At 73.1% G+C, this 105,152-nt stretch carries 80 protein-coding genes and 1 pseudogene (1 of these 81 running past the window's edge); 49 read left to right on the top strand and 32 right to left on the bottom strand.

The annotated features are described in order from the left end of the window. Positions 1-90: 90 nt before the first annotated feature. Complete coding sequence (locus ACFYUZ_RS34560) at positions 91-765, bottom strand: response regulator (RefSeq protein WP_389316010.1); 675 nt, start codon at positions 763-765, stop codon at positions 91-93. Next, positions 762-1,868 carry a histidine kinase gene (locus ACFYUZ_RS34555; protein ID WP_389316008.1) on the bottom strand — a complete coding sequence of 369 codons (1,107 nt, stop codon included), beginning with the start codon at positions 1,866-1,868 and terminating at the stop codon, positions 762-764. Before ACFYUZ_RS34555 ends, ACFYUZ_RS34560 begins: the two co-directional genes overlap by 4 nt. A 209-nt stretch (positions 1,869-2,077) precedes the next feature. Here ACFYUZ_RS34555 and ACFYUZ_RS34550 point away from each other — a divergent pair, with 209 nt between their 5' ends. After that, positions 2,078-2,548, top strand: a complete 471-nt coding sequence (locus ACFYUZ_RS34550; RefSeq protein ID WP_389316006.1) for a cation:proton antiporter regulatory subunit — start codon at positions 2,078-2,080, stop codon at positions 2,546-2,548. Between the two features lie 6 nt (positions 2,549-2,554). Then, complete coding sequence (locus ACFYUZ_RS34545) at positions 2,555-3,769, top strand: cation:proton antiporter (protein ID WP_389316004.1); 1,215 nt, start codon at positions 2,555-2,557, stop codon at positions 3,767-3,769. Between the two features lie 224 nt (positions 3,770-3,993). Here the strand turns inward: ACFYUZ_RS34545 and ACFYUZ_RS34540 are convergent. Then, a pseudogene (locus ACFYUZ_RS34540) lies at positions 3,994-4,437 on the bottom strand (SLC13 family permease); the annotation flags it as partial. Positions 4,438-4,685: 248 nt separating this feature from the next. On the opposite strand from ACFYUZ_RS34540, the gene ACFYUZ_RS34535 reads away from it, so the two are divergent. The 3 genes from ACFYUZ_RS34535 to ACFYUZ_RS34525 all read left to right on the top strand — a co-directional run bounded on the left by ACFYUZ_RS34535 (position 4,686) and on the right by ACFYUZ_RS34525 (position 7,480). Next, complete coding sequence (locus ACFYUZ_RS34535; protein ID WP_389316020.1) at positions 4,686-5,549, top strand: dihydrodipicolinate synthase family protein; 864 nt, start codon at positions 4,686-4,688, stop codon at positions 5,547-5,549. Positions 5,550-5,636: 87 nt separating this feature from the next. Beyond that, the gene (locus tag ACFYUZ_RS34530) at positions 5,637-6,641 is read left to right on the top strand and encodes a proline racemase family protein (protein WP_389316002.1); all 1,005 of its coding nucleotides are present in this window, start codon (positions 5,637-5,639) and stop codon (positions 6,639-6,641) included. A gap of 137 nt (positions 6,642-6,778) precedes the next feature. Next, on the top strand, positions 6,779-7,480 hold the full coding sequence (locus tag ACFYUZ_RS34525) for a GntR family transcriptional regulator (RefSeq protein ID WP_389316000.1): 702 nt from the start codon (positions 6,779-6,781) through the stop codon (positions 7,478-7,480). Positions 7,481-7,495: 15 nt separating this feature from the next. Here ACFYUZ_RS34525 and ACFYUZ_RS34520 read toward each other — a convergent pair whose 3' ends face one another. The 9 genes from ACFYUZ_RS34520 to ACFYUZ_RS34480 form a co-directional block, all read right to left on the bottom strand. Continuing rightward, positions 7,496-8,998 carry a long-chain fatty acid--CoA ligase gene (locus ACFYUZ_RS34520; protein ID WP_389315998.1) on the bottom strand — a complete coding sequence of 501 codons (1,503 nt, stop codon included), beginning with the start codon at positions 8,996-8,998 and terminating at the stop codon, positions 7,496-7,498. After that, on the bottom strand, positions 8,998-9,858 hold the full coding sequence (locus ACFYUZ_RS34515; RefSeq protein WP_389315996.1) for a 4'-phosphopantetheinyl transferase: 861 nt from the start codon (positions 9,856-9,858) through the stop codon (positions 8,998-9,000). The genes ACFYUZ_RS34520 and ACFYUZ_RS34515 overlap by 1 nt, the downstream gene beginning before the upstream one ends. Then, positions 9,855-11,036: an alpha/beta fold hydrolase gene (locus ACFYUZ_RS34510; protein WP_389315994.1), complete on the bottom strand. Its 1,182-nt coding sequence runs from the start codon at positions 11,034-11,036 to the stop codon at positions 9,855-9,857. The genes ACFYUZ_RS34515 and ACFYUZ_RS34510 overlap by 4 nt, the downstream gene beginning before the upstream one ends. Beyond that, the gene (locus tag ACFYUZ_RS34505; RefSeq protein ID WP_389315992.1) at positions 11,033-12,007 is read right to left on the bottom strand and encodes a beta-ketoacyl-ACP synthase 3; all 975 of its coding nucleotides are present in this window, start codon (positions 12,005-12,007) and stop codon (positions 11,033-11,035) included. The genes ACFYUZ_RS34510 and ACFYUZ_RS34505 overlap by 4 nt, the downstream gene beginning before the upstream one ends. A gap of 46 nt (positions 12,008-12,053) precedes the next feature. Continuing rightward, positions 12,054-12,947: an enoyl-ACP reductase FabI gene (gene fabI / locus ACFYUZ_RS34500; protein WP_389315990.1), complete on the bottom strand. Its 894-nt coding sequence runs from the start codon at positions 12,945-12,947 to the stop codon at positions 12,054-12,056. Next, positions 12,947-14,191, bottom strand: a complete 1,245-nt coding sequence (locus ACFYUZ_RS34495; RefSeq protein WP_389315988.1) for a beta-ketoacyl-[acyl-carrier-protein] synthase family protein — start codon at positions 14,189-14,191, stop codon at positions 12,947-12,949. The genes fabI and ACFYUZ_RS34495 overlap by 1 nt, the downstream gene beginning before the upstream one ends. Further along, complete coding sequence (locus ACFYUZ_RS34490) at positions 14,184-14,456, bottom strand: acyl carrier protein (RefSeq protein ID WP_389315987.1); 273 nt, start codon at positions 14,454-14,456, stop codon at positions 14,184-14,186. The genes ACFYUZ_RS34495 and ACFYUZ_RS34490 overlap by 8 nt, the downstream gene beginning before the upstream one ends. Positions 14,457-14,491: 35 nt before the next feature. Continuing rightward, positions 14,492-15,607 (bottom strand): radical SAM protein, encoded by a 1,116-nt coding sequence (locus ACFYUZ_RS34485; RefSeq protein ID WP_389315985.1) that lies wholly within the window; start codon positions 15,605-15,607, stop codon positions 14,492-14,494. A gap of 106 nt (positions 15,608-15,713) precedes the next feature. After that, entirely contained in the window at positions 15,714-16,433 is a 720-nt protein-coding gene (locus ACFYUZ_RS34480; protein WP_389315983.1) for a Phenylacetic acid catabolic protein, read from the bottom strand. 453 nt (positions 16,434-16,886) lie between these two features. Here ACFYUZ_RS34480 and ACFYUZ_RS34475 point away from each other — a divergent pair, with 453 nt between their 5' ends. The 6 genes from ACFYUZ_RS34475 (at position 16,887) to ACFYUZ_RS34450 (ending at position 21,868) form a co-directional block, all read left to right on the top strand. Then, entirely contained in the window at positions 16,887-18,113 is a 1,227-nt protein-coding gene (locus ACFYUZ_RS34475) for a PLP-dependent aminotransferase family protein (protein WP_389315981.1), read from the top strand. Next, positions 18,113-18,595, top strand: a complete 483-nt coding sequence (locus ACFYUZ_RS34470; protein WP_389315979.1) for a PaaI family thioesterase — start codon at positions 18,113-18,115, stop codon at positions 18,593-18,595. Before ACFYUZ_RS34475 ends, ACFYUZ_RS34470 begins: the two co-directional genes overlap by 1 nt. Before the next feature lie 84 nt (positions 18,596-18,679). After that, positions 18,680-19,111, top strand: coding sequence for a cell division protein SepF (locus ACFYUZ_RS34465; RefSeq protein ID WP_123455883.1), 432 nt, complete (start codon positions 18,680-18,682; stop codon positions 19,109-19,111). Between the two features lie 511 nt (positions 19,112-19,622). Then, entirely contained in the window at positions 19,623-20,861 is a 1,239-nt protein-coding gene (locus tag ACFYUZ_RS34460) for an ATP-binding protein (RefSeq protein ID WP_389315977.1), read from the top strand. Further along, the gene (locus tag ACFYUZ_RS34455) at positions 20,858-21,253 is read left to right on the top strand and encodes a nucleotide pyrophosphohydrolase (protein WP_389315976.1); all 396 of its coding nucleotides are present in this window, start codon (positions 20,858-20,860) and stop codon (positions 21,251-21,253) included. Before ACFYUZ_RS34460 ends, ACFYUZ_RS34455 begins: the two co-directional genes overlap by 4 nt. A 126-nt stretch (positions 21,254-21,379) precedes the next feature. After that, positions 21,380-21,868 carry a DUF6099 family protein gene (locus ACFYUZ_RS34450; protein WP_389315974.1) on the top strand — a complete coding sequence of 163 codons (489 nt, stop codon included), beginning with the start codon at positions 21,380-21,382 and terminating at the stop codon, positions 21,866-21,868. Positions 21,869-21,912: 44 nt separating this feature from the next. On the opposite strand, the gene ACFYUZ_RS34445 is transcribed toward ACFYUZ_RS34450, so the two are convergent. After that, complete coding sequence (locus ACFYUZ_RS34445; protein WP_389315972.1) at positions 21,913-22,200, bottom strand: hypothetical protein; 288 nt, start codon at positions 22,198-22,200, stop codon at positions 21,913-21,915. Positions 22,201-22,445: 245 nt separating this feature from the next. On the opposite strand from ACFYUZ_RS34445, the gene ACFYUZ_RS34440 reads away from it, so the two are divergent. The 16 genes from ACFYUZ_RS34440 (at position 22,446) to argF (ending at position 51,727) form a co-directional block, all read left to right on the top strand. Then, positions 22,446-23,369: an LLM class F420-dependent oxidoreductase gene (locus ACFYUZ_RS34440; protein WP_389315970.1), complete on the top strand. Its 924-nt coding sequence runs from the start codon at positions 22,446-22,448 to the stop codon at positions 23,367-23,369. Between the two features lie 13 nt (positions 23,370-23,382). Beyond that, on the top strand, positions 23,383-24,354 hold the full coding sequence (gene mmuM, locus ACFYUZ_RS34435; protein ID WP_389315968.1) for a homocysteine S-methyltransferase: 972 nt from the start codon (positions 23,383-23,385) through the stop codon (positions 24,352-24,354). 251 nt (positions 24,355-24,605) lie between these two features. Continuing rightward, on the top strand, positions 24,606-26,132 hold the full coding sequence (locus ACFYUZ_RS34430; protein WP_389315967.1) for a 3' terminal RNA ribose 2'-O-methyltransferase Hen1: 1,527 nt from the start codon (positions 24,606-24,608) through the stop codon (positions 26,130-26,132). Then, complete coding sequence (locus ACFYUZ_RS34425) at positions 26,129-28,681, top strand: polynucleotide kinase-phosphatase (RefSeq protein ID WP_389315965.1); 2,553 nt, start codon at positions 26,129-26,131, stop codon at positions 28,679-28,681. The genes ACFYUZ_RS34430 and ACFYUZ_RS34425 overlap by 4 nt, the downstream gene beginning before the upstream one ends. A gap of 260 nt (positions 28,682-28,941) precedes the next feature. Then, positions 28,942-29,667, top strand: coding sequence for a Crp/Fnr family transcriptional regulator (locus tag ACFYUZ_RS34420; protein WP_389315963.1), 726 nt, complete (start codon positions 28,942-28,944; stop codon positions 29,665-29,667). A gap of 86 nt (positions 29,668-29,753) precedes the next feature. After that, complete coding sequence (locus ACFYUZ_RS34415) at positions 29,754-30,575, top strand: hypothetical protein (RefSeq protein ID WP_389315962.1); 822 nt, start codon at positions 29,754-29,756, stop codon at positions 30,573-30,575. After that, a complete protein-coding gene (locus ACFYUZ_RS34410; protein ID WP_389315961.1) occupies positions 30,572-32,995 on the top strand; it encodes a hypothetical protein in 2,424 nt (807 codons plus the stop codon). Before ACFYUZ_RS34415 ends, ACFYUZ_RS34410 begins: the two co-directional genes overlap by 4 nt. Then, positions 32,992-34,608 (top strand): hypothetical protein, encoded by a 1,617-nt coding sequence (locus ACFYUZ_RS34405; protein ID WP_389315959.1) that lies wholly within the window; start codon positions 32,992-32,994, stop codon positions 34,606-34,608. The genes ACFYUZ_RS34410 and ACFYUZ_RS34405 overlap by 4 nt, the downstream gene beginning before the upstream one ends. Then, positions 34,605-35,183, top strand: coding sequence for a Pycsar system effector family protein (locus ACFYUZ_RS34400; RefSeq protein ID WP_389315957.1), 579 nt, complete (start codon positions 34,605-34,607; stop codon positions 35,181-35,183). The genes ACFYUZ_RS34405 and ACFYUZ_RS34400 overlap by 4 nt, the downstream gene beginning before the upstream one ends. Then, positions 35,180-37,570 carry a VWA domain-containing protein gene (locus tag ACFYUZ_RS34395; RefSeq protein WP_389315956.1) on the top strand — a complete coding sequence of 797 codons (2,391 nt, stop codon included), beginning with the start codon at positions 35,180-35,182 and terminating at the stop codon, positions 37,568-37,570. The genes ACFYUZ_RS34400 and ACFYUZ_RS34395 overlap by 4 nt, the downstream gene beginning before the upstream one ends. Before the next feature lie 22 nt (positions 37,571-37,592). Beyond that, complete coding sequence (locus tag ACFYUZ_RS34390) at positions 37,593-41,498, top strand: tubulin-like doman-containing protein (RefSeq protein WP_389315955.1); 3,906 nt, start codon at positions 37,593-37,595, stop codon at positions 41,496-41,498. Then, positions 41,495-44,047, top strand: coding sequence for a hypothetical protein (locus ACFYUZ_RS34385; RefSeq protein WP_389315953.1), 2,553 nt, complete (start codon positions 41,495-41,497; stop codon positions 44,045-44,047). Before ACFYUZ_RS34390 ends, ACFYUZ_RS34385 begins: the two co-directional genes overlap by 4 nt. After that, positions 44,044-46,308 (top strand): hypothetical protein, encoded by a 2,265-nt coding sequence (locus ACFYUZ_RS34380; RefSeq protein ID WP_389315951.1) that lies wholly within the window; start codon positions 44,044-44,046, stop codon positions 46,306-46,308. Before ACFYUZ_RS34385 ends, ACFYUZ_RS34380 begins: the two co-directional genes overlap by 4 nt. Next, complete coding sequence (locus ACFYUZ_RS34375; RefSeq protein WP_389315949.1) at positions 46,305-49,274, top strand: hypothetical protein; 2,970 nt, start codon at positions 46,305-46,307, stop codon at positions 49,272-49,274. The genes ACFYUZ_RS34380 and ACFYUZ_RS34375 overlap by 4 nt, the downstream gene beginning before the upstream one ends. A 69-nt stretch (positions 49,275-49,343) precedes the next feature. Then, positions 49,344-50,576 (top strand): arginine deiminase, encoded by a 1,233-nt coding sequence (locus ACFYUZ_RS34370; RefSeq protein WP_389315947.1) that lies wholly within the window; start codon positions 49,344-49,346, stop codon positions 50,574-50,576. Between the two features lie 137 nt (positions 50,577-50,713). Then, positions 50,714-51,727 (top strand): ornithine carbamoyltransferase, encoded by a 1,014-nt coding sequence (gene argF / locus ACFYUZ_RS34365; RefSeq protein WP_389315945.1) that lies wholly within the window; start codon positions 50,714-50,716, stop codon positions 51,725-51,727. A 14-nt stretch (positions 51,728-51,741) separates the two neighbouring features. On the opposite strand, the gene ACFYUZ_RS34360 is transcribed toward argF, so the two are convergent. Further along, positions 51,742-52,209, bottom strand: coding sequence for an ATP-binding protein (locus ACFYUZ_RS34360; protein ID WP_389315943.1), 468 nt, complete (start codon positions 52,207-52,209; stop codon positions 51,742-51,744). A gap of 265 nt (positions 52,210-52,474) precedes the next feature. Between ACFYUZ_RS34360 and ACFYUZ_RS34355 the strand changes: the two genes are divergently transcribed. The 3 genes from ACFYUZ_RS34355 to ACFYUZ_RS34345 all read left to right on the top strand — a co-directional run bounded on the left by ACFYUZ_RS34355 (position 52,475) and on the right by ACFYUZ_RS34345 (position 56,119). Then, positions 52,475-53,302: an enoyl-CoA hydratase family protein gene (locus ACFYUZ_RS34355; RefSeq protein ID WP_389315941.1), complete on the top strand. Its 828-nt coding sequence runs from the start codon at positions 52,475-52,477 to the stop codon at positions 53,300-53,302. After that, positions 53,302-55,563 carry a bifunctional salicylyl-CoA 5-hydroxylase/oxidoreductase gene (locus tag ACFYUZ_RS34350; RefSeq protein ID WP_389315939.1) on the top strand — a complete coding sequence of 754 codons (2,262 nt, stop codon included), beginning with the start codon at positions 53,302-53,304 and terminating at the stop codon, positions 55,561-55,563. The genes ACFYUZ_RS34355 and ACFYUZ_RS34350 overlap by 1 nt, the downstream gene beginning before the upstream one ends. Positions 55,564-55,639: 76 nt before the next feature. Next, the gene (locus tag ACFYUZ_RS34345) at positions 55,640-56,119 is read left to right on the top strand and encodes a DUF1772 domain-containing protein (protein WP_389315937.1); all 480 of its coding nucleotides are present in this window, start codon (positions 55,640-55,642) and stop codon (positions 56,117-56,119) included. 59 nt (positions 56,120-56,178) lie between these two features. Here the strand turns inward: ACFYUZ_RS34345 and ACFYUZ_RS34340 are convergent, their stop codons facing one another. Together ACFYUZ_RS34340 and ACFYUZ_RS34335 are read right to left on the bottom strand one after the other, a co-directional pair. Further along, the gene (locus ACFYUZ_RS34340; protein ID WP_389315936.1) at positions 56,179-57,000 is read right to left on the bottom strand and encodes a PaaX family transcriptional regulator C-terminal domain-containing protein; all 822 of its coding nucleotides are present in this window, start codon (positions 56,998-57,000) and stop codon (positions 56,179-56,181) included. Between the two features lie 37 nt (positions 57,001-57,037). Beyond that, positions 57,038-58,660: an AMP-binding protein gene (locus ACFYUZ_RS34335; protein WP_389316018.1), complete on the bottom strand. Its 1,623-nt coding sequence runs from the start codon at positions 58,658-58,660 to the stop codon at positions 57,038-57,040. A 138-nt stretch (positions 58,661-58,798) separates the two neighbouring features. On the opposite strand from ACFYUZ_RS34335, the gene ACFYUZ_RS34330 reads away from it, so the two are divergent. The 3 genes from ACFYUZ_RS34330 to ACFYUZ_RS34320 all read left to right on the top strand — a co-directional run bounded on the left by ACFYUZ_RS34330 (position 58,799) and on the right by ACFYUZ_RS34320 (position 62,092). Further along, positions 58,799-60,037 (top strand): acyl-CoA dehydrogenase family protein, encoded by a 1,239-nt coding sequence (locus ACFYUZ_RS34330; RefSeq protein WP_389315934.1) that lies wholly within the window; start codon positions 58,799-58,801, stop codon positions 60,035-60,037. After that, positions 60,034-60,447, top strand: coding sequence for a RidA family protein (locus tag ACFYUZ_RS34325; RefSeq protein WP_389315932.1), 414 nt, complete (start codon positions 60,034-60,036; stop codon positions 60,445-60,447). Before ACFYUZ_RS34330 ends, ACFYUZ_RS34325 begins: the two co-directional genes overlap by 4 nt. Positions 60,448-60,538: 91 nt before the next feature. Next, positions 60,539-62,092 (top strand): MFS transporter, encoded by a 1,554-nt coding sequence (locus ACFYUZ_RS34320; protein WP_389315930.1) that lies wholly within the window; start codon positions 60,539-60,541, stop codon positions 62,090-62,092. 6 nt (positions 62,093-62,098) lie between these two features. Here the strand turns inward: ACFYUZ_RS34320 and ACFYUZ_RS34315 are convergent, their stop codons facing one another. From ACFYUZ_RS34315 to ACFYUZ_RS34305, 3 genes are all read right to left on the bottom strand, one after another. Further along, positions 62,099-62,767: a hypothetical protein gene (locus tag ACFYUZ_RS34315; RefSeq protein WP_389315928.1), complete on the bottom strand. Its 669-nt coding sequence runs from the start codon at positions 62,765-62,767 to the stop codon at positions 62,099-62,101. Between the two features lie 170 nt (positions 62,768-62,937). Beyond that, entirely contained in the window at positions 62,938-64,467 is a 1,530-nt protein-coding gene (locus ACFYUZ_RS34310; RefSeq protein WP_389315926.1) for a helix-turn-helix domain-containing protein, read from the bottom strand. A 50-nt stretch (positions 64,468-64,517) separates the two neighbouring features. Next, a complete protein-coding gene (locus tag ACFYUZ_RS34305; protein ID WP_389315924.1) occupies positions 64,518-64,874 on the bottom strand; it encodes a VOC family protein in 357 nt (118 codons plus the stop codon). Positions 64,875-65,067: 193 nt separating this feature from the next. On the opposite strand from ACFYUZ_RS34305, the gene ACFYUZ_RS34300 reads away from it, so the two are divergent. After that, a complete protein-coding gene (locus ACFYUZ_RS34300) occupies positions 65,068-68,766 on the top strand; it encodes a helix-turn-helix domain-containing protein (protein ID WP_389315922.1) in 3,699 nt (1,232 codons plus the stop codon). A gap of 504 nt (positions 68,767-69,270) precedes the next feature. Here the strand turns inward: ACFYUZ_RS34300 and ACFYUZ_RS34295 are convergent. Then, positions 69,271-70,464, bottom strand: coding sequence for an IS630 family transposase (locus ACFYUZ_RS34295; protein WP_389315920.1), 1,194 nt, complete (start codon positions 70,462-70,464; stop codon positions 69,271-69,273). 505 nt (positions 70,465-70,969) lie between these two features. Here ACFYUZ_RS34295 and acnA point away from each other — a divergent pair. After that, positions 70,970-73,684: an aconitate hydratase AcnA gene (acnA, locus tag ACFYUZ_RS34290; protein ID WP_389315918.1), complete on the top strand. Its 2,715-nt coding sequence runs from the start codon at positions 70,970-70,972 to the stop codon at positions 73,682-73,684. A gap of 94 nt (positions 73,685-73,778) precedes the next feature. On the opposite strand, the gene ACFYUZ_RS34285 is transcribed toward acnA, so the two are convergent. Further along, a complete protein-coding gene (locus ACFYUZ_RS34285) occupies positions 73,779-74,699 on the bottom strand; it encodes an FG-GAP repeat domain-containing protein (protein WP_389315916.1) in 921 nt (306 codons plus the stop codon). A gap of 528 nt (positions 74,700-75,227) precedes the next feature. Between ACFYUZ_RS34285 and ngcE the strand changes: the two genes are divergently transcribed. From ngcE to ACFYUZ_RS34235, 10 genes are all read left to right on the top strand, one after another. Next, a complete protein-coding gene (gene ngcE, locus ACFYUZ_RS34280; protein ID WP_389315914.1) occupies positions 75,228-76,673 on the top strand; it encodes an N-acetylglucosamine/diacetylchitobiose ABC transporter substrate-binding protein in 1,446 nt (481 codons plus the stop codon). Between the two features lie 102 nt (positions 76,674-76,775). Continuing rightward, positions 76,776-77,705 carry a carbohydrate ABC transporter permease gene (locus tag ACFYUZ_RS34275; protein ID WP_389315912.1) on the top strand — a complete coding sequence of 310 codons (930 nt, stop codon included), beginning with the start codon at positions 76,776-76,778 and terminating at the stop codon, positions 77,703-77,705. Continuing rightward, entirely contained in the window at positions 77,705-78,643 is a 939-nt protein-coding gene (locus ACFYUZ_RS34270; RefSeq protein ID WP_389315910.1) for a carbohydrate ABC transporter permease, read from the top strand. The genes ACFYUZ_RS34275 and ACFYUZ_RS34270 overlap by 1 nt, the downstream gene beginning before the upstream one ends. Before the next feature lie 160 nt (positions 78,644-78,803). Beyond that, positions 78,804-80,015: an ROK family protein gene (locus ACFYUZ_RS34265; protein WP_389315909.1), complete on the top strand. Its 1,212-nt coding sequence runs from the start codon at positions 78,804-78,806 to the stop codon at positions 80,013-80,015. 122 nt (positions 80,016-80,137) lie between these two features. Continuing rightward, complete coding sequence (locus ACFYUZ_RS34260) at positions 80,138-81,202, top strand: sugar ABC transporter substrate-binding protein (RefSeq protein WP_389315907.1); 1,065 nt, start codon at positions 80,138-80,140, stop codon at positions 81,200-81,202. A gap of 281 nt (positions 81,203-81,483) precedes the next feature. Then, entirely contained in the window at positions 81,484-82,272 is a 789-nt protein-coding gene (locus ACFYUZ_RS34255; RefSeq protein WP_015037000.1) for an ATP-binding cassette domain-containing protein, read from the top strand. Beyond that, positions 82,269-83,567 (top strand): sugar ABC transporter permease, encoded by a 1,299-nt coding sequence (locus ACFYUZ_RS34250; protein ID WP_389315905.1) that lies wholly within the window; start codon positions 82,269-82,271, stop codon positions 83,565-83,567. The genes ACFYUZ_RS34255 and ACFYUZ_RS34250 overlap by 4 nt, the downstream gene beginning before the upstream one ends. Positions 83,568-83,823: 256 nt before the next feature. Next, positions 83,824-85,743, top strand: a complete 1,920-nt coding sequence (gene dxs, locus ACFYUZ_RS34245) for a 1-deoxy-D-xylulose-5-phosphate synthase (RefSeq protein ID WP_389315903.1) — start codon at positions 83,824-83,826, stop codon at positions 85,741-85,743. A 155-nt stretch (positions 85,744-85,898) separates the two neighbouring features. Further along, positions 85,899-87,377 (top strand): amino acid permease, encoded by a 1,479-nt coding sequence (locus tag ACFYUZ_RS34240; RefSeq protein ID WP_389315901.1) that lies wholly within the window; start codon positions 85,899-85,901, stop codon positions 87,375-87,377. A 108-nt stretch (positions 87,378-87,485) separates the two neighbouring features. Continuing rightward, complete coding sequence (locus tag ACFYUZ_RS34235) at positions 87,486-88,565, top strand: hypothetical protein (protein WP_389315899.1); 1,080 nt, start codon at positions 87,486-87,488, stop codon at positions 88,563-88,565. Between the two features lie 75 nt (positions 88,566-88,640). Here ACFYUZ_RS34235 and ACFYUZ_RS34230 read toward each other — a convergent pair whose 3' ends face one another. Further along, a complete protein-coding gene (locus tag ACFYUZ_RS34230) occupies positions 88,641-90,779 on the bottom strand; it encodes a 3-hydroxyacyl-CoA dehydrogenase NAD-binding domain-containing protein (RefSeq protein WP_389315898.1) in 2,139 nt (712 codons plus the stop codon). Then, positions 90,776-91,990: a thiolase family protein gene (locus ACFYUZ_RS34225; protein ID WP_389315896.1), complete on the bottom strand. Its 1,215-nt coding sequence runs from the start codon at positions 91,988-91,990 to the stop codon at positions 90,776-90,778. The genes ACFYUZ_RS34230 and ACFYUZ_RS34225 overlap by 4 nt, the downstream gene beginning before the upstream one ends. Positions 91,991-92,287: 297 nt before the next feature. On the opposite strand from ACFYUZ_RS34225, the gene ACFYUZ_RS34220 reads away from it, so the two are divergent. Beyond that, positions 92,288-93,418, top strand: coding sequence for an alpha/beta hydrolase (locus ACFYUZ_RS34220; protein ID WP_389315894.1), 1,131 nt, complete (start codon positions 92,288-92,290; stop codon positions 93,416-93,418). A gap of 49 nt (positions 93,419-93,467) precedes the next feature. Here the strand turns inward: ACFYUZ_RS34220 and ACFYUZ_RS34215 are convergent, their stop codons facing one another. The 3 genes from ACFYUZ_RS34215 to ACFYUZ_RS34205 form a co-directional block, all read right to left on the bottom strand. Then, the gene (locus ACFYUZ_RS34215; RefSeq protein WP_389315892.1) at positions 93,468-94,751 is read right to left on the bottom strand and encodes an HRDC domain-containing protein; all 1,284 of its coding nucleotides are present in this window, start codon (positions 94,749-94,751) and stop codon (positions 93,468-93,470) included. Between the two features lie 80 nt (positions 94,752-94,831). Further along, positions 94,832-95,497 (bottom strand): response regulator transcription factor, encoded by a 666-nt coding sequence (locus ACFYUZ_RS34210; protein ID WP_017242457.1) that lies wholly within the window; start codon positions 95,495-95,497, stop codon positions 94,832-94,834. 259 nt (positions 95,498-95,756) lie between these two features. Next, positions 95,757-96,449 (bottom strand): DUF3000 domain-containing protein, encoded by a 693-nt coding sequence (locus tag ACFYUZ_RS34205; protein WP_389315890.1) that lies wholly within the window; start codon positions 96,447-96,449, stop codon positions 95,757-95,759. A gap of 89 nt (positions 96,450-96,538) precedes the next feature. Here ACFYUZ_RS34205 and hemE point away from each other — a divergent pair, with 89 nt between their 5' ends. Further along, positions 96,539-97,615, top strand: a complete 1,077-nt coding sequence (hemE, locus tag ACFYUZ_RS34200; protein WP_389315888.1) for a uroporphyrinogen decarboxylase — start codon at positions 96,539-96,541, stop codon at positions 97,613-97,615. A gap of 82 nt (positions 97,616-97,697) precedes the next feature. On the opposite strand, the gene ACFYUZ_RS34195 is transcribed toward hemE, so the two are convergent. The 3 genes from ACFYUZ_RS34195 to ACFYUZ_RS34185 form a co-directional block, all read right to left on the bottom strand. Beyond that, on the bottom strand, positions 97,698-98,126 hold the full coding sequence (locus ACFYUZ_RS34195; protein WP_389315886.1) for a hypothetical protein: 429 nt from the start codon (positions 98,124-98,126) through the stop codon (positions 97,698-97,700). A gap of 78 nt (positions 98,127-98,204) precedes the next feature. Further along, positions 98,205-99,578, bottom strand: coding sequence for an FAD-dependent oxidoreductase (locus tag ACFYUZ_RS34190; RefSeq protein ID WP_389316016.1), 1,374 nt, complete (start codon positions 99,576-99,578; stop codon positions 98,205-98,207). Between the two features lie 30 nt (positions 99,579-99,608). Beyond that, entirely contained in the window at positions 99,609-100,640 is a 1,032-nt protein-coding gene (locus ACFYUZ_RS34185) for a DUF4349 domain-containing protein (RefSeq protein ID WP_389315885.1), read from the bottom strand. A gap of 139 nt (positions 100,641-100,779) precedes the next feature. On the opposite strand from ACFYUZ_RS34185, the gene hemG reads away from it, so the two are divergent. Together hemG and hemQ are read left to right on the top strand one after the other, a co-directional pair. Beyond that, a complete protein-coding gene (gene hemG, locus ACFYUZ_RS34180) occupies positions 100,780-102,243 on the top strand; it encodes a protoporphyrinogen oxidase (RefSeq protein WP_389315883.1) in 1,464 nt (487 codons plus the stop codon). Positions 102,244-102,260: 17 nt separating this feature from the next. After that, complete coding sequence (hemQ, locus tag ACFYUZ_RS34175) at positions 102,261-102,974, top strand: hydrogen peroxide-dependent heme synthase (protein ID WP_389315882.1); 714 nt, start codon at positions 102,261-102,263, stop codon at positions 102,972-102,974. A gap of 232 nt (positions 102,975-103,206) precedes the next feature. Here the strand turns inward: hemQ and ACFYUZ_RS34170 are convergent, their stop codons facing one another. The 3 genes in view from ACFYUZ_RS34170 to ACFYUZ_RS34160 are tightly spaced (at most 48 nt apart) and all read right to left on the bottom strand, a layout consistent with a single transcriptional unit that may run on beyond the window. Continuing rightward, positions 103,207-103,932, bottom strand: a complete 726-nt coding sequence (locus ACFYUZ_RS34170) for a TIGR04222 domain-containing membrane protein (protein WP_389315880.1) — start codon at positions 103,930-103,932, stop codon at positions 103,207-103,209. Positions 103,933-103,980: 48 nt separating this feature from the next. Then, positions 103,981-105,018: a TIGR04222 domain-containing membrane protein gene (locus ACFYUZ_RS34165; protein ID WP_389315878.1), complete on the bottom strand. Its 1,038-nt coding sequence runs from the start codon at positions 105,016-105,018 to the stop codon at positions 103,981-103,983. A 2-nt stretch (positions 105,019-105,020) separates the two neighbouring features. Beyond that, positions 105,021-105,152, bottom strand: the 3' end of a protein-coding gene (locus ACFYUZ_RS34160; protein WP_389315876.1) for a DUF692 family multinuclear iron-containing protein. The gene runs 1,260 nt beyond the window's last position; the window shows 132 of its 1,392 coding nt (coding positions 1,261-1,392); the start codon falls outside the window, past its right edge; it ends in the stop codon at positions 105,021-105,023.

The raw sequence follows: 105,152 nt of genomic DNA, 5'->3' as shown, positions 1-105,152 counted from the left end.
GCTGCACTCCTACAATCACCACCGCGGACACACCGCACTCGCAGGCAAACCACCCGCCAGCCGCGTCCCCAACCTCACTGGGCAATACACCTAGGGCTCGATCAGGCCCACGCGGATCGCGTAGCGGGTGAGTTCGAGGCGGTCGCGCATGCCGAGCTTCCGGAGGAGGTTGGCGCGGTGGCGTTCGACCGTCTTCGGGCTGATGACCAGGAGGTCGCCGATCTCCTTGGAGCTGTGGCCCTCGGCGACGAGCTTGAGGATCTCCTCCTCGCGTTCCGTGACGGCCCGGTCCGGCAGCGGCTCGCCCCGTTCCGCGCGGTCGAGGTACGTGCGGATCAGGGCCGTCTCCGCGCCCGGGCAGATGAACGGCTCGTCCCGGACGGCCGCCCGGCACGCCTCGACCAGATCGCGGTCGGCGACGGACTTCAGGACGTAGCCGTTCGCACCCGCCTTGAGCGCCTCGAAGAAGTACTGCTCGTTGTCGTACATCGTGAGGATCAGGATCCTCAGCTCCGGCCGGAGCCGGCTGAGCTCGCGGGCCGCCTGGAGTCCGGTGCGCAGCGGCATGGAGATGTCGAGGACGGCCAGGTCGATGTCCGTGGAGCGGGCCAGGGCGACGGCCTCCGCCCCGTCCGCCGCCTCGGCGACGACGGTCAGGTCCGGTTCCGCGTCCAGGATGAGGCGCACCCCGCCGCGCACCAGGGCGTGGTCGTCCGCGAGCAGGATGCGGGTCGGGGAGGCGGGGGGCCGGGTCCGGTCCGTCATGACGTCGTGGTCCTTCCGGTGGTCTCGCCGGCCGCGCGTCCGGTGCCTGTGGTCTCGCCGGTGGCACGTCCGTGGCCGGAGGTCTCCTCGTCCGTCCACCCGGTGCCGGTGGTCTCTCCGGTGACGCGTGCCTCGCCGGTCGTCTCCGCGGTCGCGGCTCCGGTGCTGCCGCTCCTCGTGTCCAGGCGGACCTCCGTGCCGCCGTCCGCGCCTTCGCGGACCGTCAGTTCGGCGCCGATCAGCAGGGCGCGCTCCCGCATGCCCCGGAGTCCCGCCCCCTCGGGCGCGGCGCCGAGGCCGCGGCCGTCGTCCCGTACGAGAAGACTCACCCCGCCCCCGGGCAGCGGGCGCAGCCGCAGGTCGACGCGGGTCGCGCCCGCGTGGCGCGCCGTGTTCGTCAGGCCCTCCTGGGCGATCCGGTAGAGCACGAGTTCCGTCTCCGGGCCGAGCGTCGGCAGACCCGCGTCGACGTGGAGCCGTACGGTCAGCCGGCGCGTGGAGAACTCGGAGGCCAGGGACCTGAGCGCGCTGTGCAGGCCCAGCTCCTCCAGGACGCCCGGCCGCAGGCGGCGGGCGATGCGGCGGATCTCGTCCAGGCCGGCCCGCGTGGTCTCCTGCGCCTGCTGGAGCTCCGTCCGCAGCTCGGCGGGGGCGTGGTCGGCCGCGTGCCTCAGCTGGAGGAGCACGGCGGTGAGGGTCTGGCCGACCTCGTCGTGCAGCTCCCGTGCGATCCGTCGGCGCTCGGTCTCCTGCGCGGACAGCACGCGCGCGGTGCTCGTGGCCCGCTCCGCCTCCAGCCGGTCGAGCATCGTGTTGAACGTACGGGTGAGGTCGGCGATCTCGCCGTGCCCCGTCACGGCCGCGCGCCGGCCCGGCCGCAGCAGGTCCGCCGTGCGCATCGCGCGGGTGAGGCGCTGGAGCGGCGCGAGGCCGACGCGGAGGAGGAAGGCGTTGGCGACGAGCAGGACGAGCAGGCCGGCCAGGAGGACGAAGACCTCGCCGAGGAGCACGGGCGTGGAGACCGTGACGGGACCGAGGAGCAGCAGCACGGCGACGACGAGGACCGAGGCGTTGAGCAGGAAGAGGCGCCGGTACAGCGACACGCCGTCACCTCCTCTGCTCGTCCGTCACTCCGCACATGCCCTCTGACCTGCGGCGGGACCCATGTCCCCGCCCCATCCTGACCAGTGCGGCGGGGGCTTGTCCATCCGTGCCGGCACCCATGTCCCGAGGGGCCGGACGGATGGCACCATGCCGGGGCACCACCACCGGTCACGACACTTGGAGGGACGGGCCCGTGCCTGCTCCGCGGATGAGAACGACACCCCTGCCCGGCATCGGCGTCCAGTACGACTTCACCACGCGGGAGCACCGCCACCTCTCGGTCATCGCGCACCGCGACGGGACCCGGACCGTGAACGTCTACCGGGCCGACGACCCGGACGCCTGCGCCCAGTCGCTGCACCTCACGGAGACGGAGACGGCCTCGCTGATCGACGCGCTGATGCCCGCCCACCACAGCCCGAACGTCCTGCACACCACGGACCTGGGCCTGGTGGCCGAGCGGATCGAGCTCTCCGCGCACTCGTACTGGAACGGCCGTGTGCTCGGCGAGACGCGGATGCGCACCGAGGCCGGGGCCTCCGTCGTCGCCGTGCTGCGCCGTTCCGGGGCGATACCGTCCCCGACCCCGGCCTTCCGGCTGGCCGGCGGTGACACGCTCATCGTCATCGGCACCCGCGAGGGCGTCGACGCGGCCGCCGCGATCCTCGGTCGGGAGTGAGGGGGCGTGCACTCCGCGGTCTTCCTGATCGAATTCGGCGCCATCATCCTCGGTCTCGGCCTGCTCGGGAGGCTGGCCGGCCGCTTCCGGTTCTCCCCGATCCCGCTCTACCTCCTCGCCGGGCTCGCCTTCGGCAGGGGCGGTCTGCTGCCGCTCGGCGCGAGCGAGGAGTTCGTCGCCATCGGCGCCGAGATCGGGGTGATACTCCTGCTGCTCATGCTCGGCCTGGAGTACACCGCGAGCGACCTCGTCTCCAACCTCAAGACCCAGTACCCGGCGGGGCTCGTCGACTTCGCCCTCAACGCGCTGCCCGGCGCGGCCGCCGCGCTGCTGCTCGGCTGGGGGCCGGTCGCCGCCGTCGTCCTGGCCGGCGTCACCTGGATCTCCTCGTCCGGCGTCATCGCCAAGGTCCTCGGCGACCTCGGACGCCTGGGCAACCGCGAGACGCCCGTCATCCTCAGCATCCTGGTCCTCGAAGACCTCGCCATGGCGGTCTACCTGCCCATCGTCACGGCCCTCCTCGCCGGCGTCGGCCTCGCCGCCGGCGGCGCGACGCTCGCGATCGCCCTGGGCGTGGCCGGGGCCGTGCTCCTCGTCGCCCTCCGGTACGGACGTCTGATCTCCCGCTTCGTCTCCAGCGACGACCCGGAGAAGCTGCTCCTCGTGGTCCTCGGGCTCACCCTGCTCGTCGCGGGCGTCGCCCAGCAGCTCCAGGTCTCCGCGGCCGTCGGCGCGTTCCTCGTCGGCATCGCCCTCTCCGGCGAGGTCGCCGAGGGCGCCCACGCCCTGCTGAGTCCGCTGCGGGACCTGTTCGCGGCGGTCTTCTTCGTCTTCTTCGGCCTGCACACCGATCCCGCCAGCATTCCGCCGGTCATCCTCCCGGCGCTCGCCCTCGCCGTCGTCACCGCGCTGACCAAGATCGCCACCGGGTACTGGGCCGCGCGCCGCGCCGGGATCGGGGCGAGGGGCCGGTGGCGGGCGGGCGGCACGCTGGTGGCGCGCGGCGAGTTCTCCATCGTCATCGCCGGGCTCGCCGTCACCGCCGGAGTGCAGCCCCAGCTGGGGCCCTTCGCCACCGCGTACGTGCTCGTCCTCGTCGTCATCGGCCCCCTCACCGCCCGCTTCACCGAGCCGATCGCCACGGCGGTGACGCGCCGGCGCGGGAGGGACGGGGAGCGGGGCCCGGCCGACGCGCCGAAGTCGAGGTCCGCGGTGGGCTGAGCGACCCGGCGGCACCCGGTCGTGCGTGGCTTCCGGACGCGCCGCTCACCCGCCGAACAGCCGGAGCGAGAGCCACAGCGCCACCGTCGACGCGGCGAGGGCGGCCGGGACCGTGAGCAGTCCGAGGCGGGTGAACTCGCCGAGGGCGACGGGGTGGCCGTGCTCGTGGGCGATACGGCGCCAGAGGAGCGTGGCGAGCGATCCGGCGTACGTGAGGTTGGGCCCGATCCGGACAGGTGCGCGCTCGCGTAGGCGTGGGGTCCCGGCCGGGCGCCCATCCGGGCGGCGGTCGCGAAGACGACCGGGGTCAGCAGGACGACCGTCGCGTCCAGGCTCAGGACGGCGGTGATCGGCGAGGCCAGTCCGAAGACGGCGCCGAGCAGCCGCCGGGGGCGGCGGGCCCAGCGGGCCGTCCAGGCACCGCAGGCGTGGAAGAGCCCCTCGTCGTCGCAGAGCCTGGCGAGGACGAGGACCGCCGCGAGGAAGCCGATCACCGGTCCGAGCCGCCCGGCCTCCTCGCGTACGGCCTCGGGCGTGACCGCGCCCACGGCCGGGACGGCACCGGCGGCGGGGAGGGCGAAGGCGGCCTCGGGCAGGCGGAACGGGCGCGCGACGGCGCCGGCGAGGGTCACGGCCAGAGCGAGCACGGAGACGGAGAGGGCGAGCATGTGTTCGATGATCCGGTTCGGTCGGGGCGGGGCGCGCGCGGGGCCCCGAGGTCCCGGACCGGAGCTGATAGGGCGTCAGAACTGATCCCGTCCTGGGCTCTTGTGGACTCCGCGCCCGTCAATAAAATGTCACACACCACACAAGGGAGTCCTTCATGGCCCACGCGCACCCCCACCAGCCGGTGCGGCCCGCGCCGTCCGCGTCCCCCGTCCGGCCCGCGCACCGCGCCCGCCCCTGGCACGGGATCATGGTCGCCACCGCCCTCCCCTTCCGCCCGGACGGCACCGTCGACCACGACGCCTACGCACGGCACGTCGCCCGGCTGATCGCCAACGGCTGCGACGGCGTCGTCCCCAACGGCTCCCTCGGCGAGTACCAGACCCTCACCGACGCGGAGCGCGCCCAGGTCGTCCGTACCGCCGTCGAAGCGGCCGGGGACGGGGCCAGGGTCATGCCCGGCGTCTCCGCGTACGGCAGCGCCGAGGCCCGCCGCTGGGCCGAACAGGCCGCCGAGGCCGGCTGCGGCTCGGTCCTGCTCCTGCCGCCCAACGCCTACCGCGCCGACGAGCGGTCCGTGCGCGCCCACTACGCCGCCGTCGCCGAGGCCGGGCTGCCCGTCGTCGCCTACAACAACCCGTACGACACCAAGGTCGACCTCACCCCGGCGCTCCTCGCCCGCCTCCACGCCGACGGCACCGTCGTCGCCGTCAAGGAGTTCAGCGGCGACGTCCGCCGCGCCTACGAACTCGCCGAACTCGCCCCCGAGCTCGACCTGTTGATCGGGGCCGACGACGTCCTCCTCGAACTGGCCCTCGCCGGCGCCGTCGGCTGGATCGCCGGCTTCCCCAACGCCCTCCCGCGCGCCTGCGCCACCCTCTACCGCGCCGCCGTCGCCGGCGACCTCGCCGTCGCGCTGCCGCTCTACCGCTCGCTGCACCCGCTCCTCCGCTGGGACTCCAAGACCGAGTTCGTCCAGGCGATCAAACTCTCCATGGACCTCGCCGGCCACACCGGAGGAGCCGCCCGGCCGCCCCGCCTCCCGCTCACGCCCGAACAGGAGGCCGTCGTGCGCGCCGCCACGGAGAAGGCCCTGGCCGAGGGCCACGCGTAGGACCTCCGCTCCGCACGTCGTACGCCCCTCGGCCCCGTACGCCCCTCAACCATCCGTCCCGCCGCCCGCCCGTCCGAAGGGGACCCCATGCGCACCCGCCACGTCTACCACGCGGTGGACTCCCACACCGAAGGCATGCCCACCCGCGTCATCACCGGCGGCTTCGGCGTCGTGCCCGGCGCCACCATGGCCGAGAGGCGGCTCCACTTCGCCGAGCACCTCGACCACGTCCGCACCCTCCTCATGTACGAGCCGCGCGGCCACGCGGCGATGAGCGGCGCGATCCTCCAGCCGCCCACCCGCCCCGACGCCGACTACGGAGTCCTCTACATCGAGGTGTCCGGCCTGCTGCCGATGTGCGGCCACGGCACCATCGGCGTCGCCACCGTCCTCGTCGAGACGGGCATGGTGCCGGTCGTCGAACCGGTCACCACCGTCCGGCTCGACACCCCCGCCGGACTCGTCGTCGTCGACGTCCGCGTCGAGGACGGCCGCGCCCGCTCCGTGACCCTCACCAACGTGCCCGCCTTCTCCGTCGGCCTCGACCTCAAGGCGGACGTCCCCGGCCACGGCACGGTCACCTACGACCTCGCGTACGGAGGCAACTTCTACGCCTTCGTCGACCTCGACTCCCTGGGCCTGCCGTTCGACCGCGCCCACAAGGACGAGCTGCTCGCCGCCGGACTCGCGATCATGGACGCCGTCAACGCCGGCCCGGACCGGCCCGTCCACCCCGAGAACCCGGCCTTCGCCGGGGTGAAGCACGTCTACCTGACCGCGCCCGGCTCCGACGCGACCCGTTCGCGCCACGCCATGGCCATCCACCCCGGCTGGTTCGACCGCTCCCCGTGCGGCACGGGCACCAGCGCCCGCATGGCCCAGCTGCACGCGCGCGGACTCCTCGCCCCGCACACCGACTTCGTCAACGAGTCCTTCATCGGCACCGAGTTCACCGGACGGATCGTCGACGAGACGGCCGTGGGCGGGCTGCCCGCCGTCGTCCCCACCGTCACCGGCCGCGCCTGGATCACCGGCACGGCCCAGTACTTCCTCGACCCGGAGGACCCGTTCCCCGCCGGATTCCTGCTCTGAGCGGCTCTGAGCGGCTCAGAGTCGCTCTGGCCGCGCGGGGGCGCCCGGAGCGCTCGGGGTCGCGCGGGGGCGCTCCGGCCGGTCGGGGAAACGTGACATTGTACGATGCTCCTCCGTGACTTCTCGGAGGACGCACGATGGGTGACCTGAAGCAGTACGGCCTCGTCAGAGCCCAGGAACGGCTCCGCGACCAGGTCGGCCACGCCCTTCGCGCGGCCCTGATCGCCGGGGAACTCCGCCCCGGCCAGGTCTACTCGGCCCCCGGCCTCGCGAGCGACCTCGGCGTCTCCGCCACCCCGGTCCGCGAGGCCATGCTCGACCTGGCCCGCGAGGGCCTGGTCGAGCCCGTCCGCAACAAGGGCTTCCGCATCACCGAGGTCAGCGAGCGGGACCTCGACCAGTACACGGAGCTGCGGACCCTCATCGAGGTCCCCACCATCGGCCGGGTCACCCGCCGGGCCGGCCGGGAGCAGCTGGAGGCGCTGCGGCCGGTCGCCGAGGAGATCGTCTCGCGCGCCCGCGAGCACGACCTCATCGGCTATCTGGAGGCGGACCGCCGCTTCCACCTCGCGCTGCTCTCCCTCTCCGGGAACGAGCGGCTCGTCGAGACCGTCGGCGACCTGCGCAAGCGCTCCCGGCTCTACGGACTGACCGGCCTCGACGAGGCCGGCAAGCTCGTCTCCTCCGCGGAGGAGCACCTCGAACTCCTCGACCTGATGATCGCCGGGGACGCGCCCGGCGCCGAGGCGTGCGCTCGTCGCCACCTCGGCCATGTGCGTTCCTTGTGGGCCGACCCCGAGGCGGGCGACGAACCGGAGGTCGGAGACGGTCCGTCCTGACCGGCAGGACCCGCCTCACGCCCCTTCCGGCGGGACGATCGCCCGCTTGAGGACCTTCCCCGTCGGCCCCTTCGGCAGGGCGTCCGTGAGCCAGATCCGGCGCGGGTACTTGTACGGGGCGAGCCGCTCCCGCACATGGGCGCGCAGCTCGGCGGGGGAGACCCGGCCGCCGGGCCGCAGGACGACCGCGGCGGCGACCTCCTGCCCGTGCACCGGGTGCGGGACGCCGAGGACGGCGGCCTCCGCCACGCCCGGGTGGAGGTGGAGGACCTCCTCCACCTCCCTCGGGTACACGTTGAACCCGCCCCGGATCACGACGTCCTTGAGCCGGTCGACCACCCGGAAGTCGCCGGACGCGTCCCGGGTGCCGAGGTCGCCGGTGTGCAGCCAGCCGTCCCGTACCGTCTCGGCGGTGGCCTCCGGGCGGCGCCAGTAGCCCTTCATGACGTTGTGCCCCCGGATGACGAGCTCGCCGACCTCGCCGTCCGGGACCTCCTTGCCGTCCCGGTCCACCACCCGCATCTCCACCCCCTCGATCGGGATGCCGATCGTGCCGGGGGAGCGCGGCCGGTCGATCCGGTTCACACAGGCCAGCGGGGACGACTCGGACAGCCCGTACCCCTCCAGGACCGCGCAGCCGAAGCCGGACTCGAAACCGGTCAGCACCGCCACGGGGAGGGGCGAGCCGCCGCACAGACAGACCCGCAGCGAGGAGACGTCGTGGTCCGCGCGGTCCGGATGCCGCAGCAGCAGCCCGTACATGGTGGGGACGCCGAGGAAGACCGTGACCCGGTCCCGGGCGACGAGCGCGAGCGCGCCCGCCGGGTCGAAGCGGGCCATGAGCGTCAGACAGGCGCCCACCGCCACCGCGCAGTTGAGCCCCATCACCTGCCCGAAGGAGTGGAAGAGGGGCAGCCCGCCGAAGACCACGTCCGAGGGGCCGAGCCCCAGGACCCGCACGCCTTCGCCGACGTTGCGCCGGATGTTGCGGTGGGTGAGCTCGGCTCCCTTCGGCGCCCCGGTCGTGCCGGAGGTGTAGAGCACGACCGCCGTGTCCTCCGGGGCACGGGAAGCGGGCGCCACGCGCGCGTGGTCCGCCAACAGCGCCGTGAACGCGGCCGGTTCGATCGCGAGGTGCGGGGTGCCCGCCAGCCGGGCGCCCTCGGCCGCCTCCTCGCCGTCCCGGTGCCAGGACAGGAGCAGCGCGGCCCCGGCGTCCGCCAGACAGTGACGGACCTCGCCCGCCCGCAGCAGCGGATTGAGCGGGACGACGATCGCGCCCGCGCGCAGGACGCCGTAGTAGAGCACGGCGAACAGCGTGCTGTTCGGCAGCATGAGCGCCACCCGGTCGCCGGGACCGACCCCGCGCGCGTGCAGCAGCGCGGCGGCGCGGTCGGCGAGGTCGTCGAGCACGCCGTACGTCAGCGTCTCGGCGCCGAGACGCAGCGCGGCCCTGCCGGGATGCGCGGCCGCGCTCCGGGCGAGCAGCGCGGGAACGGTGCCGTCGTCGACGCTCATCAGCGGTACTCCTTCGAGGCCGTGCGGTGCGGAGGAAGCGGTACGGGACGGGGGACGGCGACGGCGGTCAGCAGCAGGCCCTCACGGACGAGCCAGCGACCGGGCAGCACGCGCGGAAAGGGACCGGGCCCCGCGGGCACCGGCACCAGAAGCCGCGCCCGGAACCGACCGGCGGCCCGGGGGAGCCCCGCACGCGCGCGTGCGGGCGGATGAAGGCGGTCGTCACGCGCGCGTGCCGGGGGGCGCGGGCCGTCGGGGACGTCGGGGGCGTCGGGAGCGTCGAGCCACCATGCCACCTCGGCGTCCTCGAAGCCGAGCCAGGCACCCCCGTACCCGCTCCAGGCCTTGTAGACGGACTCCTTGGCGCTGAACAGCAGCCGGTCCCAGGCGATGTCCGGCCGCCGGACGGCCAGTTCGCGCAGCCGCGCCTCCTCCGGGCCGAAGACCACCTCCTCGCGGACCCCGGACGGCAGCGGCGCGTGCGGCTCGGCGTCGATGCCGAGGCCGAGGAAACGGACGGCCGACGCCACCGCCGCGCCCCGGTACCCCGCGCAGTGCGTGATGCTGCCGACGGTTCCCGCGGGCCACGCCGGCGCTCCGCGCCGTCCCCGCAGGAGCGGGGCCGCCGCGACCCCGAGGGCCGCGAGCGCCCGGTGGGCACAGAGCCGGCCCGTCGCGAACTCGCGCCGCCTGCCGGGCGTGGCGCGCGCCATCAGCGCCTCCTCCTCGGCGAAGAGCCACGGGGGACGGGGCTCCTCGCCCGTCCCGGCCCCGTCCACCGCCCCGGCCTCCTCGGCCCAGCGCACCCGCTCGGGCAGCAGCGCGCCCAGCAGGGGGCGCCCCCCGCTCCGTGCGCTCACGCCCGGGCACCCGACGGCGTGCCGCCACGGTCCGCGGCCGGGACCGGAGGCACGGCGCCGGGCCCGGCCGCGCCCACCGGGGCGGTGCCGGGGCCGGCCGCGCCCGTCGAGGCGGCGTCCCGCGGTCCGGCCGTGCTCGTCGAGGTGACGTCCCGCCGCCCGGCCGTGCTCGTCGAGGCGGCGTCCTGCCGTCCGGCCGTGCTCGTCGAGGTGACGTCCCGCCGCCCGGCCGTGCTCGTCGAGGTGACGTCCTGCCGTCCGGTCGCACCCGCCCGGGCGGTGCCGGGTCCGGACGTGGGCGTCGCAGGGAACCCCGCCCACGCCGCGATCCGCTCGACGAGTTCCGCGTTGTGCCGGATCCAGCGGAAGTGGTCGAGCCGTCGGCCGCCCGCGTCCGAGGCCCGGTAGCTCCAGCGCCGGACCCGGGCCGAGGTGAGCTTCGCGCACAGGTGGTCCACGGCCCGTGGCGGCGCCATCGCGTCGCCCTCGACGTCGACGGCCAGGACGGGCAGGTCGACGCGCCCCAGCGCCGCCTCGTAGTCGGCGGCGGCGCCCGCGGCCCCGTACCGCCCGGTCCGCATCTGCCGCGCCCAGTCCCGCATCATGCCCACGGACTCGCGCCCGCCGAAGCCGAAGCGGTCCCCCGGCCAGTAGCCGAGCAGCTCCGCGCCGGCCACGCACAGCAGGCTCCGCACGAGCCACCGCGCCCCCGGCCGGAGGTCCGCCCCCGTGCCGAGCGCGCGCCACCACGCCGAACCGCTGGCCACCAGGACGACCCCCGCGAGGCGCGGCCGGAGCAGCCCGCAGTGCACCAGACCGAGCTGGCCGCCGAGGCTGTGGCCGAGGAGCCACCGCGGCGCCCGGGGGAAGGCGCGCTCGACGGCGTCGAGGACCGCGCCGATGTCGTGCTCGACGAGCTCGCGGTAGCCGAAGCGGATCCCGCGCGCCGGGACCGGGGTGCTCTCGCCGTGGCCGCGCAGGTCCGTCGTCACCACGGTCGCGCCCCGCCGGTGCAGCGCCCGTACCAGCGGGGTGTAGTGGCGGGCGGCGGTGCCCATCGCCGGGAGGACGACCACGACCGGGGCGGTGGGCTCGGCGCGCGCGTGGACCCGGACCACGAGCACCGCGCCGTCCGGGGCGGTGAGCTCGGCCAGTACGGGGAAGGGGGAGGTCCTCATCCCGCCTCCACGGCCTCGGCCTCCGGCTCCGTCAGGCGCCAGCCGATCACCCCCGCGCCCCAGGTGACGCCCGCCCCGAACGCCGCCACCCCGAGCAGGCCCGTCGGGCCGAGGCGGCCCTCCCGCCAGGCCTGGTGGAGGGCGAGGGGGATGGAGGCGGAGGAGGTGTTGGCGACCCGGTCGACGTTGAGGTAGAGCCGCTCCGGCGCGACGCCGAGCTCCTTGCCCACCGCGCGGACGATGCGCGCGTTGGCCTGGTGGGCGACGAACAGGTCGACGTCGTCGGCGGTCAGCTCCCGCCGCGCGAGGACGTCCCGGGCCGCCTCGCTCATCCTCTCCACGGCCTGGACGAAGATCTCGGGGCCGTCCATCCGGAGCTTCCGGTCGTACCGGTCGGCGTACAGGAGCGGAATCAGCTCCCCGTCCGAGCCGAGCCGGAACGCGGGCCCCACGGAGGGACCGGGGTCCACGTCCGCCACGACCACCGCCCCGGCGCCGTCGCCGAGCAGCACCGCCGTCGAGCGGTCCTCGTGGTCGGTGATCCGGGTGAGCGCCTCGGCGCCGCAGACCAGCACGGTGCCCGCCCGGCCCGACTCGATCAGGGCGACGGCGTGGTCCAGGGCGTACACGAACCCGGCGCAGGCCGCGTGCAGATCGAACGCGGCGGCCCGGTCCGCGCCGAGCCGGGCGGCCACCTCCACGGCGAGCCCCGGGGTCGTCCGGTCGGGGGTCGTGGTCGCCACGACGACGTGCCCCACCTCGCGCGCGGTGCGGCCCGAGTGGGCGAGGGCCGTCCGGGAGGCGGCCAGGGCGAGGTCGGCGAGGTGCCCGTCCTCCGGCAGGAAGTGACGCTGCCGGATCCCGGTCCGCTTGACGATCCACTCGTCGGAGGAACCGATGGCGGCGAAGTGGCTGTTGGACACGGCCCGTTCGGGCAGCGCCGAGCCGACGCCGACGACGGCCGCGGTCATGAGGGGTCCTCCTTCGGCGCGGACCGGATCCCGACGGTCGCCGCGGTCATGAGCGGTCCTCCTTGCCGGCGCGGGGCGGGGCGCCGATGCCCGGGGGTTCGCCGACGGCGCCGACCCCCATGCGCACGGCGTGCATCCCGCCGTCCGCGTGCACGATCTCCCCGGTGACGGTGGCCGCCAGGTCCGAGAGCAGGAACAGGACCGGGCCGACGAGCCGGGCCGGATCGGCGCGGCTCCAGCCGAGCGGCGCCTCCTGCTCCCAGCGGTCGGCGATCCGGTCGAAGGTGCTGACGGCCCGCCCGGCCACCGTCTCGACCGGGCCGGCGGCGACGAGGTTGACGCGGACGCCGGAGTGCCCCAGGTAGAGCGCGAGGTAGCGGCAGACCGCGCCGAGCGTGGCCTTGCCGACCCCCATCCAGTCGTATCCCGGCCAGGCCCCGGACGAGTCGAAGTCGAGCCCGACGACGCTGCCCCTGGCCGCGCCGGCGCCCCCGCCCTCCCGCAGCAGCGGGGCGAGCGCCGTGGTCAGCGAGTGCAGCGAGAAGGCCGCCGTGCGCAGCGCGAGCGTCGCGCCCTCGACGGACGTGGTGAGGAAGTTGCCGCTCAGCGCGGACTGCGGGGCCGCGGCGATCGCGTGCAGGACGCCGTCGACCGCGCCCCAGCGGCGCTCCAGCTCCTTCGTGAGCGCGTCCAGGTCCTCGGGACGCGTCACGTCGAGCTCCAGTACGTCGGCCGGGTACGGCAGGCCCGAGGCCGCCGCCTCCGTGATCCGCCGGGTCCGCCCGAATCCCGTCAGCAGGACCTCCGCGCCCGCCTCCTGGAGCGCCCGCGCGGTGTGCCAGGCGATCGAGTCGTCGTTGAGGACCCCGGTCACCAGATAGCGGCGCCCCGAGAAGCCGAGCAGGTCGGGGATGCCGTGGGGGTCGCGGGACGCGCGCATCAGGACCGCCCTTCCACGGCCAGGACGAGGGCCGCGTTGTGTCCGCCGAAGCCGAAGGAGGTGGAGAGGCCGAACAGCCGGTCCGCGCCCGCCCGTACGGTGAGCTTCCTCGGAGCCCGGACGAGGTCGAGCGGGCCGAGGGCCGGGTCGGGGTGGCGCAGCCCCGCCGTCGGGGGCGCCACGCCGTGCCGCAGCGCCTGGAGGGTGGCGACGGCCTCGACCGCGCCCGCCGCCCCGAAGAGGTGCCCGAGGGCGCCCTTGCCGGAGGAGAGCGGCAGCTCCGCGAGGACGTCGGCGCCGAGGGCGCCCCGCAGGGCCTCGCACTCCAGGCGGTCGTTGAGGGCGGTGCCGGTCCCGTGGGCGTTGACGTACGCCAGCTCTCCGGGCGCCACCGAGGCCTCCCGCAGCGCCAGTGCGACCGCCCGGGCGGCGGGCCCGCCGGTGGGGTCGGGGGCGGTCACGTGATGGGCGTCGGAGGTCGCCCCGTACCCCCGTACGGCTCCGAGGACCTCGGCCCCGCGCCGGGCGGCGCCCGCCGCCGTCTCCAGGACGAGGATCCCGGCGCCCTCGCCGATCACGAAGCCGTCGCGGTCCCGGTCGAAGGGGCGGGCGGAACCGCTCGGCGAGAGCGCGCCGGCGTTCGCGAAGGCGGCCGCCACCAGGTCCGAGGAGGAGGCCTCCGCTCCGCCCACCACGACGGCGTCGGCCGCCCCCGAGGCCAGGAGCCGCATCCCCGTGCCGACCGCCTGCGCGCCGCTGCTGCACGCGGACGCGACGCACAGGCTCTCGCCGCGGAAACCGTGCCGCATGGAGAGGTGGGCGGCGGCCGCGTTGGCCATCGTCTGCGGGATCATCAGCGGCGAGACGAACCCGGCGCCCTCCTTCTCGTACACCTCCCGCTGCGCCTCGAAGGAGGACGTGCCGCCGAGCCCGCAGCCGATGACGCAGGCGACGCGCTCGGGGAGCCAGGGTGACGGAGCGCCCGTCCGGTGCCCGGCCCGGCTCAGGGCCTCCTCGGCCGCCACCAGGGCCAGCTGGGTGAACCGGTCGGTGCGGCGCACCAGGTTCCGCGGCAGGTGGTCGCCGGGGGTGAAGTCCGCGTGCCGGACGGCCGGGCGGGAGCCCGCCGGCGCCGCGTCCCCGGCGACGGCGCGCTCGTGGAGCACGCCGGCGCCGACGCCGAGCGGGGTGACCGCGCCGAAACCGGTGACGACGACCTCCCGGTCCCGCCGCGGATCACTCAACTCCGGCCTTCTCGCAGCACAGTTCGAGGATCTGGCCGACGGTCTCGATGCCGTCGAAGTCCTTCGTGCGGACCGGTACGCCCAGGTCCCGCTTGACGGACTGCGCGAGCTCGACCATGTCGAGCGAGTCGATCTCCAGGTCGTCGAGCGCGGCCCCCGGCAGGACGTCGCCCTCGTCGACGCCCAGTTCGACGAGGGCGTCGGTGATGAACTGCTCGATGGTGGCGCGGTCCGGCGTCGTGGACGTCGCGGATGTCTCGGACATGACTCTCCCGTGCGGTGTGGGGATCAGGGCTGCGATCAGGGGGTGGCGAGCTTCGATGCGTGGTACGGCGACCAGTGCCACTGGCGCCAGTAGCTCTCCGCGATGTCCACCCACTCCTCCAGGCGCGCGGCGCTGTCCAGGAAGCGGGAGGCGCTGACCACCAGCCAGCTGTAGACGGCCTGGCTGTCGCGGCAGCCGCCGCAGTCCCCGGACGTGCAGCAGAACTGCAGCGACTCGTAGTCGGCGCCCCAGGCGGCGAAGCCCGGGATCACCGGGTTGCCGTTGGCGACCCGCTCCTCGTGGTCGGGGTGGTCGACGCTGAGGCTCGGGCAGACGTCGTACCCGAAGCGCGCCCCCCAGTGCGAGGTGCCGGTGATGAGGCTGCGGATGAAGTACGGGTGGCTGACCACGGCCTCGGGGTACGCCTCCTTGACCCGCAGGGCCTCCTCGAGGACGCGGCGCTCGTTCTCGATCTGGATCGGGTTGTCCGAGCCGTGCTCGCTGTAGAAGTTGAAGGTGACGATGTTGCCGTTCTCGGCGATCCTGCGCACGGTCGGTTCGAGGTACGGCAGCCCGGCCTCGGAGAGCGCGAAGATGAACAGGACGCGCGGGTCGTCCTTGTAGTGCGAGAGTGCCGTGTCGAACAGGCCGGTGAACTTCGAGCCGTTGACCCGGATGGCCCGCAGGTCGTCGTCGAGCGGCCCGCCGCCGAAGATGCTGACGGCCACGGCGATGTGCTCGAATCCCCGCACGGGCATCGGACGCAGCCCGTTGGTCGAGATCGTGATGTACGGCAGCTCCTCGACGAAGGCCTCCACCCGGCGCAGCACCAGGGTCGGCTCGCCGCCGATCAGCGTGGCCTGGTTGACCCCCTCGTCCCGCAGCCGGCGGGCGAAGGAACGGATCCTGTCGACGTCCGAGAGCTCGCGCACGGCCGTGTCGAAGCCGCCCTCGAAGTACCAGCAGCCCTTGCAGCGGATGTTGCAGGTGTTGGTGAGGTGGACCTCGCACGAGCGCACCTCCCGGCCGAGCCGGCGCAGCCTGTGCAGGCGCTCGGCGAGATCGGGACGCTCGGCCAGGAGGGCGGCGGTGCGCTCCTTCGCCTCCCGGCGGCCGAGCGGACGCGGGGTGATGGTCAGGGGGGTGGCCATGGGCTGCGGACTCCTCGGTCGGACTGCTGCTCGGTCTCTCTCGCGCCCGCGCTCTCCGGCCGTACGGGGGCCGGGTGGCGTACGGGGGACTGCTCGCTTTCCCCGGCTACTCGGGGACCTTCAGGCCGAGGTTCTCGATCCGCGGGGTGACCTTCGCCCGCCAGATGTCGCGCGCCTCTCCGTTGGTGGTCTGCCGGAGACCGAAGCGGACCGCGAGCTTCGACCTCTCCGAACGCGCGCTGCCGAAGATCCGGTTGAATCCCGGCCACAATCGGTCGAGGCCCTGCTGGAGTTCCTCGCGGCCCTCCTCGGTGCGGGCGAGATTCCGGCAGACCCGCGCGCCGTGCGCGATGTGGACCTTCTCGTCGAGAATGATCGTGCGCACCGCCTCGGCCCACGGCTTGTAACTGCTCTGCGCGAATTCGGAGATCATCACCATCGCGGTCTCCTCGCCGATGTACGAGAAGATTCCGCGCTCCGCCCACGTGGTGCAGGTGTGGAACTCGTGGCCGGCGAAGAGATCGCGGTCGACGAGCCGCTGCTGCTCCATGTATCCGGTGTCCACTCCGATGTCGGCCAGGATCCTCTTGCCGATCTTGTAGTGGTCGTACTCCTCGACGGCGCGCTCGGCGCACACCTGCCGCTCCTCGGCGTTCGGCGCGAGCGGCAGGAACACCTGGATGTAGTCGTCGGCGCCGGACAGTTCGCCCTCGGTGTTGACGATCATTCCCCGTACGGCGATCTCGCGGTAGTCCTCGGGCATGGCGAGGAATTCCTCGGGGGTGCGGACGACGACTGCCTCGTCGACGGGAACGGAAGATGCCATGGTGATCCACTCGCCTCGCTCGTTCGACCTGACCCGAAAGACCGCTGACATCGCGGTGGTGGAGCGGTCGAACGCTATCCACGGCGCAGCCGTCCATCAATGAGACCAGGGACCGGAATGGCCGATTTCCCCGAGTCGTGCACGGCGTGCGGAGAAACCGATCAAGAACCCTCCGTGGCGCGTCGGACAAGACGGAGGAAGATCGCTCCGCCCACCCTTTCCGGTGTCGACCAGCGAGAAGGGAAGGGGGAGGGAGATCCTCCGAATTCCTCGTCCGCGGCCGGATTTCCACGGCCCGCAGAGTGGCCGAATCGGATCCGGCACCCGTCCGGAGCAAGCCCCTGACGGAGCGGGAATTCGCCCCGTGCGGGGCCCTGAAGAGTGTCAACTCGGCCACGCCCGGCAGCAATCGAACGACCTGGACACCGTCTTGAATCTCTATATGCTGGCGCCATGCTTTCTGCCGCCTCCGCGCCCGCGAACGCCACCTCCTCCACCCCCTCCGTGCCCGCGCCGGCCACCGCCTCCCGGCTGGCCGACATCGGCTCGTCGCCCGTACGGGAGATCCTGGCGCTCACGGCACGGCCCGAGGTGATCTCGTTCGCCGGAGGCCTGCCCGCCCCCGAGCTGTTCGACATCGCCGGGATCCGCGCGGCGTACGACCGGGTCCTCGCGGAGAACCCGCAGCACGTCCTCCAGTACTCCACGACCGAGGGTGACCCGGACCTCCGCACCGCCGTCGCCGACCGGCTCACCGCGCGCGGACTGCCCACGGACGCCGACGACCTGCTCGTCACCACCGGCTCGCAGCAGGCCCTCACGCTCCTCACCACCGCGCTCGTCGAACCGGGCAGCGTCGTCCTCGTCGAGGACCCCTGCTACCTGGCCGCCCTGCAGACCTTCGGCTTCGCGGGCGCCCGCGTCGTCCCCGTCCCCACCGACGACCAGGGGATCGTCCCCGAGGCCCTGGAGGAGATCGCGGTCCGCGAGAAGGCCACCCTCCTCTACATCGTCCCCACCTTCCAGAACCCCACCGGCCGCACGCTCCCCGCCGAGCGTCGCCACGCCGTCGCGGAGGCCGCCGCGCGGCACGGGTTCTGGATCGTCGAGGACGACCCGTACGGCGAACTGCGCTACGACGGCGAGCGCGTGCCCTGCATCGCCGCCGACCCCGCCGCGGCCGACCGCACGGTCCTGCTCGGCTCCTTCTCCAAGGTGATGGCCCCCGGCCTCCGGCTCGGCTACCTGCGGGCCCCCGCTGGGCTGCGCCGCGCCTGCGTGATCGCCAAGCAGGCCGCCGACCTGCACACCTCGACCATCGACCAGGCCGCGGCCGCGCGCTATCTGCGCGACAGCGACCTCGACGCCCACGTCGCCGTGATGCGCGCCGCCTACCAGGAGCGCAGGGACGCGATGCTCGAAGGACTGCCGGGCGCCCTGCCCGAGGGCAGCCGGTGGAACAGGCCGGAGGGCGGCATGTTCATCTGGGTGACCCTCCCCGCGGGCCACGACGCGACGGCCCTCCTGAAGACCGCCGTCGGCCACGAGGTGGCGTACGTGCCGGGGGCGCCGTTCTTCTGCGGCGATCCGGACCCGGGCGCGATGCGGCTGTCGTTCACGACGCACTCGGCCGACGAGATCAGGGAAGGGCTCCGCCGGCTGGCGAAGAGCTTCGCCTGATGACGGACGCCGGGAGCCCCACGGCCCGCGCGCAGGCGGCCTCTCCGGGCGCCGGCACGCTGTCGCCGGACGAGCTGAACGCGCTCGTCCAGCGGCAGTTCCCGGACTACGCGGCCTGTCACGTCACCGACGCGAGCGGGACGCACCTGCTCATGGAGGCGGACGGAGCCCGCCTCCGCACCCGGCCCGGCGGCACGATCTCCGGTCCCGAACAGGCCGGACTCGTCGACCTCGCCGCCTTCCTCCTCGTCAACGCCCGGCTCGGCCGCCCCACGCCGATGGCGCTCACCACCTCGCTCCAGATCAGCTACCTCAACCGCCCCCGCCCCGGCCTGCTCCGGACGCACGCGCGCATGGCCAAATTCGGCCGGCGCCTCTGCGTGGTCCTCGCCGAACTCAGGGACGAGGCGGGTGATCTGGCGGCCTCCGCCACCGTCACGTACTCCGTCCCGCCGACGGCCGCGGGGCAGGGGACCGGCTGACCCGGAGCCGGGCTCCGACCGGCCCCGGGTCATCACCTCGTGTCGTTGTTGGGCCGAACGGGTGAGGAGCGGGAGGATGGGCCCATGAGTAGGTACGAGAGGTACGACGTCACCGACGAGCAGTGGGAGGGCCTCGCCCAGGTCGTGCCCCTGCGCGGCCGTGACGAATGGCCGTCCAGGGTCGACCACCGCACGATCCCCGAGCAGTACGAATCCGCCGAGCAGCGCCGCATGGTCGTGCTCCGCGTGCAGGTCTTCGCCGACGCCCGTGAGGTCGCCGAGTACCTCATCGCCCAGATCCCGGTGCTCCTCGACCTGACGAGCGCCGACACCGAGGTCGCCAAGCGGATCCTCGACTTCAGCAGCGGTGTCGTCTTCGGCCTCGGCAGCGGGATGCACCGCGTCGACCGGAACGTCTTCCTGCTGGCCCCGGCCGGTACGGAGGTCGAGGGCGCGGAGGGCGAGGACGAGGAGGACGTCGTGGGCGGCCGGACCGCCGGCGTCCCCCGATCGTAGGAAGGGCATCTCGCCGTAACGGTTCGTCAGGGAATGATCTGCGTACGGTCCGGGCATGGACCTCACCGGCGGCTCCACGCTCGCCCGCACGTCAGACGCCCACTCCTCCGACGGCGCTCCCTCCCCGGTTCGCCCGTCCGCGGTCGACTCCGCCCCGGCCGGCTCGTCCGTGGCCGGCCCCGCCCCGGACAGTGCGTCCGTGAACGGCCCCGCCCCGGCAGGCCTTCCGCCGGTCGGTACGCCTGTGGCCGGCGCCTTCGCGGCAGGCACCCCCGTGGTCGGTTCTTCGGCAGGCACCTCCGTGGTCGGCTCTCCGGGAGGCACCTCCGTGGTCGGTTCTCCGGGAGGCACCTCCGTGGTCGGCTCTCCGGGAGGCACCCCCGTGGTCGGCCCTCCGGGAGGCTCGCCCTCCGCCGCGCCCGCTTCCGCTGCCCGCGCTTCGGTACCCGGCGCCCCGGGGCCCGGCGCCTCGGGAGTCCGGGTCTCGGGGCCCGGCGCCCCGGAACCCCGCGTGGCGGGTCCCCGTGCTCCGGGACGCCGCGCCTCGGGGCCCCGTGTCTCCGTCCCCGAGGCGCGGGGCCCGGTCGCGGGGGAGGTCCGGGTCGCGGCGGAGGTCCGGGGCGGGCCGCTCGTGGTCCGGCCCGCCGTCACCGAGCTGCGGCTGTCCGCGTTCGCCGGTCACCGTTCCGCCGTGCACGCGCTCGGACCGGTCACCCTCTTCACCGGCCCCAGCGGCAGCGGCAAGTCCACCGCCCTGCGGGCGTACGAGGCCCTGGCCAGGCTCGGCGCGGGCGACCCGCTCGACGAGGTGTTCCCCGACGCCGCCGACTGCGTCCCCGAGCGCGCCCGGCCCGACGCCCAGGGCCGGCGCGGCTTCCGGATCGGCTGCACGGTGGACGGCCCCGAGGGCCCCGTCCACCTGGACCTCGCGGTGCAGGCCGAACCCCGGCTCCGGATCGTCGGCGAACGGCTCACCGGCCGGGGCCGCACCCTGCTCGCCACCGCGCTCCGCGACCCCGGCCGCAGCACCGTGCAGGCCGAGTGGCACACGGCCGGAGCCACCCCCGTCACCCGCGCCCCGTTCCCCGACGACCTGCTCGGCACGGCCCTGCTGCCGCTGCGGGTCGCGGGCAAGACCCGGGGACAGCTGGAGGTCCTGGCCGCCGCGGAGCAGGTGGTCATCGGCCTGCGGTCCGCCTTCGCCTGCGACCCCCGGCCCGAGCGGATGCGGGCCCCCGTGCCGCCGGGCGAGGGGCGGCTGCGGCGTGACTGCGGCAATCTCGCCGAGGTCCTGCACCGCACCCACACGGACTGCCCGCGCCGGCACCACCGCCTGGCCGCCGTCGCCGGAGCGGGCTGCGCGGGACCGGTCACCGGAGTCGGCGTGCAGGAGCTCCCCCAGGGCACCGTCCGCGCCGTCCTGGAACGCGGCGACCTGTCCGCGACCCCGCTCGGCCGCCTCGGCGACGGCGAACTGCGCTACCTGGCCCTCGCCCTCACGCTGCTCACCGGCCCCGGGGTCCTGGAGATGGACCGGATCGCCGAGGTGCCGGACGCCATGCAGAGCCTGACGCTGCTCGCCGACGGCCTGGACCGGGGGCTCGACGGGCGCCAGGCGGGCGAACTGCTCCGGCTCGCGACGGGCATCGCCGCCGACGGACACATCCGGGTGGCGGGCGCGGTCGGGGAGCGGACGGCGGGGGAGGCGCGGCGGACGCCCGGGGTGACGGTGGTAGACCTGAGTGGGTGACGGACAACGACGACGTGGCGGGGCTCCAGCGCAGGCTGGCCGATTTCGCGGCGGCCCGCGACTGGCAGCCCTACCACACGCCCAAGAACCTGGCCGCGGCCCTCAGCGTGGAGGCGGCCGAACTCCTGGAGATCTTCCAGTGGTTGACGCCGGAGCAGGCGGAGCGGGTGATGGACGACCCGGACGCGGCGCACCGGGTCGCCGACGAGGTGGCGGACGTGCTCGCCTATCTCCTGCAGTTCTGTCAGGTGCTCGGAGTCGATCCGCTGGCGGCGCTCGCGGCCAAGATCGACCGGAACGAGGTCCGATTTCCCGTCCGCGGACGGGCCGGAGGGGGTGAGGGCGGAGCCACGGACGTCGACCCGGAGAAAGATCGTCACTCTTCGGAGTGATCGACTTGTCCCCGTCCGGCCTCCTGTCCCCAGATTTCCGATTTCCTCTGGCGTCGAGGCTCAGGCGGCCTCACTCTGGGTAGTGGAGTGAGTGGGCAGTAAGTCGTACGAACGGGGGCGGCGTTGATGGAAGCGGAGCGGCTCGTCGCGCTCGGCCGGCACGCGCTGGCGGAGAGCGGCACGGCACAGGACATCGTGGCGGAGGCCTGGCAGGCCCAGGCGCTCGCCCAGGCGATAGGGAGTCACCTCGCGCTCTGCGGACCGCTGGAGCTGCGTGGCGAGGCGCGGGGACTGAGCGAGGTCGGGGAGTACCCCACCTGGGGCTCCGGCGGGCCGCGCGCGGGTCGGTTGACCGAAGTCGCTGATCCCTGGCGGGCGTTGACCGCGCTGGGGGAGCTTCTCGGGGAGGTGGGGATCGCGCTCGTGGGGGTGGCCTGCGCCACCGACGAGGAGGGGCTCTACTGGCAGTGCATCGAGGCGATCGACGCCGCCGACGAGGCGAGCGACCGGGTGCGCGGGATGCTGCGGCGCCTCGCCGTGCGCGACGGGGAGCGCGCCCGCCCGCCCGACCCCGCCCGAGGCCGAGCGGGCCCGGGACGGGGCTCGTCGTGGTAGGGGTGCGCGGGGAGCTGCTGTTCCTCGCGGTGTTGCTGCTGGGATCAGTGCCGGTCGGTGCCGGGACGCTCGTGCCGGGTCCGGTCCTGGGGCTGCGGATCCGGCCGGCCCTGCTCCCGGAGCCGGGGCTGCGGCTCGGGGGCGGGGGTGAGGCGGTCGGACGTGGACTGGAGGTCGGCGTCCAGCTGGGAGAGGTCGGCGGAGAGCGCGGCCATCAGCTCCTCCATCTGCTGGAGCAGGCCCTTGGGGGCGTCGGCACCCTTCTGCTCGGGCACGGACTGCGACACCGGCTGTTCGGGCACGGCCCGCTCCGGCGCGGCTTCCTGGGACATGGCGGCCTCCTCGGCCCGGGCCCCGCCGCCGAGGACGGGACCATGAGAGAGACGCACCGGCAGCGGCCGCCGGCACGCGGGCCGGGCGGTCCGGCTCCGCCCGAGCCAACGACGTGTGCCGCGCCCCGGTCACTGGCCAGGGCGGACGCGGCCCGTCAGGGAGTCCGATATTCACCCGACCGAGCCGGTGCGGCCGGGGAGCTGACGGCGAGGTTGACACGCACCCGGCGGTGCAGGATGGAGGCATGGACCTTCGCGTTTTCACCGAACCCCAGCAGGGGGCCGACTACGACACCCTCCTCACGGTGGCACGGGCCACCGAGGAGCTCGGATTCGACGCCTTCTTCCGCTCCGACCATTACGTCAGCATGGGATCCGGCGACGGTCTGCCCGGCCCGACGGACGCCTGGATCACCCTGGCGGGCCTTGCCAGGGAGACGAAGCGGATCCGGCTCGGCACGCTGATGACGGCCGGGACCTTCCGGCTTCCCGGGGTGCTCGCCATCCAGGTCGCCCAGGTGGACCGGATGTCCGGCGGCCGGGTCGAGCTGGGCCTGGGTGCCGGCTGGTTCGAGGAGGAGCACCGGGCCTACGGCATCCCCTTCCCGAAGGAGAGGTTCGGCCGCCTGGAAGAACAGCTGGCGATCATCACGGGCCTGTGGGAGACCGAGGTCGGGAAGACCTTCAGCCATTCCGGCGAGTACTACCAGCTCACCGACTCGCCCGCGCTCCCCAAGCCGGCCCAGGCCAGGGTGCCGGTGCTGATCGGCGGGCACGGCGCGAGCCGGACGCCGAGGCTGGCCGCGCGGTACGCGGACGAGTTCAACATCCCGTTCGCGTCCGTGGAGGACAGCGAGCGGCAGTTCGGCCGGGTCCGGGCCGCCGCCGAGGCGGCCGGAAGGCCGGCCGACGACCTGGTGTACTCGAACGCCCTGGTCGTCTGCGTCGGCAAGGACGACGCCGAGGTGGCCCGCCGGGCCGCCGCCATCGGCCGGGACGTGGACGAGCTCAAGGAGAACGGGCTGGCGGGCTCGCCCGCCGAGGTCGTCGACAAGCTCGGGCGTTACGCGGAGATCGGCTCCTCCCGGGTCTACCTCCAGGTCCTGGACCTGGACGACCTGGACCACCTGGAGCTGATCTCCGCCCGGGTCCAGTCGCAGCTGGGATGAGAGGGGCGATCCGATGAGACCGGGCCGTACGCTCGCCGAAGCCCTCGGGGCGGGGGTGCTCGTCCTCGACGGCGGGCTGTCCAACCAGCTGGAGGCGCAGGGCTGCGACCTCTCGGACGCGCTCTGGTCCGCGCGGCTCCTCGCCGACGGACCCGAGCAGATCGAGGCGGCCCACACGGCGTACGTGCGGGCCGGCGCGCGGGTGCTGATCACCTCCAGCTATCAGGCCACGTTCGAGGGCTTCGCCCGCCGGGGCACGGGCCGGGAGGAGGCGGCGCGGCTGCTCGGCCGGAGCGTGGAACTCGCCCGGACGGCGGCGGAGGCGGGGGACGAGGAGGTGTGGGTCGCCGCGTCCGTCGGGCCGTACGGGGCGATGCTGGCGGACGGCAGCGAGTACCGGGGACGGTACGGCTTGTCCGTGGGGGCGTTGGAGAGGTTCCACCGGCCGCGGATCGACGTGCTCGCCGGGGCGGCGCCGGACGTCCTGGCCCTGGAGACGGTGCCGGACGCGGAGGAGGCCGAGGCGCTGCTGCGGGCGGCCGAGGGGTGCGGGGTGCCGGTCTGGCTGTCGTACACGGTCGCGGGCGGGCGGACCCGGGCCGGGCAGGACCTGGCGGAGGCCTTCGCGGTCGCCGCGGGGGACGACCAGGTCGTGGCGGTCGGGGTGAACTGCTGCGACCCGGCCGAGGCGGGGGCCGCCGTGGAGCTCGCCGTGGCCGTGACCGGGAAGCCGGCCGTCGTCTACCCGAACAGCGGGGAGCGGTGGGACGCCCGGGCGCGGGGCTGGCGCGGGGACACGGCCTTCGACCCGGCCCGGGCCGCGGCCTGGACCGGAGCGGGGGCCCGCCTCGTCGGCGGCTGCTGCCGCGTCGGCCCGAAGACGATCGCCGCACTCGCCGACGCCCTGTCGGAGGGGGACGGTACCGAGACCGGCACCGGCACCGGCACCGGTACCGAGGCCGAGGCCGAGACCGGCACCGGCTGAGCCGCGGCCCGGGGCCGGCCTCGTGCGCCGGTGCCCGGCTGCCCGGTCCGGCCGCGCGGCCCCGGCTGCCCGGTCCGGGCGTATGGCCCCGGCCGCCCGGACCGGGCGGCCCGGAGCGGGCGGCCGGATCGGGGTCCCGGCCGGTGCCGGTTGCCCGGGCCAGGGTGTCCGGCCGGGCTCCGGCGAGCGGTGGCGGTGGCGGTGGGAAAATGCCTGGTCGGTGGGGCAGGAGGGCGCTCATACTCGAGCGTGTGTTCCTGACGATCAGCACCTACGGCAACCCGGAGCGCCCCGCGACCGATCTCGGTTTTCTGCTGCACAAGCATCCCGAGCGGGCGCAGGCGTTCTCGACCTCGCACGGCACGGCGCACGTCCTCTACCCCGAGGCGAGTGCCGAGCGGTGCACGGCGGCACTCCTCCTGGAGGTGGACCCCGTGGCGCTGGTGCGCCGCGGCAAGGGCAAGGGCCGGGGCGGCGCCCCGGACTCGGCGCTCGCGCAGTACGTCAACGACCGGCCCTACGCGGCGTCCTCGCTGCTGGCCGTCGCGCTCGCCAAGGTCTTCAAGACCGCGCTGCACGGCGAGTGCAAGGCGATGCCCGAGCGGGCGGCCGCGCCGCTGCCGCTGCGCGTCGAGGTCCCCGCGCTCCCCGCCCGGGGCGGCGCGGAGCTGGTGCGGGCGCTGTTCGGGCCGTTGGGCTGGGACACGGTGGACGCCGAACCGGTGGCGCTGGACGGGGAGTTCCCCGAGTGGGGCGACTCGCGGTACGTGCGGCTGGTCCTGGAGGGCGAGCTGCGGCTCGCGGACGCCCTCAACCAGCTGTACGTCCTGCTGCCGGTGCTCGACGACGCCAAGCACTACTGGGTCGCGCCCGACGAGGTCGACAAGCTGCTGCGTGCGGGTGACGGCTGGCTGGCCGGTCACCCCGAGCGGAAGCTGATCACCTCCCGCTACCTCTCGCGCCGCTGGAGCCTGGCCCGCGCGGCGACGGAGCGGCTCGAACTGGTGCGGCTCGCCGAGGCCGAGGGCCTGGACGTCGAGGACGTCGACAACGCCGTCGACGAGACCACCGACACGGAGGACCGTCCGGTGCCGCTCGCCGAGCAGCGGCGGGAGGCGATCCTCGCCGCGCTGAAGGACGCCGGCGCGACGCGCGTGCTCGACCTCGGCTGCGGGCAGGGGCAGTTGGTGCAGGCCCTGCTCAAGGACCCGCGCTTCACCGAGATCGTCGGTGTGGACGTGTCCGCGCGGGCCCTGGGCGTCGCCGAGCGCCGCCTCCGGCTCGACCGGATGGGGGAGCGGCAGGCCGCCCGGGTGAAGCTGACGCAGGGCTCCCTCGCGTACACCGACAAGCGGCTCGCGGGCTACGACGCGGCCGTGCTCAGCGAGGTGATCGAGCACCTGGACCTGCCGAGGCTGCCGGCCCTGGAGTACGCGGTGTTCGGCTCGGCCCGGCCCCGTACGGTCGTCGTGACCACGCCGAACGTCGAGTACAACGTGCGCTGGGAGTCGCTTCCGGCCGGGCACGTCCGGCACGGCGACCACCGCTTCGAGTGGACCCGCGAGGAGTTCCGCGCCTGGGCGGCCGGCGTCGCGGGGCGGTACGGCTACGGGGTCGGGTTCGCCCCCGTGGGACCGGACGACCCGGAGGTCGGGCCGCCGACCCAGATGGCCGTCTTCAGCCGCACCGAGAGCCGTACCGGAAGCCGTGCCGAGAGCGTCGGCGAGAGCCGCACCGAGAGCCGTACCGACGAGACCTCGAAGGAGGTCACAGCATGACCCGCACCCTGCCCGTCACCGATCTGTCCCTCGTGGTGCTCGTCGGTGCCACCGGCTCCGGCAAGTCCACCTTCGCCCGGCGCCACTTCAAGCCGACCGAGATCGTCTCCTCCGACTTCTGCCGGGGGCTCGTCGCCGACGACGAGAACGACCAGTCCGCGAGCAGGGACGCCTTCGACGTCCTCCACTACATCGCGGGCAAGCGCCTCGCGGCGGGCCGGCTGACCGTCGTCGACGCCACCAACGTGCAGCAGGAGGCCCGGCGTCAGCTCGTCCGGCTGGCCAGGGAGCACGACGTGCTGCCGATCGCGATCGTCCTCGACCTCCCCGAGGAGGTGTGCCGCACCCGGAACGCCGCCCGGCCCGACCGGGCGGACATGCCGGCGCACGTCATCCAGCGCCACCGGCGGGAGCTGCGCCGTTCGCTGCGCGGGCTGGAGCGCGAGGGCTTCCGCAAGGTGCACGTGCTGCGTTCCGTGGAGGAGGTCGAGGCCGCCGAGGTCGTCCTGGAGCGGCGCTTCAACGACCTCCGGCACCTCACCGGCCCCTTCGACGTCATCGGCGACATCCACGGCTGCCGTTCCGAGCTGGAGACCCTGCTCGCGAAGCTCGGTTACGTCGACGGGCACCACCCCGAGGGGCGGACGGCCGTTTTCGTCGGCGACCTCGTCGACCGGGGTCCGGACTCGCCGGGCGTCCTGCGCCGCGTCATGGCGATGGTCGCCGCGGGCGACGCCCTGTGCGTCCCCGGCAACCACGAGAACAAGCTCGGCCGGTGGCTCAAGGGCCGGAAGGTGCAGGAGACGCACGGCCTCGCCGAGACCGTCGAGCAGCTGGGGCGCGAGAGCGAGGAGTTCCGGGCGGAGGTCGGACGGTTCATCGAGGGGCTCGTCAGCCACTACGTGCTCGACGGCGGGAACCTCGTCGTCTGTCACGCCGGTCTGCCGGAGAAGTACCACGGTCGGACCTCCGGGCGGGTGCGCTCGCACGCGCTGTACGGGGACACCACGGGCGAGACCGACGAGTTCGGGCTGCCGGTGCGCTACCCGTGGGCGGAGGAGTACCGGGGGCGGGCCACCGTCGTGTACGGACACACGCCCGTGCCGAACACCTCCTGGATCAACAACACCATCTGCCTCGACACCGGGGCCGTCTTCGGCGGGAAGATGACCGCGCTGCGCTGGCCCGAGCGCGAGCTCGTCGACGTACCGGCCGAGAAGGTCTGGTACGAGCCGGCGCGGCCGCTCGTCACCGAGGCGCCCGGCGGTCACCAGGGGCGGCCCCTGGACCTGGCCGACGTGCACGGGCGGCGGACCGTGGAGACCCGCCACGGCGGGAACGTCGCCGTGCGCGAGGAGAACGCGGCGGCGGCCCTGGAGGTCATGAGCCGGTTCGCGGTCGACCCGCGGCTGCTCGCCTACCTGCCGCCGACGATGGCGCCCACCGCGACCTCGAAGGAGGAGGGCTACCTGGAGCACCCGGCCGAGGCCTTCGCCCAGTACCGGGCAGACGGCGTCGAGCTGGTCGTGTGCGAGGAGAAGCACATGGGCTCCCGGGCCGTGGCCCTCGTCTGCCGGGACGAGGAGGCGGCCCGCGAGCACTTCGGCGTCACCGGGGTGACCGGCGCCCTGTACACCCGCACCGGACGGCCCTTCTTCGACGACCGGGACGTCACGGAGGAGGTCCTCGGCCGGCTGCGGACGGCGATCGGCGCCGCCGGGCTCTGGGACGAGCTCGCCGCGTCGGACGGTGCCTCCGGCACGGGCGACTTCCTGCTGCTGGACGGCGAGCTGATGCCGTGGTCGCTCAAGTCCGCCGGGCTGCTGCGCGCGCAGTACGCCGCGGTCGGCGCCGCTTCCGGCGCCGTCCTCCCCGGGGCGATCGACGCCCTGGAGCGGGCGGTGGGGCGCGGGGTCGAGGGGATCGACGGGCTGCTCGCCCGGCAGCGGGAGCGGGCCGTGGACGCGGCGGCCTTCACCGAGGCGTACCGCAGGTACTGCTGGCCGACCGAGGGCCTGGAGGGCGTGCGCTTCGCGCCCTTCCAGCTGCTCGCGACGCGTGGGCGCTCGCTCGCGGCGGTGCCGCACGACGAGCAGCTGGCCTGGCTCGACCGGCTCGTCGAGCACGACCCGACCGGGCTGCTCCGGGTCACCCGCCGGCTCGTCGTCGACACCGGCGACGAGGCCTCGGTCCGCGCGGGCGTCGACTGGTGGCTGGAGCTGACCGGGGCGGGCGGCGAGGGCATGGTCGTCAAGCCGCTGGCGGCGCTCGTCCGCGACGCGAAGGGGCGGCTCGGGCAGCCGGGCGTGAAGGTGCGCGGCCGGGAGTACCTGCGGATCATCTACGGTCCCGAGTACACCCGGCCGGAGAACCTGGAGAGGCTGCGGCAGCGTTTCCTCGGCCACAAGCGGTCGCTCGCGCTGCGCGAGTACGCGCTCGGCCTGGAGGCCCTCGACCGCCTCGCCGCGGGCGAACCGCTCTGGCGGGTCCACGAGGCCGTCTTCGCGGTCCTGGCCCTGGAGTCGGAACCGGTCGACCCGAGGCTCTGACCGGTCGGCCCGGGACTCTGACCGGGCCGCTCCCACGGGGGGCGCAGGGGTGCCGACGGCGGCGCTCCCCTGCGCCCCCCGTGCTCGTTGACGCGTTTCTTCCGCACCCTCTAGCGTTCTTCACCCCATGACGTGACACAGCGTCAATAGTGTGGCGCAGTAGGCCACATGAGGTGGGAACACACACGCGAAAGCGCCGGTCGGCCACCGGTGGACGGTCTTCCCCGGAGGGCCCGCGGACGGTACGGGGGTGAGCGGCGATGAGTCTCTTCGGCCAGGACCGCTCCTTCCTCCACGCCCTCCCCGCGGCCGACCGGCGGTCGCTGCTCGCCGAGGGCGTCCGGCGCGTCTACGAACCCGGGCAGGTGATGATCCGCGAACGCGACACCAGCGCCTACGTCCTCGCGCTCCTCTCCGGCTGGTCCGTCGTCTCCGTCGGCACCGAGCGCGGATCGCGGCTCATCCTCGCCCTGCGCGGAGCCGGAGAGGTCGTCGGCGACCTCGCCGCCGTCGACCGGGGCCCGCGCAGCGCCAGCGTCACCGCCCTCGGCACGGTCGAGGCGGTGGCCGTCTCCGGCGACCGGTTCCGGCGCTTCCTCGCCGCCCGGCCGCACGCGACCGCGCTGATCATGCGCCAGCTCGCCACCCGGCTGCGCAGCGCCGACGTCGAGCGGCGCGCGCTCGCCTCCGAGACCGTCCTCCAGCGCCTCGCCGCCCGGCTCGTCGAACTGGCCGAGCGCGCCGGACGGCGGGCCGACGGCGGGACCGTACTGGAGCTTCCGCTGCCCCAGCACGATCTGGCGGCGGCCATCGGAGCCACCCGGGAGGCGGTGGCCAAAGCGCTGCGCCTGCTCCGGGAGCAGGACGTCGTCCGCACCGCGAACCGCACCGTCGTCGTCCTCGACATGCCGGTCCTGGTGCTGCTCGCGCAGGGGCGCGCGCGCCCCGGCGGAAACCCGGCGGACGAATCTCCGCCGGGTGTGTAAACGGCCACATCGCCGGCCGCGCCGGGCGGCCAGTCTGGACATGCGACACACGCACCACCACGGCACCACACACAGGGAGTCCGAGAGTGAGCAGTGCGGGAGCGAACGGGGTAGCGGGCGGGATCCACCGGTTCGTCGTCTTCGGCGACATCTGCGGCTCCGGAACCCTGGGCATGGCCGAGAAGGAGCTGCACCGGGCCGCGATGTACGCCGCCTTCGACGAGGCGTACGGCTCCGTCGGCGTCGAACCGGGCACCTTCCACCAGGAGGACCGGGGGGACGGCATCCTCGCCGCCCTGCGCCCCGACGTGCCGCCGACGCTCATGGTCGGACGCTGGATCGACACCCTCTACGAGAGCCTGCGCGCCCACAACACGGGCCGGAGCCGGCGCCTGCGGCTGCGGATCGGCATGAACGCCGGGCTCGTCGTCCAGGACGGCCACGGTCTCGTCGGGCGGGCGGTGGACCTCGCCGCCCGGCTCTGCGACAGCGCCCCCGCCAAGCGGATCATGGCGGAGAGCCAGGAGGTCGACCTCCTGGTCGTCGTCTCCGACTGGCTGTACGGGAACGTGGTCGCCGACGGCGGGCGGTACGTCGAGCCGACCCACTACCGGCCGGCCCGCATCCGGTCCAAGGAGACCGACGAGACCGCGTGGTTCCACGTACCGCGCAGGACCGCCCCGCCGCTGACCGGAGCCGAGGCGGAGCCGCCGGCTCCCGAGCGGGAGCGGGGTCCACGGACCGGCGTTGGGCCGTCGCGGGGGGACGGCCCAACGCCCCGGACCGGGGGCGGGAACCGCACGTACCACATCGGGGGAGACGTGGTCGACGTCCACGGAAACACCTTCCACGGCGACTTCACGGGCATCCGCAAGGGCACGGCGGCGGGGGCGGGTGAGCCGGAGTGAGCGACCAGGACGAGCCGGGCGCGGGGGCCGACGCCCCGGACTCCGGCCACGCCCGGGACGACCGGGGCGACGGCGGCGGCCGGGGCGACCGGGCGGACGCGCACGACCGGGGCGGCGAGCGGGACGACCGAGGGGGCCGCGGCGGTCGAGGCGAGCGGAGCGACCGCGGCGATCGTGGTGACCGGGACGGCGAGCGGGGCGACGGCACCGGGGAGCAGTCGCGCGAGGTCAACGTCTTCGCGTCCGCCGACCGGGGCCCGCTCGCCGGCGGCGACACCGGAGGCGCCGCCACGGCACGCCGCGCCCTGCGCACCTGGGCGAGCGGCGCGGGCGACCGCCACACCCACGTCCAGGGCGACGGCGCCTTCTTCGAGGGCAACCAGTTCTTCTCGTACGGCTTCGGCGACTCCTCGCGCTTCGTCCGGGGACCCGTCCCGCCCGAGACGCTCGCCCGTCTCGCCCAGGTGTACTGCGAGATCGCCGGCTACCAGCGGATGAAGGAACGGCTCCGCGACCACAGGGTCCTCGTCCTCTGCGGAGAGCCCGGCAGCGGGCGCAAGGCCACCGCGCTCGCGCTCCTCGACGAGGTCACCGGCGGCAAGGTCTTCCGCCTCGACCCGCGCCACGGCGTCGACGAGATCACGGACGAGGCCCTCCAGGAGCGCGGCGGGCACCTCATGGAGCTGCTCACCGAGGACGTCAGGACCGAGAGCGAGTCGCGGGGCCGCTCCGGACCGGGCGACGGCGGCGGGAGCGCGCGGCGCCCCGCCGCCCGCCTCTCCGAACTGCACCTCGACCGCTTCGGGGAGCTGCTGCACAGCCGTGACGCGTACGGGATCGTGCTCGTCGAGAGCGGCGAGGACGCCGACCGGCTGCTGCGCGGACGGTACGGGACGTACTGCGCGCCGCCGCCCGCCGACGAGGTCCTCCGGAGGCACCTGCGGGAACGGCTGCGCGGGGAGCCCGCCGAGGCCCTCGGCGCCGCGCGGGCGCTCGCCGCGCGCCCCGACGTCGTCCGGGCCCTCGGCCTGGAGGAGCTGCGGCCCCGCGAGGCCGCCCGGCTCGCCGACCACCTCGCCCGGCACTGGCGCGGCGAGATGACGGACGATCAGCTGCTCGCCGAGTGCGCCGGATTCGTGGCGGCCCAGGCCCGCGAGTGGTTCGCCGGCGCCGACCGCCCCGGCGTGCTCCCCGAGGCGCTCCCCGCCCTCGACGCCGGAGCGTTCCGGATCGCCGTCGCCGTGTTCGACGGCTCCGCCTACAGCCTCGCCGCGGAGGCCGCCGAACTCCTCGCCTGGGAACTCGCCGTCACGCTCGATCCCGAACAGGCACCCGGGCGGCGCCTGTTCGGCGCCCACGCCGAGCACCGGCCGACGCGGGCGCGCGCCGTCCTGGAGGACGGGGAGCTGGACCTCGGCCCGGCGAAGGTGCCGGTGCGCGCCGTGCGCTTCCGGGGCGAGGCCCTCGCCGCCGCCGTCCTCGGCGAGATCTGGCACGGCTACCACAACGTCCGCGGGCCGGTGGCGCGCTGGCTGCGCGCCCTCTGCGACGACCCGCGCGCGGAGGTGTGGGTGCGGGCCTCCGTCGCCGCGGGCGTGCTCTGCTCCTGGGACTGGATCCACGGCTTCCGAGAGCTGATCGTGCCCCTCGCCGTGACGGACGCGCCCGTCACCCGGCTGGCGGCCGCGACCGCGCTCGCCGAGTCCGCCCGCGACCCCCGGATCAGGCCCGCCGTCGCCTCCGTGCTCAAGGACTGGGCCGTCTCCGACGACCCCACCCTCGTCGGCACCGCCCTCCTCGCCCACGGCTTCGTCCTGGCAGCCGGGAGCGTGCCCGGCTCGCTCGACGCCCTCGCCCGGGTCGTCAGGACGTGCGAGCCCACCGACGGCGACGTGCTCGTGCCCGCCTCCTTCAGCGTGACCCGACTGCTCGCCTCCGGAGAACCGGAACCCGTCCTCCGACGGCTCCACCAGTGGCTGGAGGACGGACGGATCAACCTCGCCAACCTGGTGCACCTCGCCGTCATCAGCGCGCTCGGCACCCGGACCACCCACCTGTGGGGGCTGCGCGAGGTGCCCGAACTCGACGAGCACGCGGCCCGCCCCCTGTTCGTCGCACTGCTCGCGACCCGGCCCGCCCTCGCGCCCGAACTCGCGCGGCTGCTGCGGCACACGCTCGCCACGGCCCGCTCCGGCGAGGCCGCCCTCGAAGCCCTCGGCGGCATGCTCCGGCGCGCCGCGAAGGACCCCGGGGCGCTCGGGCACGTCTGCGCCCTCCTGCCGCGCCTCGCGGTGGAGCGCCGCGACCGGGACCGGCTCAGGGGACTGCTGAACGAACTGGTCCGGGACCGCGACCGGCCCCTGGACAGAGGCGCGGCGCGCCGGATGTGGGACGCCGTGACGGAAGGAGCGAACCGATGACCGGGCCCGAGCAGAACAGGAACGCGCGGCCGGACGAGCGGGCGCGGTGGGACGAACGGGACCACGACGAGCGGCAGCGGCACCAGGGCCGGGACGGCCGGGAGCGGCAGGGGTACGAGGGACGGGACCGGCGGTACGAGGACCGGCGCGATCGGCAGCGGTACGCGGGGCAGAACGGCGGACAGCACCCCGGCGGCCCCGACGCGGACGAGGACCCGGACCCCGACCTCGACCGCGCGCGGGACGACGAGGCGGAGCAGGCGCGCGGCGCGGGACGGCGGCACGCGGCGGCCACCGGCGGACCCGCGGCCGCCGGACGGCCGCGCGGCCCCCTCATCGGCGAGTACGCGCCCCCGTACCGCCGCCGCAGCGGCAAGGTCGCCGCCGTCCTCCTCTACCGCAACGGCGGCCACCGGGTGGTCTGGCCGGACCGCACCGAGGACGTCAACAAGCCCCTGTTCGGCTCCCCGTACACCGTCTTCGAGGTACGGCTCGGCCGCAACGTCACCGAGTTCCGGCTCCAGCTGCCGGCCGCCGGGGACGGCGTCTTCTTCGACGCCGTCGCCAAGGTCCAGTGGGTGGTGACCGATCCGCACCTCGTCGTCCAGGAACAGGTCGAGGACGTCGCCGAGCTGCTCCACGACGAACTGCTCGACGGCCTGCGCAGGCTCTCCCGGCGCTTCCGGATCACCGAGGCGCAGCGCGCCGACGAGGCCGTGCGCGAGGAACTCGCCGCCGGACGCCTCAGCTTCGGCCGGGACATCGGGCTGCGGACCCGGGTCCTCGTCTTCATCGACCTCGACGACTCCGTCAAGGCCGAGGTCTCCCGGCGCGACCGGGTCGGCGTCACCATGGAGGCCGACGAGCGCGTCGCCGAGGCCGAGCGGCGCAGGGAGGCAGCGGACCGCGCCCTGGTCGCCGAACGGGCCCGCGAGATGGAGGCCCTCTTCCGGCGCGGGGACCTCGCCCAGATCGCCCACCACATGGCGATGCACCCCGACAAGCAGTGGGAGATCCGCACCCAGCTCCAGCGGGAGCGGCGCGAGGGCCAGGACGACTACCTGAGGGTCTTCAACCGGCTCCTGGACACCGGAGTCCTGGAACGGCACGACATCGGCGAGCAGATGTACCAGGTGCTCATGTACCTGAGGTCCCAGACCGGCACCGTCCTCGGCGGCATCACCGACCGGGTCCTCAACCCCTCGGGCGACACCTCGCGGCGCCGGCGCGCCCTGGAGGAGGCCGCCCCCGAGCCGAGCGACCCGGACTGGGACGAGGACCACCGGGACGCCCCGCGCGGGCGCGGGGACGAGGAGCACGGCGAGGCCCCGCGCGACGCCCGGGTCTACGAGCCGACCCGCGTCGAGTCGGGCTCCGAACGGGAGCGCGAACGCGCACGGGAGCGCGAGCGGGAAGGGGGGCGGGGGAGGTCGCGGAGCCGTCACGACGACGGCTTCGACGACGGCCGCGACCGGTACGAGCCGGACTCCTACGACCGGTACGACCGGTACGACCGGGACGACCCGTACGACCGCGAGGGCCGCGACCGGCCGCGCCGGGGCGCCGGGCCCGCCCGGCCCAGCTCCGACTTCGACGACTGGGACGACGAATGAGCACCCCGGACCCCGCCCCGGCCCCCGCCCCGGACCGCGCCCCGGACCCCGCCCCCGACCGCGCCCCGGCGCCCGCCCCCGGCCAGGCCCCGGCGACCGCCCCCGTACCGCCCGGGGAGATGCGGTTCATGGCCGAGCGGCTCCTCGCCACCGTGCGCGAGGACATAGGGCGGGCCGACACCAAGGCCGCCATCCTGCTCTCCGGCGCCCTCGCCTTCCTGGCGGTCGTGTTCTCCGGGGACCGCGCCCCGCTGCCCACGGCCGGCACCGGACTCGCGCTGCTCCTCGCGGCGGGCGCGCTGTGGACGGCGGGGGTCCTGATGCTCGTCTCGGTGGTCCTGCCGCGCACCCGCGTCGGCGCGGACCGCACGTTCCTGCGCGAGCTGACGGCCGGTCCGTCCGCGACCGTGCTGCGGGAACGACTCGGCGCGTCCGGCGCGGACGCCACCGACTGGCTCCTCGAACAGGCCGGCGTGCACGGACTCGTGCTCGCGGCGAAGTACCGGTGGCTGCGCCTGGGCGTGTCCGCGCTCGCGCTCGGCGCCCTCCTGGCCCTCTTCAGCGAACTGTGGTGAGAGAGAAGATGCACTGGACCAGCAAGGGAAGCGCCCTGCTCCTCGCCGGGGCGCTCCTCGCGCTCCCCGGCCCGCTCACGGCGCCCCCCGCCACGGCCGCAGGGGCGCCCGGCCCCGCCCGTACCGTCGCCGAACCCGCCGAGGGCCCCGACCCGCTCGACTTCGCCGTCGTCGTCGACCAGTCGGCGAGCCTGGCCGAGAAGGACCTGGCGCGCGAGACGGAGGCGGCCGCGCTGCTCAGCCAGGGCGAGATATCGGACCGCTCCCGGGCCGCCGTCATCGGCTTCGGCAGCTCCGAGAAGCCCGGCCAGTCGCCCGTGAACGAGGTCTGCCCGCCCACCGTCGCCGACGCGGCGGGCCGCGAGCGGCTCAGCGCGTGCGTCCAGCAGCTGGGCCGCCGCGACGCCGCCCGCATGGGCCCCGGCACCGACTTCCCGGCCGCGATCCGGCAGGCCGTCACCCGCCTCACGGAGGGCCGGCCCGCCACCGCGAAGGCCCCGGCCGTGCCGAAGGTCGTCTTCCTCCTCACCGACGGCAAGCTGGACGTCGCCGACAGCCCCGAGTACGGCACCGACCGGGACACCCGCCAGTCCAACGGGGCGCGGCGGCTCACCGAGGAACTCGCCCGCGCCCGGGCGGCCGGCGTCCAGATCTGGCCGCTCGGCTTCGGCAGCGAGATCGACCGCTCCGCGCTGACCGCGATGGCCGAGGGCGGCTACCGGGGCGCCTGCTCCGACATCCCCGACTCCGTCCCCCGCATGCGCGTCGTCGGCACCTCCGCCGAGATCGACAAGGCGCTCCAGGAGACCTTCGCCGCCGCCCGCTGCGCCCGGATCGCCCAGGGCACCGTCGGGAAGCCGCCCGCCGACCTGACCGTCACCATCCCCCCGATCGCCACCGACGGCTCCCTCACGATCGCCAAGCACGACCCGAAGGTGCGGGTCACGTACTACGACCCGGCGGGCCGCAAGGTGCCCGTGCGGGGCGAGTTCGACGGCTCGACCTTCGAGGTGAGCGGCCAGGACGGGCCGGTCGAGGCGCTGCGCGTGAAGGACCCGCTGCCCGGCCGCTGGCGCGTGCACATCGAGGCGCCGGAGGGCCACCGCGACCGGGAGGTCGCCGTCCGGGCCATCTGGCAGGGCCGCCTCCGCTCCGACGTCACCCTCGACCCGGCGTCCCCGCGGGCGGGGGAGAAGGTCACCGTGCAGGTGCGGATGCAGACCCGGCGCGGGGTCGTCATCACCGACCCGCGGCAGCTGGCCGGCCTCACGGCCTCGGCCGAGGTCGCCGGCGCGGGCTTCGAGCCCTTCGCCTTCCGGCTCGCCGACGACGGGCAGGCGCCCGACAGGAAGGCCGGGGACGTCCGGTTCACCGGCACGTTCACCCTGCCCGCCGGGGCCACCGGCGACCTGGAGCTCGTCACGCGCATGGCGGCGCCCGGCATCACCTCCGACCGGCGCCCGGTGCACGCCCAGCGCGGCCCGGACGTACCGGTGCTGACCGCGGGGCTCGTCGTCGACCGCGTCACCGTGCACCCGGGCGGCACCGTCCGGGGCACCCTCGACGTCACCAACAACGACTCCGCCCCGCACACCCTGCGGCTCGCCCTCCAGGACCAGACGCCCGGCGCCGAGCTCACCGTCGCCCCGACCCCGGTGACCGCGCCCGCGGGCAAGAGCACCAGCATCCCCTTCACGGTGACCCTCGCCGCCGGCACGGCCCTCGGCGAGCTGGGCGGCCGGGTCGCGGTCGTGGACACCGGCGACGGCGACGCCGTCCTCGACACCGCCTTCCTGGACGTCCTCGTCGTGGCGCCGCCCACCTGGTGGGACCGCTGGTGGAAGGCCGTCACCGGCGGCGCCGTCGCCCTCCTCGTCCTCGCCGCCCTCGCCGGCATCCGGATCGCCGCCCGGCGCCGCCGCCGCGACCTCACCGGAGTCACCCTGGAACTGCGCGACGACGGCCGCCCCCTGCACTCGCTGACCATCCGCAGGGGGCAGAGCGAGGGCGGCACCTTCACCTTCACCGTCGACGAACCGTACGGGGAACCGCCGATGCTCCGCGGCGTCCGCGGCACCGCCGCCTCCACCGCCCACGTGCTGCGCCGCACCGGCTCCGGCGAACTGCTGCTGCGCCCCCGGGGCGGCGGCCAGGTGCCGGTGAGGGCCGGGGAGCCGGCCGGCCTCGGGGACCACGAACTCGTCGTACGGGGTGCGCGGACGCCCTCCCCGCGGACCCGTGACCTCCCGTGGTCCCGGCGTCCCCGTGCCCCCCGGCGCACCGGACCCGGCACGGGCACCGGCCCCGGCACGGGAGCCGCCCCGGGGGCCGCCTCCGGGACGACCGGGGCCACCGACGGGTCCGACACCTACGACGTGAACTTCTGAACGGGCACCGAGGAGAGACGACATGAAGATCTACCAGCCCATGCTCTTCGTCGGACTCGGCGGCACCGGCGGAAGGATCGGCAGCGAACTCGAACGGCAACTGCGCCGGGAGCTGTGCGGCCCCGACGGCACCGACCTCGTCGACGGCGGCCGCCGGCTGCCCTTCCAGCTGCCCGACTGCCTCCAGTTCGTCTACGCCGACTTCAGCGAGGGCGAGCTGCTGAGCCAGCCCCAGTTCCGGGCCAAGGGCGCCGAGGGCGCCGCCTTCGCCCGCACCTCCCGCATGGTCCGCGACCTGCTGCCCACCGACTTCGACTCCTCGCCCGAGGTGACCCGCATGCTGCGCGTCTCCGTCCCCGAGGAGACCCGGAACTGGCTGCCGCCCCAGGCCCGCCAGCCGCGCGTCGCCCCCCTCAACAGTGGCGCCGGGCAGCTGCCGACCGTCGGACGCGCCGCGCTCTTCGCGACCGTCCGCTCCGGCCTCGAACCCGTCCTGCGGCAGCTCCGCGAGGCGATCGGCGCCATCGGACAGGCGGCCGGCGACCTCAAGCGGGTCGGCGGCGGCCGCATCCGGGGCTGCGACGTCTTCGTCGCCTTCTCCGTCGCCGGAGGCACCGGCGCCGGCATCTTCTACGACTTCATCCACCTCATCGGGCACGAGTTCCGCAACGCCAAGGTGCCCGGCGTCAAGATCTACCCGCTCGTCGTCATGCCCTCCGCCTTCCCGCCCGAGGCCGGCGGCGGCCGCGAGGCCGAACTCAACGCCGCCCGCGCCCTCGTGGACCTCTCGCGGCTCGTCGACGACCAGAACGTGCCCGACGCCCTCACCACCTTCGGCGACGTCGAGGAGCACGGCCGGCTCAGCGTCACCTACCCGGGCGACGGGGTCGTCGCCCTGCGCCCCGCCACCATGCAGACCGCCTTCCTCTTCTCCAAGCCGGCCGTCATCGGCACCGAGGACCTCCGCCGCTCCATCACCGCCATGGTGATGTCGCTCATCGGCACCGAACTGGGCGAGGACAGCGGCTCGGTCAACCGCGCGGAGGACGACTACCAGTCCTTCGCCGCCAGCTTCATCAACAAGAGCGTGGAACGCGCGACCCCGGCCCGTACCGGCATCGGCTACCGGGGCATGTCCACCAGCCTCGCCGCCTCCCTCACCGTCCCCGTCGACGACCTCGCCGAGATCGTCGCCGCCCGGCTCCTCGCCCAGGCCGTCCGCGGCATGTCCGAACGCGCCCGGCGGCCCGCCCGGGACGGCCAGGACCTCGTCCGGGAGCTCTTCACCCGCTCCGGCGTCGGCCGCCTGTGGAGCCGCGAGGCACCGGACGTGCCCCTGCCCGAGCAGCTGCCCCGGGGCAGCCGCGACATCACCCAGGAACTCCGGCGGCGGCTGGGCGACATGGAGGACTCGCTCCAGCGCCTCGACGTCCACCTCTCCCGCGAGATCCCGCGCCTCACCGAGGACTTCAGGCCGGGCGCGGGAGCCCGCGAACTCCTCGGCACCATAGGCCCGTTCCAGCTGGAGACCGTCCTCGCCGGACTTCCCGGCCACCCCGACCGGGTGGCCAGGGAAGGCTTCACCGGCATGCTCGACAACCGGCGCAACGACCCCGAACGGCCCCCGAACGTCCAGGCCGCCGCCCCCAACATCCCCCACATCAAGCGCAGCGTCGGCGGAGTCGTACCGGCCCGGTGGACCGATCCCGACGTCCAGGACACGCTCGCCGCGCAGCAGGCCTGGTACCAGTGGCGCGCCCGCGTCCTCTGGCACCGCGGCTGGCAGGCCGGAGAGGCCCAGTGGCGGCCCTCCCTCAACCGCGTCACCAACGAGGTCGCCGAACTCACCAAGGTGCTCCGCGCCCACGAGCAGGACGAGGCGAAGTCCTTCGCCGACAGCCGCCGCGAGCTCTACCGCGACGACCGCGCCGGCATCGCCTACCTGCTGCCCCCGCAGAACACCCTGCGCGCCTTCTACGACGACGTCGTCGACCGGCTCGCCCAGAGCGAGGGCCTCCCCGAGACCACCGACGCCGCGACCCTCCTCGACCGGATCGTCAGGCCCGACGACTGGCGGCGCGCCCTCGACGCGGTCCGCCGCTCCTCCGGGGCGGCCGTGAAGGAGATCAAGCAGGTCGTCGAGCGGCGGGTCAAGCGCCTCTTCGGCGAGGCCAACGAGGACGTCTTCGCCCGCCCCCTGCTGCCCTCCATGGAGCTGCTGCTGCGGGCCGCCGCGGGCGACGAGACCGCCGAGGCGAAGGTCGACCCGCGCTGGCTCGACCAGTTCCGCGCCCGGCTCGCCGGACTCCTTCCCGTCGGCTTCATCCCGGACGGCAGCGGCCCGCTCAAGATCCTCATCGTGCACCCGGCGAGCGAGTCGGACGGCCGGGCCGCCGACTTCCTCGCGCAGGAACTCAACCTGCCCGCACGGGTGTTCCCCGAGTGCCGGGCCGTCGACACCGACTCCATCACCGTCGTCTTCTTCCGCAGCGGCATGAACCTCACCGACATCTCCGAGGTCCGCGGCGTCCTCAGCCTCTGGTCCGAGGCCCGCGACTCCGGCGGCGAGGACGACTTCCTGCACTGGCGCCAGCGGCTCGGCTACCAGGACGACTGGCTCGTCTCCACCGAACCGGACCGCCAGCGCATCCTCCACCGGCTGCTGTGCGCGATGTGGAACGGCCACGTCGCCGCCGAGGGCCCGGCCGACTCGCCCCACCTCGTCCGGATCAGCCTCCAGGACGGCGAGTCCGCGACCATGTCGCTGCGCCTGGAGGGCTTCGACGGCTCGCTCTCCAGCTGGGCGGGGCTGCTGCGCGCGTACGAACGCTCGGCGCTGCTCGACGAGGGCCAGATCATCGAGCAGTTCTGCGAACGGCTCATGCGCGCCCTGCCCAAGGGCCTCGCCCAGGTCCCGGCGCCCCCTTCACGGCTCTTCACCCACTTCGTCGAGCACATCGCCCCGCGCCAGCTCCGCCTGATCGACCGGATCGCCGCCGAGTACGGACCGGCGGACAGCGAATGGCTGGCCCCGCTCCGCCACTTCTGGGAGGTCACCTACCCGGGCGCCCTCGACATGCGCTTCCCGAGCGCGGCCCGCGCGACCCGTGCCAGCCTCCGCGCCCTGTACGAACGCCACGCCCCGCGCCGGGACCAGGGCCGGGGCCGGGGACAGGGCCAGGCCCCGGGCCGCCCGCAGGGCCGCCGGCCCGGCCCCCTCCCGAGGGCCCGCCAGGAGCCCGATCCGCGCACCGGCCCCGGGCCGCGCCCGGGGTACGGGCCGCGCACCGGGCACGGGGAGGAGGCACGGTACGGGGAGGACGCACGGTCCGGAGCGGGGACCGGGTACGGCCCCCGCCCCGGGCACGAGGACGACGCCGGGCACGGGCCCCGATCCGGGCACGTGCCCCGCCGCCGGTACGACGACGGGTACGCGTCCTGGAGCCGGCACGACGACGGCGCCGGGCACGGACCCCGGTCCGCGCCCGAGCCCCGGCCGGGCCACGAGGACGATGCCGGGTACGAGGACGGCGCCGGGTACGACGACGACACCCGCTACGACGACCGCGCCGGGTACGAGCCCCGGCCCGCGCCCGAGTCCCGCCCCGGGTACGAGGAGGACACCGGCTACGAGGGCGACGCCGGTTACGAGGACGACGCCGGTTACGAGGACGACGCCGGCTACGGGTCCCGACCCCGGTACGACGACGGTGCCGGGTACGACGACCGCGCACGGCGGGATCCGCGGGACCCGCGGGCCGGGTACGCGTACCGGACCGCCCCCTCGGGGGCGTCCGCCTACGAGGGGGACTGGGAGCTGGAGCCCGAGCCGGACTTCGGGCCCGCGTACGAGGAGGACCACGGCCCGGAGTTCGGGGCCGAGGACGACGAGCCGTACCACCGCGACCGGGCCGGTGAGGCGGAGTGAACCCACGAGCCCTTCCCGTCCTTCCCGAACGGCCGCTGCCGGGCCACGCCGTCTGCCTCGACCTGCGCACGCCGCCCGCGGGGGCGCACGACGCCGAGGCCGCCGTCCGCGCGGCCCTGGACGTCCCGCAGCCCGGCGGCGAGCGGCGCTTCCTCGTCGTCGACGAGGCCGACCGGCTCGTCGCCCACCAGCTGCTCTACGAGCGCCTCTCCTCCTACGGGCCCGCGCACGTCGTCTGCCTGGCGGTCGGAGCCCGGGGCGAACGGACCCTGAGCCGCTCCCTCACCCTCCGCCCGCCCGCCGCCGGCGTCCTGTGGGTCTTCGACTCCACGGAGGACGGCGTGCCGGGCGAGGCCGTCCTGCGCCCGCTCGTCGACGTCCTGTCCACGCCGGAGGTCTTCGACGCCGTCCTGCGCGCGCTGGGCGAGGTGGTGCACGGCGTCGCCGTGCCCGCCGTGCGGGTCCTGGAGCACGACCTCACCGACGAGGCCAGGGCGCGGGCCTGGCGGCAGGCCCTGGAGGGCCTGGCCGGACCGGACGTCCCGGCCGGGAGCGTCTCCGCCGAGCAGGTGCCCGGCGCACTCGCGCTCCTCCTCGACGAGGGCGTGCCGCGCTCCCTGTCCGGGCACCGGTGGCTGCCGCCCCAGGGCCGGGCGGGAGCCGGGCTCGCCGCCTGCGACGCGGCGGTCGGCGAGGCCGTCGAGGGCTACCACCGGGTCCGGGGCCCGGCCGGTCTCCTCACCGGGGCCGGCCGGAGCGTCGACCTGCCGGCGGACCTGGAGCGGGTGACGGAGGAGCTGGACCGGTTCCGCACCGCCGTCGCGGACGCGTTCGGAGCGGCGGGCGGCACCCGGCTCACCGCCGAGCACCGGGGGGTGCTGCGCGAGCGGGGCGTCGAACTGCCGGAGCTGCCGCGGGAGATCTCCCGGGCCGGGATCGTCCCGGCGCTGCGCGACCTCACCCACGACCTGATCGGCAAGGGGCTGCCGCTGCGGTCCGTGGCGGCCCGGCTGTCCGCGCTGTCCGCGCGCACCGCGCCCGTGGGCAGCGCGGCCCGCCTCGCCCGGCTCGACGCGATCTGCGGGCCCGAGCGGCTGCGGCGGCTCGGCGCCCGGTACCCCTTCACGGCGGGCGGTTCGCGCCCCGTGGCCTTCGCCGTCACCGGGCTGCTCGCGCTGCTCGCCGGCGTCTGGCCGGTGCTCGGCTGGGCCCTCGGTCCGGCCGTCGGCGTCCTCGCCGCCGGGCTCGCGCACCTGATGCTGCGGCGCAGGCCCAACCGTTCGCCCGACGGGAGGATCGACGGCGGTGGTGCCACGGGCGCGGCGCCCCGGCTCTTCGGCGGGCTGCTCGGCGGTCTCGTCGGGGCGGGCCTCGGCTCGTTCCTGGACCTGCCCCTCTGGGCGGCGGCGGTGGCGGCGACCGTGGCCGTGGCGGCCGTCGTGCTGCTCGCGCTGCGCGACTGGAGCCGGGCCGTGGACGAGTGGTGGGCGCGCGCGGACCCGGAGGAGGCCTGGCGGATCCTGCGGGAGATCCAGGAGCTGGTGGTCACGACCGCCGTCCACGACTGGCTCTTCGCCGAGGTGCGGCACCACTGCTCGGCCGGGGCGGGAGCCGTCGCCGGGCTGCTCCGGGGCCTCGCGGAGACCGCCGACGCGCACGGGCAGCCGCACGCGGTGCGGAAGGGCGACCGGCCGGAGGCCGAGCCGCCGGCCCGGGAGACCGGGGCGGCCTCCTGGAGCTGGGAGGACTGGCGGGACGACGGGGACGACTGGGGGGAGGGGACGGAGGCCTGGGGGGACGGCACGGAGGACGACCTCTGGTCCGACCCGGCCGGGGCGGCGGCCGGGCCCGCCGCCCCGGAGTCCCCGCCCCCGTACGACCCGCCCGGCCGGGACACCGGGAGCTCCGGCGACGGACCCCTGTCCGGCCCCGCGCCCGGCTGGCTGGAGCGGCGGTACGGGGACGGGGGCCCCGCGCTCGTCGACACCCTGGTCGGCGACCTGGTCGCCGGGACCGTCCTGATCCTCGACCGGTGCTGGGCGGGCATCGAGCGCGATCCCGGCGCCCTCGCGCGCGCCGGTCACGAGCAGCGGCTCTCCGAGCTCCTGGACGAGACCCGGCTCCGTCTGGAGCGGGACGTGGCCGCCTCGCCGCCGCCCCGGTACGAGGGTCTCCGCGACCCGGACGCGCTCGCCTCCCTCGCGGTGTTCACCGACCGTTCCGACCGGCCCGACGCGGCCCGTCTCACCGGCGTCGCCGCCGACGCGGTGGCCCGGCTGCTCCTGGCCGAGGACGACCCGGGCCGTACGGTCGCGCTGTGCGGCCCCGAGCACCTGCGGCTGCTCTCCCACGATCCGCTCGCCGCCCGTCAGGTCCGCTTCGTGCCCGAGGCGATGCGGCGCGGCGCCGCCGGGGACGACATCTGGCGGGGCACCGCCGAGGACGTGGTGTGGACCGGCGCGGGACGGCACGCCGGCATCCTCCGTCTCGTACCGCTGCGCGCGGACGTCGTGCACACCGTCCGCGCCGAGGAGGCGGGAGAACCGTGACCGACCCGAACCACCCGAGCGACCCGGACCACTGGACGGGCCCGACCCCTCCGACGGGCCAGGACCACCCGGGCGACCCGAACCAGCCGCTCGGTCCGGACCACCCCGACCACCTGAGCGAGCCGACCCCGCCGTCCCATCCGTACTACCAGGAGCTGGAGTTCCTCACCCCCCGCGAGGCGCCGGTGCGCTTCGCCGTGCGCTACGGCGAGGACCACCGGCCGCCCGGCCGCCCCGGCGTCCTCGCGCGCCGGGCGACCCTGGGCGCGGGCGCGCACGTCCTCCAGTACCGGCTGGCGGCGTCCGCACAGGGCGATCCGCACGCCTACGCCCTCCTCGAACGGGAGACGGCCGCCGCCGTCGCCCTCGAACGCCGCTACGGCGGCGCGAAGTTCGGCGCGGTCTTCGCCAGGATCGTCGGCTTCGACCTGACCGCCGCCGAACCCTTCGTGCTGTACCGGCCGCCGACCGGACGCCCGCTGACCGAGTGGGCCGGGCGGCTCGGCGCCGAGGACCAGGAGCGCATCACCGGCCAACTCGCCATGGCCGTACGGCTCCTGGCCCAGGCCGACCTCGTGCACCGGGCCATCGCGCCCGACACCGTACGGTGGGACGGCGCCCGGGTCCGGCTCTGCGAACCGTACGCCGCGCAGCGCGCCGGGGAGGCCCGCGAACCCTTCGGCGGCGCCCCCTGGGCCTCGCCCGAACAGCGCGCGGGCCAGGGCGTCGCCGACCCGCGCGACGACCTGTGGTCCGTCGCCGAACTCGCCTACTACCTCCTCGCCGGCCGCCCCGACCGCGGCGAGGGACCTCCCGCCGACCTCGCCGACTACCGCCGTCTCGCCGCCCTCGGACAGGGCGGGCTCTTCGCCGCGCGCGCGGCGGACCGGCCCCGGCCGGCCGAGCTCATGCGGCTGCTGCACGTCCCCGACCCGCTCGCCACCGGCATCGGGCCGGCCGACCCGCTCGACCGGTGGCGCACCGAGTACGACCACCAGATCGCCAGGAAACGCGCGGTCACCGGCGGCGCCCCGCCCGGCGGCGAACCCCACCGGGACGTGGCGGAACCGCCCCCGCCGGACCCGCGGCCCTCGCGTCCCTCCCTCCGCGACCGGATCTTCGGCGGCGGAGGCGACGCCTTCCGGCCCGCCGCCCCCGCCGTGACGCCCGAACCGGCGCCGCCCCCGGCGCCGCGCGGCCGCATGTGCCCGCACTGCCTGCTCCCCGTCGAGTACGACGAGCGGCTGCTCGTCACCATCGACGCCAAGGGCAACCGGATCCCGCTCGACCTCAGCGCCGAGCGCCGCCCCGGCCACGTCGCGGACGCCCTGCGCAAGGCCTACCACCTGTGCCCGCACACCGTGGACGGCGACGAGGAACACGAACTGCCCGTCCCCTACCTCACCAACGGCGAACCGCTCTCCGTCGCCCTCGTCGGCAGCTCCTCCGTCGGCAAGACCCACCTCCTCGCCGCCATGCTCGGCGAGGTCGAACTCGGCGGCCTCGAACCGTACGGACTCAAATGCCGGCCGCTCAACCCCGAAGCGCACCGCACCTATCTGCGCGAACGGGTCCAGAGCCTCCAACAGGGGCGGCAGCTCGGCCGTACCGGACAGCAGACCTTCGCGCGCTTCGCCGACGGGCTGCTCGTCTCGGCGGGCGGCGCGCGGCCCCGCCCCGTCGTCTTCTTCGACCTCGCCGGCGAGGACCTCGCCCAGGACGGGGAGGTCGGCCGCTTCCTCATGGGCGTGGACGCCTTCGTCTTCGTCCTGGACCCGCTGCGCGCCCTCCGGCTGCCCGGACTCGACCCGGTGCGCGAACAGAGCGGGCTGCGGCGGCGCGACCTCGGCGACGAGGCCTTCACCACCGTGCTCAACCGCATCCCCCGGCAGCGCGGCGGACTCGTCGCCGCGCCCGCCGCGCTCGCCGTCAACAAGAGCGACCTCGTCCGCTTCGAACCCGTCGTCGACCGCTGGCTCGGCCGGGCGCTGCCCGGCCGCCACGACCCCGCCGCGCTCCACGAGGAGAGCCGGGACGCGTACGCCTTCCTCGCCCACCACGCCAGCGCCGCCTGGCTCAAGCCCTTCGACGACTGCGCCGACTGCACCCTGCACTTCGTCGCCGCCACCGGCGGGCAGGCGCGCGGCGACCGATTCCCGCACGGGGCCCGGCCGCGCCGGGTCCTCGCGCCGCTGCTGTCGCTCTTCGCCCTGTGCGGGCTGCTGCCCGGGGCGGAACCTAGGGAGGGGATCGTCCGATGACACGGACGGAGAACGAGGCCGACCAGATCGTCTTCCGCTGGGACAGCGAGAACCTCACCGGCAACACCGGCTTCGGGCCCGTCGCCTGGTCCGGGTCCCGGGAGGAGACCGAGAACCTCTTCCAGCTCTCCGGCCCCGTCCTGCGGGCCAGCGGGGACGAGACCCGGCCGGCCCTGATCCGGCTCCGGCGGCGCGACCACGTGATGCTCGTCCGGCGCGCGCCCTTCACGGACGCCGACGGCAGGGCGTCCGTGCTCTGCCACGCCCTCGTCGGCGCGCCCGCCCTCCTCGCCCCCGCCGTCTGCCTCGGGCTCCACGGCTGGGACTGGGACGGCGCCGCGAACGCCGCCGAGGCGCGGGGGCCGCTGCCGGTGGTCCCGGCGGAGGCCCTCCTCCCCGCCGCGGGCCGCGCGGGGCCGGCGGAGCTCGACCGGCTCCTGCCGCACGCGGCGGAGGAACTCGTCGGCGCGGTCGCGGAGTTCCTGCGCCACCCCGACGACCTGTTCACCGTCCTCGACGAACGGGGCGACACCGCCTGCCCCGTCCTGTGGGGGCTGCACGGCATGCTCGGCGCGCTCACCAGGCGACCGTGGACCTTCGCCACCCACGACACGGCCGAACTGCCCTCGCTCCGCTTCGTGTTCGTCGGCCGCTGGTCCGGCGCGGCGAGCCGCAACACCGAGCGGCGCCGCGTCGACCCGCGCGAGCGGTGCGGCGACCGGGCGGAGGAGGTCGCGGCCCGGCTCGTCCGCCACCACCTGTGGGAGGTCGAGGAGGGGAAGGGCCGCGACCGCGTGATCGGCAGGGCCCTCCGCACCGCCGCCGCCACCTACCGGGGCCCGCTCCTGGAGACGGCGTCCCGGGCCGCCGACCGCCTGGACGCCGTCGACCCCCGCACGAACGCCTCCCGCCGGAGGAAGCCGCTCCCCCCGGAGCCCGAGGACCGGGACCGGGGGACGCCCACTCCCTGGGACCGGACCGCACCGGACCCCCGGCCCGGGACCGGCCCGGGCTACGGGGCCCGGCGGGACCGGACCACGCCGCGCCCCGGGTACGAGGAGCCGCGGACCCCCCGGGACGAGACCGGGCCGGGCGCCGGGTACGGGGGACGCCGGGAGCAACCCTCGCCGGGCTCTTGGGAGGAGGACGCCCGGGGCACCGGGGACCGGCGGGAACAGGCCCCGCCGGACTCCCGGGAGGAGGACGCGCGAGGCGCCGGGTACGGGGGTGCCGGAGGCCGCCAGGACCTGGACGCGCCGGGCGCCCGGGCTCCCCGGGGCCAGGGCACCTCGGATCCTCGGTACGAGGACGTGCCGGGCACCCGGGCTCCCCGGGACGAGGACGTGCCGGGCCGTCGGTACGGGGGTGCCGGTGGTCGTCGGGACCGCGCGGTGCCGGACCCCCGGGGGCAGGAGGCCTCGGGCCCCGGGGAGCAGGGCAACCCGGGCCTTCGCGGGCAGAGCCCCTCGGATCCTCGGGCCGAGGACGACCCGGGCACCCGGGCTCCTCGGCGCCGGGGCACCCCGGACCCCTGGGCCGAGGACGCCCCGGACCTGAGGGACCGGGGCACCCCGGGCCCCCGGGGTCAGGGCACCCCGGGCTCTTGGGACGAAGACGCTGGCGGCCGGCGGTACGAGGACGCCCCGGGCCGGCGGTACGAGGACGCCCCGGGCCGGCGGTACGAGGACGCCCCGGACCCTCGGTACGACGACGCCGGTGGGCGTCTGGGGCAGGGCACCCCGGACCCTCGGGGGCAGCGCGCCCCGGCCCCCCGTGAGCAGGGCTTCCCGGACGGTCGGGGGACGGAGTTCCAGGGGCCCCGGCACCCGGGCCCGTCGGCTCCCCGGCGTCCCGAGCAGGCGAGTGACGGGTACTCCGACCTGTCGGGCTCGCGGTATCCGGGGCCCGGGGGATCCGGGGCGGGCCCGGCCGTCCGGCCCGAGGGGACGCCCGACGGGACGGCTGACGGGACGCCCGAGGGGACGCCCGACGGGCCGGGGCGGGCGGAGCGTCCCGGCCCGCCCGACCGGCGTCCGGACCCCGACGGCGCCCGGGGGGCCTCGTGGGCCCCGGACGGACTCGCACCCGAGCCGCCAGCCGATTCCGGTCGGGCGCCCGCGTACGCCCCCGAGCCCCCGCTGCCGCCCGCGCCTCCCTCCGTTCCCGCTCCCGCTCCCGCTCCCGCTCCCGCGCCCCGCCCCGCCGACGGGTCCCGTCCGGTCGCCTACCCCCGGCCCGTGCTGCCGCTCGTCGGGCCGCAGTGGACCGGGCCCGGCAAGGGCGTGCGGCGCCGGCCGAGGGAGCGGGCGGCCGAGACCTCGCTCGTGCACAAGCTGCCGACCGTGCGGAGCGTGGAGGAGGCGCGGGAGCTCGTCGTGAAGGGCGGCAGCCGGGAGCTGCTGGAGGCGCTGCGCCGGCCCCAGGCGTACGCCGTCGTCACCGTCCTGCTCCGGGAGGTCGCCCGGCGCCTGCCGTCCTGGGGTCATCCGATGCGCCGGGAGCTCTGCGAGGTGGCGATCGCCCGGGAGCTGTGGGCCGTCCCCCCGCCCACCGCACGGGACGACCCCTCCGAGCCGCCGGAGGAGCAGCGCGCGGCCAACGCCGCCGAGCTGCACCGCTGGGCGGTCCGTCCCCTGCTCGGCGGCGGCGACGCCCCGGTCGGCACGGTCGCCGAGCTGCTGTCGCGGCTCCGTACGAGCCCGGAGCCGTCCGCCCGGGAGGCGTTCTGGCTGATCGTCGACGGGGACAGGCCGGGCCTGCCGGACGCGGTCTGGCTGACGCTCCTGAAGGAGGCGTACGGCATGTCGCGCACCGCGCACCGCCCGGACCCCCCGTCCCCCGCGCCCGCCGGCCCGGACGACCTCGGCAACGGCTACACCCGCCGTTTCCTGCGCCGGGCCGCGTTCCTGATCGGGGTGCTGGTGATCGCGATCGTGCTGATCGGCGTGGCCCAGTGGGTCACCTGACCGCGGGGGCGGCGGGGTGAGCGCGTCGAAAGACGGGCCAGGGCCGCCCGGCTCCGTCAGGATGGGCGCATGGGATTCCATGTCGATTCCGAGACCGGGCGGCTGCGCCGCGTCATCCTGCACCGGCCCGATCTGGAGCTGAAGCGGCTCACTCCGTCCAACAAGGACGCCCTCCTCTTCGACGACGTGCTGTGGGTGCGCCGGGCCCGGCAGGAGCACGACGGCTTCGCCGACGTGCTGCGCGACCGGGGGGTGGAGGTGCACCTCTTCGGGGACCTGCTGCGCGAGGCCCTGGAGGTGCCGGCGGCCCGCGCGCTGGTCCTGGACCGGGTCTTCGACGAGAAGGAGTACGGGCCGCTGGCCGCCGATCACCTCCGCGCGGCCTTCGACTCGTTGGACGCGGCCGCACTCGGCGAGGCGCTGGTCGGCGGCATGACGAAGCGGGAGTTCCTGGCGGTGCACCGGGAGCCGACCTCGGTCCGTTTCCACGCCCTGGAGCTGGACGACTTCGTCCTCGGCCCGCTGCCGAACCACCTCTTCACCCGGGACACCTCGGCCTGGATCTACGACGGCGTCTCCATCAACGCCATGCGCTGGCCGGCCCGGCAGCGGGAGACGGTGCACTTCGAGGCGATCTACAAGCACCATCCGCTGTTCACGGGCCCGGAGGCGGGCGCCTTCCACCACTGGTCGGAGGGGCAGGCGGACTACCCGTCGACGATCGAGGGCGGGGACGTCCTGGTCATCGGGAACGGCGCCGTGCTGATCGGGATGAGCGAGCGGACGACGCCGCAGGCGGTGGAGATGCTCGCCCGGGGGATGTTCGCGGCGGGGTCGGCGCGCACGATCATCGCGCTGGACATGCCGAAGCGGCGGGCGTTCATGCACCTGGACACGGTGATGACGATGGTCGACCAGGACACCTTCACGCAGTACGCGGGTCTGGGGATGCTCCGCTCGTACACGATCGAGCCGGGGGACGCGGGGCAGTCCCTCCGGGTCACCGACCATCCGCCGGAGCAGATGCACAGCGCCATCGCGGCGGCCCTCGGGCTCCAGGACATCCGGGTGCTGACGGCGACCCAGGACGTGCACGCGGCCGAGCGGGAGCAGTGGGACGACGGGTGCAACGTGCTGGCGGTGGAGCCGGGGGTGGTCGTCGCGTACGAGCGGAACGTCACGACGAACACGCATCTGCGCAAGCAGGGCATCGAGGTGATCGAGATCCCCGGCAGCGAGCTGGGCCGGGGGAGGGGCGGTCCGCGCTGCATGAGCTGTCCGGTGGAGCGGGACGCCGCCTGAGGGGCGGAGGTCCGGGACGCCGTCCGGGGCGGCGAAGGTCACGGAAGGGAGGGGCTGTATAGAAATGTTGAAGTGTGTATACACTTCCAGGGTCCCGACCGCCGTCCTCCCGACCCGTACCCACAGGAGCGCGTCCCATGGCCACAGACCTCATCGGCCGCCACTTCCTCAAGGAGCTGGACTTCACCGCCGAGGAGTTCCGCGGCCTGATCGCGCTCGCCGCCGAGCTCAAGGCCGCCAAGAAGGCGGGCACCGAGGTGCAGCGGCTGCGTGGCAGGAACATCGCCCTGATCTTCGAGAAGACCTCGACCCGCACCCGCTGCGCCTTCGAGGTCGCCGCCGCCGACCAGGGCGCCTCCACCACCTACCTCGACCCCTCGGGCTCCCAGATCGGCCACAAGGAGTCGGTCAAGGACACCGCCCGCGTCCTCGGCCGGATGTTCGACGGGATCGAGTACCGCGGGGACAGCCAGGCCGCGGTCGAGGAGCTCGCCGCCTTCGCCGGCGTGCCCGTCTTCAACGGCCTCACCGACGACTGGCACCCCACCCAGATGCTGGCCGACGTGCTCACCATGACCGAGCACGCGGACAAGCCGCTGGAGGAGATCGCCTTCGCCTACCTGGGTGACGCCCGCTTCAACATGGGCAACTCCTACCTGGTCACCGGCGCCCTGCTCGGCATGGACGTCCGGATCGTCGCGCCGAAGGCGTACTGGCCGGCCGAGGACGTCGTCGCCGCGGCCCGCAAGCTCGCCGAGGCCGGCGGCGCCAGGATCACGCTCACCGAGGACGTGTCCGAGGGCGTCGCGGGCGCCGACTTCGTCGTCACCGACGTCTGGGTCTCCATGGGCGAGCCCAAGGAGGTCTGGGACGAGCGGATCGCCGCCCTCGCCCCGTACTCCGTGACGATGGACGTGCTGCGCGCCACGGGGAACCCGGACGTCAAGTTCCTGCACTGCCTGCCCGCCTTCCACGACCTGGGCACGGCGGTCGGCCGGGACATCCACGCCCGGCACGGCCTGACCGAGCTGGAGGTCTCGGACGAGGTCTTCGAGTCGGAGCACTCGGTCGTCTTCGACGAGGCCGAGAACCGGATGCACACCATCAAGGCGGTCCTGGTCGCGACGCTGGCCGGCCCGGCGGGCGAGTAGCGCCTCGCGGCCCGTCAGCCCGCCCGGCGCCGCCGCTGGGCCGGTATCCCCGGGAGCGTGAACCAGACCGCCTTGCCGTGCGCGGTGGGGCGGTGGCCGCAGTCGCCGCTGAGCGCCCGGAGCAGCAGGAGGCCGCGGCCGTGCTCCTGCCAGGGGTCGACCCCGACCTCCGGGTCGGGGCAGACGAGGTCGCCGGCGCGGGCGGGCCGGGAGTCGTGGACCTCGATCTGGCAGCCGCCCGGCGCCGGGAGCAGCTCGACGACCAGCTCGATGGGGCCGGTGCCGGTGGTGTGCTCGACGGCGTTGGCGACGAGCTCGGCGGTGAGGAGCTCCGCCGTGTCGGTGTCGGGGCGGTCGTCCGCCTCGGGGGCGGTGTCGGTGAGCGCGGTGCGGACCAGGGCGCGGGCCATCGGCACGGCGGCGGTGGTGTGGGGCAGCCGGACGCGCCAGGAGGTGGCCGGTCCGGTCGGGGTCTCGGGCATGTGCGGCGGCTCCCTTCACCGACGGGCGGACGGGGGCGGGCGGGCGGGCGTGGGGGCGAGGACGCCCCGAGACGTCCTGGTTTCAACCTTACGAGGTGCAAAATCCGCTTCCCGGGGCACCCCCGCCCTCCTGGCGGGGCCCGGGTCGTCGGTCGTCCGTGACCCGGGAGGGGCGGCTCCGCGCCCCGGGTCGGCCTTATCGCGTACTCGTGACGACAGTCACAGTACGGTGATACCCTCCCTGCGGAGGAAGGAGGCCCCTCGAATGAGCCCCTTTACCGGCTCCGCGCCCCGCACGACACGCTGGCAGCACCTGCGCCTCGACATCGACCAGGGCGTGGCCACCGTCACCCTGGCCCGCCCCGCGAAACTCAACGCCCTCACCTTCGGCGCCTACGCCGACCTGCGCGACCTCCTCGCCGAGCTCTCCCGCGAGCGCGCCGTCCGCGCCCTCGTCCTCGGCGGCGAAGGCCGCGGCTTCTGCTCGGGCGGCGACGTGGACGAGATCATCGGCGCCACCCTCGCCCTCGACACCGCACGGCTCCTCGACTTCAACCGGATGACCGGCCAGGTCGTCCGCGCCATCCGCGAATGCCCCTTCCCCGTCGTCGCCGCCCTCCACGGCGTCGCCGCCGGCGCCGGGGCCGTCCTCGCGCTCGCCGCCGACTTCCGGATCGCCGACCCCACCACCCGCTTCTCCTTCCTCTTCACCCGGGTCGGCCTCTCCGGCGGCGACATGGGCGCCGCCTATCTGCTGCCCCGGGTCGTCGGACTCGGCCACGCCACCCGACTCCTCATGCTGGGCGAGCCCGTCCACGCCGCCGAGGCCGAGCGCATCGGGCTCCTCAGCGAGCTCACCGAGGAGGGCGAGGCGGGGGAGCGCGCCGCCGCCCTCGCCCGCCGCCTCGCGGACGGACCCGCCCTCGCCCTCGCCCAGACCAAGGCCCTGCTCACCGCCGAGCTCGACATGCCGCTCGCCGCCGCCGTCGAACTGGACGCGGCCACCCAGGCGCTCCTGATGAACGGCGAGGACTACGCCGAGTTCCACGCCGCCTTCACCGAGAAGCGCCCCCCGAAGTGGCGGGGCCGCTGATGACCCCGGCCCGGGGGCCCCGGAGCGTCGCCGTCATAGGCGGCGGCCCCGGCGGCCTCTACGCCGCCGCCCTGCTGCGGCGGCAGGACCCGGCCCGCGAGGTCACCGTCTGGGAGCGGAACGCCCCCTCCGACACCTTCGGCTTCGGCGTCGTCCTCTCCGACGAGACCCTCGGCGGCATCCGGGACGCCGACCCCGTCGTGTACGGGGCGCTCCGCGGCGAGCTCGTCCGCTGGGACGACATCGACGTCGTCCACCGGGGCCACCGCACCACCTCCACCGGCCACGGCTTCGCCGCCCTCGGCCGCCGCCGGCTCCTGGAGATCCTGCACGCCCGCTGCGCCGAGCTCGGCGTACGGCTCCGCTTCCGCACCGAGGCCCCGCCCCCCGCCGTCCTCGCCGCCGGCCACGACCTGGTCGTCGCCGCCGACGGCGTCCACAGCCGCACCCGCGAGATCCACGCCGCGCACTTCCGCCCCCGGATCACCCCCCACCGCTGCCGCTACATCTGGCTGGCCGCCGACTTCCCCTTCGAGGCCTTCCGCTTCGAGATCGCCGAGACCGAGCACGGCGTGATGCAGCTCCACGCCTACCCCTTCTCCGCCGACTCCTCCACCGTCATCGTCGAGATGCGCGAGGAGGTCTGGCGGGCCGCCGGCTTCGACGAGCTCGACGAGGCCGAGTCCACCGCCCGCTGCGCCAAGGTCTTCGCCGAGGCGCTCGGCGGCCGGGAGCTCCGCTCGAACAACTCCGCCTGGACCGCCTTCCGCACCGTCGCCAACGCCCGCTGGTCGTACGGCAACACCGTGCTCATCGGCGACGCCGCCCACACCGCGCACTTCTCCATCGGCTCCGGCACCAAACTGGCCGTCGAGGACGCCGTCGCCCTCGCCGCCGCCGTCGACGCCCACCCCGACCTCGACGAGGCGCTGGGCGCGTACGAGACGGAGCGCCGTCCCGTCGTCGAGTCCACCCAGCGCGCGGCCGGCGCCAGCCTCCGCTGGTTCGAGGAGCTCGCCGGCCACGTCGACCGGCCGCCCCGCCGCTTCGCCTTCGACCTGCTCACCCGCAGCCGCCGCGTCACCCACGCCAACCTGCGGCTGCGCGACCCCGCCTTCACCGCCGCCGTCGAGGAGGACTTCGGCTGCCCGCCCGGCACCCCGCCCATGTTCACCCCCTTCCGGCTGCGCGGACTGACCCTGCGGAACCGGGTCGTCGTCTCCCCCATGGACCTGTACGTCGCCGAGGACGGCGTCCCCGGCGACTTCCACCTCGTCCACCTCGGCTCCAGGGCCCTCGGCGGCGCCGGACTCGTCATGACCGAGATGGTCTGCGTGAGCCCCGAGGGCCGCATCACCCCCGGCTGCACCGGCCTCTGGACCGACGAACAGGCCGCCGCCTGGACCCGGATCGCCGACTTCGTCCACACCTCGGCACCCGGCACCGCGCTCGGCGTCCAGCTCGGCCACTCGGGCCGCAAGGGCTCCACCCGCCTCATGTGGGAGGGCATCGACCAGCCCCTGCCCGAGGGCAACTGGCCGCTCGTCGCCGCCTCGCCCCTCCCGTACCGGCCCGGCGTCAACCAGACGCCGGCCGCCCTCGACCGCGCCGGCCTCACCACCGTGCGCGAGCAGTTCACCGCCGCCGCCCGCCGGGCCGCCCGCAGCGGCTTCGACCTCCTCGAACTGCACTGCGCCCACGGCTATCTGCTCTCCGGCTTCCTCTCCCCGCTCACCAACCACCGCACCGACGCCTACGGCGGCGACCTCACGGCCCGGCTCCGCTACCCCCTCGAAGTCTTCGACGCGGTGCGGGAGGCCTGGCCGGCCGACCGGCCCATGACCGTCCGCATCTCGGCCACCGACTGGGCCGAGGGCGGCACGACCGCCGCGGACGCCGTCGAGATCGCCCGCGCCTTCGCGGACCACGGAGCCGACGCGATCGACGTCTCCACCGGGCAGGTCGTCCCCGACGAGGAGCCCGCCTACGGCCGCTCGTACCAGACGCCCTACGCCGACCGCATCCGCAACGAGCTCGGCGTCCCGGTGATCGCGGTCGGCGCGATCTCCTCCTGGGACGACGTCAACTCCCTGCTCCTCGCGGGCCGCGCCGACCTCTGCGCCCTCGCCCGCCCGCACCTCTACGACCCGCACTGGACCCTGCACGCGGCGGCCGAGCAGGAGTACCGGGGCCCGGCCGCCCCCTGGCCCGCCCCGTACCGCGCGGGCAGCCGCCGCCCGCCCACCGGCCGCCGGGAGTGAGGACCCTGGACGCACGCGCATGCGGGTGCGACGCACGGCCATGGTCCGCGCACCGCCCGCGCCCTTGAATGGGGGCATGACGGAGAACAGGGGCGGGAAGAAGGGCGCCGGAGCGGTCCTCGGCGCGGCGACGGCGACGACGGGACTGCTGGCGGGGGTGTGGTTCGCGTACGTCTGCTCGGTGATGCCGGCGCTGGCGCGCAGCGACGACCGGGTCTACGTCGAGGTGATGCGGAACATCAACGACGTGATCCAGAACCCCGTGTTCTTCACCCCGTTCTTCGGGGTGCCGGTCCTCACGGCGGTCGCCGCCTGGCAGCACCGGGCCGGCCCGGCGAGGCTCTGGACCCTCGCCGGGTTCGTCCTCGGCCTGGCGGTCCTCGTGGTCACCTCGGCGGCCAACGTCCCCCTCAACGACGCGCTCGCGGCGACGAAGGACCCGGCCGCCGCACGGGCCGCCTTCGAAGGCCCCTGGGTGGCGTGGAACGTCGTCCGCGCGGTCCTGGGCACGGCGGGCCTGATCTGCCTGCTCCGGGCGCTGTCGGTACGGCGCTGAGGCCTGTTCTTCGGATCAGGCCGGGCTCGCGGGGCCCGGCCTGATCGACAAGACGCCCCCTAGCCGTCCGCCAGGAACGGCAGCACGTACTCCGCGCCCCGGTCCCGCAGCAGCTCGTGCAGGGCCGCGAAGACCTCCGCCGAGCGGCGGCCCGGCCAGTCGTCGGGCAGGAGCTCCGCAGGGAGCACCGGGTCCGCGTAGGGCAGCCGGCGCCAGGAGTCCAGGGCGAGGAGGTAGTCCCGGTAGGCGTCCTCGGCGTCCGCCGGGGCCGTCCGCCAGGCCCGCAGGACCGGCTCGTGGGCCGCGAGGAACTCCTCGTGGAGCCCGGCGATCGCCGGCAGGTCCCACCAGCGGGCCACCGCCCCGGCCGTCGCCGTGTATCCCAGGTGGTCGCCGCGGAAGAGGTCCACGTACGGGGAGAGCTCCAGGCGCTCCAGGGCGTTCCGGGTCTCCTCGTACAGCCGGGCGGGCGCGATCCAGACGCCCGGCGCCGCCGTGCCGAAGCCCAGCCGGGCGAGCCGGGAGCGCAGCAGGTGCCGCTTGTGCCGCTCGGCCTCGGGCACCGAGAAGACGGCCAGGACCCAGCCCTCGGACAGCTTCGGCTCCGTACGGGCGTAGATCCGGCGGTCGCCGTCGTCCAGGAGCCGCCGGGCGTCCTCCGACAGGGCGTACCCGGCGGCGCCGCCCGCCGTCCGGCCCGGCAGCAGCAGACCGCGCCGCTTGAGCCGCGACACCGAGGAACGCACCGAGGGCGCGTCGACGCCGAGCGTGCCGAGCAGCCGGATGAGCGCGGCCACCGGCACCGGCGACTCGTCGGGCGCACGGCCGTAGGCGCCGTAGAAGGAGACGATCAGGGATCGGGGAGTGTGCTGCTCGGCCACGTGATCACTTTAGGGGGTGGTGGACACGTCACGCCGGTCACGCCGGGTCCCGCAGCAGGAAGCGCTGGAGCTTCCCCGTCGCCGTGCGCGGCAGCGCGTCGAGGAAGACGATCTCCCGGGGCGACTTGTACGGCGCGATGCGGGCGCGGACGAAGGCCCGCAGCGCGGCGGCGGTGCTCGCGTCGCGCGGCACGCCGTCCCGCACCACCGTGTACGCCACGACGACCTGGCCGCGCAGTTCGTCCGGGCGCCCGACCACCGCCGTCTCCACCACGTCGGGGTGGTCCAGGAGCACCTCCTCGACCTGGGGCCCGGCGATGTTGTACCCGGCCGAGATGATCATGTCGTCGGCCCGTGAGACGTAGCGGAACCAGCCGTCGGGCTCGCGGACGTACGTGTCGCCCGTGACGTTCCAGCCGTCCCGGACATACTCCTCCTGGCGGGGGTCGGCCAGATAGCGGCAGCCCACCGGGCCGCGCACCGCGAGCAGCCCCTCCTCGCCGTCCGGGACGCCCTTGCCGTCGCGGTCGACGATCCTGGCCTGCCAGCCGGGCACCGGACGGCCCGTGGTGCCGGGGCGGATGTCGCCGTCGGCGGCGGAGATGAAGATGTGCAGCAGTTCGGTGGCGCCGATGCCGTTGATCAGGCGCAGTCCGGTCCGGGCGTACCAGGCCGTCCAGGTCGCCTCCGGCAGGTTCTCGCCGGCCGAGACGCAGCGGCGCAGCGAGGCCACCTCCGGGGCCGTGCCCTGGGTCAGCTCCTCCAGCATGACCCGGTAGGCCGTCGGGGCGGTGAAGAGCACCGACACCCGGTGCCGCTCGATCGCCGCGAGCAGCTGTTTGGGCCCGGCCTGTTCGAGGAGGACCGCGCTCGCCCCGGCCCGCAGGGGGAAGACGACGAGCCCGCCGAGGCCGAAGGTGAAGGCGAGCGGCGGAGAGCCGGCGAAGACGTCGTCGGGCAGCGGGCGCAGGACGTGCGCGGAGAAGGTGTCGGCGACGGCCAGGACGTCCCGGTGGAAGTGGACGCAGCCCTTGGGCCGCCCGGTCGTGCCGGAGGTGAAGGCGATCAGGGCCACGTCGTCGGCGGCGGTCGCCACCGCCTCGTACGGGCCCGGCCGGCGCTCGGCGAGGGCCAGCAGGTCGTCCGGTCCGTCCCCGCCGAAGGGGGTGATCCGGAGCCCGGGTGTCCGGGCCGCGAGCAGCTCGTCCAGCACCCGCGCGTCGCAGAGCGCGTGGGTGCAGCGGGCGGCTTCGGCCATCACGGCGAGTTCGGGGGCGCGCTGCTGGGCCAGGACGGTGACGGCGACGCCGCCGGCCTTCATCACGGCGAGCCAGCAGGCGGCGAGCCAGGGGGTGGTGGGGCCGCGCAGGAGGACCCGGTTGCCGGGCAGGACCCGCAGGTCGGTGGTGAGGACGTGGGCGATGCGGTCCACCCGGTCGCGGAGCTCCCCGTAGCTCCAGATCCCGCCCTCGCCGTCGTGGAAGGCGGGCCGGTCGGCGCCGAACCGTTCCACCGTGCGGTCGAGGAGTTCCGTTCCGCAGTTGAGCCGGTCGGGGTAGCGGAGCTCGGGGAGGTCGAAGACGAGGTGCGGCCAGCGGTCGGGAGGCGGCAGCCGGTCGCGGGCGAACGTGTCGAGGTGGGCCGAGGGCGTCAGCTCCATGAGTCCGTCCCCCTGTCGTGGTGGGGTCGTCCGTCGCTCCACGAGCGTATCGTGTTAGTGACGACAGTCAACGGTTCGCGACAACGGCGCCGGACGGCGCCGCGACGAGGGCGCCCGAGGGCGTCGGAGAGGGCCCACATGCCCGCATTCTCGCTCGATCCGGCACAGACCACCTGGTGCAGGGAGCTCAGCGCGCTCGCCGCCGAGCGCCTCAAGCCCCTCGCCGACCAGGGCGAACCCGGCAGGGTCAACCGCCCCCTCGTCGCCGCCCTCGGCGAGCTCGGCCTGCTCGCCCGCCTCTTCGAGGCCGGCGCCCTCGACCTCTGCCTCCTGCGCGAATCCCTCGCCCGCACCTGCACCGAGGCCGAGACCGCCCTCGCCCTCCAGGGCCTCGGCACCCACCCCGTCGCCGCCTTCGGCACCCCGGCCCAGCGTGCCCGCTGGCTCCCCGAGGCCACCGCCGGACGCGCCGTCGCCGCCTTCGCCCTCTCCGAGCCGGACGCCGGCTCCGACGCCGCCGCCCTCGCCCTCGACGCCGTCCCCGACGGCCGCGGCGGCTGGCGCCTGCACGGCGAGAAGCGCTGGATCTCCAACGCCCCCGAGGCCGACTTCGCCACCGTCTTCGCCCGCACGACCCGGGGCGCCGGCGCACGCGGCGTCACCGCCTTCCTCGTCCCCGCCGACCGCCCGGGACTCGGCGGGGAACCGCTCGACATGCTCGCCCCGCACGCCCTCGGCACCCTCACCTTCGACGGCGTCCCCGTCGGTCCCGAGGACCTCCTCGGCGAACCCGACAAGGGCTTCCGGGTCGCCATGAACACCCTCAACCTCTTCCGGCCCAGCGTCGGCGCCTTCGCCGTCGGCATGGCCCAGGCCGCCCTCGACGCGGCCCTCGCCCACACCGCCGCCCGCCCCGCCTTCGGCGGCGTCCTCGCCGACCTCCAGGCCGTCTCGCACCGCGTCGCCGAGATGGCGACCCGCACCGAGGCCGCCCGCCTCCTGGTGTACGCGGCGGCCGTCGCGTACGACGAGGGGGACCCCGACGTCCCCCGCCGCTCCGCCATGGCCAAGCTCCTCGCCACCGAGACCGCCCAGTACGTCGTCGACGCCGCCGTCCAGCTGCACGGCGCCCTCGCCCTCCAGCGCGGCCACCTCCTGGAACACCTCTACCGGGAGGTCCGCGCACCCCGGATCTACGAGGGCGCCACGGAGGTGCAGCGCACGATCATCGCGAAGGAGCTGTACGCGAAGGTGCCGCCCACCGAGGTGCCGCCCGGCGAGCGGCGGTCCACCGAGGTGCCGCCCGCCGAGCGGCGCCCCCTGGGGGACCCGTACGCCCCGGAGAAGCCGAAGGAGCCGAAGGAGGCGACCGCATGAGCCTGCACCGCCACAACCCCGCCGAACTCTCCCCGCCCACCGGCTTCTCCCACGCCGTCACCGCCACCGGCTCCCGGCTCGTCTTCCTCGCGGGACAGACCTCCCTCGACACCGAGGGCAAGGTCGTGGGGGAGGGGATCACCGAGCAGTTCACCACCGCCCTCGGCAATCTGCTCACCGCCCTGCGGCACGCCGGCGGCACCCCCGCCGACCTCGCCCGCGTCACCGTCTACACCACCGACGTCCCCGGCTACCGCGACCACGCGCACGAACTGGGCCGGATCTGGCGCCGCTTGGCGGGCCGCGACTACCCGGCGATGGCCGTCATCGGAGTCGTACGCCTCTGGGACGAGCAGGCCCTGGTGGAGCTCGACGGCTTCGCGGTCCTCGACGAACCCGCACCCGCTTGATCAACTGGTCACCCGCCCGGGCCGGGCTTAGTGTCGAAAGGTGGACTGACCGGCCCACGGCACACTCACCAGGCGAGGCCCGAGGCGCCACATGAGTACACCCAAGCCGACGACACCTGCGCAGACCGCCCCCCCGAAGAAGGGCGGAGACGGCAAAGGCATCGCCCTGTTCGTGATCGCCTCCTGTCAGCTGATGGTGGTCCTCGACATCACCATCGTGAACATCGCCCTCCCGCACATCCAGACGGCGCTGGACTTCTCGACCACCAGCCTGTCCTGGGTCGTCAACGCCTACACGCTCACCTTCGGCGGACTGCTGCTCCTCGGCGGCCGGACCGGCGACATCCTGGGCCGACGACGCGTCTTCATCTTCGGCGTGCTGCTCTTCGGACTCGCCTCCCTCTTCTGCGGGCTCGCGCAGAGCGAGTGGCAACTCCTCGCGGCCCGGGCTCTCCAGGGCGTCGGCGGCGCGATCGCCTCGCCCACCTCGCTCTCCCTCATCACCACGACGTTCGACGAAGGCCCGGAACGCAACCGGGCCTTCGGCGTCTTCGCGGGCGTCTCGGCGGGCGGCGGCGCGATCGGCCTGGTGGCCGGAGGCATGCTCGTCCAATGGCTGGACTGGCGCTGGATCTTCTTCGTCAACGTCCCGATCGCCGTGCTGATCGCCCTCCTCACGCCGCGTCACGTCAAGGAGTCCGAGCGGCACCCGGGCCACTTCGACCTCGCCGGCGCGCTGACCTCGACGCTCGGCATGGTGGCGCTGGTGTACGGATTCATCCGGGCCGCGCAGGAAGGCTGGAGCGACCCCTACACGATCGGCTCGTTCGCCGCCGCGATCGTCCTCCTGGCCGCGTTCATCCTCATCGAGCGGCGCTCCCAGCAGCCCATCACGCCCCTGCACATGTTCGCCGACCGCAACCGCTCGGGCACCTACGTCATCATGCTCTGCCTGGCGGCGGCCATCTTCGGGATGTTCTTCTTCCTCACCCTCTTCGTGCAGCAGGTGCTGGGCTTCAGCCCCCTGACGACGGGCCTCGCGTTCCTGCCGGTCAGCGCGATCATCGCGGTCGGCGCCGGCTTCACGTCCAACCTGCTGCCCCGGTACGGCCCCAAACCCTTCATGGTGACCGGCTCGGTGCTCGCCGCGGCCGGACTGGCCTGGCTGACGCTCACCGATGTGAACTCCACCTACGCGGGCAGCATCCTCGGACCGATCCTGGTCTTCGGCCTCGGCATGGGCCTGATGTTCGTCTCGCTGACCATCATGGCGCTGTCGAACGTCGAGCCGAGGGAGTCCGGTGCCGCGTCAGGCCTGCTCAACGCCATGCAGCAGGTGGGCGGTTCGCTCGGCCTCTCGATCCTGGTGACCGTCTTCGGCACGGCCAGCCGCAACGAGGCGGAGAAGCAGGTCCCCGCCTTCCTCTCGCAGGCCGGACCGCTGGAGAAGGCCCAGTTCGCGAAGACCGGACAGCTCCCGCCCCCCTGGAGCGACCAGGTCCTCACCTCCGGCGTCTCCGCGGGCTTCGTCACGGCGGCGATCTTCGCCGCCGTCGGCGCCCTGGTCGCCCTCTTCGTGATCCAGGTCCGCGCCTCCGACATCGAACGGCTCAAGGGCGGCGGAGTGATGCCGGGCGCCGGCTGACCCCCGCTACGGCTTCGGCGCGGGACCCAGCGTGGCGTAGGCACGCTCGGGGCAGGGGGCACCGGGCGGCGCGAGCTTCAGATAGACGGTCGCGTACTGCGGGTCCTCGACCGTCCTGCCCGGCTCGGGATCCTGGAAGCAGACCTTCCACGGATCCGCGACACCGGGCAGCTCCACATCGGAGTAGGCGCTCTCCGGCTCGACCTTCCTGAACGCGATCGGCCCCAGCGCCTCCCCGGCCCGCGCGAAGGTCATGCCGGTGACGGCGGGCATCCTCGGCCAGGGGAGCTTCCCGCCGTCGACGGCGGGGCAGGGCGCCCCGACGCGCACCACACCCAGGTCCAGCGCGGGCCGCCCGCCGTCCCGCCGTCCCGCCGAGGTCTGGAAGCACACCGTCCACTCGTCCGCGTCCCACTGCCTGGCGTCCTGGTCGGAGGCGTCGTGCGACACGACGGAGTACCCGGCCCCGGCCGCGACCTCCTGAGCCTCCCGGAGCCCCTTCCCGACGAGCACGGGGGGCCCGGCGGGCTCGGGGGAGACGGACGCGGATGCGGTGACCGTGCCCCTCGGCGGCCGGCCGTCGCCCCGCACCGGCTCCCTCTCCGCCGCACCACCGCCGAGGAGGGACCGCGCGAACCACACGCCCACGAACAGCACGACCAGGGCGCCGGCCACACCCCCCGGCCGCCGCCACCACCGCCGAACGGCCGGCGGGGGCGACGACGGGGGCGGCGACGGAGGCGGCGGGGCGGAGGGGTACGAGTCCACGCGGGGATCGTAGACAGAACCCCCGCGCCGGGCGCGGGGGTTCTTCGACTTCCTGCGGCTTCCGCCGGTCCCGGGGCCTAGATGTCCCGGAAGATCTCGATCTGCGCGCCGATCGAGTTCAGACGCTCCGCGAGGTCCTCGTAACCGCGGTTGATGACGTACACGTTGCGCAGGACCGACGTGCCCTCCGCGGCCATCATCGCGAGGAGGACGACCACCGCCGGGCGCAGGGCCGGCGGGCACATCATCTCGGCGGCGCGCCAGCGGGTGGGGCCCTCCACGAGGACGCGGTGGGGGTCGAGGAGCTGGAGACGGCCGCCGAGGCGGTTGAGGTCGGTGAGGTAGATGGCGCGGTTGTCGTAGACCCAGTCGTGGATGAGGGTCTTGCCCTGGGCCGTCGCCGCGATCGCCGCGAAGAAGGGGACGTTGTCGATGTTGAGGCCCGGGAACGGCATCGGGTGGATCTTGTCGATCGGCGCCTCCAGCTTGGAGGGACGGACCGTCAGGTCGACCAGGCGGGTGCGGCCGTTGTCCGCCGCGTACTCCGCCGAGCGGTCGTGGTCGAGGCCCATCTCCTCCAGGACGGCGAGCTCGATCTCCATGAACTCGATCGGGACCCGGCGGATCGTCAGCTCCGACTCGGTCACGACCGCCGCGGCCACCAGGCTCATCGCCTCGACCGGGTCCTCGGAGGGGGAGTAGTCGACGTCCACGTCGATCTGCGGCACGCCGTGCACGGTCAGGGTGGTGGTGCCGATGCCGTCGACCCGGACGCCGAGCGCCTCCAGGAAGAAGCAGAGGTCCTGGACCATGTAGTTGGAGGAGGCGTTGCGGATGACGGTCACGCCGTCGTGCCGGGCGGCGGCGAGCAGCGCGTTCTCGGTGACGGTGTCCCCGCGCTCGGTCAGGACGATCGGGCGGTCGGGGGAGACGGAGCGCTCGACCTGGGCGTGGTAGAGGCCCTCGGTGGCCGTGACCTCCAGGCCGAAGCGGCGCAGCGCGATCATGTGCGGCTCGATCGTGCGCGTACCGAGGTCGCAGCCGCCGGCGTACGGCAGCTTGAAGCGGTCCAGGCGGTGCAGCAGCGGGCCGAGGAACATGATGATCGAGCGGGTGCGGATCGCGGCCTCGGCGTCGATGGAATCCATGTCGAGCTCGGCCGGGGGCACGATCTCCAGGTCCGTGCAGTCGTTGATCCAGCGGGTGCGGACGCCGACGGAGTTGAGGACCTCCAGGAGCCGGAAGACCTCCTCGATGCGGGCGACCCGGCGCAGGACGGTGCGGCCCTTGTTGAGGAGCGAGGCGCAGAGCAGCGCGACACAGGCGTTCTTGCTCGTCTTGACGTCGATGGAGCCTGAGAGGCGGCGGCGGCCGACGACCCGGAGGTGCATGGGTCCCGCGTATCCCAGGGACACGATCTCGCTGTCGAGGGCTTCGCCGATCCGGGCGATCATCTCAAGGCTGATGTTCTGGTTGCCGCGCTCGATGCGGTTGACGGCGCTCTGGCTCGTGGCCAGTGCTTCGGCGAGCTGGGTCTGTGTCCAGCCACGGTGTTGTCGGGCGTCACGGATGAGCTTGCCGATGCGTACGAGGTAGTCGTCTGCCATGGCGTCACGTTATCTCAGATATGAGATGTGATTCGCCAGGGGTTGGGCCGTCAGGGTGAATCGCCGTGCGCGGTCGGGTGGCGCGGTTCGTACAGGGGGAGTTCGGTGCCGCTCGGCAGCCGGACGGCGGCGAGCAGGCCCCAGCCCTGGTCGGTGATGGCCCGTGAGATCTCCGCGCCCCGATCCTCCAGGTTTGTCAGGGTATGGGTGAGGTCGTCGCACATGAGGTACACCTCGTGCTGCGGCTCGCCCGTCGTGGGGTGCACCGCGATCTCGGCGGGCGGCAGCTTGAAGATGAGCCAGCCCCCTCCGGCGTCCACGTGCTCGAAGCCGACGACGTCCTTGAGGAAGGCCCGGTCGGCCTCCGCGTCCCGGGTGTAGAGAACCACGTGCGCGCCGCTGATCATGGATCGATCGTCGGCTCCCTGTGCCGCCGCGGCAATCGGTGCGCCGCCGTCCGGGTTTGGCGGTCGGGCCTGGCTGAATTTGGTGCTTGCCCCACGCGCATGCCCGCCGGGTACCCAATACTGCCTCCACTCGCATCGGGCCCATCCAGCCGGACCGATGCTCACGGCAGCGCGCCCAAGCATGAGGGGACCGATGGATCACAACAGCTTCGAGGCACTCCTCTCCCGTCCAGAAGGCCCAACGCTGGATTTCAAACGATCCTTTTACCGGCTGCGCGACGGCGATCATGCCAAGAAGGCCCTGGTCAAGGATATTCTGGCGATGGCCAACACGCCGCGGGAGGAGACGGCGTACATCGTCTTCGGGGTGCGGGAGCTGAACGGCAGGAATATTCCGGAGGGCATCGATGGCCCGGCCATCGACGACGCGAACCTGCAGACACTGGTGGCTTCCTACGCCGACCCGTGCCCGCCCTTTACCTACGAGCAGGTGGCCTACAAAGATCGAACCTTCGGTGTGATCGCGATTCCGCTGCAACGCGACACGGGCCCCTATATGGCGGTCAAGCGAGGAAAAGGGCGGAGTGAGGAAGGTTTTCTCGCCCCCGAAACAATCTACTTCCGGCGGGGCAGCAGCAATACGGAGGCGGGCCCTGCGGACCAGAAGTGGGTCTACTCCTGGTTCCTGGGAAATGACCGGGACGAGCCTGTTCTGGCAAGCGATGTGGAACAGTCGTGGAAGCAGTTTCGCGACACGATGAGGAGCTTTTCGACGGACCGGCGCTACCTCCTCGTAGCGCCTCCGCTGCACGACGTCGACGATGTTGCTCTCAAGGGCCTGGCGCTGCAGCCGTGGAGTGCGGTCATCGATCTGGATCCGCGTAGTGAGGACGGTGGATTCCTGGGCTCGGTGGAGCAGCAGGTGCGCTCCGCGCGGAGCCTGCACATGGTGAGCCCGGAAGACCGAGAAATGGCACTGGGGGGCCAAAAATCCGTCCAGTGGATCTTTGCCTGTGGGATCGACACCGTCAGCATCACCGAAGGGGAGATGCCGTTCCGGGACTGGAAGACCCGCTACTCCGCCCATGTAAACGGGCGCTTCAGGGAGCTGGCCGCCGCCCTGCGTCCCGCCCCTGTCGTGTGCCTGCTCCTCAGCTATGGCGGTGCGGCGCGACGTATCTCCTACTCGGTGATCGAGAACCTGCTGGAGAACGTTGGTGAGAGCCTACAAGTCATCGTGTGTACGGACGACCCGACGGAGCACCGGGCCCTGGAGGACGACTTCGACGCGGTCGTCATTCCCATTCCCCTCACCCAGCTTGGGTCCGGCTTGGCGGGCTTGGAGGACAGCGCGTCCGGGCAACACGGGGATCGCATGCTGCCCAGCCTCTCGGGTGCCCCGATTCCGCTGCCCCACGCGGATGCACCGTGGATCGAGGAAGAGTTGGAGTTGCTCTACCTCGGTACGCGCTGGGAGGACGCCGTCGACCGGGTCGAGGACGCCTTCCTCAAAGGTTGGGAGATCAGCTGGCCAGAGCTGGGCCGTCGGCTGGACGTGGACCGCTCGGCCACTGCGCAAATCCATCATGAAGTAATCCGGGCACTGGGACAGAGGGGACTCCCTCTCACGCTGAACATCTGGCACAGCCCAGGGGCCGGCGGCACGACCGTTGCGCGCCGCATCCTGTGGGATCTGCACCGCATCTATCCGTGCGCCGTTCTTCGAGGAAACCGTTCCGCCCGTAACGGCGCACATTGGGTGGCCGAAGTGGCTGAGCGCATCATGCGTGTGGCCCAGACGACCGGACGATCCGTGTTGCTTCTCGCGGAGGCGAGCCAGGTGCCGGCCTCACTCATCAGCGAGTTGTTCAACGTTCTGCGCAGTAAGCACGTGTCGGCGGTTGTCCTCCAGGTGCTTCGTCAGGTGAACGGTGTCCACGGAGTGGGGAAGCAGACCTACCGAGTCTCCTCCGAGCTCGACGATGAGGAGGCGGCGCGGTTCGCAGAGGTGTACTCGTCAGCCCGTCCCGAGCGCGCCGACGAGATCAGCCTTCTGCAATGGGGTGGTGTCTCGGACCAGCGCACGCCGTTCCACTTCGGCCTTACCGCATTCGACCGGCAGTTCCGTGGCATCGGCAGGTATGTTCAGGCACGGATCGACGCCCTCGATGAAAAGCAGAGGGAGGTGATACTGCACATTGCCCTTGGGCACCACTACGGGCAGCAGAGCCTTCCGGCGCAGCTGTTCGCGGAGACATTCGCCGTTCCCGCCTGGAAGCCGGTGGATCTGTTCGACCATCTGCCCGACCACGCCCTTGACCTGATCATCGAGGAGCCCGAGGGTGCCTGGCGTACCGCGCATGCGCTGTTTGCCGAGGAGATCGTCACCTATATCCTGGGCCAGCGTTCAGGTGGGGCCGGCTGGACCTCGGCCCTGGCCGATGCTGCCATCGCGTTCGCGGAACTGTGCCGCGGTCACGCGTCAATGCCGGGCGACCTGGAGCTCGACCTCATGCAGCGTGTGTTCATCTACCGGGACAGCGGTGAGCTGCTAGGAACAGAGCGCGCAGGTAACGCGAAGTTTTCCAAGCTGGTGGAGGACATCAAGCTGCCGAATGCCGGCGGTCGCGTACTGGAAAAGGTGGCGAGCCTTTTCCCGGAACAGCCGCACTTCCACGCGCATCTGGCACGGTATCAGGCCTTCGAGCTCAAAACCTTGCCAGCGGCTCTCCAGTCGATCCAGCGGGCGATCAAGCTACAGGAAGGCGACTCATTGCTCCATCACATGCATGGAATGATCCTTCGGGGTGAGGTCTACGACCTCATTAGGAGGCGCGTTGACGTGCGTGAACTGGAGAACCCCGTGCAGAGCGCGAGCGATGCCTTTGCCAGGTCGCGGGAAATCCGCCGGGACAATGAGCACGGCTACATCAGCGAGGTGCAGATGCTGATCAGAGTCGTGGACTATCTGCGCCAACACTACTCTCAGGAGCTCAGCACGGCGGTTGCCTCCGTGGGGTCGGGCGCTCTCGGCTCGGCGCTGGAACGCGCCGAGGACCTTCTGGCCCAGGCGCTGGTCTTGAAGGAGAACCCGAGCAAGTTCGTCCTCACCTGCGACGCACAGCTGCACAACCTCTACGGGGATCACCAGCTGGCTATCGACACGTATCGCCGCATGCTGGAGAGGGATGACGTTGACCTGCCGTCTGTCCGCCGGCAGTTGGTATGGACGTACCTCCACAAGAACAAGCGGCAGTGGGAATCTGTGAAGGACAAGGACATGAAGCGGATCGAGGATCTACTGCGCACCAATCTCAGGGAGGCGACCGACGACGGGCGCACGATGCGTCTGTGGCTGCAAGCGGCTCGTTTTGTGCCGAACCCCCCTGGCTACGACGAGCTTATCGAACAACTGGACATGTGGCGTGCGGCCAATCCGTCCCTCGAAGTGGCGTACTACCTGTACATCGTCAACATGCTGAAGTACCTCGAAACGGATTCCGGCCAAGCGAAGACAGAGGCTGCGCGCTACGTCCAGCAGTGCAGCCAGCGGACGCTGTACTCGCCCGACCGGCACAAGAGCTTCGAATGGATGGGGCCTGGTAAGGGGCTTCGCCGTCTCGTCCATCAGAGCCGTCTCGGGGAGTGGGACGCTGCCCAGAACTTCTTCATGAATTCGCAGGCGCTGAGCCGGGTGGAGGCGCGCGTCACCAAATACATCGGGCCCCAGTCGGGTGAGTTGTCCATCGGCGGAGTGACCGCCTTCTATGTGCCGGCTCGAGCCGATCACCAGTTCCGTTCCCTGCACCAGAAGGTCACCTGTTACGTCGGCTTCTCCTATGAGGGTCTGCGCGCCTGGGAGGTGCGCGACCTTCAGGAGGATGCGGGCTGACCCGACGGCTTAGGGGCGTCGAACACAATGGGGCCGTGCATCACTCGGATGCGCGGCCCCATTCCGGCAGTGTTACGGCATTCAAGAGCCGTGATCGGAGACCGAGCTCCAGAGCCGGGACAGCCCCTCCCACGCGGCACGCGCGATGAAGGACGCCACTGTCCGGATCGTGAGCTCACGCTTCCAGTCCTGCCGGGTTGATGGCGATGCGGTGTCTGCTGCCATCGTGATCACCTTCCTCATGGTCGTAGCGGGTGTTGCACCGCGGACCAGGGTGAGGCTGGAGCCTCAACCTTCAGAGGTGAGTGGTCGTGGGGAATGATATATCGTCAACTTGTGTGAGGGAGAGGGGAGTATGCGCCAATCTCTGTCCGCTCGGGCCCTCACGCCGGTGCTGGCGGAACCTCCGTTCGTCGGCCCCTGACTCATTCAGGAAATTCCGCATGTACCGTGCAGGTGAGGCTGCAGGGCGGCCGCCTCCCGCTGTGCGGGTGTGGCCGCGAATCAGGCGCGACCCCGCAGGCACACGCGCTGGATCTGGCAGGCGAGGGTACGCCGCGCCGGCGCCGATCCGGTCGGCTCGTCGTCCTTGCGGGCGGCACCCATGACGCCCGGCCTGTCCAGGCCGCGGATGATTCCTTCGTGCATCACCTGGTATGCGTGGAATACAGTCTCCGTTGCGCGCCCCCTCAGGTCTTCCTCCAGCAGGCGCCGCAGCACGTCCACACTCTGCTCGGTGAACCGCTTCCGACCCCGGGTCAGTGCGTGCATCATGCGCGAGCAGCGGGCGCTGGCGAACCACCGCTCGACCAGGTTCAGCCAGGACGCCCTGGTCGGCGTGAAGTGCAGATGGAACCGCGGACGAGCCAGCAGCCACTTCTTGATGTCGGGCGTCTTGTGCGTCGCATAGTTGTCCAGGATCAGGTGAACCTGCAGATCAGCCGGCACTTCCCTGTCGAGCTTGGCCAGGAACTTCTTGAACTCCGCCGCCCGGTGGCGGCGGTGCAGGGAGCCGATGACCTTGCCGGTGGCGACCTCGAGCGCGGCGAACAGGGTCGTGGTGTCGGCCCGGACATCGTCGTGGCTGCGGCGTTCGGGGACACCGGGCACCATCGGCAGCACCGGCTGGGACCGGTCCAGGGCCTGGATCTGCGACTTCTCGTCCGCGCAGAGCACGAGTGCCTTCTCTGGCGGGTCGAGGTAGAGGCCGACGACGTCGCGAACCTTGTCGATGAACAGCGGATCCGTCGACAGCAGAGACGTCTGTGACCGGTGCGGGGCCAGGGCGAGGGTCCGCCAGACCCGCGAGATGGTCGACTGCGACATGCCCGTCGCGGCCGCCATCGAGCGGGTGGACCAGCGGGTGGCGTTCTTCGGCGTCTCCTCGAGCGCCTTGACGATCACCCGCTCGACATCGGCATCGGTGATCTTCCGTGGGACGCCGGGCCGCGGGGCGTCGCACAAGCCGTCCAGGCCGCGTTCGAGGAAGCGGCGCCGCCCGGTGCGGACCGTGTCCGGAGCGACCCGCAGCCGGCGGGACACCTCGGCGATTGAATGGCCCTCGGCGCACTCCAGTACGATCCGCGACCTCTGGGCCAGGGCCTGGGCCGTCGTCCGGCGACGTAACCAGCCCTCCAGCACCGCACGCTGGGCGTCGGTGACCGACAACGGCGGAATCTTCGGGCCCGGACGACTCATGCCCAACCAACGGCAATCTCCGACTCAGGCCACTAGATCTCCTCGGGCAGTCCCCTCAGACGCCCTTCGAGCCAGGCCGTGTCGTGCTGGTCCAGCGACACGTCCACCGTCTCCCTGAGGGCCCGGGGCCACCTGCTGGGAGACGGCCGGCTGGCTCATCGGCACTCTCACCCCCCCCGCGGTGGCACCCGCCTCGCCCACCGTCTTACCGGCTCGGGTGAGCCGATCTACTTCGTCCTGCCCAAGCGCGGCGCCGCCGGCGCGGCGGACGTGGACCGTGTGCGCGTCGTGCTTGGGGCGAACCTGCCCCAGCTCGGGCGCATGCCAGGCATGACCGGGCGGCGGTGATGTACTAGAGTTATCTCGACATCGAGATATCTGCCGAGGCGCACCGCTGCCGCCACCCTGGTAAGGGTTACCTAACTTAGCCTTACCTTAGCGGATCGACGACGTGTACGTGGCGGCAGGATGTGGTGGAACGCGCACATATATGAAGGAGACTGTCGTGTCGGCGAACAGCTTCGACGCCCGCAGCACGCTGCGCGTGGGCGACGAGTCGTACGAGATCTTCAAGCTGGACAAGGTCGAGGGCTCCGCGCGCCTCCCTTACAGCCTGAAGGTCCTCCTGGAGAACCTGCTCCGCACCGAGGACGGCGCGAACATCACCGCCGACCACATCCGGGCCCTCGGCAACTGGGACTCGCAGGCTCAGCCGAGCCAGGAGATCCAGTTCACGCCCGCCCGCGTGATCATGCAGGACTTCACCGGTGTGCCCTGTGTCGTCGACCTCGCCACCATGCGCGAGGCCGTCAAGGAGCTCGGCGGCGACCCGGCGAAGATCAACCCGCTGGCCCCGGCCGAGCTGGTCATCGACCACTCGGTCATCGCCGACAAGTTCGGCACCAAGGACGCCTTCGGCCAGAACGTCGAGCTGGAGTACGGCCGCAACAAGGAGCGCTACCAGTTCCTGCGCTGGGGCCAGACCGCCTTCGACGAGTTCAAGGTCGTCCCGCCCGGCACCGGCATCGTCCACCAGGTGAACATCGAGCACCTGGCCCGCACGGTCATGGTCCGCAACGGCCAGGCCTACCCCGACACGCTCGTCGGCACCGACTCGCACACCACCATGGTCAACGGCCTCGGCGTGCTCGGCTGGGGCGTCGGCGGCATCGAGGCCGAGGCCGCGATGCTCGGCCAGCCGGTCTCCATGCTCATCCCGCGCGTCGTCGGCTTCAAGCTGACCGGCGAGCTGCCCACCGGCACCACCGCCACCGACCTGGTGCTGACCATCACCGAGATGCTGCGCAAGCACGGTGTCGTCGGCAAGTTCGTCGAGTTCTACGGCGAGGGCGTCGCCGCCACCTCGCTCGCCAACCGCGCCACCATCGGCAACATGTCGCCGGAGTTCGGCTCCACCGCCGCGGTCTTCCCGATCGACGACGAGACCCTGAACTACCTCAAGCTCACCGGCCGCTCCGAGCAGCAGGTCGCGCTCGTCGAGGCGTACGCCAAGGAGCAGGGCCTCTGGCTGGACCCGAAGGCCGAGCCGGACTTCTCCGAGAAGCTGGAGCTCGACCTCTCCACCGTCGTCCCGTCGATCGCCGGCCCGAAGCGCCCGCAGGACCGCATCGTCCTCGCGAACGCCGCCGAGCAGTTCGCCCAGGACGTCCGCAACTACGTCGACAGCGTCGACGAGGCGGGCCAGGAGTCCTTCCCGGCCTCCGACGCCCCGGCCGTCTCCAGCACGGTCCCGTCGAACCCGGTCCAGGTCACCGCCCCCGACGGCTCGACCTACACCCTCGACCACGGTGCGGTGACGGTCGCGGCCATCACCTCCTGCACCAACACGTCGAACCCGTACGTGATGGTCGCCGCCGCGCTCGTCGCGAAGAAGGCCGTCGAGAAGGGCCTGACCCGCAAGCCGTGGGTCAAGACCACCCTCGCCCCGGGCTCGAAGGTCGTCACCGACTACTTCGACAAGGCGGGCCTCACCCCGTACCTCGACAAGGTCGGCTTCAACCTCGTCGGCTACGGCTGCACCACCTGCATCGGCAACTCCGGCCCGCTGCCGGAGGAGGTCTCCAAGGCCGTCAACGAGCACGACCTGGCCGTGACCTCGGTGCTCTCGGGCAACCGCAACTTCGAGGGTCGCATCAACCCCGACGTCAAGATGAACTACCTGGCCTCCCCGCCGCTGGTCGTCGCGTACGCCCTCGCGGGCTCCATGAAGGTGGACATCACCAAGGACGCGCTCGGCACCGACACCGAGGGCAACCCGGTCTTCCTCAAGGACATCTGGCCGTCCGAGGCCGAGGTCAACGACGTCGTCGCCAACGCCATCGGCGAGGACATGTTCAACAAGTCCTACCAGGACGTCTTCGCGGGCGACGCCCAGTGGCAGGCGCTGCCGATCCCGACCGGCAACACCTTCGAGTGGGACACCGAGTCCACCTACGTCCGCAAGCCCCCGTACTTCGAGGGCATGACGATGGAGACCACCCCGGTCACCGACATCGTCGGCGCCCGCGTCCTGGCCAAGCTGGGCGACTCGGTCACCACCGACCACATCTCCCCGGCCGGCGCCATCAAGGCCGACACCCCGGCCGGCAAGTACCTCACCGAGCACGGTGTGGAGCGTCGTGACTTCAACTCCTACGGCTCGCGCCGGGGCAACCACGAGGTCATGATCCGCGGCACCTTCGCCAACATCCGCCTGCGCAACCAGATCGCGCCGGGCACCGAGGGCGGCTACACCCGCGACTTCACCCAGGCCGACGGCCCGGTGAGCTTCATCTACGACGCCTCGCAGAACTACCAGGCCGCCGGCACCCCGCTGGTCATCCTGGGCGGCAAGGAGTACGGCTCCGGCTCGTCCCGCGACTGGGCCGCCAAGGGCACCGCGCTCCTCGGCGTCAAGGCCGTCATCACCGAGTCGTACGAGCGCATCCACCGCTCGAACCTCATCGGCATGGGCGTCCTCCCGCTGCAGTTCCCGGCCGGCCAGTCGGCCGACTCGCTCGGCCTGACCGGTGAGGAGACCTTCTCCATCACGGGCGTCACGGAGCTGAACGAGGGCACCACGCCGAGCACGGTCAAGGTCACCACCGACACCGGTGTCGAGTTCGACGCGGTCGTCCGCATCGACACCCCCGGTGAGGCGGACTACTACCGCAACGGCGGCATCATGCAGTACGTGCTCCGCAACCTGATCCGCGGCTGACGCCTCAGGACCCGGTCGTACGCAACGGGCCCCGCTCCTCGGAAGAGGAGCGGGGCCCTTCGCGCGTGTCCGGCCCGAGGGCCGGGCGGCACGACTAGAACATGATGCGGAAGCCGTTCCAGCCGCCCGTGCCGACCTTCACGCGGCCGTAGAACGGCGAGGCGGCGTTGCCCGTGCCCTTGAAGAGGTAGAGCGCGCCGGCGCCGTCACGGGCCAGCAGGTCCGCGTTGCCGTCGAAGTTGACGTCGCCCACGGAGAGCAGGTTGTTGTAGATCTGGAAGCCCGCGCCGATCTTCGTACGACCGGAGAACGGGGCCTGGTAGTTGCCCGTGCCCTTGAAGAGGTACAGGACACCGGCGTTGTCACGCGTGATGAGGTCGGCCTTGCCGTCCCCCGTCATGTCGCCCTTGCCGGTCATCTGGTTGTAGATCTGCCAGCCGCCACCGATGCGGGTGCGGGGGGCCAGGTTGCCGTTGCCGTAGCCGAGGTAGAGGTACAGCACGCCGGCGCTGTCGCGGGCGATCAGGTCGTCCGCCGCCGCGCCGCCGTTGTTGCCGGCGGAGAAGACGCGGTTGTAGACGCCCCAGCCGCCGCCGATGTCGCGCGGGGTGCCGTCGAACGGCATGTAGGCGAGACGGTTGTTCTCGACGTACCAGAGGCCGTCGGAGCGGCCGTCCGAGTTGTGGTCCACCTGGGTGATGTACTTGCTGTACTGCCAGCCGGAGCCGCTCGACACGGCGGCCTTGAAGCCGCCGTTGCCGTCGAGGTCGTACCGGTACAGGTTGCCGTAGTTGGTGGCGCCGTACAGCGAGTTGGCGGGCGTCGCGACCGCCGCGGCCGTCGCGGCGAACGCGCCGGCGCGGGGCGCCGACTCGGTGGTGGCGGACTGCGCGGACCGCTGCGGCGCCTCGGCCGCCACCGCGGCCGTGGTGGTGCCCACGAGGGCCGCGGTTATCGCGGCGACGGTGACACGGGACAGGAAGCCCGTGCGCTTCAGGCCAGAAGACTTGGCCACGTATGTACTCCAGATCCGAGTGGAATGAGGCAGGTGCCACCGCGCGTCCGTCACGAAGGAGGGAAGCGGTGGGACCCCCATGATCCCGGATCGTCCTCACAGGTCCTTCACCGGGCGGCGAGTCTGTGACACAACTGTTTCGATCCCGGTCGTATGTCGGCTTTGCCGCGTTCGTGTTCACGTCGAGGTGCCGAGGTCGCGCCGCGCCCCCGGTAAGGGTGGTTCCGAGGCATTGTCAAGGGCGGCGCGAGGTCAGTGCTTGGACGAAACGCCGCAGATCCAGCGTGCTTATCCCGGAGGTCTCAACTCGGGAAAGATGGTCGTGGAAACCTGGTTTCGATCTTGCTCCCGTGAAGGGAAGTGGACTATACCTGTCGGCGTCCAGCCAGTCGGAGCAATCCGGCGACGGCCCGACGCGTGCACGACCCGGCTGCAAATGACCGCGGTGGCGGGGCCCTTCGCCTGTGGCGAGTGAGTACGGGCGACCGGTACACCGCCTGAGTCCTGAATGAAGGCGAGGACTTGAGCATGGGATCCACCTCCGCACACCACAGTGAGGGCCTCGGCCGTCGCGATCTGATCAAGCGCTCCGCCGCCATCGGTCTGATCTCCGTGCCGACCATGGGCTTCCTGTCCGCCTGCGCGAGCAGCGACAGCGGTGGCAACGGAAAGGTCGAGAAAGGCACGAAGTCCGACAAGAACCCGCTCGGGGTGAACGAGTCGGCACCGCTCGATTTCGTCCTCTTCGACGGCGGATTCGGACAGCAGTACGCCAAGGACGCGATCAAGGTCTACGAGACCAATTACCCCAAGGCGAGCGTCAAGTTCACGCCGACCCAGAAGATCACCACCACGCTGCAGCCGCGCTTCAACGGCGGCACCCCGCCGGACCTCATCGACAACTCCGGCGCCGAGCAGATGGACATGGGCGTCCTCGTCGGCCAGAAGCAGCTGGCGGACCTCACCCCGCTGCTGGACGCGCCGTCCATCGACGACCCGAGCAAGAAGGTCCGCGACACCCTGCGGCCCGGCATCGTCGAGATGGGCCAGTTCGACGGCGACCCGGTGTGGATCATGTACTACGCCTACACGGTCTACGGCGTCTGGTACTCGCAGAAGCTGCTCGACTCCCTCGACGCGAAGTACCCCGAGACCTGGGACGAGATGCTGGCCGTCTGCGAGAAGGCCAAGAAGAAGGGCATCGCGGGCTGGACGTACGCCGGCAAGTACCCGTACTACGTCCCCTTCTCGCTCTACCCGATGATCGGCAAGGTCGGCGGCCGCGAGGTCCTCGACGCCATCGACAACCTGGAGCCGAAGGCCTGGGAGCACCCCGCGGTCAAGACGTGTTTCGAGGCGTACTACGAGCTCGTCAAGAAGGGCTACATCCTCAAGGGCACCCCCGGCCTCGACCACATCCAGTCGCAGACCGCCTGGACCGAGGGCAAGGCGCTGTTCATCCCGAACGGCTCCTGGGTCGAGAACGAGGCCGCGAAGACCATGCCGGCCGACTTCGACCTGGCCGTCTCGGCCCCGACCGGCATCGACTCCTCCGACAAGATGCCCTTCGGCACCATCTGGGCGTCCGGCGGTGAGCCCTTCATCGTCCCGGCCAAGGCGAAGAACCCGGAGGGCGGTCTGGAGCAGCTGCGCATCATGCTCAGCGAGGCCTCCTCGAAGAACTTCACCCAGTCCGTGAAGTCCCTGACCGCCTTCAACGGCGGCACCGACGGCATCGAGCTGACCCCGGGCCTCAAGTCCGGCGTCGCCGCCCTGGAGAAGGCCGGCCAGAACGTCGTCAACCCGCGCCTCCAGGACTGGTACGTCGCCCTCCAGAAGGAGAAGATCGGTGTCGCCGGCCTCGGCGAGATGATGGCCGGCCGCGCGACCCCGGCCGAGACGATCAAGAAGATCCAGAAGTACGCCGACGAGGCGGCCAAGGACTCCTCGATCAAGCACTACAAGCACCAGTGAGCAGTGCCGGGGCCCCTTCCCGCCGACCGGGAGCGGGCCCCGGCCCCTTGGCGCGTGGCACCAGCGGCGCGTCTGTCGCGGGAAAGATCGGGGTCGGTAGGAATGCAACACGGAAAGTACCGTTTCATCGTGGGGTTCCTGGCGGCCCCCCTCGCGCTCTACGTGCTGTTCGTCATCTGGCCGTTCATCCAGTCCATCTACTACTCGTTCACGGACTGGTCCGGACTGAGTCCCGAATTCGGGATGGTCGGATTCGACAACTACAGCAGGTTGCTGGACGACGAGGTCTTCTGGAAATCGCTCCAGCACAGCCTGACCTTCGCGGTGGTGCTGCCCCTGGTGACCGTGGGGCTCGCGCTTTTCTTCGCCTTCATGCTCAATGTCGGCGGTCGGCGCCGCAAGGGCGCGGCGATCGCGGGCGTGCGCGGGTCCTCTTTCTACAAGATCGTCTATTTCTTCCCGCAGGTGCTGTCGATCGCGATCGTCGCGCTGCTCTTCCAGTTCGCGTACAACCCGAACAGCGGAGCCATCAATTCCGTATTGAAGGCCGTCGGCCTCGACAGCGTCCAGCCGGACTGGCTCGGAGACCCGGACCTCGCCCTCATCTGCGTGATGGTCGTCCTCGTCTGGTCCACGGTCGGATTCTTCGTCGTCCTCTTCTCCGCGGGCATGGCCTCCATTCCGAGGGACTTCTACGAGGCGGCCCTGCTCGACGGCGCGAACCGCTTCACCACGTTCTTCAGGATCACCATGCCGCTGCTCTGGGACACCGTGCAGTCCGGCTGGATCTACATGGGCATCCTCGCGCTCGGCGCGGAGTCCTTCGCCGTCGTCCAGATCATGACCGTCGGCCCCAACGGCGGCGGACCCGACTTCTCCACCATCGTCCTTCCGCTGTACGTGTACCAGAAGGCGTTCCGGGACGGTCAGGCCGCCTACGCAACGACCATCGGTGTCGCGCTCCTCGTCGTCACGCTGGCCTTCGCGGCCGTCGTGATGAAGGTGGGCCGGCGCGAGCGGCTGGAGTTCTGATGAAGACGACCGACACTGCCGCCCCCGGCGTCGAGAGCCCCGGCTCCCCGGCCGGCCCGGGTCCCGCGGTCACCAAGACGGCGGCGCCCGCCCCCCGCAGGACCGCCAAGGCCGAGGGCGCGACCCTCAACGTCTTCTCGCACGGCGTCCTGATCATCTGGGCGATCATGGTCGTCATGCCGCTGCTCTGGGCGGTCATGACCTCCTTCAAGACCGACAAGGCGATCTTCACCTCCCCCTGGTCGCTGCCCGACGGGCTGCACTTCGAGAACTGGTCGCGCGCCTGGACCGAGGCGCACATGAGCGACTACTTCCTGAACACCCTCCTGGTGGTCGGCGGCTCGCTCGTCGGCACGCTCCTCCTCGGCTCCATGGCGGCCTACGTCCTGGCCCGCTTCGACTTCCCGGGCAACCGCTTCATCTACTTCCTCTTCATCGGAGGGATGAGCTTCCCCGTCATCCTGGCCCTCGTGCCGCTCTTCTACGTGCTCCAGAACATGGCCCTGCTCAACACGCTGCACGGCCTGATCCTGGTCTACATCGCGTACTCGCTGCCGTTCACCGTCTTCTTCCTCACGGCCTTCTTCCGCACCCTGCCGACCTCGGTGGCGGAGGCGGCCTTCGTGGACGGCGCCTCGCACACCCGGACCTTCTTCCAGGTGATGCTGCCGATGGCCCGGCCCGGCCTCATCAGCGTCGGCATCTTCAACTTCCTCGGCCAGTGGAACCAGTACCTGCTGCCGACGGTGCTCAACACCGAGCCGGAGAAGAAGGTGCTCTCGCAGGGCCTCGTCCAGCTGGCCGTCAGCCAGGGCTACAAGGGCGACTGGTCCGGCCTCTTCGCCGGACTGGTGATGGCGATGCTCCCGGTCCTCGCCGCGTACATCGTCTTCCAGCGGCAGGTGGTGGCCGGCCTCACCGCCGGCGCCGTGAAGTAACCCCGCCACCGCGTTCCCCGGGCCCCCGGCGCATCCGCGCCGGGGGCCCGCGCGTCGTGTGACACTCGCCGCCCGACACTCAAGGTCTTGACGGGGGCCAAGCCGAAAGCGTCCCCTTAGAGTTCACATGTTGGAGAAAACGGTGGGAGTGAGTGAGTCGATGGAGACTCCGGGATCGCAGACGTCTCTGCACAGGGCCAATCTCGAACGGGTCGTCCGGGCGGTGCGCATGGCCGGCTCGCTCACCCAGGCGGAGATCGCCCGGACGACGGGCCTCTCCGCCGCCACGGTCTCCAACATCGTCCGGGAGCTGAAGGACGGCGGCACCGTCGAGGTCACGCCGACGTCCGCCGGGGGCCGCAGGGCCCGCAGCGTCTCGCTCTCCGGTGACGCCGGCATCGTGATCGGCGTGGACTTCGGCCACACCCACCTGCGGGTCGCCGTCGGCAACCTCGCCCACCAGGTGCTCGCCGAGGAGGCCGAGCCGCTCGACGTGGACGGCTCCTCCGCCGAGGGCTTCGACCGCGCCGAGCAGCTGGTCAAGCGGCTGATCCGGGCCACCGGCATCGGCCCCGACAAGGTGATCGGCGTCGGACTCGGCGTGCCCGGTCCGATCGACGTCTCCTCCGGGACCCTCGGCTCGACCTCGATCCTGCCGGGCTGGAGCGGCATCAACCCCGCCGACGAGCTCTCCGGCCGGCTCGGCGTCCCCGTGCACGTCGACAACGACGCCAACCTCGGCGCGCTCGGCGAGCTCGTCTGGGGCAGCGGCCGGGGCGTCAAGGACCTGGCCTACATCAAGGTGGCCAGCGGCGTCGGCGCCGGACTCGTCATCGACGGCCGGGTCTACCGGGGCCCCGGCGGCACCGCCGGGGAGATCGGGCACATCACCCTGGACGAGTCGGGCCCGGTCTGCCGCTGCGGCAACCGCGGCTGCCTGGAGACCTTCACGGCCGCGCGGTACGTCCTGCCGCTGCTCCAGCCGAGCCACGGCCCCGACCTGACCATGGAGCGGGTCGTCCAGCTGGCCCGGGAGGGCGACCCCGGCTGCCGCCGGGTGGTCGCCGACGTGGGACGGCACATCGGCAGCGGTGTCGCCAACCTCTGCAACCTCCTCAACCCCAGCCGGGTGGTGCTCGGCGGCGACCTGGCGGAGGCCGGTGAGCTGGTCCTCGCGCCCATCAGGGACTCCGTCTCGCGGTACGCGATCCCCAGCGCCGCCCGGCAGCTCTCGCTGGTCCAGGGAGCCCTCGGCGGCCGCGCCGAGGTGCTCGGCGCCCTCGCCCTCGTACTGAGCGAAATGGGTGATTCGACCCTGTTGGAGAGCGCGTTGCCCGCGGCCGCTCCGGCTTCCCGTCTTGCCTTCACTTAGATAACGAACACCGTCGTTGTCATCTCGTTAAGGATTTACTTCTTGACGGCGACGTTACGGCCGAGTTGACTTCGGGACACCTCGGCCGCACCGTCGCGGCCTCGTCAGGGAGGCAACCCCACATGAACGCAGTGACGCGTCGTGCCGTCATAGCCACGGCCGCGGTCTCGATGGCCCTTTCGCTCGCCGCCTGCGGCAAGGCCGGTGGCGACGACAGCGGTGACAAGGGCAGCTCGACCAAGATCGGTCTGCTCCTGCCGGAGAACAAGACCTCGCGTTACGAGGCCCTGGACAAGCCCCAGTTCGAGAAGGCCGTCAAGGCCGCCTGCTCCGACTGCGAGATCGTCTACAACAACGCGGTCTCCGACGTCGTGAAGCAGAAGCAGCAGTTCGACCAGCTGATCGCCGACGGCGTGAAGGTCATCGCCCTCGACCCGGTCGACGCCGCCAAGGCCGAGGGCTGGGTCAAGGACGCCAAGGCCAAGGGCGTCAAGGTCGTCGCGTACGACCGCGCCGTCCCGGGCGCCGACGCCTACGTCAGCCACGACAACAACAAGGTCGGCGAGCTCCAGGGCCAGGCCCTGCTGACCGCGCTCGGCGCGAAGGCCGCCACCGCCAACGTCGTGATGATCAACGGCGACGAGAAGGACCCGAACGCCGCCCTGTTCAAGAAGGGCGCCCACACCGCCCTCGACGGCAAGGTCGGCAAGATCGCCTACGAGGCCTCCGGCGAGTGGGACCCGAAGATCGCGGGCGAGAAGATGTCCGCCGCGATCTCCTCGGTCGGCAAGGACAAGATCGGCGCCGTCTACTCCGCGAACGACGGCATGGCCGGCGGCATCATCACCTCCCTCGAGAACGCCGGCGTCAAGGGCATCCCGGTGGGCGGCCAGGACGCCGAGGTCGCGGGCATCCAGCGCATCATCGCCGGCACCCAGACCTTCACCATCTACAAGTCGCCGCTCCAGCTGGCCCCCGAGGCCGCCAAGTTCGCGGTGAACCTGCTCAAGGGCAAGGACCTCGGCGCCCAGGGCGCGACGGACGGCGTTCCCTCCACGCTCTTCGCCCCGGTCGTGGTCGACAAGTCCAACATCCAGTCCACGGTCGTCAAGGACGGCATCTACAAGGCCGCGGACCTCTGCACCGCGGACCTCGCCGCCAAGTGCACCGAGCTGGGCATCAAGTAGTCCCGCCCCGTCCGGCCGGGCCCCGCGAGGGCCCGCCGGCGCGGATCCCGGCGTGAGCCGCCCCCGAAGCGGGCGCCGCGCGGCCCCGAGTACAGAGGGTGAAGACCCCCGGTAACAAGGCCGGCGCACGACGCCCGGATCCGCCCCCCTCAAGCCCGTCCGGCCCCCGGCCGACCCAGACCCCGCTGTCGGTCCGGGGGCCGGACGAGCTCAGCCCCCCTCGAAACTTCGGCGCTGCACCGGCGGCGCGACATGCCGCCGCCCCACGGGCGGCGAAGGAGTTGGTTCACGTGTCCCAGACGCCCGTGCTGGCGTTGCGCGGGATCTTCAAGCGGTTCGGAGCGGTCCAGGTCCTCTCCGGTGTCGATCTCGAAGTCCACGCAGGAGAGGTCGTCGCGCTCGTCGGCGACAACGGAGCGGGAAAGTCCACGCTGGTCAAGACGATCGCCGGCGTGCACCCCATCGACGAGGGCGTCATCGAGTGGGAGGGCGAGCGCGTCGAGATCCAGCGCCCGCACGACTCCCAGAACCTCGGCGTCGCGACCGTCTACCAGGACCTCGCGCTCTGCGACAACCTCGACGTCGTCGCCAACCTGTTCCTCGGCCGCGAGATCAAGAAGGGCGGCGTCCTCGACGAGGTCGCCATGGAGAAGCGGGCCAAGGACCTGCTCTCCACGCTCTCCATCCGCATCCCCAGCGTCCGCATCCCCGTCGCCGCCCTCTCCGGCGGTCAGCGGCAGGTCGTGGCCATCGCCCGCGCCCTGGTCGGCGACCCGAAGATCGTGATCCTGGACGAGCCCACCGCCGCGCTCGGCGTCGAGCAGACCGCGCAGGTCCTCGACCTGGTCGAGCGGCTGCGCGAGCAGGGCCTCGGCGTCATCCTCATCAGCCACAACATGGCCGACGTCAAGGCCGTCGCCGACACCGTGGCCGTGCTCCGCCTCGGCCGCAACAACGGCACCTTCCCGGTGGCCACCACCACGCACGAAGAGATCATCGCCGCGATCACCGGTGCCACGGACAACGCCGTGACCCGCCGCCAGGCCCGCAACGCGGAGGTAGCGAAGTGAGCACGACCCCCAGCACCTCCGAGGACACCGTGCCCGAGCCGCGCGCGGGCGAGGAGGCGGCCCCGGCCGCCGCCGCGGTCCCCGCCGTCGACCCCCGCCTCCTCGTCCGCGAGCAGGGCTTCAAGGGCTACGTCGACGAGTTCAAGCGCAAGATCCGCTCGGGCGAGATCGGCTCCCTGCCCGTCGTCGTCGGCCTGATCGTCATCGGCATCGTCTTCCAGGCCCTCACCGGCAACTTCATCACCTCGTACAACCTCGACCAGATCACCCTGTACGCGGTCGGCCCCGGCATCATGGCCGTCGGCATCGTCTTCGTCCTGCTGCTCGGCGAGATCGACCTCGCCGTCGGCTCCGTGGCGGGCCTGGCCGGCTCGGTCTGGGGCGTCCTCGGCACCGACATGCCCGACGGCCTCGCCATCCTCCTCGGCATCCTGTCCGGCACCCTGATCGGCGCCTTCCACGGCCTGGTCTTCGCCAAGATCGGCGTGCCCGCCTTCGTCGTCACCCTCGCCGGCTTCCTCGGCTGGGCCGGCCTGCAGACCTGGGTGATGGGCGAGCGCTCCACCATCTCCACCCCGATCGGCAGCTTCGTCAACGACCTCACCAAGTACTACTTCTCCGACGTCGCCGCCGCCTACGGCCTCGCCGTGGTCGTGATCGCCGCCTTCTACCTCGCCCAGCTGCGCGACTCCCGCCGCCGCAAGGCCGCCGAGCTGCCGCACCGCCCGCAGAGCGAGATCATCCTGCGCACCGCCGTCCTCGCGGTCCTGGTCCTCGTCGCCGCGTACGGATTCAACCAGGAGCAGGGCCTGCCGCTCTCCCTGGTGATCTTCCTGGTGATCCTGCTCGCCACCGACTTCGTCCTGCGCCGCACCACGTACGGCCGCCAGGTCTTCGCGGTCGGCGGCGGCATCGAGGCCGCCCGCCGCGCCGGCATCAACGTGTCGTGGATCCGGATCTCGGTCTTCATGATCTCCGGCACGATGGGCGCCGTCGGCGGTCTCTTCCTCGCCTCCGCGACGGGCGGCGCCGACCGCTCCCTCGGCGGCGGCAACCAGCTGATGATGTGCATCGCGGCCGCGGTCATCGGCGGCACGTCCCTGTTCGGCGGACGCGGCAAGGTCTGGTCGGCCCTCCTCGGCATCCTGGTCATCCAGTCGATCGTCCAGGGCCTCAACCAGATGAACCTGTCCTCGAACGCGATCCAGTACATGATCACCGGAGCGGTCCTGCTCATCGCCGTGATCATCGACTCGGTCTCCCGGCGCACGCAGAAGACGGCGGGCCGCGCGTAACCCCCGTCACAGCAGCCCGGCACCGGAAACCGGTGCCGGGCTGCGGCGCGTCCGGACCAGTGCACGCGCGCGTACGGAGAACAGTGCGCGCGCGTACCGGAGACCGGTGCACGCGCGCGTACGGAGTCGTACAGATCAGCGGCTTGTCGGCCGTGCGGGTGACGCCTCACCCCCCGGCCCGATGCCCACGATCCAAGACGGAACATTAGACTCGACAAATCGGCAAGCTCGACCAGCTCAAAGCAAGGAGGAACGGGTGGCTCTGCTGACCCGTATCAGGGGACCGCGAGATCTGGACCGGCTCTCCCCGGAACAGCTGGACCAGCTGGCCGACGAGATCAGGACGTTCCTCGTGGACGCCGTCTCCAAGACCGGCGGGCACCTCGGCCCCAACCTCGGTGTGGTCGAGCTGACCATCGCCCTGCACCGGGTGTTCGACTCCCCGAAGGACAAGGTCCTCTGGGACACCGGCCACCAGAGCTACGTCCACAAGCTCCTCACCGGGCGCCAGGACTTCTCGAAGCTCAAGATGAAGGGCGGCCTCTCCGGCTACCCCTCGCAGGCCGAGTCCGAGCACGACGTCATCGAGAACTCGCACGCCTCCACCGTCCTCGGCTGGGCCGACGGCCTGGCCAAGGCGAACGAGGTCCTGAAGAAGGACGACCACGTCGTCGCGGTCATCGGCGACGGCGCCCTCACCGGCGGCATGGCCTGGGAGGCGCTGAACAACATCGCCGCCGCCAAGGACCGCCCGCTCGTCATCGTCGTCAACGACAACGAGCGCTCCTACGCGCCCACCATCGGCGGCCTCGCCAACCACCTGGCCACCCTGCGCACCACCGACGGCTACGAGCGCTTCCTCGCCCGCGGCAAGGACATCCTGGAGCGCACCCCGGTCGTCGGGAAGCCGCTCTACGAGACCCTGCACGGCGCCAAGAAGGGCCTCAAGGACTTCATCGCCCCCCAGGGCATGTTCGAGGACCTCGGCCTCAAGTACGTCGGCCCCATCGACGGCCACGACATCGAGGCCCTGGAGTCCGCCCTCACGCGCGCCAAGCGCTTCGGCGGCCCGGTGATCGTCCACTGCCTCACCGAGAAGGGCCGCGGCTACCAGCCCGCCCTCCAGGACGAGGCCGACCGCTTCCACGCCGTCGGCAAGATCCACCCCGACACCGGCCTGCCCATCGCCTCCTCCGGCGCCGACTGGACCTCGGTCTTCGGCGAGGAGATGGTGGCGCTCGGCAAGGAGCGCGCGGACATCGTCGCCATCACGGCGGCCATGCTCCAGCCCGTCGGCCTCGACAAGTTCGCCAAGGCCTTCCCCGAGCGGGTCTTCGACGTCGGCATCGCCGAGCAGCACGGCGCGGTCTCCGCGGCCGGCCTCGCCACCGGCGGCCTCCACCCGGTCTTCGCGGTCTACGCGACCTTCCTGAACCGCGCCTTCGACCAGGTCCTGATGGACGTGGCCCTGCACAAGTGCGGCGTCACCTTCGTCCTGGACCGGGCCGGCGTCACCGGCACCGACGGCGCCTCGCACAACGGCATGTGGGACATGTCGATCCTCCAGGTCGTGCCCGGCCTGCGGCTCGCCGCCCCGCGCGACGCCGACCAGGTCCGCGCCCAGCTGCGCGAGGCCGTCGAGGTCACCGACGCCCCGACCGTGGTGCGCTTCTCGAAGGGCGCGGTCGGCCCGGCCGTCCCCGCCGTGCGCCGCGTCGGCGGCATGGACGTGCTCCGCGAGGCCGACAGCGAGCGGCCCGACGTCCTGCTGGTCTCCGTGGGCGCCCTCGCGCCGATGTGCCTGGAGATCGCCGACCTGCTCGACAAGCAGGGCATCTCCACCACCGTCGTCGACCCCCGCTGGGTCAAGCCGGTCGACGAGGCCCTCGCCCCGCTGGCCGAGCGCCACCGGGTCGTCGTCACCGTCGAGGACAACAGCCGCGTCGGCGGCGTCGGCTCCGCCGTCGCCCAGGCGCTGCGCGACGCCGGTGTGGACGTACCGCTGCGTGACTTCGGCATCCCGCCGCGCTTCCTCGACCACGCCTCCCGCGGCGAGGTCCTGGCCGAGATCGGGCTGACCGCCCCGGACATCGCGCGCCAGGTCACCGGTCTGGTCTCGCGGCTCGACGGACGGTTCGAGAGCAGCGCCAAGGCCGTGGAGCCCGCCCGCGACTGACGGATCGGCATCACCCGGCGTCACCTTTGGGCCGGTCGGATCACTCTTCGGAGTGCCGACCGGCCCTTTCGCGTGCATTCTGGCCACAGGGCGGGCAGCCCCATGGCAGGGAGGTGGACGTGAGTACGGACCAGCAGCCACGAGCCAATACCGGAATGTTCCGGACCAAGACGGTCGAACAGTCGATCCGCGACACCGAGGAGCCGGAGCACGCGCTCCGGAAGTCCCTGTCGGCCTGGGACCTGACGGTGTTCGGCGTCGGCGTCATCATCGGCACCGGCATCTTCGTCCTCACCGGCAAGGTCGCCAAGGAGAACGCCGGACCGGCCACCGCCCTCGCCTTCGTCGCCGCCGGCATCGTCTGCGCGCTCGCCGCCCTGTGCTACGCCGAGTTCGCCTCGACGGTGCCGGTGGCGGGATCGGCGTACACCTTCGCGTACGCCTCGATCGGCGAGCTGCCCGCCTGGATCATCGGCTGGGACCTGGTCCTGGAGTTCGCCCTCGGTACGGCGGTGGTCGCCGTCGGCTGGTCCGGGTACGTCAGATCCCTGATGGACAACATCGGCTGGCACCTGCCGGCCTCGCTGGAGGGCCCGGACGTCGCGGGCGGCACCTTCGACATCCTGGCTTTCCTGCTCGTCCTCGTGCTGACCGTCGTCCTCGTCCTGGGCATGAAGCTCTCCGCCCGGATCACCGCGGTCGTCGTCGCGATCAAGGTGACCGTGGTGATGATCGTGATCATCGCCGGCCTGTTCTTCATCGTCGGCGACAACTACAAGCCCTTCATCCCGCCGGCCGTCTCCCCGCCCGGCGGCACCTCCGGCTGGAACTCGCCGATGGTCCAGCTGATCTTCGGCTACGAGCCGACGAACTTCGGCGTCATGGGCATCTTCACCGCCGCCTCCGTCGTCTTCTTCGCCTTCATCGGCTTCGACGTGGTGGCCACCGCCGCGGAGGAGACCAAGCTGCCGCAGCGGGACATGCCCCGGGGCATCCTCGGCTCGCTCTTCATCTGCACCGTGCTGTACGTGGCGGTCGCCCTCGTCGTCACCGGCATGGAGAAGTACACGCAGCTGTCCACCAGCGCCCCGCTCGCCGACGCCTTCAAGGCGGCGGGACACCCCTGGTACGCGGGCGTGATCAGCTTCGGCGCCGCCGTCGGTCTCACCACGGTCTGTCTGATCCTGCTGCTCGGCCAGACCCGCGTCTTCTTCGCGATGAGCCGCGACGGCCTGCTGCCGCGCTTCTTCTCGGTCACGCACCCCCGGTTCAGGACCCCGTACCGGCCGACCATCCTGCTCGGTGTGGTCATCGCCATCGTCGCCGGCTTCACCAGCATCAACGAGCTCGCGACCCTGGTGAACATCGGCACCCTCTTCGCCTTCGTCATGGTCGCCATCGGCGTCATCATCCTCCGCCGCACCCGCCCCGACCTGCCGCGTGCCTTCCGCACCCCCTGGGTGCCCGTGCTGCCGATCCTCTCCGTCGCCGCCTCGGTCTGGCTGATGCTCAACCTGCCGGGCGAGACCTGGTTCCGCTTCGCCGTCTGGATGGTGATCGGCTTCTTCGTGTACTTCCTGTACGGGCGCGGTCACAGCCGGCTCGGTCGGGAGGGCCGGGAAGCCCGGTACTGAGCGGCCCGGGGCCGCGGGGCCCCGGGCGCGGCGAAGAGCGTCCGGGAGGGCGGATACAGTCGGTTCGTACCCGAACTCCTCCCGACGACCGGAGTGCTGGATCCCCTCATGGCGAATCGATCCCAGGCCCCCCACGACCGTTCCCACGGCCCCGCCGCCCCCGTGCTCCAGGGCGGCTGGCTGACCAGAGGGGAGGAGGGCCGGTTCAGCGCCTACCTGCCCCGGGACGGCGAGGTGGTGCGCTGGACCGAGGAGCCCGGCGGCGGCTGGAGCGGCCCCGTCTCCCTCGGCGGCGACGGCCTGACCCCCTTCCTCGCCGTCGGCCAGGGCGCCGACCGCTACGTCCACCTCGTCGGCCTGCGGCCCACGGGCGGGGACGAGGGCCACGTCGAGCTGGTGCACGCCGTCCAGTTCCAGACGGGCCGTCCCGCGGCCGCCTGGCGGCCCCTGGGGCACTCGAACGGCAAGGGCCCCTGGACCGGCAACCCCGCCGTCGCCGTGGACGCCCAGGGCCGCGTCTACGCCTTCGTGCGGAACGGCGGCGGCGGCCTCAGCGTCCGCGCCCAGAAGGACGCGGGCGGCTGGCACCCCTGGTGGGACCTGAAGGGCTCCAGGACCGACCCCTCGCCGGTCGCCCTCACCAACGGCTCCGGCCTCGTCGAGCTGTACAGCTCGCACGCCACGGGCCTCGTCCGCTACGTACAGCGCGAAGCCGGGGCGAAGCCGCTGCGCGAGGAGATACTGCCCGCCTCGGTGACCATGGGCACCCTCGCGGCCGTCACCGGCCCCTCCGGGCACGCGACGCTCTTCTACCTCGACCAGGAGGGCCGGGTCATGGCCTGGTCGCCTGAGCGCTCCCTGCAGCCGACGCCGCTGGGCAAGGCCGTCGGCACCGGCCGGCTGTCCGCCACCCGCTGCCTCATCGACGGCTTCGACTGCACGGTCCTCGCCCAGCAGTCCGAGGACGGCCGGCTCGCCCTCGCCGCCTACCCCAGCGAGCAGGAGGCGGAGGGCCTGAACTGGTCGGAGACCGGGGAGCGGCACGGGAACCTGGACGCCGTCCTCACCCGGGGCCTCGACGGCGGTCTGGTCGCGATGACCGTGGCCGACGGGCGCACGCCGGTCACCACCCGTCAGAAGGCGGGGGCCGAGGGGCTGCTGCTCGAAGGCTGGCGCTCCATAGGGTGACGCCGCCCGCGACACGGGAAACGGCCCCGGCACCTGTGCGAGGTGCCGGGGCCGTCGTCTCGACGCGCCCGGGTGTTACGCCGGGACGCTCGCCACGCCCTGCGCCAGGAAACGCTTGCCGTTGACGCGCTCGGAGACGCCCTCACGGTCCAGGTACGGCGTGATGCCGCCCAGGTGGAAGGGCCAGCCCGCACCGGTGATCAGGCAGAGGTCGATGTCCTGCGCCTCGGCGACGACACCCTCCTCCAGCATGAGGCCGATCTCCTGGGCCACCGCGTCGAGGACGCGGTCGCGGACCTGCTCCTCCGTCAGGACGACGTCGCCCTGCTTCAGGAGCGCGGCGACCTCGGGGTCGAGCTCCGGCTTGAAGCCGTTCTCCGGCTTGTAGACGTAGAAGCCGCGCTTGCCGGCCTCGACGACCGCCTTCAGGTTGGGGGAGACCTTGAAGCGCTCCGGGAAGGCGCGGTTCAGGGTCTCGGAGACGTGCAGGCCGATGGCCGGGCCGACGAGCTCCAGGAGGACCAGCGGGGACATCGGCAGGCCGAGCGGCTCGATGGCCTTCTCGGCGGTCTCCACCGGGGTGCCCTCGTCGATGACGTTCTGGATCTCGCCCATGAAGCGGGTGAGGATGCGGTTCACGACGAACGCCGGGGCGTCCTTGGTGAGGACCGCGGTCTTCTTCAGCTTCTTGGCGACGCCGAAGGCGGTGGCCAGGGAGGCGTCGTCGGTCTTCTCGCCGCGGACGATCTCCAGGAGCGGGAGGATCGCGACCGGGTTGAAGAAGTGGAAGCCGACCACGCGCTCCGGGTGCTGGAGCTTGGAGGCCATCTCCGAGACGGAGAGCGAGGAGGTGTTGGTGGCGAGGATCGCGTGCGCCGGGGCGACCGCCTCGACCTCAGCGAACACCTTCTGCTTGACGGACATCTCCTCGAACACGGCCTCGATGATGAAGTCCGCGTCCGCGAAGCCCTCGGCCTTGTCGAGGACACCGGAGACCAGGCCCTTGAGGCGGTTGGCCTTGTCCTGGTTGATGCGGCCCTTGCCGAGCAGCTTCTCGATCTCGGCGTGGACGTAGCCCACGCCCTTGTCGACGCGCTCCTGGTCGATGTCGGTCAGGACGACCGGCACCTCCAGGCGGCGCAGGAAGAGCAGGGCGAGCTGGGAGGCCATCAGACCGGCGCCGACGACACCGACCTTGGTGACCGGGCGGGCCAGCGACTTGTCCGGGGCGCCGGCGGGGCGCTTGCCGCGCTTCTGCACCAGGTTGAAGGCGTAGATGCCGGAGCGCAGCTCGCCGCCCATGATCAGGTCCGCGAGGGCCTGGTCCTCGGCGTCGAAGCCCTTCTGCAGGTCGCCGTCCTTGGCGGCCGCGATGATGTCGAGCGCGCGGTAGGCGGCCGGGGCGGCGCCGTGCACCTTGGAGTCGGCGATGGCGCGGCCCTTGGCGACGGCCTGGTCCCAGGCCTCGCCGCGGTCGACCTCGGGGCGCTCGACGGTCACGGAGCCGTTCAGGACGCCGGCGGTCCAGATGAGCGACTGCTCGAGGAAGTCGGCGCCCTCGAACAGCGCGTCGGCGATGCCGAGCTCGAAGACCTGCTTGCCCTTGAGCTGGCGGTTCTGGTTCAGCGAGTTCTCGATGATGACCGAGACGGCCTTCTCGGCGCCGATCAGGTTCGGCAGGATCGCGCAGCCGCCCCAGCCGGGCACCAGGCCGAGGAAGACCTCGGGCAGCGAGAAGGCCGGCAGGGCCTTCGACACGGTGCGGTACGAGCAGTGCAGACCGACCTCGACGCCGCCGCCCATGGCCGCGCCGTTGTAGTACGCGAAGGTCGGCACGGCGAGCGCGGAGAGGCGCTTGAAGACGTCGTGGCCGCCCTTGCCGATGGCGAGCGCCTCGTCGTGCTTCTTGAGCAGCTCGACGCCCTTGAGGTCGGCGCCGACGGCGAAGATGAACGGCTTGCCGGTGATGCCGACGCCGACGATCTCACCGTTCGCGGCCTCGGCCTCGACCTGGTCGATCGCCGCGTTCAGGTTGGCGAGGGACTGCGGGCCGAAGGTGGTCGGCTTGGTGTGGTCGAAGCCGTTGTCCAGCGTGATCAGCGCGAACCGGCCCGCGCCCGCGGGCAGTTCGAAGTGCCGTACGTGGGCGCTGGTGACGACCTCGTCCGGGAAGAGCTCGGCGGCGCCCTTCAGAAGCTCGGCGGTGGTGCTCACTTGCCCTCCCAGTGGGGGTTCTCCCAGATGACCGTCGCGCCCATGCCGAAGCCGACGCACATGGTGTTGAGGCCGTAACGGACCTGCGGGTTCTCCTCGAACTGGCGGGCCAGCTGCGTCATGAGGCGGACGCCGGAGGAGGCCAGCGGGTGACCGTAGGCGATCGCGCCGCCGTACTGGTTCACGCGGGCGTCGTCGTCGGCGATGCCGTAGTGCTCGAGGAAGGCGAGGACCTGGACCGCGAAGGCCTCGTTGATCTCGAAGAGGCCGATGTCCTCGATGGACAGACCCGCCTGGGCGAGGGCCTTCTCGGTGGCCGGGATCGGGCCGTAGCCCATGACCTCGGGCTCGACGCCGGCGAAGGCGTACGAGACGAGACGCATCTTGACCGGGAGGTCGTTCTCCCGGGCGAAGTCCTCGGAGGCGATGATCGAGGCGGTGGCGCCGTCGTTGAGACCGGCCGCGTTGCCCGCGGTGACCTTGCCGTGGACGCGGAACGGCGTCTTCAGGTCGGCCAGCGACTCCAGGGTGGTGCCCGGGCGCATCGGCTCGTCGGCGGTGACCAGGCCCCAGCCGGTCTCGCCGGTGGAGGCGTCGGTGCGGCGCACCGAGATCGGCACCAGGTCCTGCTGGATCTTGCCGTCGGCGTACGCCTTGGCGGCCTTCTCCTGCGAGCGCACGGCGTACTCGTCGGCGCGCTGCTTGGTGATGCTCGGGTAGCGGTCGTGCAGGTTCTCGGCGGTCATGCCCATGAAGAGGGCGGACTCGTCGACGAGCTTCTCCGACACGAAGCGCGGGTTCGGGTCGACGCCCTCGCCCATGGGGTGGCGGCCCATGTGCTCGACGCCACCGGCGATGACGGCGTCGTACGCGCCGAAGGCGATCGAACCGGCGACGCTGGTCACGGCGGTCAGGGCGCCGGCGCACATGCGGTCGATGGAGTAGCCCGGCACCGACTGCGGCAGCCCGGCGAGGATGCCCGCCGTGCGGCCGAGGGTCAGGCCCTGGTCGCCGATCTGCGTGGTCGCGGCGATGGCGACCTCGTCGATCTTCGCGGGGTCGAGGCCCGGGTTGCGGCGCAGCAGCTCCCGGATGGCCTTCACGACGAGGTCGTCGGCGCGGGTCTCGTGGTAGATGCCCTTCGGGCCCGCCTTGCCGAACGGGGTGCGGACGCCGTCGACGAAGACGACGTCCCTGACGGTACGAGGCACGATGGCTCTCCTCCAGGGTGCGGGATGGCACTGCTGCTGCGGCCCACGTCTAAGCGTGCGCTTGCTTCCCCCATGCTACTTGCGGGTAACCAGGCTGCCCACCCCCTGGGGGCCAAGCGGCGAAGGTCACATCCCCCACCACAGCACGCGCCCCCTCCGCGCGCCCCTCCGTTGGGAGGTTCCCGCAACCCGATGGGCCCAGACCGGCGACCGTGCCGTGGCGCCCCCGACCCGCCCGGAAGACGCTGGCCGGACCGGGGCGTGCGACCCCGGGTCCCCCCTACAGAACGGACTCCCATGGCGAAGGTCATCACCACCGACCACTGGGTCTGGCACACGTCCACCGTCCCCGCGAACAAGGACGAGGAGGTCGAGCTCTTCGTACGAGAACGCAACGGCACGCCCAAGGGGCAGAAGCGCAAGCCGGTCCTCATGCTCCACGGCCGGAGCGTCCCGGCGCTCCCGGGCTTCGACCTCCGGTACAAGGACTACAGCTGGGCCGGGGCGCTGGCGCAGGCCGGCTACGACGTCTTCATGATGGACCTCCAGGGCTCCGGCCTCTCGGCTCGGCTCACGATGAACGACCCCCGCAACGTCAACCCCGCCCAGCAGCTGCTGCTGACGCCGCGGCCGCCGGGATTCACGCCGGGCCCGCCGAACTACCCGTACCAGCTGAACACCTCGTACAGCGACTGGGACGAGCTGCACACCGTCGTGGAGTTCATCCGTGAGCTGTGCGAGGCGGACAAGGTCGCCTTCATCGGCTGGTCCGCCGCCGCGTTCTGGATGGGGCCCTACGCGGTCAAGAACCCCGGCAAGGTCGAGAGCCTTTTCCTGCTGGCGCCGATCTTCCCGCCCAAGGGCAGCTCGACTCCGCCGGCCACGCTGCCGGTGCCGGGCTTCCCGACCAACCTCAGCACGAAGGCCGGACTGTCTTCCCCGAACGGCTGGGGCGGCGAACTGCACTGCGACGGTCAGCGCGAGGACGGCATCGTCGACGTGGTCTGGGACGCGCTGCTGAAGAGCGACCCGGTCGGCAGCGTCTGGGGAGGCATCGACGGGCTCAGCCGGTTCAGGAGCTTCACCCGGTGGGGGTGGAACGAGACCACCGCGAAGCAGGGCGGAGTGCTCGGCGGAAGCGTGCCCGTACTGATCGTGTACGGGGAGTACGACAAGCAGGCGAACACGACACCGCCCAACCCCAATGACGAACTCAACTTCTCCGTCCCGGCGCTCTACAAGGCCGTCACGGGCTCCCACAAGCTGATGGTCAAGCTGGCCTGCGCGGGGCATTCCGTGCCGTGGGAGATGCAGCACGGGAACGTGCACGAGCTCTCGAAGCACTGGCTGAAGCACCTCAAGGTCGACGGCAAGACCAACGGGGTCTTCGACATGGACACCGCCGGCAACCTCAGCCCGGCGCCCTAGCGAAGGGCCCCCTGCGTCCCGAGGGGCGCAGGGGGCCCTTCCTGTCCGGTCACGCGCTCGCCGTCAGCGCCTTCACCAGCAGCGGGGTCACCAGCTCCACCTGCCACGGGCGGGCGCCGTGGCCGGTGAGGGCGGCGGCGACCGCCTCCGGGGTGCCCGGGGACGGCGGCTCCCAGCAGACCCGGCGCACGGTGTCCGGGGTGATCAGGTTCTCCTGCGGGAGGTTCAGCTCCTCCGCGAGCGCCGAGACCGCCGCGCGCGCCGCCGCGAGGCGGGCCGCCGCGACCGGGTCCTTGTCCGCCCAGGCGCGCGGCGGGGGCGGGCCCGCCACCTGCTGGCCCGGCTGGGGCAGCTCGCTCTCCGGGAGGGCCCGGGCACGGTCCACCGCGGCCTGCCACTGCTCCAGCTGACGGCGGCCCATCCGGTTGCCGAAGCCGGGCAGCGCGGTGAGCGCGGCCACGTTCACCGGCACCGCGAGCGCCGCCTCCACGATCGCCGCGTCGCTCAGCACCTTGCCGGGGGAGACGTCGCGTCGCTGGGCGACCTTGTCACGGGCCGTCCACAGCTCCCGTACGACCGCCATCTGACGCCGGCGGCGCACCTTGTGCATGCCGGAGGTGCGGCGCCACGGGTCCTTGCGCGGCGGCGCGGGCGGGGCCGAGGCGATCGCGTCGAACTCCTGGCGGGCCCACTCCAGCTTGCCCTGCCGGTCGAGCTCCTTCTCCAGCGCGTCGCGCAGGTCGACGAGGAGCTCGACGTCGAGCGCCGCGTACCGCAGCCACGGCTCGGGCAGCGGACGGGTCGACCAGTCGACCGCGGAGTGGCCCTTCTCCAGGGCGTAGCCGAGGACGGACTCGACCATCGCGCCGAGGCCGACCCGCGGAAAGCCCGCGAGACGGCCGGCCAGCTCGGTGTCGAAGAGGGAGGTGGGGAGCATGCCTATGTCGCGCAGGCACGGGAGGTCCTGGGTCGCGGCGTGCAGGATCCACTCGGTCCCGGCGAGCGCCTCCCCGAGCCCCGAGAGGTCGGGGCAGCCGACGGGGTCGATGAGCGCGGTGCCCGCGCCCTCGCGGCGGAGCTGGACGAGATAGGCGCGCTGGCCGTAGCGGTAGCCGGAGGCGCGCTCGGCGTCCACGGCCACGGGACCGCTCCCGGCGGCGAACGCGGCGATCACCTCGGCGAGGGCGTCCTCGGTCTCGACGACGGGCGGAACCCCCTCGCGGGGCTCCAGCAACGGGATCGGAAGCCCATTCGCAGGGACATCGTCGTCCGGGGGGCCGCCCCCGGTGGTGCGCAGTGCTGTGTCTGCTGCGGTCTCTTGGGCGTCGGTCACGTGTCAAGGGTATCGGTCGACGGCAAGCGCCTGCCGACGGAACGTTCCGCCGACAGGCGCGGGCCCGTGTCCACCGGCCGTCAGTGGATGATCCCCGTCCGCAGGGCCACCGCGACCATGCCGGCGCGGTCGCCGGTGCCCAGCTTGCGGGCGATGCGGGCGAGGTGGCTCTTGACGGTGAGGGCGGAGAGGCCCATGGAGACGCCGATCGCCTTGTTCGACTGGCCCTCCGCGACGAGCCGCAGCACCTCGACCTCACGGCCGGAGAGCTCGCGGTAGCCGCCCGGGTGGCTCGGGGCACCCGGGGGGCGGCGGTGGCCGAGGCGGGCCGCCGCGGAGCCGATGGGGGCGGCGCCGGGGCGGGTCGGGTGACCGATGTTGGTCCGGGTGCCGGTGACGACGTAGCCCTTCACACCGCCCGCCAGGGCGTTGCGAACGGCGCCGATGTCGTCGGCGGCCGAGAGGGCGAGGCCGTTGGGCCAGCCCGCCGCGCGGGTCTCGGACAGCAGGGTCAGGCCGCTGCCGTCGGGCAGGTGGACGTCGGCCACGCAGATGTCGCGCGGGTTGCCGACGCGGGGACGGGCCTCCGCGATGGACGAAGCCTCGATCACGTCGCGTACTCCGAGGGCCCACAGGTGGCGGGTCACGGTGGAACGGACGCGCGGATCGGCCACGACGACCATGGCCGTCGGCTTGTTCGGGCGGTAGGCGACCAGGCTTGCGGGCTGCTCGAGGAGAACGGACACCAGGCCTCCTGGGGGGAAGGGTGCGGGACGGAGCCGGCTCGGGGAAGAAGCCGGGGGCGAACCCGTGCTGTGAAGGGGTCACTGACTCCTTCGGCAGCCGGGCCGCCCGCCTTTAGGGAAAGATCACGATTTGGTGAGTAACAATTAGGGCAATTCGGACGCGTGATCGATCATCCTACGAGCGGCCCCCGCCCCTTCACCCCCACGAGGGAGTGCCGGGGCGCCCCTTCGAAGGGGGCCACGGGCCGCGCCGGGCCCCTCAGGCCCCCTGTGGCCCCCGGCGCTGGGGCAGCGAGACGACCCCCGCGCCCGTCACCGTCCCCGCCCCGGGGTCCGCCGACGCGGGCGGCAGGCCCGCGATCTGGCAGAGCAGATCGCACCAGGCCGCCAGGTGCGCCCCCGTGTCCGGCACCCCGCCCAGGCCCTCGCGCGGGGTCCAGGACGCCCGGATCTCGATCTGGGTCGCCGGCCTGCGGTCCGCGAGCCCGCCGAAGTAGTGCGAGCCCGCCATCGTCACGGTCCCGCTCGCCTCCCCGTACGCGAGCCCCCGCGCCTCCATCGCCCCGGTCAGCCAGGACCAGCACACCTCGGGCAGCAGCGGGTCCGCCGCCATCTCCGGCTCCAGCTCCGCACGGACCAGGGTCACCAGGCGGAACGTGCCCTTCCAGGCCTCGTGGCCGTCCGGGTCGTGCAGCAGCACGAGCCGCCCGTCCGCCAGGTCCTCCTCGCCCTCCACGACGGCCGCCTCCACCGCGTACGCGTAGGGGGCGAGCCGCTGCGGCGGCCTGGTCGGGTCGATCTCGATCTCGGACCGCAGCCTCGCCGACCGCAAGGCCTCCACCGCCCGCCGGAACGCGGGCGGAACCGGATTCGCCTCCGTACTGTCCGCCCTTTCGTCCGCCCCTCGATCGCCGTCGGAATGATCGGAAAAATGTCCCTGAGCCGCAGCCATGCGGGGAAGAGTAGGCGGAACGGGGCCTCCGCGCAGGGAGGACACCCGGCCCGGACGAGCGGCTTCCCGCCACATGCGAAGATTTGGGCGTGAGTGCCATGGACAGCCCGCAGGGCCAGCAGACGAAGCAGCAGTCGCGGACGTACGACTCCGCGTTTCTCAAGGCGTGCCGGCGCGAGCCGGTCCCCCACACCCCCGTCTGGTTCATGCGACAGGCCGGGCGCTCCCTCCCCGAGTACCTGAAGGTCCGCGAGGGCATCCCCATGCTCGAGTCGTGCATGCGGCCCGAGCTGGTCACCGAGATCACGCTCCAGCCGGTGCGCCGCCACAAGGTCGACGCCGCCATCTACTTCAGCGACATCGTCGTCCCGCTCAAGGCCATCGGCCTCGACCTCGACATCAAGCCCGGCGTCGGTCCGGTCGTCGCCGACCCGATCCGCACCCGCGCCGACCTGGCCCGGCTGCGCGACCTCACCCCCGAGGACGTCCACTACGTCACCGAGGCCATCGGCATGCTCACCGAGGAGCTGGGCGACACCCCGCTCATCGGCTTCGCCGGCGCGCCTTTCACCCTCGCGAGCTACCTCGTCGAGGGCGGCCCGTCGCGCAGCCACGAGCACACCAAGGCGCTCATGTACGGCGACCCGCAGCTCTGGGCCGACCTGCTCGACCGCCTCGCCGAGATCACCTCGACCTTCCTCAAGGTCCAGATCGAGGCCGGCGCCTCCGCCGTGCAGCTCTTCGACTCCTGGGTCGGCGCCCTCGCCCCGGCCGACTACCGCCGCTCGGTGATGCCGGCCTCCACCAAGGTCTTCGACGCGGTCGCCTCCTACGGCGTCCCGCGCATCCACTTCGGCGTCGGCACGGGCGAGCTCCTCGGCCTGATGGGCGAGGCCGGCGCGGACGTCGTCGGCGTCGACTGGCGCGTCCCGCTCGACGAGGCCGCCCGCCGCGTCGGCCCCGGCAAGGCCCTCCAGGGCAACCTGGACCCGGCCGTGCTCTTCGCCTCGCGCGAGGTCGTGGAGGCCAAGACCGACGAGGTCCTGGCCGCCGCCGAGGGCCTGGAGGGGCACGTCTTCAACCTGGGCCACGGCGTCATGCCGGCGATGGACCCGGACGCGCTGAGCCGTCTCGTCGAGTACGTGCACGCGCGCACCGCCCGCTGAGCGGTGCCCACGCGCCCCTGTGCGCCGCCGGGACACCGGCGGCGCACAGGGAACGGGGGTCGTGCCTCGTGGTCGGGGGGCCTCAGGCCTCGCAGCTGACGGGCGGGTTGCCGCCCGCCACCCGGCACAGGTCGAACCCGGTGCCGCCGTTGACGACGCCCAGGTTCGTGCCGGTGCGGACGAAGTCGCCGTCCGCCTCGCCGAGGACCTGGGCCATCGGCCCGACGGTGCCGTTGACCTGGACGTAGTCCTGGCCGGTGCCGCCCCGGACGACGGCACCGCTGCCGAGACCGCCGCCGATGAGGATGTAGTCGGCGCCGCCGAGGCCGCTGACCTGGTCGCCGGGGGCCAGCGAGCCGCAGGTGATGCGGTCGGAGCCCGCGGTGCCGACGACGTTCGTGCTGCTGACGGTGACGCCGTTGACCTGGCACGTGGTCACCGCGTGGGCGGGCGTGGCCGCCAGGGCGACCGGGGCTATGACGAGAGTGGCGGCGCAGAGCGCGCGCGTCATGTGTCGGATCATGCGAACAGTCACGCATGGTGACGTCATGGTCGCAAATCGTCACGCCCCGTCGCTGCGCCGCTCGGGTCAGCCCGCCGCGCGCACGGCCCCCGACGCCTTCCGCGCCGCGATCAGCACCGGGTCCCACACCGGCGAGAACGGCGGCGCGTACCCCAGGTCCAGGGCCGTCATCGCCTCCACCGTCATCCCCGCCGTGAGCGCCACCGCCGCGATGTCCACCCGCTTCGCCGCGCCCTCCCGGCCCACGATCTGCACCCCGAGCAGCCGGCCCGTGCGCCGCTCGGCCAGCATCTTCACCGTCATCGGCGCCGCCCCCGGGTAGTAGCCCGCCCGGCTCGTCGACTCCACCGTCACCGCCACGAACCGCAGCCCCACCTCACGGGCGTCCTTCTCCCGCAGGCCCGTCCGCGCGATCTCCAGGTCGCACACCTTCGACACCGCCGTGCCCACCACGCCCGGGAAGGTCGCGTAACCGCCGCCCACGTTCGCCCCGATCACCTGGCCGTGCTTGTTCGCGTGCGTGCCCAGCGGCACGTGCCGCTCCCGGCCCGAGACCAGGTCCAGGACCTCCACGCAGTCGCCGCCCGCCCAGACGTTCCCGTGGCCCCGGACCCGCATCGACAGGTCGGTGAGCAGCCCGCCGTGTGCCCCGAGGGGCAGCCCCGCCGCCCGCGCGAGCGAGGTCTCCGGCTCCACGCCCGTGCCGAGCACCACCACGTCCGCCGGGTACTCGTCCGCCTCCGTCGCCACCGCCCGCACCCGGCCGTCCGAACCCGTCAGGATCTTCGTCACCGGCGCCGAGACGACCGTCCTGATCCCCAGCCCGTCCATCGCCCGGTGCACGAGCCGCCCCATGTCCGGGTCGAGGGTCGCCATCGGCTGCTCGCCACGGGTCAGCACCGTCACCTCGTAGCCCCGGTTCAGCAGGGCCTCCGCCATCTCCACCCCGATGTACCCGGCGCCGACGACGACCGCCCGCCGCCCCGGCGTGGCGGACAGCGAGTCGAGCAGCGCCTGGCCGTCGTCGAGGGTCTGCACCCCGTGCACCCCGGGCGCGTCGATCCCCGGCAGCGGCGGGCGCAGCGGCCGGGCCCCGGTCGCGATCACCAGCTTGTCGAAGCCCGTCCACGCCTCCGTGCCCGCCTCCAGGTTCCGCGAGCGGACCCGCTGCCCCGGGACGTCGATCTCCGTCACCTCGGTCCGCGTCCGCAGGTCGATGTCACGGGCGCGGTGCTCCTCGGGGGAGCGCGCGATCAGCTCCCCGCGCGTGGCCACGTCCCCGCCGACCCAGTACGGGATGCCGCAGGCCGAGTACGAGGAGAAGTGCCCGCGCTCGAAGGCGACGATCTCCAGCTCGTCGGGAGACCTGAACCGACGCGCCTGCGACGCGGCGGACATGCCCGCCGCGTCGCCGCCGATGACCACCAGTCGTTCGCTCATGAGACTCATGGGACTCATGATGGGACGGAACTACTTCTCCGGGGACTCCCGGGGTCGGGGAGGCACCGGGTCCCCGGCGGCCGACCCCGGCTCAGGAGCCGCCGGAGCCACCGGTGCTCCGGCGGCGTTCCGCGGGGTGTCCGGCAGGGCGGGGGCGGAGGCCGTCGGCCGGGGGCGGGCCGCGAGGCGCGGCCGGACGAGACGGCGCCACAGGACGAGGGCGACCAGGGCGACCGCCAGCCACGGGGCCAGGGCGGTCAGGACGATCCCGATCCAGGCCGCCGCGCCCGCCAGTGCGTTCCAGCCGCCGCTCAGGGCGTCCCCGAAGCCGGGACGGCCCTCCTCCCGCTCCTCCGCCGGCGGCTCCTCCTTCTCGGAGAGCCGCAGGGTGATCGTCGCCATCGTCGTCCGGTCCCTCAGCGAGGACTGCTGGGCGAGCAGCGCCTCCAGGTCCGCCTGACGGCGGCTCAGCTCGCCCTCCAGAGTCACCACGTCGGACAGCTTCTCCGCCCGGCCCATCAGGGCCCGCACCCGCGCCACGCTCGCCCGCTGGGTGGCGATCCGGCTCTCCACGTCCACCACCTGGTCGGTGACGTCCTTGGCGTCCGCCTTGCGGTCGAGGAGCTTCCCGGTGCCCGCGAGCTCGGTGAGCACGGAGTCGTACCGCTCCTGCGGCACCCGCAGCACGATCTGCGAGGCGAGGTACGCGTCGTCGACGCGCTCCGTCGACTCGCTCTCCACGTGCCCGCCCGCGTCCGTCGCCACCCGGCGGGCCGTGACCAGCGCCTTCGCCGCGTCCTTCACCTCCACGGAGAGCGAGGCGGTACGGATGACGTGCTGCCCGGCCGCCGGCTTCGGCGCGGGCTTCCCGGCGGCCCCCGCGGAGCCCTCGGCGGCCGAGCGGTCCGCGGCGCCCTCGGCCCCCGCGTCGGCGGGCCTCGCCGCCGCCATGCCCCCCTTGCCGTCCGAGGCCGTTTCCGTGGCGCCCGCGCCGCAGCCGGTCAGGACCAGTGAGGCCGCCAGCAGGACCGCGGCCGTCGTTCTCGTTCTTGCTGCCCGCACGAGGATCCCCCCAGGGTGGTGACGAGTGATGCCTCTTGGACGTACGGCCCCCGGGTGCGGGTTGCCCTCCGGCGGTAGCGATGCGGTCACGGTCAGGCCTCGGAACGGGAGCGGACGGGCGATTTGAGAGAGTGGTGCCATGAACGCGGACACCACGGGACAGCACGCCGGGCCTCACGTCGTCGTCGCCGGAGGCGGGATCGCCGGACTCGCCGCCGCCCACCGGCTGGCCCTCGCCGGCCACCGGGTGACCCTCCTCGAAGCCGGAGGACGGCTCGGCGGCAAGCTCCTCGCCGGAGAGATCGCGGGCGCGCCCGTCGACCTCGGCGCCGAGTCGCTGCTCGCCCGCCGCCCCGAGGCCGTCGCCCTCGCCCGGGCCGTCGGCCTCGGCGACCGGCTCCAGGCCCCCGCGACGACCACCGCGTCCGTCTGGTCCCGGGGCGAGCTGGTCCCCATGCCCAAGGGGCACGTCATGGGCGTCCCCGGCGACCCCGCCGCCGTCGAGGGGCTCCTCTCGGCGGAGGGCGTGCGCCGCGTCGGCGGCGACCTGGAACTGCCGCCGACCGAGATCGGCGAGGACATCGCCATCGGCGCGTACGTCGCCGCGCGCATGGGCCACGAGGTCGTCGACCGGCTCGTCGAGCCCCTCCTCGGCGGGGTGTACGCCGGCGACGCCCACCGCATCTCGATGAAGGCCGCCGTCCCCGCCCTCTTCGAGGCGGCCCGCGTCCACCCCACGCTCACCGCCGCCGTCCACGCCGTCCAGCGGGCCGGCGCCGCCACCCCCGCCGACGTGGCCGGCGCCGCCACCGGCCTGGGCGGCGCCGTCTTCCTCGGCATCGAGGGCGGCATCGGCACCCTCCCCGGCGCGGTCGCCGACGCGATCCGCGCCGCCGGCGGCGAGATCCTCACCGGCACGCCCGTGAGCGCACTGGTCCGCACCGGCGCCACCGGCTGGCAGGTGGTGACCCGGGACCGGACCTTCGACGCCGACGCCGTCGTCCTCGCCACCCCCGCCGGCCCCGCCGCCGGACTCCTCGGCGGGCTCGCCCCGGCCGCCGCCACCGAGCTCGCCGCGATCGACTACGCCTCCATGGCCCTGGTCACCCTCGCCTTCCGTCGCTCCGACGTGCCCGCCCTGCCGGGCTCCGGCTTCCTCGTGCCGCCCGTCGACGGCCACACCATCAAGGCCTCCACGTTCTCCGCCCGGAAGTGGCGGTGGGTCTCCGACAGCGCCCCCGACCTGTTCGTGCTGCGCACCTCCGTCGGCCGCCACGGCGAGGAGGAGCAGCTCCACCGCGAGGACTCCGACCTCGTCGACGCCTCCCTCAAGGACCTCGCCGCCGCCACCGGCCTCTCCGCCCGCCCGGTCGCGAGCACGGTCACCCGCTGGGCCGGCGGCCTGCCCCAGTACCCCGTCGGCCACCTCGCCCGCGTCGCCCGCGTCCGCGCGGCCGTCGCCGCCCTCCCCGGACTGCGGCTCGCGGGCGCCGCGTACGACGGCGTCGGCATCCCCGCCTGCATCGCCTCGGCCCACCGCGCGGCCGACGAGATCATCGCCACGTCGGGAACGGGGCACCCCGGTGCGGGGCACTCCTCGTGACGGGCGAGAATAGGCGTATGAGTGCGCCCGAAAAGATCCCGAACGCCGGTAAGAAGGCGAAGGACCTCAACGAGGTCATCCGCTACACCCTGTGGTCCGTCTTCAAGCTGCGCGACGTTCTCCCCGAGGACCGCGGCGGTTACGCCGACGAGGTCCAGGAGCTGTTCGACCAGCTCGCGGCCAAGGACACCACCATCCGCGGCACGTACGACCTCTCCGGTCTGCGCGCCGACGCCGACGTCATGATCTGGTGGCACGCCGAGACGAGCGACGAGCTCCAGGAGGCGTACAACCTCTTCCGCCGCACCAAGCTGGGCCGCGCCCTGGAGCCGGTCTGGTCGAACATGGCGCTGCACCGCCCCGCCGAGTTCAACAAGTCGCACATCCCGGCCTTCCTGGCCGACGAGAACCCGCGCGACTACGTCTCGGTGTACCCCTTCGTGCGCTCCTACGACTGGTACCTGCTGCCGGACGAGGACCGTCGCCGCATGCTCGCCGACCACGGCAAGATGGCCCGCGGCTACCCCGACGTCCGGGCCAACACGGTCGCCTCCTTCTCGCTCGGCGACTACGAGTGGCTCCTCGCCTTCGAGGCCGACGAGCTGCACCGCATCGTCGACCTCATGCGCCACCTCCGCGCCTCCGAGGCGCGGATGCACGTCCGCGAGGAGGTCCCGTTCTTCACCGGCCGCCGCAAGAGCGTCGCCGACCTGGTGGCGGGCCTGGCCTGACGGCCGTAAGAAACCTGGTGGCGGGGGGGGGGGGCCGCGGGGGGGGGCCCCCCCCGCCCCCCCCCCAAAACCCCCCCGCCCCCCCCCCGCCCCCCCCCGCCCCCCGCCACCCCTTGACCCGGAAGATCAGACGGCGGGCGGCACCATTGCCCGCCGCTCCAGCGACACCGGGTCCGGCTCCGGGTGCGGCGCGCGTCACGCGCGCCGCACCGGCGTCATTTCCGGGGCCTTCTCAGGCCTTCAGGGCCGCGCGGAGCTCCGGCTCCAGTACGGAGGGACCGCGCGTCGCGAGAGCCGTGAGCGGATCGGCCGGCGACAGCCCGGAGAGCAGCCGCTGTCCGGCCGGCGACGCCCAGCGGGTGTACGGGTACACCTCGATCCGCCCGATCAGCAGGCAGAGCCCCGCCCCGACCAGCGGCAGCGCGAAACCGGCGAGGACCGGGGCCCGTTCGCCCGCCGGCACCAGGAGCGCCGCGGCCGTCCCCAGCACCAGCGTCAGCAGGAACCCCGCCCGTACGGTCCGCACCCCGGCGGCGAGCTCCCGGCGCCCTTCCTCGGACACGGCGAGGCCCCGCTCGACGAGACCGTCCGCGAGGACGCGTACGGACTCGGCGGCGGCGACCACCGGACGGACGGCGGGGATCGGCGACTGCCCGCCGGGCCCGATCGCGCCGAGCACCGCCCGCTCGATCGGGTCCCCGTCGCCCGTGGCGTCCACGACCGTCGCCCAGCCGGTGCGGGCGAGCAGCAGTCGCCGCGCCCGGTGCATCGACACCAGGGTCAGATCGGTGACCCGCAGCGGCCCGCCGGCGAGGTAGGCCGCCTCGCGGACGGTGAGCTCCTCCGTACCCCCGGGCGGCCCGTCGTGCCGGGCGGCGGCGAGCTGGGCACGGCAGACCCGCGCGCAGCCGACACCGGCCACCACGAACGCCACGAGGAGCAGCGGAACCCAGAGCATGTCCCGGTTGTACGGGACGACGGACGGGCGCGCCACCCGAATGGCCGCTCAGCTGCTGGAGCTGGAGCACGAGCTGGAACTCGAACTCGAACACGAGCTGCTGGAGCTGGAGCAGGAACTGCCGCTGGAGCAGGACGAGCCCGAGGAGCAGGACGAGCCCGAGGAGCAGGACCCGGACGAGCAGGAGCCGGACGAGCAGGAGCCGCCACCGCCCGAGCAGGAACCGCCGCCTCCCCCACAGGCGCTGTTGGTCGCGCACCACTCGGCCGCCACTCCGAGCGCGGCCGCGTCCGAGGACGAGAAGTGCGAGGGGGAGTGCCTCCGGCCGCGCTGGTTCCGCCGCGGCGGCGCGTGGAAACGGGCGGCGGCGACGAGCTGCTCCCGGAGCACCGCGTCCGGCACGGCCCGCAGCCCGTGCAGGGCCACGAGACGGCCGGCGTCCGGGACACGGCCGTGCTCCCTCCCGTACGCGAGGATCGCGCGCCGCCCCGCCGGGGTGACCTGCCGGGCGGAGACCGCCCCGCAGACGATGCCGGTGATCAGCGCGACGAACAGGATCGGCGCGACCTTGAACACGAACGGCAGCCGGAACCCCGTGTCGGACGAGAAGTCGATCACCGTGAGGACGATCGAGATCGGGAACAGCGCGAAGGCCGAGATGACGAGGGCGCCGCACCACCGGGCCGTGGTCCGCCGCGTCGCCGGGTCGACGACCAGCCCGCGCGCCGCGAGGGCGTCGCCGATCTCCTGGACCGCCGGGTGCCGCATCACGCCGAGCCGCAGGTGGTGCAGGGCCCCGTGCGGGGCGGCGGCGTGCTCCTGGAGGACGGCGCGCTCCACCGGGTCGTACGCGGTGGGGCGGACGACCGCGACGATGCCGGGGCCGCCGACGGCGAGCCTGCCGTCCGCCTGGAGGGCGGCGAGCGCGGTGTCGGCGACGCGGGCCGGGCCGCCGTTGAGGAAGGCGACCTCGTACCGGTCGTGGACGGGCCCGCCGGGGCCGCCGCGCGTCCGGACGACCCGGGTGACGACGAGGGCGATGCCGGCGGCGCCCGCGAGGTGGACGAGGATGAGCAGCAGGTCCATGGTCATCTCCGTACGAGGGCGTGACGGGCGGCCCGTACGAGCCGGGTGGCGCGGCCGGGCGGGCGGCTGCCGGAACGGTCCTGCCACCACTCGGTGAGCCGCCGCCGCGCCGCCGGGTCCTCCGGGCGCCCGGC

Source organism: Streptomyces sp. NPDC004266 (genome assembly GCF_042874095.1).
Classification (GTDB): Bacteria; Actinomycetota; Actinomycetes; order Streptomycetales; family Streptomycetaceae; genus Streptomyces.
Note: the sequence above shows the minus strand (reverse complement) of the source record. Positions and strands in the feature narration are given on the sequence as shown.

Coding starts and splice junctions, on each gene's coding strand:
- ACFYUZ_RS34560 (WP_389316010.1), bottom strand. CDS start 765: ATGACGGACCGGACCCGGCCCCCCGCCTCCCCGACCCGCATCCTGCTC.
- ACFYUZ_RS34550 (WP_389316006.1), top strand. CDS start 2,078: ATGAGAACGACACCCCTGCCCGGCATCGGCGTCCAGTACGACTTCACC.
- ACFYUZ_RS34535 (WP_389316020.1), top strand. CDS start 4,686: ATGGTCGCCACCGCCCTCCCCTTCCGCCCGGACGGCACCGTCGACCAC.
- ACFYUZ_RS34530 (WP_389316002.1), top strand. CDS start 5,637: ATGCGCACCCGCCACGTCTACCACGCGGTGGACTCCCACACCGAAGGC.
- ACFYUZ_RS34525 (WP_389316000.1), top strand. CDS start 6,779: ATGGGTGACCTGAAGCAGTACGGCCTCGTCAGAGCCCAGGAACGGCTC.
- ACFYUZ_RS34520 (WP_389315998.1), bottom strand. CDS start 8,998: ATGAGCGTCGACGACGGCACCGTTCCCGCGCTGCTCGCCCGGAGCGCG.
- ACFYUZ_RS34510 (WP_389315994.1), bottom strand. CDS start 11,036: ATGAGGACCTCCCCCTTCCCCGTACTGGCCGAGCTCACCGCCCCGGAC.
- ACFYUZ_RS34505 (WP_389315992.1), bottom strand. CDS start 12,007: ATGACCGCGGCCGTCGTCGGCGTCGGCTCGGCGCTGCCCGAACGGGCC.
- fabI (WP_389315990.1), bottom strand. CDS start 12,947: ATGCGCGCGTCCCGCGACCCCCACGGCATCCCCGACCTGCTCGGCTTC.
- ACFYUZ_RS34490 (WP_389315987.1), bottom strand. CDS start 14,456: ATGTCCGAGACATCCGCGACGTCCACGACGCCGGACCGCGCCACCATC.
- ACFYUZ_RS34485 (WP_389315985.1), bottom strand. CDS start 15,607: ATGGCCACCCCCCTGACCATCACCCCGCGTCCGCTCGGCCGCCGGGAG.
- ACFYUZ_RS34480 (WP_389315983.1), bottom strand. CDS start 16,433: ATGGCATCTTCCGTTCCCGTCGACGAGGCAGTCGTCGTCCGCACCCCC.
- ACFYUZ_RS34475 (WP_389315981.1), top strand. CDS start 16,887: ATGCTTTCTGCCGCCTCCGCGCCCGCGAACGCCACCTCCTCCACCCCC.
- ACFYUZ_RS34470 (WP_389315979.1), top strand. CDS start 18,113: ATGACGGACGCCGGGAGCCCCACGGCCCGCGCGCAGGCGGCCTCTCCG.
- ACFYUZ_RS34465 (WP_123455883.1), top strand. CDS start 18,680: ATGAGTAGGTACGAGAGGTACGACGTCACCGACGAGCAGTGGGAGGGC.
- ACFYUZ_RS34450 (WP_389315974.1), top strand. CDS start 21,380: ATGGAAGCGGAGCGGCTCGTCGCGCTCGGCCGGCACGCGCTGGCGGAG.
- ACFYUZ_RS34445 (WP_389315972.1), bottom strand. CDS start 22,200: ATGTCCCAGGAAGCCGCGCCGGAGCGGGCCGTGCCCGAACAGCCGGTG.
- ACFYUZ_RS34440 (WP_389315970.1), top strand. CDS start 22,446: ATGGACCTTCGCGTTTTCACCGAACCCCAGCAGGGGGCCGACTACGAC.
- mmuM (WP_389315968.1), top strand. CDS start 23,383: ATGAGACCGGGCCGTACGCTCGCCGAAGCCCTCGGGGCGGGGGTGCTC.
- ACFYUZ_RS34425 (WP_389315965.1), top strand. CDS start 26,129: ATGACCCGCACCCTGCCCGTCACCGATCTGTCCCTCGTGGTGCTCGTC.
- ACFYUZ_RS34420 (WP_389315963.1), top strand. CDS start 28,942: ATGAGTCTCTTCGGCCAGGACCGCTCCTTCCTCCACGCCCTCCCCGCG.
- ACFYUZ_RS34405 (WP_389315959.1), top strand. CDS start 32,992: ATGACCGGGCCCGAGCAGAACAGGAACGCGCGGCCGGACGAGCGGGCG.
- ACFYUZ_RS34400 (WP_389315957.1), top strand. CDS start 34,605: ATGAGCACCCCGGACCCCGCCCCGGCCCCCGCCCCGGACCGCGCCCCG.
- ACFYUZ_RS34390 (WP_389315955.1), top strand. CDS start 37,593: ATGAAGATCTACCAGCCCATGCTCTTCGTCGGACTCGGCGGCACCGGC.
- ACFYUZ_RS34375 (WP_389315949.1), top strand. CDS start 46,305: ATGACACGGACGGAGAACGAGGCCGACCAGATCGTCTTCCGCTGGGAC.
- ACFYUZ_RS34370 (WP_389315947.1), top strand. CDS start 49,344: ATGGGATTCCATGTCGATTCCGAGACCGGGCGGCTGCGCCGCGTCATC.
- argF (WP_389315945.1), top strand. CDS start 50,714: ATGGCCACAGACCTCATCGGCCGCCACTTCCTCAAGGAGCTGGACTTC.
- ACFYUZ_RS34360 (WP_389315943.1), bottom strand. CDS start 52,209: ATGCCCGAGACCCCGACCGGACCGGCCACCTCCTGGCGCGTCCGGCTG.
- ACFYUZ_RS34355 (WP_389315941.1), top strand. CDS start 52,475: ATGAGCCCCTTTACCGGCTCCGCGCCCCGCACGACACGCTGGCAGCAC.
- ACFYUZ_RS34350 (WP_389315939.1), top strand. CDS start 53,302: ATGACCCCGGCCCGGGGGCCCCGGAGCGTCGCCGTCATAGGCGGCGGC.
- ACFYUZ_RS34345 (WP_389315937.1), top strand. CDS start 55,640: ATGACGGAGAACAGGGGCGGGAAGAAGGGCGCCGGAGCGGTCCTCGGC.
- ACFYUZ_RS34335 (WP_389316018.1), bottom strand. CDS start 58,660: ATGGAGCTGACGCCCTCGGCCCACCTCGACACGTTCGCCCGCGACCGG.
- ACFYUZ_RS34330 (WP_389315934.1), top strand. CDS start 58,799: ATGCCCGCATTCTCGCTCGATCCGGCACAGACCACCTGGTGCAGGGAG.
- ACFYUZ_RS34325 (WP_389315932.1), top strand. CDS start 60,034: ATGAGCCTGCACCGCCACAACCCCGCCGAACTCTCCCCGCCCACCGGC.
- ACFYUZ_RS34320 (WP_389315930.1), top strand. CDS start 60,539: ATGAGTACACCCAAGCCGACGACACCTGCGCAGACCGCCCCCCCGAAG.
- ACFYUZ_RS34310 (WP_389315926.1), bottom strand. CDS start 64,467: ATGGCAGACGACTACCTCGTACGCATCGGCAAGCTCATCCGTGACGCC.
- ACFYUZ_RS34305 (WP_389315924.1), bottom strand. CDS start 64,874: ATGATCAGCGGCGCGCACGTGGTTCTCTACACCCGGGACGCGGAGGCC.
- ACFYUZ_RS34300 (WP_389315922.1), top strand. CDS start 65,068: ATGGATCACAACAGCTTCGAGGCACTCCTCTCCCGTCCAGAAGGCCCA.
- ACFYUZ_RS34295 (WP_389315920.1), bottom strand. CDS start 70,464: ATGAGTCGTCCGGGCCCGAAGATTCCGCCGTTGTCGGTCACCGACGCC.
- ngcE (WP_389315914.1), top strand. CDS start 75,228: ATGGGATCCACCTCCGCACACCACAGTGAGGGCCTCGGCCGTCGCGAT.
- ACFYUZ_RS34275 (WP_389315912.1), top strand. CDS start 76,776: ATGCAACACGGAAAGTACCGTTTCATCGTGGGGTTCCTGGCGGCCCCC.
- ACFYUZ_RS34270 (WP_389315910.1), top strand. CDS start 77,705: ATGAAGACGACCGACACTGCCGCCCCCGGCGTCGAGAGCCCCGGCTCC.
- ACFYUZ_RS34265 (WP_389315909.1), top strand. CDS start 78,804: ATGGAGACTCCGGGATCGCAGACGTCTCTGCACAGGGCCAATCTCGAA.
- ACFYUZ_RS34260 (WP_389315907.1), top strand. CDS start 80,138: ATGAACGCAGTGACGCGTCGTGCCGTCATAGCCACGGCCGCGGTCTCG.
- ACFYUZ_RS34240 (WP_389315901.1), top strand. CDS start 85,899: ATGTTCCGGACCAAGACGGTCGAACAGTCGATCCGCGACACCGAGGAG.
- ACFYUZ_RS34235 (WP_389315899.1), top strand. CDS start 87,486: ATGGCGAATCGATCCCAGGCCCCCCACGACCGTTCCCACGGCCCCGCC.
- ACFYUZ_RS34220 (WP_389315894.1), top strand. CDS start 92,288: ATGGCGAAGGTCATCACCACCGACCACTGGGTCTGGCACACGTCCACC.
- ACFYUZ_RS34205 (WP_389315890.1), bottom strand. CDS start 96,449: ATGGCTGCGGCTCAGGGACATTTTTCCGATCATTCCGACGGCGATCGA.
- ACFYUZ_RS34195 (WP_389315886.1), bottom strand. CDS start 98,126: ATGACGCGCGCGCTCTGCGCCGCCACTCTCGTCATAGCCCCGGTCGCC.
- ACFYUZ_RS34190 (WP_389316016.1), bottom strand. CDS start 99,578: ATGAGCGAACGACTGGTGGTCATCGGCGGCGACGCGGCGGGCATGTCC.
- hemG (WP_389315883.1), top strand. CDS start 100,780: ATGAACGCGGACACCACGGGACAGCACGCCGGGCCTCACGTCGTCGTC.
- hemQ (WP_389315882.1), top strand. CDS start 102,261: ATGAGTGCGCCCGAAAAGATCCCGAACGCCGGTAAGAAGGCGAAGGAC.
- ACFYUZ_RS34170 (WP_389315880.1), bottom strand. CDS start 103,932: ATGCTCTGGGTTCCGCTGCTCCTCGTGGCGTTCGTGGTGGCCGGTGTC.
- ACFYUZ_RS34165 (WP_389315878.1), bottom strand. CDS start 105,018: ATGGACCTGCTGCTCATCCTCGTCCACCTCGCGGGCGCCGCCGGCATC.